Annotated in this window: 101 protein-coding genes, 1 tRNA gene and 2 pseudogenes (2 of these 104 running past the window's edge); 37 read left to right on the forward strand and 67 right to left on the reverse strand. The window is 70.0% G+C overall.

The features are described 5' to 3' along the window. A protein-coding gene (locus H7694_RS13165) for a TetR/AcrR family transcriptional regulator (RefSeq protein ID WP_193596923.1) crosses the window boundary here: on the forward strand, positions 1-447 show its 3' portion. Its footprint begins 144 nt before the window's first position; 447 of the gene's 591 nt are visible here — the last part of the coding sequence; its start codon lies off the left edge, out of view; its stop codon occupies positions 445-447. A gap of 25 nt (positions 448-472) precedes the next feature. After that, complete coding sequence (locus H7694_RS13170; protein ID WP_193596924.1) at positions 473-2,158, forward strand: MDR family MFS transporter; 1,686 nt, start codon at positions 473-475, stop codon at positions 2,156-2,158. 157 nt (positions 2,159-2,315) lie between these two features. Here H7694_RS13170 and H7694_RS13175 read toward each other — a convergent pair whose 3' ends face one another. The 3 genes from H7694_RS13175 to H7694_RS13185 all read right to left on the reverse strand — a co-directional run bounded on the left by H7694_RS13175 (position 2,316) and on the right by H7694_RS13185 (position 4,542). Further along, positions 2,316-2,612 carry a hypothetical protein gene (locus H7694_RS13175; protein WP_193596925.1) on the reverse strand — a complete coding sequence of 99 codons (297 nt, stop codon included), beginning with the start codon at positions 2,610-2,612 and terminating at the stop codon, positions 2,316-2,318. A 561-nt stretch (positions 2,613-3,173) separates the two neighbouring features. Continuing rightward, positions 3,174-3,980 carry an SDR family NAD(P)-dependent oxidoreductase gene (locus H7694_RS13180; RefSeq protein WP_193596926.1) on the reverse strand — a complete coding sequence of 269 codons (807 nt, stop codon included), beginning with the start codon at positions 3,978-3,980 and terminating at the stop codon, positions 3,174-3,176. A 28-nt stretch (positions 3,981-4,008) separates the two neighbouring features. Beyond that, a complete protein-coding gene (locus H7694_RS13185; RefSeq protein WP_193596927.1) occupies positions 4,009-4,542 on the reverse strand; it encodes a hypothetical protein in 534 nt (177 codons plus the stop codon). A gap of 161 nt (positions 4,543-4,703) precedes the next feature. On the opposite strand from H7694_RS13185, the gene H7694_RS13190 reads away from it, so the two are divergent. Next, positions 4,704-5,738 (forward strand): LacI family DNA-binding transcriptional regulator, encoded by a 1,035-nt coding sequence (locus H7694_RS13190; protein ID WP_193596928.1) that lies wholly within the window; start codon positions 4,704-4,706, stop codon positions 5,736-5,738. A gap of 40 nt (positions 5,739-5,778) precedes the next feature. Here the strand turns inward: H7694_RS13190 and H7694_RS13195 are convergent, their stop codons facing one another. The 4 genes from H7694_RS13195 to H7694_RS13210 all read right to left on the reverse strand — a co-directional run bounded on the left by H7694_RS13195 (position 5,779) and on the right by H7694_RS13210 (position 11,224). Then, entirely contained in the window at positions 5,779-6,672 is an 894-nt protein-coding gene (locus H7694_RS13195; protein WP_193596929.1) for a carbohydrate ABC transporter permease, read from the reverse strand. Further along, the gene (locus H7694_RS13200; RefSeq protein ID WP_193596930.1) at positions 6,669-7,604 is read right to left on the reverse strand and encodes a carbohydrate ABC transporter permease; all 936 of its coding nucleotides are present in this window, start codon (positions 7,602-7,604) and stop codon (positions 6,669-6,671) included. The genes H7694_RS13195 and H7694_RS13200 overlap by 4 nt, the downstream gene beginning before the upstream one ends. Further along, positions 7,601-8,917, reverse strand: coding sequence for an extracellular solute-binding protein (locus H7694_RS13205; RefSeq protein WP_193596931.1), 1,317 nt, complete (start codon positions 8,915-8,917; stop codon positions 7,601-7,603). The genes H7694_RS13200 and H7694_RS13205 overlap by 4 nt, the downstream gene beginning before the upstream one ends. 141 nt (positions 8,918-9,058) lie before the next feature. Continuing rightward, the gene (locus H7694_RS13210) at positions 9,059-11,224 is read right to left on the reverse strand and encodes a hypothetical protein (RefSeq protein WP_193596932.1); all 2,166 of its coding nucleotides are present in this window, start codon (positions 11,222-11,224) and stop codon (positions 9,059-9,061) included. A gap of 102 nt (positions 11,225-11,326) precedes the next feature. Between H7694_RS13210 and H7694_RS13215 the strand changes: the two genes are divergently transcribed. Continuing rightward, positions 11,327-11,914 carry a TetR/AcrR family transcriptional regulator gene (locus H7694_RS13215; RefSeq protein WP_193596933.1) on the forward strand — a complete coding sequence of 196 codons (588 nt, stop codon included), beginning with the start codon at positions 11,327-11,329 and terminating at the stop codon, positions 11,912-11,914. A gap of 31 nt (positions 11,915-11,945) precedes the next feature. Here the strand turns inward: H7694_RS13215 and H7694_RS13220 are convergent, their stop codons facing one another. The 4 genes and pseudogenes from H7694_RS13220 to H7694_RS17700 all read right to left on the reverse strand — a co-directional run. Further along, positions 11,946-13,169 (reverse strand): family 1 glycosylhydrolase, encoded by a 1,224-nt coding sequence (locus tag H7694_RS13220; RefSeq protein WP_193596934.1) that lies wholly within the window; start codon positions 13,167-13,169, stop codon positions 11,946-11,948. Between the two features lie 122 nt (positions 13,170-13,291). Beyond that, positions 13,292-15,973: a family 78 glycoside hydrolase catalytic domain gene (locus H7694_RS13225; RefSeq protein ID WP_227468122.1), complete on the reverse strand. Its 2,682-nt coding sequence runs from the start codon at positions 15,971-15,973 to the stop codon at positions 13,292-13,294. Between the two features lies 1 nt (position 15,974). Then, a complete protein-coding gene (locus H7694_RS17695; protein ID WP_227468123.1) occupies positions 15,975-16,451 on the reverse strand; it encodes an MFS transporter in 477 nt (158 codons plus the stop codon). 70 nt (positions 16,452-16,521) lie between these two features. Next, positions 16,522-16,878: pseudogene (locus H7694_RS17700) on the reverse strand (MFS transporter); the annotation flags it as partial. A gap of 304 nt (positions 16,879-17,182) precedes the next feature. Between H7694_RS17700 and H7694_RS13235 the strand changes: the two are divergent. Further along, a complete protein-coding gene (locus H7694_RS13235) occupies positions 17,183-17,812 on the forward strand; it encodes a TetR/AcrR family transcriptional regulator (RefSeq protein WP_193596935.1) in 630 nt (209 codons plus the stop codon). A 127-nt stretch (positions 17,813-17,939) separates the two neighbouring features. Here the strand turns inward: H7694_RS13235 and H7694_RS13240 are convergent, their stop codons facing one another. Both H7694_RS13240 and H7694_RS13245 read right to left on the reverse strand, forming a co-directional pair. Further along, positions 17,940-20,372 carry a glycoside hydrolase family 2 protein gene (locus H7694_RS13240; protein WP_193596936.1) on the reverse strand — a complete coding sequence of 811 codons (2,433 nt, stop codon included), beginning with the start codon at positions 20,370-20,372 and terminating at the stop codon, positions 17,940-17,942. Positions 20,373-20,424: 52 nt separating this feature from the next. Continuing rightward, positions 20,425-21,744, reverse strand: coding sequence for an MFS transporter (locus tag H7694_RS13245; RefSeq protein WP_193596937.1), 1,320 nt, complete (start codon positions 21,742-21,744; stop codon positions 20,425-20,427). Between the two features lie 112 nt (positions 21,745-21,856). Between H7694_RS13245 and H7694_RS13250 the strand changes: the two genes are divergently transcribed. Both H7694_RS13250 and H7694_RS13255 read left to right on the forward strand, forming a co-directional pair. Continuing rightward, positions 21,857-22,813, forward strand: coding sequence for a LacI family DNA-binding transcriptional regulator (locus H7694_RS13250; RefSeq protein WP_193596938.1), 957 nt, complete (start codon positions 21,857-21,859; stop codon positions 22,811-22,813). A 154-nt stretch (positions 22,814-22,967) separates the two neighbouring features. Continuing rightward, positions 22,968-23,177: a hypothetical protein gene (locus tag H7694_RS13255; protein ID WP_193596939.1), complete on the forward strand. Its 210-nt coding sequence runs from the start codon at positions 22,968-22,970 to the stop codon at positions 23,175-23,177. A 144-nt stretch (positions 23,178-23,321) separates the two neighbouring features. Here the strand turns inward: H7694_RS13255 and H7694_RS17870 are convergent, their stop codons facing one another. The 9 genes from H7694_RS17870 to H7694_RS13295 all read right to left on the reverse strand — a co-directional run bounded on the left by H7694_RS17870 (position 23,322) and on the right by H7694_RS13295 (position 33,632). Further along, positions 23,322-23,846 (reverse strand): putative immunity protein, encoded by a 525-nt coding sequence (locus tag H7694_RS17870; protein WP_413782920.1) that lies wholly within the window; start codon positions 23,844-23,846, stop codon positions 23,322-23,324. A gap of 91 nt (positions 23,847-23,937) precedes the next feature. Next, positions 23,938-24,534, reverse strand: a complete 597-nt coding sequence (locus tag H7694_RS13260; RefSeq protein ID WP_227468124.1) for a class I SAM-dependent methyltransferase — start codon at positions 24,532-24,534, stop codon at positions 23,938-23,940. Positions 24,535-25,643: 1,109 nt separating this feature from the next. Next, positions 25,644-25,734 (reverse strand) — tRNA-Ser (locus tag H7694_RS13265). Between the two features lie 83 nt (positions 25,735-25,817). Then, positions 25,818-26,876 carry a hypothetical protein gene (locus H7694_RS13270; RefSeq protein WP_193596940.1) on the reverse strand — a complete coding sequence of 353 codons (1,059 nt, stop codon included), beginning with the start codon at positions 26,874-26,876 and terminating at the stop codon, positions 25,818-25,820. A gap of 9 nt (positions 26,877-26,885) precedes the next feature. Beyond that, positions 26,886-28,643, reverse strand: a complete 1,758-nt coding sequence (locus H7694_RS13275) for an amino acid ABC transporter ATP-binding/permease protein (protein WP_193599225.1) — start codon at positions 28,641-28,643, stop codon at positions 26,886-26,888. A gap of 38 nt (positions 28,644-28,681) precedes the next feature. Further along, positions 28,682-30,307, reverse strand: coding sequence for a thiol reductant ABC exporter subunit CydD (cydD, locus tag H7694_RS13280; protein ID WP_193596941.1), 1,626 nt, complete (start codon positions 30,305-30,307; stop codon positions 28,682-28,684). A gap of 103 nt (positions 30,308-30,410) precedes the next feature. Next, the gene (gene cydB / locus H7694_RS13285; RefSeq protein ID WP_193596942.1) at positions 30,411-31,439 is read right to left on the reverse strand and encodes a cytochrome d ubiquinol oxidase subunit II; all 1,029 of its coding nucleotides are present in this window, start codon (positions 31,437-31,439) and stop codon (positions 30,411-30,413) included. Positions 31,440-31,454: 15 nt separating this feature from the next. Then, a complete protein-coding gene (locus H7694_RS13290) occupies positions 31,455-32,870 on the reverse strand; it encodes a cytochrome ubiquinol oxidase subunit I (RefSeq protein WP_193596943.1) in 1,416 nt (471 codons plus the stop codon). Between the two features lie 105 nt (positions 32,871-32,975). After that, positions 32,976-33,632, reverse strand: coding sequence for an ArsR family transcriptional regulator (locus tag H7694_RS13295; protein ID WP_193596944.1), 657 nt, complete (start codon positions 33,630-33,632; stop codon positions 32,976-32,978). Positions 33,633-33,762: 130 nt separating this feature from the next. On the opposite strand from H7694_RS13295, the gene H7694_RS13300 reads away from it, so the two are divergent. Together H7694_RS13300 and H7694_RS13305 are read left to right on the forward strand one after the other, a co-directional pair. Then, the gene (locus H7694_RS13300; RefSeq protein WP_193596945.1) at positions 33,763-34,239 is read left to right on the forward strand and encodes a molybdenum cofactor biosynthesis protein B; all 477 of its coding nucleotides are present in this window, start codon (positions 33,763-33,765) and stop codon (positions 34,237-34,239) included. Continuing rightward, positions 34,236-34,661, forward strand: coding sequence for a molybdenum cofactor biosynthesis protein MoaE (locus H7694_RS13305; RefSeq protein WP_193596946.1), 426 nt, complete (start codon positions 34,236-34,238; stop codon positions 34,659-34,661). Before H7694_RS13300 ends, H7694_RS13305 begins: the two co-directional genes overlap by 4 nt. Before the next feature lie 74 nt (positions 34,662-34,735). Here the strand turns inward: H7694_RS13305 and H7694_RS13310 are convergent, their stop codons facing one another. The 6 genes from H7694_RS13310 to H7694_RS13335 form a co-directional block, all read right to left on the reverse strand. Beyond that, entirely contained in the window at positions 34,736-34,969 is a 234-nt protein-coding gene (locus H7694_RS13310; protein ID WP_193596947.1) for a MoaD/ThiS family protein, read from the reverse strand. A gap of 1 nt (position 34,970) precedes the next feature. After that, positions 34,971-35,249 (reverse strand): DUF6457 domain-containing protein, encoded by a 279-nt coding sequence (locus H7694_RS13315; RefSeq protein WP_193596948.1) that lies wholly within the window; start codon positions 35,247-35,249, stop codon positions 34,971-34,973. Beyond that, positions 35,246-35,899 (reverse strand): molybdenum cofactor guanylyltransferase, encoded by a 654-nt coding sequence (locus H7694_RS13320; RefSeq protein ID WP_193596949.1) that lies wholly within the window; start codon positions 35,897-35,899, stop codon positions 35,246-35,248. The genes H7694_RS13315 and H7694_RS13320 overlap by 4 nt, the downstream gene beginning before the upstream one ends. Then, positions 35,896-36,369, reverse strand: a complete 474-nt coding sequence (moaC, locus tag H7694_RS13325; protein ID WP_193596950.1) for a cyclic pyranopterin monophosphate synthase MoaC — start codon at positions 36,367-36,369, stop codon at positions 35,896-35,898. The genes H7694_RS13320 and moaC overlap by 4 nt, the downstream gene beginning before the upstream one ends. Next, the gene (glp, locus tag H7694_RS13330) at positions 36,369-37,601 is read right to left on the reverse strand and encodes a gephyrin-like molybdotransferase Glp (protein WP_193596951.1); all 1,233 of its coding nucleotides are present in this window, start codon (positions 37,599-37,601) and stop codon (positions 36,369-36,371) included. The genes moaC and glp overlap by 1 nt, the downstream gene beginning before the upstream one ends. Positions 37,602-37,854: 253 nt before the next feature. Further along, positions 37,855-38,955, reverse strand: coding sequence for a ThiF family adenylyltransferase (locus H7694_RS13335; RefSeq protein ID WP_193596952.1), 1,101 nt, complete (start codon positions 38,953-38,955; stop codon positions 37,855-37,857). A gap of 317 nt (positions 38,956-39,272) precedes the next feature. On the opposite strand from H7694_RS13335, the gene H7694_RS13340 reads away from it, so the two are divergent. The 4 genes from H7694_RS13340 to H7694_RS13355 are packed head-to-tail and all read left to right on the forward strand — an operon-like array spanning position 39,273 to position 41,969. Beyond that, positions 39,273-39,671, forward strand: coding sequence for a TOBE domain-containing protein (locus tag H7694_RS13340; protein ID WP_193596953.1), 399 nt, complete (start codon positions 39,273-39,275; stop codon positions 39,669-39,671). Next, on the forward strand, positions 39,668-40,453 hold the full coding sequence (modA, locus tag H7694_RS13345) for a molybdate ABC transporter substrate-binding protein (RefSeq protein ID WP_227468125.1): 786 nt from the start codon (positions 39,668-39,670) through the stop codon (positions 40,451-40,453). Before H7694_RS13340 ends, modA begins: the two co-directional genes overlap by 4 nt. Beyond that, positions 40,450-41,265 carry an ABC transporter permease gene (locus H7694_RS13350; protein ID WP_227468126.1) on the forward strand — a complete coding sequence of 272 codons (816 nt, stop codon included), beginning with the start codon at positions 40,450-40,452 and terminating at the stop codon, positions 41,263-41,265. Before modA ends, H7694_RS13350 begins: the two co-directional genes overlap by 4 nt. Before the next feature lie 5 nt (positions 41,266-41,270). After that, positions 41,271-41,969 (forward strand): sulfate/molybdate ABC transporter ATP-binding protein, encoded by a 699-nt coding sequence (locus H7694_RS13355; RefSeq protein ID WP_227468127.1) that lies wholly within the window; start codon positions 41,271-41,273, stop codon positions 41,967-41,969. Between the two features lie 33 nt (positions 41,970-42,002). Here the strand turns inward: H7694_RS13355 and narI are convergent, their stop codons facing one another. The 4 genes from narI to H7694_RS13375 are packed head-to-tail and all read right to left on the reverse strand — an operon-like array spanning position 42,003 to position 48,854. Then, a complete protein-coding gene (narI, locus tag H7694_RS13360) occupies positions 42,003-42,761 on the reverse strand; it encodes a respiratory nitrate reductase subunit gamma (RefSeq protein ID WP_193596955.1) in 759 nt (252 codons plus the stop codon). A gap of 2 nt (positions 42,762-42,763) precedes the next feature. Then, positions 42,764-43,459, reverse strand: a complete 696-nt coding sequence (narJ, locus tag H7694_RS13365; protein ID WP_193596956.1) for a nitrate reductase molybdenum cofactor assembly chaperone — start codon at positions 43,457-43,459, stop codon at positions 42,764-42,766. Then, entirely contained in the window at positions 43,456-45,135 is a 1,680-nt protein-coding gene (gene narH / locus H7694_RS13370; RefSeq protein ID WP_193596957.1) for a nitrate reductase subunit beta, read from the reverse strand. The genes narJ and narH overlap by 4 nt, the downstream gene beginning before the upstream one ends. Beyond that, on the reverse strand, positions 45,132-48,854 hold the full coding sequence (locus tag H7694_RS13375) for a nitrate reductase subunit alpha (protein WP_193596958.1): 3,723 nt from the start codon (positions 48,852-48,854) through the stop codon (positions 45,132-45,134). Before H7694_RS13375 ends, narH begins: the two co-directional genes overlap by 4 nt. Before the next feature lie 186 nt (positions 48,855-49,040). Here H7694_RS13375 and H7694_RS13380 point away from each other — a divergent pair, with 186 nt between their 5' ends. Then, positions 49,041-50,264: an MFS transporter gene (locus H7694_RS13380; protein WP_193596959.1), complete on the forward strand. Its 1,224-nt coding sequence runs from the start codon at positions 49,041-49,043 to the stop codon at positions 50,262-50,264. 60 nt (positions 50,265-50,324) lie between these two features. Beyond that, the gene (gene moaA, locus H7694_RS13385; RefSeq protein WP_193599228.1) at positions 50,325-51,326 is read left to right on the forward strand and encodes a GTP 3',8-cyclase MoaA; all 1,002 of its coding nucleotides are present in this window, start codon (positions 50,325-50,327) and stop codon (positions 51,324-51,326) included. A gap of 24 nt (positions 51,327-51,350) precedes the next feature. Here the strand turns inward: moaA and H7694_RS13390 are convergent, their stop codons facing one another. Next, entirely contained in the window at positions 51,351-52,448 is a 1,098-nt protein-coding gene (locus H7694_RS13390) for a cytochrome P450 (protein WP_227468128.1), read from the reverse strand. A 124-nt stretch (positions 52,449-52,572) separates the two neighbouring features. On the opposite strand from H7694_RS13390, the gene radA reads away from it, so the two are divergent. After that, the gene (gene radA, locus H7694_RS13395; RefSeq protein WP_193596960.1) at positions 52,573-53,943 is read left to right on the forward strand and encodes a DNA repair protein RadA; all 1,371 of its coding nucleotides are present in this window, start codon (positions 52,573-52,575) and stop codon (positions 53,941-53,943) included. Positions 53,944-54,269: 326 nt separating this feature from the next. Here radA and H7694_RS13400 read toward each other — a convergent pair whose 3' ends face one another. The 4 genes from H7694_RS13400 to H7694_RS13415 form a co-directional block, all read right to left on the reverse strand. Then, positions 54,270-54,512: a hypothetical protein gene (locus H7694_RS13400; protein WP_193596961.1), complete on the reverse strand. Its 243-nt coding sequence runs from the start codon at positions 54,510-54,512 to the stop codon at positions 54,270-54,272. Next, a complete protein-coding gene (locus H7694_RS13405; RefSeq protein WP_193596962.1) occupies positions 54,509-54,919 on the reverse strand; it encodes a dehydrogenase in 411 nt (136 codons plus the stop codon). Before H7694_RS13405 ends, H7694_RS13400 begins: the two co-directional genes overlap by 4 nt. 241 nt (positions 54,920-55,160) lie before the next feature. Further along, entirely contained in the window at positions 55,161-55,799 is a 639-nt protein-coding gene (locus H7694_RS13410) for a hypothetical protein (RefSeq protein ID WP_193596963.1), read from the reverse strand. 9 nt (positions 55,800-55,808) lie between these two features. Further along, positions 55,809-56,312: an amino-acid N-acetyltransferase gene (locus H7694_RS13415; protein WP_193596964.1), complete on the reverse strand. Its 504-nt coding sequence runs from the start codon at positions 56,310-56,312 to the stop codon at positions 55,809-55,811. An 83-nt stretch (positions 56,313-56,395) separates the two neighbouring features. Here H7694_RS13415 and H7694_RS13420 point away from each other — a divergent pair, with 83 nt between their 5' ends. Together H7694_RS13420 and H7694_RS13425 are read left to right on the forward strand one after the other, a co-directional pair. Further along, positions 56,396-56,902: a MarR family winged helix-turn-helix transcriptional regulator gene (locus tag H7694_RS13420; RefSeq protein WP_193596965.1), complete on the forward strand. Its 507-nt coding sequence runs from the start codon at positions 56,396-56,398 to the stop codon at positions 56,900-56,902. Positions 56,903-56,916: 14 nt separating this feature from the next. Then, on the forward strand, positions 56,917-57,711 hold the full coding sequence (locus tag H7694_RS13425) for an SDR family oxidoreductase (protein WP_193596966.1): 795 nt from the start codon (positions 56,917-56,919) through the stop codon (positions 57,709-57,711). Between the two features lie 84 nt (positions 57,712-57,795). Here the strand turns inward: H7694_RS13425 and H7694_RS13430 are convergent, their stop codons facing one another. Further along, complete coding sequence (locus H7694_RS13430; protein WP_193596967.1) at positions 57,796-60,315, reverse strand: ATP-dependent Clp protease ATP-binding subunit; 2,520 nt, start codon at positions 60,313-60,315, stop codon at positions 57,796-57,798. 321 nt (positions 60,316-60,636) lie between these two features. Here H7694_RS13430 and H7694_RS13435 point away from each other — a divergent pair, with 321 nt between their 5' ends. Together H7694_RS13435 and H7694_RS13440 are read left to right on the forward strand one after the other, a co-directional pair. Continuing rightward, positions 60,637-61,263, forward strand: coding sequence for a hypothetical protein (locus H7694_RS13435; RefSeq protein ID WP_193596968.1), 627 nt, complete (start codon positions 60,637-60,639; stop codon positions 61,261-61,263). Continuing rightward, positions 61,260-61,490 (forward strand): helix-turn-helix domain-containing protein, encoded by a 231-nt coding sequence (locus H7694_RS13440; RefSeq protein ID WP_193596969.1) that lies wholly within the window; start codon positions 61,260-61,262, stop codon positions 61,488-61,490. Before H7694_RS13435 ends, H7694_RS13440 begins: the two co-directional genes overlap by 4 nt. 339 nt (positions 61,491-61,829) lie before the next feature. Here the strand turns inward: H7694_RS13440 and H7694_RS13445 are convergent, their stop codons facing one another. The 6 genes and pseudogenes from H7694_RS13445 to H7694_RS17875 form a co-directional block, all read right to left on the reverse strand. Next, the gene (locus tag H7694_RS13445; RefSeq protein WP_193596970.1) at positions 61,830-63,305 is read right to left on the reverse strand and encodes an HNH endonuclease signature motif containing protein; all 1,476 of its coding nucleotides are present in this window, start codon (positions 63,303-63,305) and stop codon (positions 61,830-61,832) included. 71 nt (positions 63,306-63,376) lie between these two features. Then, positions 63,377-64,522 carry a Wadjet anti-phage system protein JetD domain-containing protein gene (locus H7694_RS13450; RefSeq protein WP_193596971.1) on the reverse strand — a complete coding sequence of 382 codons (1,146 nt, stop codon included), beginning with the start codon at positions 64,520-64,522 and terminating at the stop codon, positions 63,377-63,379. Continuing rightward, positions 64,522-65,166, reverse strand: a complete 645-nt coding sequence (locus tag H7694_RS13455; protein WP_193596972.1) for an SbcC/MukB-like Walker B domain-containing protein — start codon at positions 65,164-65,166, stop codon at positions 64,522-64,524. Before H7694_RS13455 ends, H7694_RS13450 begins: the two co-directional genes overlap by 1 nt. Positions 65,167-65,228: 62 nt before the next feature. Beyond that, positions 65,229-66,383, reverse strand: coding sequence for a hypothetical protein (locus H7694_RS13460; protein WP_193596973.1), 1,155 nt, complete (start codon positions 66,381-66,383; stop codon positions 65,229-65,231). Positions 66,384-66,388: 5 nt separating this feature from the next. After that, complete coding sequence (locus H7694_RS17705; RefSeq protein ID WP_227468407.1) at positions 66,389-67,438, reverse strand: hypothetical protein; 1,050 nt, start codon at positions 67,436-67,438, stop codon at positions 66,389-66,391. Between the two features lie 220 nt (positions 67,439-67,658). Then, a pseudogene (locus H7694_RS17875) lies at positions 67,659-68,312 on the reverse strand (DEAD/DEAH box helicase family protein); the annotation flags it as partial. A gap of 97 nt (positions 68,313-68,409) precedes the next feature. Between H7694_RS17875 and H7694_RS13475 the strand changes: the two are divergent. The 3 genes from H7694_RS13475 to H7694_RS13485 all read left to right on the forward strand — a co-directional run bounded on the left by H7694_RS13475 (position 68,410) and on the right by H7694_RS13485 (position 70,880). Further along, a complete protein-coding gene (locus tag H7694_RS13475) occupies positions 68,410-68,685 on the forward strand; it encodes a helix-turn-helix domain-containing protein (protein WP_193596976.1) in 276 nt (91 codons plus the stop codon). Positions 68,686-68,745: 60 nt separating this feature from the next. Next, positions 68,746-69,087, forward strand: a complete 342-nt coding sequence (locus H7694_RS13480; RefSeq protein ID WP_193596977.1) for a DUF2695 domain-containing protein — start codon at positions 68,746-68,748, stop codon at positions 69,085-69,087. A 359-nt stretch (positions 69,088-69,446) separates the two neighbouring features. Then, complete coding sequence (locus H7694_RS13485; protein ID WP_193596978.1) at positions 69,447-70,880, forward strand: dicarboxylate/amino acid:cation symporter; 1,434 nt, start codon at positions 69,447-69,449, stop codon at positions 70,878-70,880. 67 nt (positions 70,881-70,947) lie between these two features. On the opposite strand, the gene H7694_RS13490 is transcribed toward H7694_RS13485, so the two are convergent. After that, complete coding sequence (locus H7694_RS13490) at positions 70,948-71,238, reverse strand: MerR family transcriptional regulator (protein WP_193596979.1); 291 nt, start codon at positions 71,236-71,238, stop codon at positions 70,948-70,950. A gap of 125 nt (positions 71,239-71,363) precedes the next feature. Here H7694_RS13490 and H7694_RS13495 point away from each other — a divergent pair, with 125 nt between their 5' ends. Together H7694_RS13495 and H7694_RS13500 are read left to right on the forward strand one after the other, a co-directional pair. Continuing rightward, entirely contained in the window at positions 71,364-71,786 is a 423-nt protein-coding gene (locus H7694_RS13495) for an Hsp20/alpha crystallin family protein (RefSeq protein WP_193596980.1), read from the forward strand. Positions 71,787-71,847: 61 nt separating this feature from the next. Further along, positions 71,848-72,057: a DUF2795 domain-containing protein gene (locus H7694_RS13500; RefSeq protein ID WP_193596981.1), complete on the forward strand. Its 210-nt coding sequence runs from the start codon at positions 71,848-71,850 to the stop codon at positions 72,055-72,057. Positions 72,058-72,175: 118 nt separating this feature from the next. Here the strand turns inward: H7694_RS13500 and H7694_RS13505 are convergent, their stop codons facing one another. The 5 genes from H7694_RS13505 to H7694_RS13525 all read right to left on the reverse strand — a co-directional run bounded on the left by H7694_RS13505 (position 72,176) and on the right by H7694_RS13525 (position 77,437). Next, positions 72,176-72,829 (reverse strand): phosphoribosyltransferase, encoded by a 654-nt coding sequence (locus H7694_RS13505; RefSeq protein ID WP_193596982.1) that lies wholly within the window; start codon positions 72,827-72,829, stop codon positions 72,176-72,178. Between the two features lie 127 nt (positions 72,830-72,956). Next, positions 72,957-74,219: a sugar ABC transporter permease gene (locus H7694_RS13510; protein WP_193596983.1), complete on the reverse strand. Its 1,263-nt coding sequence runs from the start codon at positions 74,217-74,219 to the stop codon at positions 72,957-72,959. After that, positions 74,216-74,974, reverse strand: coding sequence for an ATP-binding cassette domain-containing protein (locus H7694_RS13515; RefSeq protein ID WP_193599230.1), 759 nt, complete (start codon positions 74,972-74,974; stop codon positions 74,216-74,218). The genes H7694_RS13510 and H7694_RS13515 overlap by 4 nt, the downstream gene beginning before the upstream one ends. A gap of 121 nt (positions 74,975-75,095) precedes the next feature. Continuing rightward, on the reverse strand, positions 75,096-76,208 hold the full coding sequence (locus tag H7694_RS13520) for a sugar ABC transporter substrate-binding protein (RefSeq protein WP_193596984.1): 1,113 nt from the start codon (positions 76,206-76,208) through the stop codon (positions 75,096-75,098). Positions 76,209-76,300: 92 nt separating this feature from the next. Continuing rightward, positions 76,301-77,437 carry an ROK family transcriptional regulator gene (locus tag H7694_RS13525; RefSeq protein ID WP_227468129.1) on the reverse strand — a complete coding sequence of 379 codons (1,137 nt, stop codon included), beginning with the start codon at positions 77,435-77,437 and terminating at the stop codon, positions 76,301-76,303. A 159-nt stretch (positions 77,438-77,596) separates the two neighbouring features. Here H7694_RS13525 and H7694_RS13530 point away from each other — a divergent pair, with 159 nt between their 5' ends. After that, a complete protein-coding gene (locus tag H7694_RS13530) occupies positions 77,597-78,652 on the forward strand; it encodes an LLM class flavin-dependent oxidoreductase (RefSeq protein WP_193596986.1) in 1,056 nt (351 codons plus the stop codon). A gap of 16 nt (positions 78,653-78,668) precedes the next feature. On the opposite strand, the gene pheA is transcribed toward H7694_RS13530, so the two are convergent. Then, positions 78,669-79,613, reverse strand: coding sequence for a prephenate dehydratase (pheA, locus tag H7694_RS13535; protein WP_193596987.1), 945 nt, complete (start codon positions 79,611-79,613; stop codon positions 78,669-78,671). Positions 79,614-79,828: 215 nt separating this feature from the next. Between pheA and pgm the strand changes: the two genes are divergently transcribed. Continuing rightward, on the forward strand, positions 79,829-81,472 hold the full coding sequence (gene pgm, locus H7694_RS13540) for a phosphoglucomutase (alpha-D-glucose-1,6-bisphosphate-dependent) (RefSeq protein WP_193596988.1): 1,644 nt from the start codon (positions 79,829-79,831) through the stop codon (positions 81,470-81,472). A 127-nt stretch (positions 81,473-81,599) separates the two neighbouring features. Here pgm and H7694_RS13545 read toward each other — a convergent pair whose 3' ends face one another. Further along, on the reverse strand, positions 81,600-82,142 hold the full coding sequence (locus H7694_RS13545) for a DUF4242 domain-containing protein (protein ID WP_193596989.1): 543 nt from the start codon (positions 82,140-82,142) through the stop codon (positions 81,600-81,602). Positions 82,143-82,242: 100 nt separating this feature from the next. Here H7694_RS13545 and H7694_RS13550 point away from each other — a divergent pair, with 100 nt between their 5' ends. The 4 genes from H7694_RS13550 to H7694_RS13565 all read left to right on the forward strand — a co-directional run bounded on the left by H7694_RS13550 (position 82,243) and on the right by H7694_RS13565 (position 86,954). Then, complete coding sequence (locus tag H7694_RS13550; RefSeq protein WP_193596990.1) at positions 82,243-82,806, forward strand: TetR/AcrR family transcriptional regulator; 564 nt, start codon at positions 82,243-82,245, stop codon at positions 82,804-82,806. Between the two features lie 169 nt (positions 82,807-82,975). Further along, positions 82,976-85,033, forward strand: coding sequence for an ABC transporter substrate-binding protein (locus H7694_RS13555; RefSeq protein WP_193596991.1), 2,058 nt, complete (start codon positions 82,976-82,978; stop codon positions 85,031-85,033). Then, positions 85,030-85,872, forward strand: coding sequence for an ABC transporter permease (locus H7694_RS13560; protein ID WP_193596992.1), 843 nt, complete (start codon positions 85,030-85,032; stop codon positions 85,870-85,872). Before H7694_RS13555 ends, H7694_RS13560 begins: the two co-directional genes overlap by 4 nt. After that, positions 85,869-86,954, forward strand: coding sequence for an acyl-CoA dehydrogenase family protein (locus H7694_RS13565; protein WP_193596993.1), 1,086 nt, complete (start codon positions 85,869-85,871; stop codon positions 86,952-86,954). The genes H7694_RS13560 and H7694_RS13565 overlap by 4 nt, the downstream gene beginning before the upstream one ends. 199 nt (positions 86,955-87,153) lie before the next feature. On the opposite strand, the gene H7694_RS13570 is transcribed toward H7694_RS13565, so the two are convergent. The 8 genes from H7694_RS13570 to H7694_RS13605 form a co-directional block, all read right to left on the reverse strand. Beyond that, complete coding sequence (locus H7694_RS13570) at positions 87,154-88,281, reverse strand: glycerate kinase (protein ID WP_193596994.1); 1,128 nt, start codon at positions 88,279-88,281, stop codon at positions 87,154-87,156. Continuing rightward, positions 88,281-89,297 carry a LacI family DNA-binding transcriptional regulator gene (locus H7694_RS13575; RefSeq protein ID WP_193596995.1) on the reverse strand — a complete coding sequence of 339 codons (1,017 nt, stop codon included), beginning with the start codon at positions 89,295-89,297 and terminating at the stop codon, positions 88,281-88,283. The genes H7694_RS13570 and H7694_RS13575 overlap by 1 nt, the downstream gene beginning before the upstream one ends. Positions 89,298-89,306: 9 nt before the next feature. After that, on the reverse strand, positions 89,307-90,071 hold the full coding sequence (locus tag H7694_RS13580) for a sugar phosphate isomerase/epimerase family protein (RefSeq protein WP_193596996.1): 765 nt from the start codon (positions 90,069-90,071) through the stop codon (positions 89,307-89,309). 150 nt (positions 90,072-90,221) lie between these two features. Beyond that, positions 90,222-91,121 carry a sugar phosphate isomerase/epimerase family protein gene (locus H7694_RS13585; RefSeq protein ID WP_193596997.1) on the reverse strand — a complete coding sequence of 300 codons (900 nt, stop codon included), beginning with the start codon at positions 91,119-91,121 and terminating at the stop codon, positions 90,222-90,224. Then, positions 91,118-92,305: a dihydrodipicolinate synthase family protein gene (locus tag H7694_RS13590; protein ID WP_193596998.1), complete on the reverse strand. Its 1,188-nt coding sequence runs from the start codon at positions 92,303-92,305 to the stop codon at positions 91,118-91,120. Before H7694_RS13590 ends, H7694_RS13585 begins: the two co-directional genes overlap by 4 nt. Positions 92,306-92,308: 3 nt before the next feature. Then, positions 92,309-93,466, reverse strand: coding sequence for a Gfo/Idh/MocA family protein (locus tag H7694_RS13595; protein ID WP_193596999.1), 1,158 nt, complete (start codon positions 93,464-93,466; stop codon positions 92,309-92,311). A gap of 183 nt (positions 93,467-93,649) precedes the next feature. Then, entirely contained in the window at positions 93,650-94,750 is a 1,101-nt protein-coding gene (locus tag H7694_RS13600) for a substrate-binding domain-containing protein (RefSeq protein WP_193597000.1), read from the reverse strand. 13 nt (positions 94,751-94,763) lie between these two features. Then, entirely contained in the window at positions 94,764-96,671 is a 1,908-nt protein-coding gene (locus H7694_RS13605) for a heparinase II/III family protein (protein ID WP_193597001.1), read from the reverse strand. Positions 96,672-96,795: 124 nt separating this feature from the next. Between H7694_RS13605 and H7694_RS13610 the strand changes: the two genes are divergently transcribed. Continuing rightward, positions 96,796-97,812 (forward strand): hydroxyacid dehydrogenase, encoded by a 1,017-nt coding sequence (locus H7694_RS13610; protein WP_193597002.1) that lies wholly within the window; start codon positions 96,796-96,798, stop codon positions 97,810-97,812. 39 nt (positions 97,813-97,851) lie between these two features. Here H7694_RS13610 and H7694_RS13615 read toward each other — a convergent pair whose 3' ends face one another. The 6 genes from H7694_RS13615 to H7694_RS13640 form a co-directional block, all read right to left on the reverse strand. Next, positions 97,852-98,523: a DUF624 domain-containing protein gene (locus H7694_RS13615; RefSeq protein ID WP_193597003.1), complete on the reverse strand. Its 672-nt coding sequence runs from the start codon at positions 98,521-98,523 to the stop codon at positions 97,852-97,854. 3 nt (positions 98,524-98,526) lie between these two features. Then, a complete protein-coding gene (locus H7694_RS13620) occupies positions 98,527-99,447 on the reverse strand; it encodes a carbohydrate ABC transporter permease (protein WP_227468130.1) in 921 nt (306 codons plus the stop codon). Further along, positions 99,447-100,376, reverse strand: coding sequence for a carbohydrate ABC transporter permease (locus tag H7694_RS13625; RefSeq protein ID WP_193597004.1), 930 nt, complete (start codon positions 100,374-100,376; stop codon positions 99,447-99,449). Before H7694_RS13625 ends, H7694_RS13620 begins: the two co-directional genes overlap by 1 nt. A 62-nt stretch (positions 100,377-100,438) precedes the next feature. Continuing rightward, positions 100,439-101,719 (reverse strand): ABC transporter substrate-binding protein, encoded by a 1,281-nt coding sequence (locus H7694_RS13630; RefSeq protein WP_193597005.1) that lies wholly within the window; start codon positions 101,717-101,719, stop codon positions 100,439-100,441. Between the two features lie 27 nt (positions 101,720-101,746). Next, positions 101,747-103,762 (reverse strand): DUF2264 domain-containing protein, encoded by a 2,016-nt coding sequence (locus H7694_RS13635; protein ID WP_227468131.1) that lies wholly within the window; start codon positions 103,760-103,762, stop codon positions 101,747-101,749. 170 nt (positions 103,763-103,932) lie between these two features. Next, complete coding sequence (locus H7694_RS13640) at positions 103,933-104,910, reverse strand: LacI family DNA-binding transcriptional regulator (protein ID WP_227468132.1); 978 nt, start codon at positions 104,908-104,910, stop codon at positions 103,933-103,935. 71 nt (positions 104,911-104,981) lie between these two features. Here H7694_RS13640 and galT point away from each other — a divergent pair, with 71 nt between their 5' ends. From galT to H7694_RS13665, 5 genes are all read left to right on the forward strand, one after another. Further along, positions 104,982-106,160 (forward strand): galactose-1-phosphate uridylyltransferase, encoded by a 1,179-nt coding sequence (gene galT / locus H7694_RS13645; protein ID WP_227468133.1) that lies wholly within the window; start codon positions 104,982-104,984, stop codon positions 106,158-106,160. Positions 106,161-106,302: 142 nt separating this feature from the next. Then, the gene (gene galK, locus H7694_RS13650; RefSeq protein ID WP_193597007.1) at positions 106,303-107,559 is read left to right on the forward strand and encodes a galactokinase; all 1,257 of its coding nucleotides are present in this window, start codon (positions 106,303-106,305) and stop codon (positions 107,557-107,559) included. 40 nt (positions 107,560-107,599) lie between these two features. Then, positions 107,600-108,577 carry a UDP-glucose 4-epimerase GalE gene (galE, locus tag H7694_RS13655; RefSeq protein WP_193597008.1) on the forward strand — a complete coding sequence of 326 codons (978 nt, stop codon included), beginning with the start codon at positions 107,600-107,602 and terminating at the stop codon, positions 108,575-108,577. 25 nt (positions 108,578-108,602) lie between these two features. After that, a complete protein-coding gene (locus H7694_RS13660; protein ID WP_193597009.1) occupies positions 108,603-109,145 on the forward strand; it encodes a GNAT family N-acetyltransferase in 543 nt (180 codons plus the stop codon). Then, positions 109,142-110,605: a carboxylesterase/lipase family protein gene (locus H7694_RS13665; protein WP_227468134.1), complete on the forward strand. Its 1,464-nt coding sequence runs from the start codon at positions 109,142-109,144 to the stop codon at positions 110,603-110,605. The genes H7694_RS13660 and H7694_RS13665 overlap by 4 nt, the downstream gene beginning before the upstream one ends. A 147-nt stretch (positions 110,606-110,752) precedes the next feature. Here the strand turns inward: H7694_RS13665 and H7694_RS13670 are convergent, their stop codons facing one another. Next, a protein-coding gene (locus tag H7694_RS13670) for a bifunctional proline dehydrogenase/L-glutamate gamma-semialdehyde dehydrogenase (RefSeq protein ID WP_193597010.1) crosses the window boundary here: on the reverse strand, positions 110,753-113,548 show its 3' portion. 690 nt of this gene lie beyond the right edge of the window; only the last 2,796 of its 3,486 coding nucleotides appear in the window; its start codon lies beyond the right edge, outside the window; the stop codon is at positions 110,753-110,755.

The following is a 113,548-nucleotide window of genomic DNA, read 5'->3' on the forward strand; positions in this document are numbered from 1 at the left end:
CGACGCACGTTCTTCAACTACTTCGCGTCGAAGGAGAACGCGGTCCTCGGCATCCCCGTACGCACCGACTCCACGGCACTCGGCGAGGTGTTCGCCGCCGGCGACGGCGATCTGCTGACCGACCTCGTCGAGCTGCACGTCGCACGGTGGGCCGCGTTCGCGCTCACCCGATCCGACGCCGAGGAGCTCGGTCGCGTCGTCGAGCGCGAGCCCCGACTCGTCGCGCACATGCTGTCACTCGCCGAGCAGGGTGAGCGCGAAGACATCGCGCTCGTCGCCCGTCGATTGGGCGCGACGCCCGACGACGTCCGCGCCCAGACCGCCGTTCAACTGGTCGGATCGCTGCTGCGGCCGACGGTCGTCGAGTACTTCGCAACGGATGCCGGCGACTTCCGCAGCCTCCTTCTGCGCCGACTCGACGCGGCTCGCGAACTCCTCTCCCGCTGACACCACCCCGGAACGGACACCCGTCATGACTATCGCCGCGCCCGCACACGCGCCCCTGCTGCTGACCAAGCGGCGGATCTGGATCATCTTCAGCGCCCTCATCGCCGGCATGCTGCTGTCGAGCCTCGACCAGACCATCGTGTCCACCGCCATGCCGACGATCGTCGGCCAGCTCGGCGGCGTCGATCACCAGGTCTGGATCACCACCGCCTACCTGCTCGCGACCACGATCGTCATGCCGGTCTACGGCAAACTCGGCGATGTCCTCGGCCGGCGCGGCCTCTTCCTCATCGCGATCGCGTTGTTCACCCTGGCATCGGTCGGGTGCGCCTTCGCCGGCGACTTCTGGATGTTCGTGATCTTCCGTGCGATGCAGGGACTCGGCGCCGGCGGACTCATGATCCTGTCCCAGGCGATCATCGCCGACATCGTGCCTGCCTCGGAGCGCGGCAAGTATCTCGGCCCCCTGGGCGCGATCTTCGGCCTCTCCGCCGTCGCCGGTCCCCTCCTGGGAGGGTTCTTCGTCGACCACATGACCTGGCAGTGGGCGTTCTACATCAACATCCCGATCGGTATCGCTGCATTCCTCGTCGCACTGTTCGCCCTGACGCTCCCGAGCAAGAAGGCGACCAAGCCCCTCGACATCCTCGGCATCGTCTTCCTGTCGGCGGCCACGACATGCCTGATCTTCTTCACCGACTTCGGCGGCGACAAGGACTTCGGCTGGGACTCTCTGCTCACCTGGGCTTTCGGACTCGGGATGCTCGTGGCCATCGCCGCATTCATCTTCACCGAGTCCAAGGCGAAGGACCCGATCATTCCGCTGAGCCTCTTCCGGAATCCGGTCTTCGTCAACGCGACCGCGATCGGCCTCACACTCGGGCTCGGCATGTTCGCGGCCATCGGATTCGTCCCGACATTCCTGCAGATGTCCTCCGGGACGTCCGCCGCAGCGTCCGGCCTGCTCATGATCCCCATGATGGTGGGCCTCATCGGCACATCCATCGCCTCCGGCCTCCTGATCACCAAGACCGGCAAGTACCGCCTGTTCCCGATCCTCGGCACCGTCATCACCGGCGTCGCAATGGTCTGCATGACGACGCTCACCGCGTCCACGCCGATCTGGCTCATCTGCGTCTTCCTGTTCGTGTTCGGCGCGGGACTCGGCCTCATCATGCAGGTCGTCGTGCTCGTCGTGCAGAACGCCGTCCCCGCCGCCGAGATCGGCACCGCGACCAGCACCAACAACTACTTCCGCGAAGTGGGCGCCGCGCTGGGCACCGCCGTGTTCGGCACGATCTTCACGACCCGTCTCACCGAGAACCTGCGGGATGTCTTCACGAGCGCCGGGGCTTCGGCGTCCGATGCCGCCAACGCCACCTCGACGCTCGATCCACAGGCCCTGAACCAGCTGCCGGACGCACTGCGCGACGGCGTCGTGAACGCCTACGCCGACGCCCTCGCACCCGTCTTCTGGTACCTGCTGCCGTTCATCGGACTCGCGTTCATCCTCTCGCTCTTCCTCAAGCAGATTCCGCTCTCCGATGTGGCCGGTCTCGTCGCCCGCGGCGAGGCGATCAGCGGCGAAGAAGCAGAGGCGCTCGAGGCCCAGCAGCGCGCTGACCGCACGGCCAAGATGCGCTTCGACTCAGCCGAAGAACTTGTGTCGACGGGCTCGACTCCGACCCAGAGCGGCGAACGCACGCCGTGAGGTCCGTCACGGTCGGGAAGTGATCAGCGGCTCCGGGTAACCTCTCGCCGCCCGGAGCGCTCGATCAGGAGTAGAAGGCGCCGCCGCCATCCACCGAGATGGCGGCCAGGCGGAACGCGTGGGTCCGCACGATCTCGGTCGAGGCACCGACCCTTGGTTACGCGACGGTACGCACCCGCGCCACGATGACGATCCCGCCGGCGACCACGAGCGTTCCCGCGGTGACGTACAGGACTGCGTAATTCGGGCCCGCTGCGCCGATGCCCAGGATTAGGGGCGCGAGGAACGGCGCCAGCGCGTTGGGGATCTTCTGCGAGAACGTCGTTATCCCCATGAACCGGCCCGCCTGGGTCTCCCTGAGCGGCAGCACGTCGAGCACCATCGCCTGGTTGACCGCGAGGAAGACAGCGATTCCCAGGGTGGACGCGACGCCGCCCAGGATCAGGATCGGCATGGAGTAGGCCAGAGCTCAAGGGCGACCCTCAATGTCACTGACGTCATCGGCGCCGCAGCTGATCACGCTTTCGCGGACACTTCGTCTCGCGACGCGGCACGACGGCTGTGGCGCGAGATGAGCGCTGATGCTCACATCCTCGGTTGGTCGCTCTTTCAGCGGACAACCTTCGGCCCGGCGGACCGACGCACGGGCGTCGGCGAGGGTAAAGCTCCAGGAAGCCTGGAGCTCGTCGCGGAGCCGTTCCTCGCCTCTTACCGACTATTGAAATGCGGGTGGTCGCTGTTCGACTACCGCTGCGAGGCACCCTAGCCCGCACCCACGCCCGGCATCACGAGACGGCGTTGCCTTGGGGGCGGTCGACTCACGGGGTGCGAGTTCCCGGCATGCACGCCTCCGCACTCGTTCATATCGCCGCGCTCTCAGGTTCGACATCAAGTCAACGTGTCGCGTCGAATGCCCGCGCCACCGCAGTCCGCGCGCTCTCACCTGCTCACCCCCTTCTTACTTCCCTGTCTGGCCGTTTACCGACGATAAGACCACTTATCTCAGCTATCCGGCCTAGTGAGCGTCGAGCAGCGCACCCATCTGCTTCGCGATCATCGTCGTCGCGAACTTCGGGTTCAGGCGCGACAGACGATCCATCGCCGCCGCGTCCGAGCCGATCGTCGCGCGGAAGCGGTTCTTGACGATGGCATCGACGATCACGCGACCAGCCTCCTGCGGTGTGGTCGTCTTGTACGAGCTGTTCTCTGCCGAGGCGTCGCCGCCCAGATCCACGCCGGAGTTCGCGGCGATTCCGGTGCTGATCGCTCCGGGGAAGATCACGGTCACGTGCACGTTCGTGTCGAGCAGCTCTGCGTACAGCGCTTCGGTGAGCAGCTTCACCGCCGCCTTCGACGCTCCGTAGACCGCCTGCCCCGGCACGGGCGCGTACGAGCCCATGCTCGCGACGTTCAGCAGAGACGCCTCCGGTCGGGCGATCAGGTGCGGGAGGAACGCCTTGCACACGTTCATGACTCCCCAGAAGTTCACGTTCATGACCTTCTCGATCTCGGAGAACGGCAGATCGTTGACCTTGACGAACTTCTGGATCACACCCGCGATGTTCGCGACTCCGTCGACCTGACCGTGCGCGGCGACCACTGCCTCGGGCAGCGCGTCGATCGCACCCCGATCGGTGATGTTCACGACGTGCGCGGTGAAGCGGCTACCGGCCCCGGCGATGCGGGCCGTCTCGTCCAGACCGGCCGCGTTGAGGTCGACGCCGGCGACAGAAGCGCCCCCGGCGAGCAGTCTGAGCGTGACCTCGCGTCCGATGCCGTTCCCTGCGCCGGTGACGACGAAGACCTTGCCTGAGATGTCCATGGGTTCCTTCTGGGTGGGTGGGTCGCGATCAGAGCGACGGGGAAGAGATCTCGGCGAGGATGCGGTCGAGCGTTCGGGTGACCGAGATCGTCGTCGCCGCGTCGTGCCAGGGATGCTCACGCAGGCCGGAGTCGATCGCTGCAGTCACGGCCTCGAGCATCGGGCCGTAGCCGTTGCCGACTCGCGGATGCTCCACCCGCTCTGGCGCGCAGAAGATACGCTCGGCGGTGCCCGCGTGCACACGAGCGGTGCTGCCCGCCCAGAACATCGGGTCGATCGTGATCCATCCGCGCTCGCCGCTCACGGCCGCGGAGAGGTCGAGGAACTCCGTGCCCGACCACGCCAGCTGAGCGAAGGCGTTCCCGCTGTGGTCGAGAGTCGCATGCCCGGCGAGGTCGAAACCGTCCGACACGACGCCGTGCGCATGGAGATGGTCGGGCTCGCCGAGGAACCAGTGCGCGAGCGTCACCGGATAGATGCCTCTGTCGCGCAGGATGCTGCCGCCGTCTTCCGGCCGCTCTTTCGGGTCGGGGACCACTGGGGTCGCAGCATTGTCGCTCATCCTCTCCGGGGCAGTTCGCCCCGACATGTGGAATCAGACAACCATGGACGGAGCATTTTGGCAAGCGGTTGCCATCGCTCGACGAAGGAGACGGCGACGCCCTGCCGTACGATCGGGGAACCGGATGCCCGCGACCGCAACGATGAGGGGATGACACTTCGATGTCGAGAGACGAACCGATGGCGTCCGACGAGCCGATGGCGAACCCGGCCCGCACTGGCCGACCTCCGACGATCTACGACATCGCCCAGAAGGTCGGCCTCAATCCGTCCACGGTCTCGCGCGCGCTCAACCGACCCGGTCGAACCAACGCTTCCACCGAGGAGAGGATCCGTGCTGCCGCTGCAGAGCTCGGCTATCGCGTGAACCCCATGGCCCGGGCGCTTCCCACGGGACTCACGGGGACTTTCGCGATCGTGCTGCCCGACATCACCAACCCCGTGCACTTCGAACTGATCCGCGGCGCGGAGCAGGTGGCACGCGCGAACGGGTACACGCTGATCATCTCGGAGACGGAGGGTTTGGCGGAGATCGAACGGGAGACCATACAGACCCTCCAATCGTCCGTGGACGGCCTCCTCGTCGTCGCCTCCCGCTTGGACGACGACTCGCTCGCGACGCTGTCCTGGGTGAAGCCGATCGTCGCGGCGAATCATGCCGCTCCGTCGCTGCCCAGCGTGATCCCCGATCTTGCGATGGGGCTCACCGCCGCCATGGATCATCTCCACGACCTCGGGCACCGGTCGGTGGCGTACCTCGGCCTCAGCGGGGTGCAGATCAATCGCCCGCGCTGGGATCTCGCACTCGACCTCGCGGCGGCACGAGACATCTCGGCGGTGGAGATCGCACTCGACGCCCCCACCGTCGAGGCGGGCGCGGCGGCGCTGCGTCGAGTACGGGCCTCCGGCGTCACCGCCGTGCTCGCTTACAACGACCTCGTCGCCCATGGGCTTCTACGAGCCGCTCGCGCCGAAGGTCTCCACCTCCCCGACGATCTCAGCGTGATCGGATTCGACGACATCTTCAGCGCCGAGCTCGCGGTCCCCGCGCTCACGACGCTGCGCTCTCCGCTGCGCGAGATCGGGACCCGTGCCATGCAGACGGTCATCGACGCGGATCGGAACCGTGCCGCGTCGAAGGTCGTGCTCCCTCTGGAGCTCGTGGTGCGGGAGTCGACCGCCAGAGTTTCGAGGTGACGGGCGGGGGCGAGGAATCGGTCCTCGCCCCGCACCGAACTCACTTGATCGCTCCCGCTCCGATCCCCTTCACGATGTGCCGCTGGGCCATCAGATAGAAGATCACCACGGGCACGATCGAGATGGTCGTCGCCGCGAGCAGGATCTGCTGCTGCGGGGTCTCCGCCGACGTGAACGCGGTGAGTCCTCGCTGGATCGGCATCAGCGCGTTGTCGTCGAAGAGCACGAGCGCCATCAGGTACTCGTTCCACGCGCCGAGCCCCTGGATGACGGCCACGGCTGCGAGCCCGGGCTTCGCGAGGGGCAGGATCACGCTCCAGAAGATGCGGAGCGGTCCGGCGCCGTCCAGCGCTGCGGCCTCCTCCAGATCACGCGGCTGGCTGACGAAGAAGCTGCGCATGATCAGGGTCGACATAGGGATGCCCGAGGTGATCAGGATCAGGACGTAGCCCACCGGGTTGTTGGTCAGCCCCAGCGAGATCAGCAGCTTGTACTGCGCCAGGAACATGGCGGGCGCAGGGATGATCATCACGGCCAGGATGATCACCGTGAACACGCCCTTGCCCGCGAAGTCGAGGCGGGCGAGCGCATAGCCCGCCAGGCTCGACACGATCAGGATGCCGGCGACGGCGCACCCCGTGTAGATGACGCTGTTGCGCAGGTACGTGCCGAGGTCACCCTGCACCCAGGCTGTGACGTAGTTCTGCCATTGCGGGTCGGCCGGCAGGAAGGAGTCGTTCGACAGCAGCTCGGTGAGGCTCTGCAGCGATCCCGAGAGCATCCAGAGGAGCGGGAGCATCGCCGTGAGCGCGGCGATGACGAGAAGCCCGTACAACCCCACCCTGTCGGCACGGATGCGGCGACGGTTGCCGGGGCGGGTGGACTCGGTCGCGACGGGTGTCTCGTCGACCGGCGGCTGGGTGATCAGGGTCATGCGCGGGACCTCCGCCCGGTGATGGCGAGCTGGAGCACGGAGAGCAGCACGAGAGCGCCGCCGAAGACGACGGACATCGCCGCCGCACTGCCGTAGCGCCAGTTCACGAAGGCCTCGTTGAAGATCGCCAGGGTCGGGACCATGGTGTGGTAGCCGGGGCCTCCGTTCGTGAGAACCTGAACGGTTCCGAAGATCTGCAGGGCCGCCAGGAGTGTGAGCAGACTCACGATCGAGGTGACGGGCGCCAGATGCGGCCAGGTGATGTAGCGGAACTGAGCCCACGGGCTCGCACCATCGAGATCGGCCGCCTCATAGAGCTCTTTGGGCACGTCCTGCAGACCGGCCAGGAAGAGGAGGAATCCGAAGCCCCAGTGGAACCAGACGAAGACCGCAGCGACGGCGGGAAGCGCGACCGACGGATCGCCGAGCCAATTCTGCTGGAGCCCTCCGAGACCGATCGTCTCGAGGACCCGGTTGAGCACGCCTGAACCCGGCGCGAGGATGAACGAGAACAGCAGGCCGACGACGACCACCGAGAGCACGCCGGGCAGGTAGAACACGGTGCGGAAGAAGGTCTTGCCCCGGGTGATGCGGTTCACGGCCAGAGCCATCGCCAGGGCCACGCCGTTGCCCACGAAGAAGCCGACCACTCCGAAGAACAGCACGTTCCTCATCGAGGCCCAGAAGACGGGATCGCTCGCGATGAACTCGTAGTTCGCCAGCCCCACCCATGGAGTGTCCGGGCTCACCCCGTCCCACGACTGGAAGCTGAGGAGGATCGCCTGCCCGAACGGCACGATCGTGAAGATCCCGATGAGCGCGATGGCAGGCGCGAGGAAGAGCCAGCCCAGCAGGTTGGCCCGCAGCGAGTGCTTCCTGCGCGGCGCCCGGATGGGGCGCCGCGCAGCAAGCGACAGAGAAGACGTCGTCATGACACGCGGTCTTGGGCGGCCTGGATGTTGGCCAGAGCCTCGTCGATCGTCGCCTCGCCCAGCACGACGCGCTGCGCTTCGGCGACGATGGCGGTGCGGACGTCGGTCGCGTACGTCGCGGACATGACCTGGACGGTCTCGACTCCCGAGGCGAAGCCCGCGAGCTGTGTCGGCACGTCGCCGCTCGAGAGCAGTTCGGGGTTCGTCGGCAGGATACGTCCGACCTCGGCGAACACCGCCTGCTGCTCGGGCTCGGTGAGCCACTTCACGAATGCAAGAGCCTCCTCGGGGTGCTCGCCCTTCGGGTTGATGACCGCGCCCTTTCCGGGGACACCAGGCGAACGGGGGTCCTCGGTGCCGCCATCGACGGCGAGGATGCCCACCGAGAAGTAGTCCTCGAACTCGGGGTTCGTGCGAAGGCCCACCGAGACGCCCGGGGATGCGTCGAAGATCGAGCCCATCGCTTGGGTGAAGAACGACGACTCCACGTTCGGGTTGTCATCCTGGCCGCCGACCAGCGCGTCATGGGCGATCACGCCGGCGTCCTTCATGTCGACCAGAACCTGGAAGGCCTCTCGCCAGGCATCCTGCTCCCAGCTCTCCTCACCGTTGAAGGTCGCCGCGATCTCTTCGTCGGTCAGCCAGTTGGAGACGATCGCCTGCAGGAACTGGGGTGTGAGCGAGGCTGCGACCGAGAAGCCGCCGTCATCGGAGGCGGCGAGCGCATCGATGAAGTCCTCTGTCGTCGTCGGGGCCTCTTCGAGGGTCATCCCGGTGAGGGCCGGGTTCACGAGGAAGCCGTAGGTCTGCGTCTCCCAGTGCACCGTGTAGATCCCCGCGGGGACATCGAGGTTGTTGCCCTCCTCGAAGGTGGACATCTCGATGATCGCCGGACTGAAGTCATCGCTCCACTCCCCCTCGAGCTCGTCGGTGAGGTCCATCGCCCAGCCCGCCTTGTAGAACGGAGCCATGTCCGTGGCCTGGAACGAGGAGTAGATGTCGGGCATCGAGTTCGACTGCGCCCGCGCCTGAAGCTTCGGGAGGTAGTCGGCGGGTCCGGGCGAGTCGATCGTGACCTTGATCCCGGTCTCGTCCGTGTACTGCTCCGCGAGCTGCGTGAGCGCGGCCTCCTGACCGCGAGACTGGTTCATGAACGTCAGTTCGACGTCTCCCGCATCGGCGGGCGGCTTCGCCGGCTCGGCAGACGAGCAGCCCGAGAGGGCGACCGCCATCGCTGCGGCGACGCCGCCGGCGGCGAGCACGAGACGTCGAGCACCTCGGGGAGCGTGGGGGTAACGCGTGGTCCTCATCATTGAAAATCCTTCGAACAGTGAACCGTCGAGCGGTTCGATATCGGTTGCTGCTGCGGTGGTGCGCGCTTCGGTGACGTTCCTATCAAGACTGTCAACCGGTTGCCTTACAGATCTCAATCCTCTCTTGTCGTAGATGCGGGGTCACCCGACGGCCGAAGCCGCCCGATCGGTCAGGGTCGTGAATGGCGTTCCGCCCTCGTAGCTCACTCGCCACTCCTCCGGTACGGACGCTCCGGCCTCGATGGCCGCGACGATGTACGCGACCGCGGCGAGGAGGCCGCCGTTGGCGGGGAGGTAGAGCGACAGGAAGCCCGGGATCTGCGGGTTATGGCCGTTCGCGAGAAACTCGTTCTTCGGGGAGGGGAGGAGCATCGCGTCGAAGGCCCGCCTCAGGTCGCCCAACCGCGCTGCGGTCATGGCCATGACGGGGTAGTCCCACCCCCAGCTCGACTGCAGATCCCACCGCGACCACACGGCGTCGAGCGTGGCGCGCATGACATCGGGCGCGATGATCTCGGTCGGCGGGAGCCACCCGAGGGCCATGAGCATCGACGGGTGGTCCTTGCGGATCAGATGCGGCGGCGTCGACAGTGCGGCATACGTGCCGTCGTCGAGAACGGTCGGCCGCGACATGGCACGCGCCACACGCTCCCAGTCGTCGCGGATGTCGAGTCCGAGCAGCGCGCGCCACTCGTTCGCGACGTCGAGAGCCCACGACCAGTAGGCCAGCTCGAAGGTCGGGTCGGTGTTCGTCCTCCGGTCGGCGAGGTAGCTCTCCTGCGCAGGGATCAGAGGCGGCGGCAGCACGAAGACTCCATCGCGCTCCTCCACGAAATCGGCCATGAAGTCGGCGGTCGCCTCGACCAGGTCGTAGTGCGCACTCAGGAAGTCATCGCTCCTCCCCTGCTGGCGGAGGAGCTCGAGCAGGTGGATGATGTGGGGCTGCTGCCAGACGAGGAACACTCCGATGTTGCTCGGCGACTCCTGAGCGGTGGGGTCGGTCTGCTTCGGCCAGCGAGCGCCGCGATACCCCTGCCAGGCGGCGGTGTCGCGCGCCGCCTGGAGGGCATCGTGGTACCACCCGAGGCTGCGTTCGAGCAGATCGCCGCGCCCCCAGAGCGCGAAGTGGGCGCCGTGCCACCAGTGCATCTCCAGATGGAACTTGCCCGTCCAGGTGTTGTAGGTCAGGCCGGTCTCCGCCGGCGGTGTCGCCCCCGCCCCGTTCACAGCGGTGAGGTACTGCGACAGCACCACACGGCGCTCCAACTCGTCGGCACGCTCGTCGTCGCTGCCCTCGAAGGTCACCGCGACACCGCTCTGCCAGTACCTCTCCCACCAGACCGCTGCCGCGTCGACGACGTCGGCGAACGTCCTGTCGATCGGCCCAGCATCCGGCTCAGCGGGATGCAGGACGACGACGAGCTCGAGCGCCCCGCGCTCGGTCGTGGCGAGTGCGGCATCGCCGCGCGCGTCGAGCTCGCCGGTCGTCGACACCTCGACGTGATACGTCGTGTCCTCGACGCGGCGACACGCGATCGCAGCGCCGGAAGCCCGGCGGCTCCAGCACGTCGACTCACGCAGAGGCAACTCGAAGGCAGCGAGATCGTCCGGTTGGGCATCGAAGATCCACGACACCCCCCAGCCCCGGTCGAGGAGCTGCGACTCGACCCGCACCGCGAACGACGCATCCGAGGGGTGCCCGACCGTCGTCACAGCCACGGTCTCGCCGTGGAGCAGATACGTGGCGTGCACACGCCCGGTCCACAGATCGAGCTCCGTGCGGGGGTTGAGCACGGAGTCGGGATCGAGCGCAGGCGATCCGTCGTCCGGCGGGGTCAACGCCAGCCGACCGAGGTGCGCGCGGCGCGGATTGAAATGGAACCAGGCGCCGGCCGCGAACTCGTCGGCGATCTCGTCGCCTGCTCGCTGCAGACCCATCCGGTCGAAATAGGGAACGGGCCCTCTGGCCGTGTCGTATCGGGTGACGGTCTCGTCACGGTCGAACTCCCGCGTGGTCCGCGTGCGGTACCACGCCCACGATGACTGGGTGCGCAGGGGGATCTGGAAGTCATCGGCGTCGAAGCCCCGAGGCCGCTGCTCCGGAAGCCCGTCGATTCCGGAGCCCGCGACGCGATGGGGATCGGGAACCAGTTCGTGGAAGGCAGGAAAGGTCTGCAGACCCGTGATGTCGACCGTCAGCGCCGCGTCGCCGTTGCCGACAGTGAGCACACCGGTCGGGTGCGCTGCCGTCAGCACCGGGTTGTGCCGCCGCACGAGGCGGCGGCGGTCGACGGTCGTCGCAGGCATCTTCACCTTTTCCCCGACTCAATTCTGAGTCGACTAGTACTTTCGCTGGATGAGCATAACATTGCCTGAGCGGCACACTCAAGAGCAATCGGAAGGACGCTGATGGCCCAGAAGAGAGGTCCGTACGCGAAGTCGGATCAGCGACGCCAGGCGCTCAGCAGGGCCGCACTCGATCTCGTGCGTCGGCACGGCCACCGCAATGTCTCGGTGTCGGACATCGCCGAGCTCGCCGAGACGAGCGAGGCGACGGTGTTCTACCACTTCCCCACAAAGGAAGCCCTGTTCATCGCCGCACTGGCTCAACACGACGAGGAGAACATCCGCGCGCGGGGTGAGGAAGCGGGCGCGATCGCAGACATGGGCGCGCGCGCGGAGGCCGGCGTCCAGCGCACGAACTACGCACGGCTCTACAACGAGCTCGCCGGCGCCGCCGCCGACCCCACCCATCCGGCGAACGAGTTCTTCCAGGCGCGCTGGGCGCGGTCGACAGCCGTGGTGGCCACGGACATCCGTCGACTGCAGCAGAGCGGACGGGTCGATGGTTCGGTCGACCCCGAAGCCGCAGCCCATCTCCTGCTCGCCGCGTGGGAGGGCCTGCAGCTGCAGTGGATGCAGGGGCCGCCGTTCGATATCCGCGCACGGGTCGAGACACACATCCGCGCATTGCTCGGAGCGGGCGCGCTGGACTGACGCGCCCGCCCCGACCCGCTGCGAGCCAGGCTCACACAGTGCCGCCGGCGCGTTCCGCACGACTTTGCCTCGCGACGGCGCCGAGCCACGCCAGGCTGGGCTTCGGCCGCCTCTCGAAGGTCTCCCGATCGACAGCCACGAGGCCGAACGTCGGCGACCAGTGGCCCCATTCGTAGTTGTCGAGCAGGCTCCAGTGGATGTAGCCGCGCACGTCGACGCCGTCCGCCATGGCTTCGGCGAGTGCGGTGAGCGCCGATTCCGTGTATGCGATCCGCCGCGTGTCATCTCCGGTCGCGATCCCGTTCTCCGTCACGACGACCGGCACGTGCGGAAGCACGTCCGCCGTATGACGCACCGCGATGCCGAGCGCATCCGGCCGGTAGGCCGTGCGCACCAGCGTGTTGTCGGGGTGCACGGGGTGAGGCTCGATGCCGTCGAGGCCCACCCACTGGGCCGAGTACGCCTGCACGCCGATGTAGTCGTCGTCCGCCGCAGCTTCGAGATACAGGTCCTCCCAGACGTACTCCAGACGACGACGAACCTCCTCCGCCCCTGGGCGCGTCTCGAACGCGCGACTGGCGACCGACCAGCCGACGCGCGCCCCGGTGCGTTCACGCACGATGTCCCTGGCCGCGTGGTGCGCCTCGATGAGGCGTCGGCCGATCTCCTCCGACGGTGCGGGCTTCACGGGACGCGGGGTGTCAGCCTCCAACGTGGGACTGAGCCACTCGGTCGCGGAGTTCGGGTCCAGAGCGGTCTCCGCCTCTTCCACCATGATCGCGAGCATGTTCGGCTCGTTGATCGTGCACACCCACTCGACGCCGTCGAGGATCGTCGTCGTGACCTCCACGTAGGCGCGGAATCTGTCGATCGCCTGCGGCGAGCGCCATCCGCCCTCTTCGGCGAACCACCGCGGCGAGGTGAAGTGATGCAGCGTGACGAATGGCCGCACTCCGGCATCCAGTGCCGTGTCGATCATGCGCCGATAGTGCGCGAGCTGTACGCGCGAGAACTGTCCGGGAGCCGGCTCGATACGTGCCCACTCGATTCCGAACCGGTAGGTGTCGAGGCCGGAATCCGCGATGAGAGCGATGTCCTCGGGATAGCGGTTGTAGCTGTCGAGGGCGTCGCCGCTGCGATCGGCTCCGATCATGTGCGGCTCCTGCATCCAGAAGTCGCTGTTGACGTTGTTACCCTCCACCTGGTGCGGTGCGCTGGCGGCACCCCAGAGGAAGTCGGCGGGGAAGCTGGGCATCGATGCTCCAATTCTGAGTCAACTTGCAATTTCAACTCAGCGTATCGGAACGACGATCCCGCCACCAGGATCGGTCACGGATCAGGGAGGATGCGCCGACTCGCGTCGCATCCTCCCCCGCCTCACTGGGCGATGAGGTGCCCGCGACCGCAGAAGGGGCCCGGCAGCACCGCGTGCCTCGAACCATCGGGGAACACGACCGTCGCCGCCGATCCGGCCGGGACCTCCGCTTCGATCTGGAGCTCGTCCCCGTCGATCCGCCACTCGACACGTATCCGCCCTCGCGGAGTGTCGAGATGCCCGGTCGCCCAGGTCAGTCCGCCGCCCAGGACGGGGGCGATCGTGAACGTGTGCCACGCGACCGATCCCGGGTCCTGACGAAGGCCGAGAGCATGCGTGTGCAGGAAGCGGATGACCGCGCCCTTGCTGTAGTGATTCAGAGACTCGTGAGCAGCGCCTTCGTCGTCGACGCCTTCCCAGTCCTCCCAGACGGTGGTCGCGCCCCTGTCGATCATGTGCAGCCACGACGGTGCGCTGCGCTGGAACAGCAGCTCGTAGGCGACACTGGCATGCCCGGTGTCGGCGAGCGCGGGCAGCAGATCGCCGGTGGCGAGGAACCCGGTCCCGAGATGGGTGCCGGCGGCCCGGATGAGCTCGACGAGCCGCTCCGCCGCCGCAGCGCGCTGCGACTCGGGGATGAGCCCGAAGGTGAGCGCGCGCACGTACGCGGCCTGCGTGTCCTGCACCGTTCGACCGTCACCCGCGAGGAACTCGGTGCGCCAGGCGTCGAGAATGCGGTCGGCCAGCACGGCGTATCGCTCGGCATCCTCGGCCCGACCGAGCACCGTCGCCGCGTCCGCGAGGATCCGCGTCGAACGGTAGAGGTAGGCCGTGCCGACCTCTCCCTTGTCGGCCATGAACCAGGCCATGGGGTTGGTCTTGATCGGGTCCAGGCGCGAGCCGTCCTCAGCCTTGGGAACAGGCTCGGTCCACTCTCCCCAGTGGAAGGTGCCGTCCCACAGATATTCCTCGTGCGGCTGCGGCTCCGCCGACCGCTCCACGCGGGAATGATGCCGTGTCGTGCGCGCAGCCCCGAGGGCCCACTCGACCCAGCGGACCATCGCGTCCCAGTTCTCCTCGAGAATCTGGGAGTCGCCGTACGCGGTGTACATCTCCCATGGCACGAAGGTGATCGCATCGCCCCATCCAGAGGATCCCGTCATCATCGCGAACTGATCGTCGAGGTTCAGCTTGATGCGGCGACCGTCAGGCGAGAAGTTCGCGATGCGCCCGTCGTCGAGCTGATCGTCGCGCACCGACCGCAGCCACTTGCGGGTGAAGCCGAGCACGTCGTACAGTCGTGCGGCCGTCGGCGCGAAGACCTGATAGTCGCCCGTCCACGCCAGACGCTCGCGTGTCGGGCAGTCGGTCGGCACATCCACGGCGTTGCCGCGGAAGCTCCAATCGGCGATCTCGTGGAGCCGGTTGAGTGCGGGCGCGCTGGACTCGAACGATGCCGTGCGACGAAGATCCGTCTGAACGATGCGCATCTGCGCTGTCGCCGCGTCGAAGGAGGCGCGTTCGCGCGATATCCGCGCGTACTGGAACCCGTGCACCGTGTGACGCGGCTCGAAGACCTCATCGCCTCCGGAGGAGACCACCTCGTCGTGCTGGACGAACACCACGGACGGTTCGCCCGGCTTGGTCGAGTCGAGGTGCGAGGTGTCGAGATCACCGTCCTGGTCGACGTGCTCGCCGTAGTCGATCACCGTTCGAGTGCCTGCGGGGCCGAGGTCAGTCAGCCGGATCCATCCCGAGGCGTTCTGCCCGAAGTCGAGCACCCAGGTGTCTTCTGCGATTCGGTTCGCATTCACCGCGTCGCGCGTCTCGACCACGCGCACCGGCGGGGCGGGCGACCAGGAGATGGGCGGCCCCTCGACCGCGCCGACGATCACGGGCACCGCGGATCCGCTCTCCGCGCGGAAGTCGGTCGTCTGCCCCTCCATCAGGTCGGCCCGGACGATCGTCGACTGAGCGCTGGTCCATTCGCCGTCGGTGCGGATCACACGCCGCGATCCGTCGGCGAGTTCGAGGTGCAGTTCCGCCCGAGCCGCGAGCGTCGTACCCCATCCCGCCGGCAGGCGGAACGCACCGACCTGACCTCGATACCAGCCGTCGGAGAGCTCGATCTCGAGTGCGTTGCGACCGCCCTGGAGCAGGGAGGTCACATCGGCCGCCTGCGCGTAGACCGTGCGGTCGTACGACGTGGAACCCGGAGCGAGCTCGGCGGTGCCGACCCGCTGTCCGTTGACCCTGGCCTCGTAGACCCCAAGCGCCGTCGAGTAGAGACGAGCCGCGACGACGTCGTCCGCCTCGAACGCGCGGGACAGTGTGTGGGCGCCGCGAGCTCCGTAGCCAGGGTCATCGTGCTCGACCGGGCTGATCCACTCCGCCGACCAGTCGGCGTCGAGCAGACCGCACTCGAAGGTCGACCAGTCGGACCACTCCGACGGGGCGTCCCCGGCTTGCACCCGCGCCCGCCACCGCACGCGCTGCCCACTCGTCAGCGGAACCCAGGGCCACTCGACGAAGAGATGAGAGCCGGCATCGAGCGGCACGCGCGCCCGGCTCTCGCCGTCGACGATCGCCTCGAGCTCGAAACCGTTCGATGTCTCCGCCTCGACGGGCACGGTGAACGACAGTCGCGGTGTGGCTTCCGACACGGTGAAGTCGTCTCCGCCACTGTCGATCCGCAGGTCGTACGGCGCAGCGGGCACGGATGCCGGGTTCGATGCGAGCGTCATCTCAACGCACTCCCTTGACCTTGAACATGATGATCAGACCGCCGATGAGGGCGAACACCGCGCCGATGAGGTACAGCAGCGTGTAGTTCTTCTCGGCACCCACGGCGCCGATCGTGATGATGAGGGGAGCGATCAGCGGGGCGATCGCACTGGGGATCTTCTGCGCGAAGGCGACCACGGCCATGTATCGTCCGGATTCGGCGCGATCGGGGATGATCGCGTAGACGATGGCCTGGTCCACTGTGGCGAACACGGCGATGGCGAGCTGCATGAGCACGGCGCCGATGATCAGCTGCGGCAGCGACCAGGCGAACGCCTCGGCGAGCGCGCCTCCGATGAAGATGAACGCGGCCGCGAGCACGAACAGGCGGCGGCGCTTGAGCTTGTCCGAGAGGAAGCCGCCGAGCAGCGCGCCGCCGGCAGCGGCGACGACCCCGAGCATCCCGACGGTGGCGACGACACCGGCCACCTCGCGCACCGGCAGGCACCGGCGCGACCTGCGTCATGAGACCGGTGAGCGCCGACACCTTGCCGCGCTGCTCTTCGGGCAGCTTGTCGGCTTGAAGCGTCTGGATCGCGGCTCCGGCCGTCGACCATCCGGTCATCGCGACCACCCAGCCCGCACCGACGAGGAGGAGGTTCGGGGCGAAGCCGATGATGACCGCCCCGACGATGCCGAGGGCAGCTCCGAGGAACAGGAAGGGCGTGCGTCGACCGAAGCGCGACCGGGTGCGGTCGCTCCAGATGCCGATCATGGGGCTCAGCACCAGGAAGATCAGCTGCGCGGTTCCGGTGACGTAGCCGAGCACCTCCTCATGCCCGGGGGCGAGTTCGGTGATGCGCAGCGCGAGGCCGTATGCGAGAGGCACCATCATCGCGATGGATGCACCGAAGTTCGCCAGCATCAGCCAGAAGATGTAGCCGCCGCTGACCTTGGCGGTCGGCTCGGCGGCGACCGCAGTCCCCTCCAGCGGAGAGCCGTCCGGCGTGTTCCCACCTATCGGCTGGGCTGCGGCGATCGAGTCGATCGTGTCGCTGCGGTCGAATTCACTCTTGGTCACCTGGACTCCTTCATCGTTCAGTGATCCGCGGCGCCCTCCTCTGGGCGCCGTCGCGAGATGCGGTCGAAATCCGTATGGCAACCGATTGCGATCCTGAGCGATAGTAACCACTTTGGTAACAGAAGGCAAAAGTGAGAGAGTGGGAGATATGACGTCACCGCCGACCGACACGCCATCACCGCGCCGCCGAGGCAAGAGCACATCCACACCGGCGAGACGGGCCGAGATCGTCGAAGCGGCACTCGCCAGCTTCGCGGAGCACGGTTATGAGCGGGCGTCTCTCCGTGACATCGCCAGCAGGGCCGGACTCACCCATGCCGCCCTGTTGCGGCACTTCTCCGGAAAGGAGGAACTCCTCCCCGCCGCGCTCGCGCAGCGCGAGGAGCACGAGGAAGACCTCGCCTCGCGCATCATGACCGCGAACATTCCAGGTGAGCAGATCCTGAGTGCGGTACTCGCCGACGAGTTCTCGAACTCGGAGTTCCAGCGCAACTGGCTCGCCCTCGCCGTCGCCGCGACGAACCCGGAGCACCCTGCACACGACTTCTTCCTCGGCCGGCGCGAACGCATGCGGTCGCGCTTCACAGATGGCCCCCTGCCAACCAGCGACAGCGAGCTCCTCACGGCCGACGAGAAGGTGACGCTCGTGCTCGCCATGGTCGACGGTCTGCGCATCCAGGCTCTGCTCGATCCTTCCCGCGACGCCCTTGGCCTGCTCACCACGTTCATGCGACTGGTGGCCGCTCAGCCTCCAGCCGCCGCTTCCTCACTATCGTGAGCTTCTGCCGAAGCGCCGGGCGCCTCGAGGGAGAGCTGCGGCGGTGTGAGCATCACCGCTTCGAGAGGGTGAACTCGCCCACACCGTCGTGGGTGGCGGCCGACTCATCCGCCGACCGCCACCCCTGTCAGCGCGCCACGAGATCCACCTGCTGCGCGTCGAGACCCGCCGCGGTGGCGCGAATGGTGATCGATCCCGGACCGATTGGACGGATGATCGCCAACGCCCGTCCGTCGTAGGTGGTGCGGGTCGCGGCCTTGAAATCCTCGGTCGAGTCCGGCTGCGCGTTCGCGAATCCCGCGAGGACCCCCGGCCCCTCGATCTCCACCGAGACGACGGCAGCGGCGTCGGTCGCCAGGGTTCCTCTGCGGTCGGCGAGCTCGATGGCTATGTACGCGAGATCGGAACCGTCGGCGCGCAGGTCTGCACGATCGGCGGCGAGGGCGAGACGGACGTCGTCTTCGCGAGTGCGCAGGCTGCTGACGCCGACCTCCCGCCCATCTCGGATGGCGACCGCCGTGAGCTCCCCCGGGTGATACTCGGTCTCGAGCCGTGCGATGAAGGCTTTGTGCGCGCCCACCTGAGCACGACCGACCGTGACTCCGTCGCGCCGGAGTACGATCTCCTCCGCGTCGCTGTACACATCGACCACGACCGGGGATCCGGCGGGCACATCCCAGCTCCAGCTGCTGACGACATCATCCCAGGACCAACCACCGATGAACACCTCGCGGCCGTGGTTCTCAGGACGATGAACCGCGATGTACGGCTCGCTCCGCAGCCCCCAGACCGTCTCTCGCCAGAACGAGATGGGGCGCCTGTTTCCGAGGATGTCGATCGTTCCGGACTGGGCGAGAAGCCAAGGGAAGGGCGAGCTCGGCCCCTGCGGCGCATCGGGGTCATCCGCGTAGATCGCTCGGCCGAGACCCGCCTCGCCGATATAGTCCCAGGCCGTCCATGCGAAGTCCCCGATCACGGTCGGGTGCTGCTCGACGAGCGGCCAGATCCTGTCGAGAGCGCGGGGGTAGGTCTCAGACCCGACCACGATCCGGTTGGGGTGCCGCTCCGCATCGATGGCATAGCGAGCTTCGGCGTAGTTGACACCGCTGACATCGAGCTGGGATTGCGCCTCCTCGATCCGCTCGGAGACCAGGTCCGATGCACCGAGAGTGTTCCCCATGTCCTCCATCGAGGCCATGAATGCGTTGACGTTCGTCGAGGAGGTGTCACCGTCACCCGATGCGGCATGTGCGGCAAGGACGTCGATGGCCGAGACCATGCCGTTGATGGCGTTCGTGACGAGCCGGGTGCTGTCGAGCGAGCGGACCTTCTCTGCCAGAGCGCGGCCCCATGTCGACCCGATCGGACTGCCGGTCTCGAAGATCTCGTTGCCGATCGAGTACATGATGACGCTCGGGTGGTTGAAGTCCTTCGCGACCATCGACTCGACATCGCGTTCCCACCACTCGGGGAAGGCGAGAGAGTAGTCGAACGCCGTCTTGGTCTTCGTCCACACGTCGGAGGTCTCGTCCCAGACGAGAAGGCCGTGGCGATCGCAGGCGTCGAGGAACGCGCGGCTGATGCTGTTGTGAGAGCTGCGGATCGCGTTGTAGCCAGCGGCTTTCAGCAGCTCGACGCGGCGTTCTTCTGCGCGCGGGTGTGCGGCGCTGCCGAGCGGCCCGTTGTCGTGATGGATGCACCCCCCGCGGAGCTTCACAGAGCGCCCGTTGATCCGCAGTCCGTGAACGGGGTCGACGGTCACGGAACGGATGCCGAACACCGACTCGTCCTCATCGAGAACCGCGTCCCCCTCGTGAATCCGGGTGCGCGCGACATGCAGGCGAGGATCGTCGACGTCCCACAACACCGGCTCCGCGAGGTAGTGACGCAGGTGCACCGGCGCCGTCGTGCCGGGGAGCAGGGTAAGGGGTGCCGTCTGCACGCTGAGCACATCACCCGAATCGCTGCGGATCTCCGTCTCCACCCGCACGGTGCGGGTATGGCGGGCCTTGTTGACGACCTCGACCGTCGTGACCACGGAAGCGAGGTCGGGGTCGATCACCGGAGTGGTGATCCGCACACCGTCGAGCGGGATGTGCACAGGGGCGGTGGCGACCAGCCAGACGTCGCGATACAAGCCGGCCCCGGTGTACCAGCGGCTGTCTTCGTGGGCGCGGACCTCCACGCTGATCGTGTTCGGCTCGCCGAATCGGAGAAAGGGATCGAGCGCGATGGCGAACCCTGCGTACCCGTTCGGGCGCTGGGCGGCGAAGTCGCCGTTGACGTAGACGACGGCGTCGCGATATGCCCCTTCGATATCGAGGACCACGCTTTTGTCACGCCACTCTGCGGGCACATCGAAGGTCTTGCTGTACTCCAGATGTGCACTGGGGTGATACCCGGTATGGCTTCCGTTGGGGCTGTTCGCCGAACGCGGCAGATCGCGGAGAGCGTCGTGCGGAAGGGTCACCGCCGCCTTGGCAGCCCCGCCGGTGAAGGCGTCGAAGATCGAGCCTTTGGGCCCGACGGTCCAGTCATTGTTGAAGGGTGTGCGGATCATGCCGGTGCTTTCTGATCGTGTGCCAGGGATTGAGAGGGGCGCGTGTCGGTGGTCACCGGACACCCTTGATGAAGCGGACGCTGATCGCCCCGAGGATCACGGCGACGATGGTCACGATGAACAGGGGCTGATAGAGCCCTGTCGCGGCGACGAGCGCCCCGGCGAGGGCAGGGGCGATGACCTGCGGTCCCGCGTTGGCGACGTTCATCACGCCCAGGTCGCGTGCGGAGTTGTTCATGTTCGGCAGAACGCGGGTGATCAGGGCCTGGTCGACTGCGAGGTACACACCGAACGCGACACCGAGGATCCCGCTCGCTACGAACGCGCCGGTCAGCGTGGGAGCCAGGAGATAGACGAGTGCGCCCGGCGCGAAGAGCAGACTCGACAGCGCGACGAACACCCGGACTCGTCCGAATCGGTCCGACAGCCACCCGCCGACGATCGAGAACACCAGCAAGGCGAGGGTGCTCACGCCCTGGACGGCGACGAGAACCGCGGCCGCCTCGGTGACCGTGCCGACGCCGATGTAGTCGGCAAGGATGTAGAGCTGCATGCCGGACATGAAGTTGTAGCCGAAGACGATGAGGAACCGCCCGACGAACGTCCACCAGAAATCCGGTGCGCTGCGGAAGCTGGGGAAACGGGAGGCGGCGCGACGCTCCGCCTTGGATGCACCGGAGACCGCGAGGGGCGGCACGTAATCCTTGGTCGTGAACGCGAAGATGGTTCCGAAGACGAGCATGACGGCGGCGATGCCTATGTATCCGACGAACAGACTCGTCGTGAGGCCGGCGATCGCGATGCCGCCGAAGGCACCGAGGATCGAAGAGGCGCCGACCAGCCCCGACATGGTTCCGCGATTGCGGACGGGCACGCGCTCAGGCAGCACGGCAGTCAGCGCGGCCTGCAACCCGCTGAGGGGCCACATCGCGATCGCCCAGGTGATGGCGAGCACAACCGGGCTGGGGCTGCTGGCCGTCACCAGGAGGGCGATGGTCGCAGCGATGGCGGATCCGAGGATCCAGATGTTGCGACGCCCCAGGAAGCGGCTGCTCGTCTTGTCGGAGAGCAGTCCGAGGAGCGGCTGCGCGACCAGACTCGAGATGGCCCCTGCGCTGATCACGAGACCCAGCACGCCCGCCGCCGCCGTCGTCTCCCCGAGCAGCTCCGCGACCTGCCTGCCCAGCATGACCTGGAGCACTCCGCCCCAGACGACGTTGACGCTGATCAGTGCCAGGGGGTAGATCACCCACAGCCACCGGCTCATCCGCTGCGGGCCTTCGGACGGCTCGAGGAGGGCATCGGGGCTGACGGCAGCACCGGGAACGGTTGCTTCGAAGGGGCCGGTTTCCGGATGGGTGTTGCTGGTCATTGGATCTCCACGTCCTTGTGAGGGGCTGCGCTAACGCGCGTTATCACCGAGTGAACACCATTTGCTTACGCGCGTCAACTACACTGGTGCAGACAACACCGGAGAGGCCTCGATGACAGTGACCGGCGACGACGTCGCGCGCGCAGCGGGGGTCTCGCGCCCCGCTGTCAGTCAGATCCTCAACGGTCGCGGTCGCTTCTCGCCGGATACCATCCGACGGGTCGAGGAGACCGCCGCGGCCATGAACTATCGCCCATCGGCGGCCGCTCGTACTCTCGCGACAGGCACGAGCGATGTCGTCATCGCCCTGGTCCCGAACACCACCTTCGGCACCAACCTGCAGGACTTCGTCGACTTTCTCACCGAAGAGCTCGCCCGCGCGGGACTGATCCTCGTGCTGCGCTTCGCGAGCTCGCCGGTGGAGCTGCTCGAGCACTTCATCACCACCGTGCGACCGCGCGCCGTCATCGCTCCGTTCGTCGCCCCCACGGCCGCGGAGCGTGAATCCATCGAGGCCGCCGGAATCGCCCTCATCGACCTGCACGCGGAGGGCGGTCGTGATGAGAACCACCGCATCGGCCAGCTTCAGGGCGAGTACCTGGCGTCGAAAGGACACCGGCACCTCGTCTACGCGCACCTCCGAGATACCCGCCTCGATGTCTTCGGCGACGCTCGGGAACAGGGGCTCGCCGACTACTGCCTCGCGCACGGAATCGACGCGCCGACGTCGATCCGGCTTCCGCTCGAGCTCGACGAGGCGGTATCCTTGCTTCGGACTCTGCCTCTCGGAACAGCCATCGCCTGCTACAACGACGACGTGGCCATCGCCCTTCTCGGCGCAGCGCGCGAACTCGGCCGTCGGGTTCCCGAAGATGTCGCGCTGATGGGCATGGACGCGACGCGGATCGGGACGCTCGTGGCGCCACGCCTCACCACGATCAAGGTCGAGGCAGCGCCCGCCATGGACAGAATGATCCGGGACGTCGTGAGCCGAGTCTCCGGATCCGCTCGTCCTGCCCGCCCGACCGACCCAGTCGTCCTCACCGTCGTACCGGGGGACTCCGCCTGACGCCGAGGGTCGTCATCCACGATGCTCCGGCGGCGACCGACTTCTGAGCGCGGTTGGGCATGCGGCTCGCCGAGTGCACGCGTCGCCATCACCGACGAGTTCTGGGAGTCGTGGATGGAAGTCGAGGGAAGCACACACGACCTGCTGTTCCCCAATGGACGAGGATCCCGTTTCCGCCTTCGCGTATACGGTTCCCGACGGGACGGCTCTTCTGCACGCGGCCGACGTCGCCGAAGATCTCGGCTTCGGAGACGAGATCGATCGTGACCTCGGCCGGCACGGCATCAGCAATGCGCTGTTCCGGTACCTCCGCGATCCGTATCAGCATCGGATCAAGCTGTTCACCACTCGATCAGCCGTCTGAGCGTGCGCAGCAAGACGGCTATCGCTGGGTTACCGCTGCCAGCACTCCGCACATTTTCTGGTCCGCGCGCAGGCAGTCGTTGAGACGGCCACCGTAAACGGGGTCCGTATCGAAACCACCTTTCGGGAAGTCTGGTTTCGGTCGTTAGTTTCGGGTCCGAATCGCTGAGTCGAGTTCGCTCATGAGCTGTGCCACTCGTGAGCTACCTGACGGCGCGGCGGGGTATCGACGCAGTATCTCGGGCAGGGGCGAGGCCGCCCGCTCGGCCAACCTGCGAACCCCATCGCTGTCTGTACCGCCTGTTCTCAGTTCGGCAACCCGCGCGGCGCAGGCCGCAGCACGGAGAATATGTCCGACTTGCGATGCTCTCGCGATCGGGTGGAGATAAGCGGCCGCTGCGGCGTCGCCGCAGGCCAGTGCTGCGAGCCGGGCCGTCTCCTCAGAGACACCCTTGGCAGCGCGGTGCGATGCGAAGGCGGCCGTTCGTTGCAGCTGTGAGCGTGGAGCGCCGCCAGCAAACAGTCGGGCAGCGTCGATCGCATCGCGAGGTCGCGTGTCACTCGGGGCGACGGCTTCGAAGTCGGGGAGTAATCCCTGGGCGCAGTCGGCGGCGAACCGGACTACCGCTCGCAGCTCTTCCATCGTCAGATCAAAGTTCTCGGTCCCCATCTCCCTATTGTCCCCTGTGCTTGTAAGAACGCTCAGTCGACCGAAAACGATCGTTTTCGGCGGGGAGACCTCGCGGCCGGATGCCGAACATTCAGCTCGCGCTGAGAATCAGATATCGCTCGTCATCGGTTCGGCCACCCCAGTACACGTCGTCGTCCAGTATCTGCAGTTGAACGTCGGCCCGAAGACTCCCGACGAGTCGAGCACACTCGGAAGACTTCAGACCCACACCATTACTCCACAGCCCTTCAATCAAGACGAGCGTGCCGCCCGGAGCCAGCAACTCTATCCATCTCTGCAGCGCCGCGGATGGGTCGGGCATGGCCCACAAGACGTGGCGGCAGAGAACAACGTCGAATGAGGCGGGAGATAACGGTGGCTCCGAAGCGTCCGCCACTGAGAAGAACGGACTCGGTACGACCGTGGCTGACTTCTCGCGTGCCCGTCGGATCATCTCCGTCGAAAAGTCCACTCCGTGCACGAGGTGCTGCCCCTCTGCCGCCAGCAGAGTGGACAGAGTTCCCGTGCCGCACCCCAAGTCTGCAACGCGGCGGCCGGGTTTGCCGATCAACGGGAGTAGCAGATCGGCCCAGGCACGGCGGACGACCGGATCTCGGAGACCATGATCGGCGGCCTGATCGAACGTTTCTGCCTCTCGGTCCCACATCTCTCTCGCGTCTTCGATCACGCGTTCGATACTCGCAGGAAGCACTCCGGCATTCCACCCTCGCCGAGCCATGGAGATTCGGCGAAACTGGCAGCCCGCGTGGCGCTCCATGCCATTCCCAGTTTCCGCATCAAGTCCGCGTGTCGCGCTGTTCTCGCCCACCGGCACTGGAAACACGCCCTCACCTACTCAGCCCCTTCTTACTTCCCTGTCTGGCCGTTTACCGACGATAAGAACATTTATCCGGACTATCGGCGCGAACCCGCATCGGTCGCGGACTGCGTGCGAAGTCCAGTCGTGTACACCCGAGCTGCTCACAATTCGTTCATTTATGCGACGCGAGTCCTCAGGCTGAGAACGCCGCAACGTGCCTGGACTCGGTGAAGTCACGCTCAAGCATTGGCCACGGGCCGTCCATGGCCGCTTATCGCATTGATACCGACAGATCTGCGTGAGTCCGACCTGCGCATGTCGAGTGTCCAGACGCGCGCTCTCGTGTGCCGCCGCATAGTTACTGGCGAACCTGGCTGAGAGCTCGTGTCGTTCGTCGCACTCGTCGGCTAGGCCATGAAAACGTCAACGAAGCCCGACTCACCACGAACACTCGACTCGTCCAGGCCCGCCGGGCCTTGGCCGACGCGCCTGCGGCGGGGGCGCGTACATCAGTGCGATAAAGGAGGACATCAGAATCACGCCCGGCCTGCTTGACATCTGATCGAGACTCCACCTCGCGGGTAGCGATCGACAGACTCTCACTGCGCGTACATAAGACAATCGTCCGCACTGAGCCGCCGGTAGTCGCTCTCAAGACTCGTGGATGGTGTCCACAGGGGGCGGACTCACCTGCTGCTCCTCGCACCTTCCGCACGTACACGGCGGCGACTCGTAGTCGACCCAACCGGTGTAATCAGCCGCCCAATCCGCAGCCACGTACCATTCGTTGCGGCGCTTCCGCCGCGCGACCGCCTCCGGGTCTTTCAGCAAGACCCAGATGTAGCTCCCAATCATGACCGCCATGCAGACGATCTGCACGGAGAACACGAGCCATTGCGCACGAGGGAATCTGCACCACGGATGCACCAAGCCCCGCCCCGGATACGGAAAAACCCCCGATTTCTCGGGGGTTTCCATGGCGGTGACGGTGGGATTTGAACCCACGGTAGGGGGTTACCCTACACAACTTTTCGAGAGTTGCACCTTCGGCCGCTCGGACACGTCACCGTCGTCCAGCTTACGACACGTGGTGCCCTGCACGCGAATCGAGAGCCCCGGCGAATCCGGGAGCCCGCGAAGGACGCGCGACCTCACCAGCCCGACGACACAGCGGCGTGCGTCTCGAGGATCCCCTCGGTGGTGCCGGCTGGCGCGCGGCCGATGCCGCACTCGGTTGCGACACCGAACGCCGGCGCGAACCGGGATGCCGCGGCGATGCGGTGCTGCGCGCCTTCTGCGCCGTCCTCGCTGTGCACGAGGCCGAGGTACAGCTCGGCGACCGGCGCCAGCCCGGCAAGGGGTGCGAAATACGCCTCGTCGTCGCGGTCGATCGGCACGGGAAGGTGCAGCCAGGTCAGCGGACGAGCGGATGCCGCGATCACGGCGTTCGCGTACCGCACCAGCGTTCCGGCATCTGCGGGCTCGATGAAGTGCCGCTCCCCAGCGTCGCCGTAGCAGAGGTGCACGCCGACCTCGACGCCGATGGGTACAGCATCCACCAGCGCCGCGAGCCGGGTGACGAGACCGTCGAACGGGTCACCCTCCCACCACGCCTCCATCGGTCGCCCGTAGCCGGAGGCGCGCTCGATGATGCCGAGCTCACTGGCGACATCCCACTGGATCGCGAGGTCCTCGTGCGGCACGGCGGCGAGGATCTCGTCGAGCTCACCCAGCAGCGCATCCGCGTACACCGGCTCGATCGCCGCGCGGTCGTCACCGGTGAAGAACGACGACACCACCGCGACGGGCGTCGGCAGCGACACCTGGAAGCGCACTCCCGGCTCGATCTCGCCGGACTCGCGCAGGCGCCGGAAGATCTCGTACGACTCGATCGCGGCGGCCGCGTATCCCAGTGGCGGCAGTTCGATCGCTGCGGCATCCGTCCCGTCGGCGATGCGCAGCGGGCGCGCGTCCAGCCCCGCGCCGAATGGGATGCGCTCGTCGCCCACCCGCTCGATGCCGTCGGTCTCGCCGAGCACGTCGGGCTGGAACATGATCCAGTGGAACCGCTTGCCGACCTCGCCGTCGGGGATGCGGCGCAGCCGCCCACCGAGGGTCCCGGCGGCGGTGCGCATGGTCTTCTCGGCGTCGTCGTAGTTGACGCTGCCCACGAGCAGCGCGCCCTGAGGCTGGAGTGAGGTCGAGGTCATCCCTCCAGGCTATCCGCGCGTGCGACCGTCGACGATGCGCACGACGCGGTCCACCGACCCCTCCGGCGGGGCGACGTGCGAGATGAGGATCACGGTCTGCTCGCCGGTCGCGCCGAGCAGGTCGCGCAGCAGGGCGTCGGATGCATCCGCGTCGACGCCCGCGGTCGGCTCGTCGAGCACGAGCACCGGGAATCCGCGCAGCAGCGCCCGCGCCAGTGCGATGCGCTGCGCCTGCCCGCCCGACACGAGGGCGCCGCGGTCGCCGACCCGCGCGTCGAGTCCGCCGCGATCGCGCGCCCAGCCGGCGAGGCCGACACGATCGAGCACGGCGATCAGCTCGTCGTCGGTCGCGGTGTCCCGCGCGAAGAGCAGGTTCTGCCGCAGATCCTCATCGAACAGCTGCGGCGTCTGCTCGCACAGGCCGACGATCGCGCGCAGCTCGGGCCCCGGGATGCTGTCGGCATCCGCACCGTCCAGCAGGTACTCGCCGTCGTGCCCCAGGAACCCGGCCAGCACGGCGGCGAGGGTCGACTTGCCCGCGCCGCTCGGCCCGGTCACGAGGATGCGCTCGCCCGGTGCGGCATCGAGATCGACGCCGGTGAGCGCCGGACTGGGGGCACCGGGCCAGGAGGCGCGGATGTCGCGCAGGGCGAGCTGCGGAGTGGGTGGTGTGGGGGTGGATGCTGTGGGGCTGGGGCCCTTCGACAGGCTCAGGGACCCAGTGGTGGGGGCAGGGGCGGGGCCCTTCGACAGGCTCAGGGACCCAGTGGTGGGGGCAGGGGCGGGGCCCTTCGAGAGCCTCAGGGACCCAGCCGGGGCGGCCGCGTCGGGGCGAACCTCGCGTGGGAGCGTCTCAGGGGCGACGGCGGCGACGCGCTCGGCGGCGGCGCGCACCGTGCGCCATGACGCGGCCGCCTGCGGCACGACGGAGAACACGTCGAACACGGCCATCGGCAGCAGCACGGCCACGGCGAACCAGGCGGCATCCGTCGCACCGCCGCCGGCTCCGGGCACGGCGACCCCCAGCGCCCAGATCGATGCGACACCGGCGGCCACCGACACGACCGCCGCCGACAGTGCCTGCGCGAGCGCCGCCCGTGACACGGTGCGGCGCAGCTCGGCATCCGCTGTCCGGATGCGCTCCCGCGCCTGCGCCTCGGCGCCGTAGGCGAGCAGCACGTCCAACCCCGTGAGGTAGTCGACCAGCGCGCCCGACAGGTCCGCGCGCCGGCGCGACACGGCGCGCTCGGCGCGATCGCCGAGCAGCCAGCCCACCAGCACAGCGATGGCCACAGCGAGCACGAGGCACACGGCCAGCGCCACCGCCGCGGCAGGCGACACCAGCACCATCACGCCGATCGAGGCGACCGCGACGACGCCTCCGGTCACCAGCGGCTGCACCACCCGCAACGGCAGATCCTGCAGACTCTCGATGTCGTCGATCAGCACCGACAGCACCGCGCCGCGATCGGTGCCCCCGAGCCCGGCCGGAGACAGCGGCGTCAGCCGGCGCACGATCCCCGAGCGCAGCCCCGCGAGCTGCCGCAGCGCGGCGTCGTGACCGGCGAGCCGCTCCAGGTACCGGAACACCGCCCGCGACACCGCGAAGAACCGCACCCCGACCACCGCGACCGACAGCGGCACGAGCGAGTCGACGATCGACGCGCTGACGATCAGCCAGCCGCTCACCAGCAGCAGTCCGATCGCCGCCGCCGCCGACAGCACTCCCGCCAGCAGGGCGGGCACGAAACGACGTGCGGGTGGCATGGCCTGCCGCAGGATGCTGCGCACCTCCGCCGCCCCGCTCACGCCGGCACCCCCAGTTCGACGACGGCATCCGCGATCTCGCGGGCCGAGCGACGATGCGAGACGAGCAGCACCGTCGCACCGGCATCCGCCGTGGCCCGCAGCGACGCCCACAGCTCTGCCTCGGTGCCGGCATCCAGGGCGCTCGAGGGCTCGTCCAGCGCGAGCACGCTCGGTCCGCCGCCCAGCCGGTACAGCGCCCGCGCCACCGCGACCCGCTGCGCCTGCCCACCCGACAGGCCCGCCCCCTGCACGCCCAGTTCGAGCTGCGGGTCCAGCCCGGCGGCTCCCGCCCAGTCCAGGGCGTCGCGCACGCGCGCGGCATCCGGTTCGGCATCCCCGAGCGCCACGTTCGACGCGACCGTCCCGCGCATCAGTCCCGGATGCTGGCCCGCCCAGGCCAGCCACTGCGGCGCGTCGAGCAGCCGCACGTCCACGCCGTCCAGCCGCGCGTCGCCCTCGAACGCGACGGCCCCGCGCAGGGCTGCCAGCACGCTCGACTTGCCCGCCCCGCTCGGTCCCTCGATGAGGGTGATCTCGCCCGGGTTCGCCCGGAACGACACCGGCGGCAGATCGCGCACGCGCAGGTCCCGCACGATCAGCGTGCCCGCGGCGCGATCGGGGCGGCGGAACAGCGCGGGCGCCTCCGGTCCGCCGAGACGAGGCCGGTCATCGGCATCCGCGGCATCCAGCACCTCGAAGACCTGCTCGGTCGCCGCCACGCCCTCGGCGGCGGCGTGGAACTGCACCCCCACCTGCCGCAGCGGCAGGAACGCCTCGGGCGCCAGCAGCAGCACGAACAGCCCCACTCCCAGCGCCATCTCACCGTCGAGCAGCCGGAACCCGACCGTCACCGCGACCAGCGCGACGGCCAGCGACGACAGCAGCTCGAGCGCGAACCCCGACAGGAACGAGAAGCGCAGCACGCGCATCGTCTCGACGCGGTACTGCTCGGCGGTGGCGCGCATCCGGTCGGCGGCGCGGCGCTCCCGGCCGAAGATCCGCAGCGTCGAGAGCCCGTGCAGGATGTCGGCGAAGCGGGCAGCCAGGTGCTGCAGCACCCCGAGCTGCCGGCGCTGCACGACGCGCGTCGCCACCCCGATCAGCACCAGGAAGACGGGGATCAGTGGCAGCGTCACCACCGCGATCACCCCGCTCGGCCAGTCGGCGCTCCACATCACCGCGACGATCGCCGGGGTCGCGATCACCGTGAGCACGAGCTGCGGCAGGTACCGCGAGAAGTACGGGTCGAGCGCATCGAGGCCGTGGCCTGCTGTCACCGCCAGCGCCGCACGGTTGCGCTGCGCCAGCCACTCCGGGCCGCGCCGCCCGATCGCCGCGATCAGCGCCTCCCGCAGCTCCGCCCCGGTACCGGCTGCGGCCCGCAGGCCCCAGGCCTCCGACGCCCAGAGCAGGATGCCGCGGGCGAGCACCACCGCGATGAGCGCGGCCGGCTGCACGGCATCCGCTCCCCCTCCCTCGACGACGGCGGTGATCGCCCCGGCGAGCAGCCAGGAGAACGTGATGGTGACCGCCGTCTGGGCGAGCGCGATCAGCGCGGAGCCTGCCAGGTACCAGCGCGCGGCGGACGCGTGGCGCAGCAGCCGCAGATCGATCGGCTTCACGGCCGGCGCCCGATCTGCGGAGGTCGCCCCGATCCGCTGACGAATCCGCCGGATCTCTCCGCAGATCGGGGCGACGTCAGCGAATCGGGGCGGGTCGACAGGGTCATGCGTGCGCGGGCGCCGCCTCGATCGAGCGGCGGGTGACGCGCTTGCGGAACACCCAGTAGGTCCACGCCTGGTAGGCGAGCACGAGCGGCAGGGCGACCAGGGCGGTCCAGCTCATGATCTGCAGCGTGTACGGGGTGCTCGAGGCGTTCTCGATCGTCAGGCTGTTCGCATCGGCGATGGTCGAGGGCAGCACGTACGGAAACAGCGCGGCGAACAGGGCGAGCACGGCCAGCAGCACGGTCAGCACCCCGGCGAAGAACGCCGCGCCGTCACGGTGCCGCAGCGAGAGCAGCACGGATGCGATGAGGAAGACGGCCGCCCCCGCTCCCGCGCCGACCACCAGCCACAGCACCGGCGCTTCGCGCCCTGCGGCGAGCGCGATCGTCCACACCACGGTGCCCGCGGCGGCGAGGATCGTCGGCAGGGCGGCGCGGCGGGCCAGCCGGCGCGCGTCGGCCTGCACCTGACCGTCGGTCTTCAGCGCCACGAAGTAGATCCCGTGCAGGAAGAACAGCAGCAGCGTCGTCACACCGACCAGCAGCGCGTACGGGTTCAGGAGAGTGAAGAGATTCCCGACGTAGACGTGACGCTCGTCCAGCGGCACGCCCTGCACGATGTTGCCGAAGGCGACACCCCACAGCAGCGCCGGCACGGCCGAGCCGACCACGATCATGCGGTCGAAGCGCGCCTTCCACGCGGCATCCGGGCGCTGGTGACGGTACTCGAACGACACCCCGCGCAGGATCAGCGCGAGCAGGATGATCAGCAGCGGCAGGTAGAACCCGCTGAACAGCGAGGCGTACCACTCGGGGAACGAAGCGAACAGGCAGGCGCCGGCGACGATCAGCCAGGTCTCGTTGAGGTCCCAGATCGGGCCGATCGTGTTGATCACCTGCCGGCGCGACACATCGTCCTTGCCGAGGAACGGCAGGGTCATGCCGACGCCGAAGTCGAAGCCGTCCAGCACGAAGTAGCCGATGAAGAAGAAGGCGATGAGCCAGAACCAGAGGAATGCGAGATCCATATCCGTTCCTTCCGATCAGTACACGACCGACGGCACGGGGTCCGTCTCGTGGTGGGTCTCGGACGTGTCGGGGCCCTTCTGCGCGGCCTTGACGATCAGCCCGATCTCCACGACCGCGAGGGCGGCGTAGATGACCGTGAACGAGATCAGCGAGATGAGCACGTCCAGGCCGCTCACCCCGGGCGAGACGCCGTCCTGCGTGGTCATCAGGCTGAACACGATCCAGGGCTGGCGGCCCATCTCGGTGAACACCCAGCCGACGATGTTGGCGCCCAGCGCCAGCGGGTACGACCAGATCGCGATCTTCCACATCCAGGGCGCCGGCGGCTTCTTCGCGCTCTTGCGCGTGACCCACAGGCCCACGACGGCGATGAACGCGTGCAGCATGCCCAGGCCGATCATCCAGCGGAACGCCCAGTAGGTGATCCACAGCACCGGGGTGAAGTCGGTCAGGCCGGTCGACTCGCCGTACAGCGCGAGGTACTCGGCGTTGAGGTCGTTGATGCCGTGCACGCAGCCGTCGAGCGTGTGGTTCGACAGCAGCGAGAGCAGGTACGGCACGCGGATGCTGAACAGGTCGGTCTTGCCGTCGGGCGTGCCGAGCGTGAACAGGCTGAACGCCGCATCCTTGCCGCAGACCGTGTCGTAGGTCGCCTCGGCGGCGGCCATCTTCATGGGCTGCGTGTCGTACATCGCCAGGCCCAGCTGGTCGCCGGTGAACACGACACCGGCGGTGGCGACCAGGATCGCCCACAGGCCGAACTTCAGCGAGATGCGCATGGTCTCGACATGCTGACCGCGGGCGAGGTGCCAGGCCGAGACCGAGATGACCACACCGGCGGCGAACATGAACGCACCGAACAGCGTGTGCGGGAACGCGGCGAGCGCCACCGGGTTGGTCAGCAGCGCCCAGAAGTCGACGAGCTCGGCCCGGTTGGTCACCGGGTTGTACTCGTAGCCCACCGGGTTCTGCATGAACGCGTTGGCGGCGATGATGAAGTACGCCGACAGGATGCTGCCGATCGACACGCACCAGATGGTGGCCAGGTGCAGCTTCTGCGGCAGCTTGTCCCACCCGAAGATCCACAGCCCGATGAACGTCGCCTCGAAGAAGAAGGCCAGCAGCCCCTCGAAGGCGAGCGGTGCGCCGAACACGTCGCCGACGAAGCGCGAGTAGTCCGACCAGTTCATGCCGAACTGGAACTCCTGCACGATGCCGGTGACGACGCCCATCGCGAAGTTGATCAGGAAGATCTTGCCGAAGAAGCGGGTCAGGTGCAGGTAGTGGATCCTGCCGGTGCGCACCCACGCGGTCTGGAAGATCGCCGCCACCAGGGCCATGCCGATCGTCAGGGGCACGAACAGATAGTGGTAGACGGTCGTCAGACCGAACTGCCAGCGCGACAGTACCAGCGGATCAAGCCATTCCATTCGCCGCTCCTCGTCTCGGGGTCACCTGTTACATCGGGGTCACCAGTACGCGGCGCAGCGTCGCGCCCACGGTCCACCCGGACCGTGCTGAAGTTCCTTCGCCTGTCAGGCCGCGACGGCGGCTGCGATCTTGGCGACCGTGGCCGCCTTCGCGTTCAGGCGCAGCTGCACCGTGCACTCCTCGGGGCGCGACGGCTCGCGCACGCACTCCGCGTCGAGCGGGCCGCCGGCCTCGGTCAGCACGGCCTGCATGAGCCCGAGGTGCACCTGGCACAGCAGCGGACGGTGCTCGGGGCTGGCCGCGGCGTGCGGGCACGGGGTCAGCTCGACCGTCAGCTGGTCCTCGTCGACGACCGGCTCGAAGCCGCTCTCCTCGAGGTGCTCGATGAGAGCATCCAGCTGGTAGGTCGCCTCCTGCCCCAGCCCGGACCCGGGCTCGTCGAGGATGCGGCGCATCATGTCGCCTCGGCGGGCCGCCTCGGCGACCTTGTCGCGTGCGACGGGGCTCGAGGCGCCGGGGTCGCCGGTGGCTGCGCTGTACAGAGTGCGCGGGCGTCCGCGGGTGGTGCGGCGCTCGGTGGTCTGGATGACGTAGCCACCCTCGATGAGGCGCTGCAGGTGCTCGCGCACGGTGTTGGCATGCAGGCCGGTGTCTTCGCACAGCTCAGCGATCGTCCGCTCGGGCCGCGTCTGCACCATGTACAGGATTCGCACCCGGGAGTAGCTGGATATCGGCCCGTAGACGAGCCCGCCGTTGACCATGCCTCAATTATGGAGCCGGGTTTTTCACGGCGGTAGACCCCCGGCCGTGAATAATCGCGCTCTCGATAGGGATGTCTGATCCGGTCGATAGCCGCGCGGCATCGACTGCTCACCCGGTTAGTGTGGGGACATGCTCCCCGCCGCCGTTCTCACCGTCTCGGATCGGTCCGCCGCGGGCACGCGCCCCGACGGCGCGGGGCCGGTCGCGGTCGTCGCGCTGCGTGAGGCCGGGTTCGACTGCGCGGATGCTGTGGTGATCCCCGATGGCGCGGATGCCGTGGAGCAGGCGCTGCGCCGCCTGTGCGACGAGGGCGCCCGCCTGATCATCACCAGCGGCGGCACCGGCATCGGCCCGCGCGATGAGACCCCCGAGGGCACGGCCCGCGTGATCGGCCGCCTGCTGCCGGGCATCGCCGAGGAGCTGCGCCGCTCGGGCCTCGCCGCAACGCCCGCCGCCATGCTCACCCGCGGTCTCGCCGGCATCGCCGGCAACACCCTGATCGTCAACCTGCCCGGATCGCCGAAGGCGGTCGCCGAGGGCATGCCCGTCGTGCTGTCGGTCGCCCGGCATGTGCTCGACCAGCTCGCCGGAGAGGACCACCGATGACCGTCCGCATCGCCCGCATTTCCGAGCAGCCCCTGTCGCTCGACGAGCACATTGCCGCCGTCGACGACACGACAGCAGGGGCGGTGACGACGTTCGTCGGCCGCGTGCGCGATCACGACCCGGATGCCGCGGATGCCGTCGTGGCCCTGGAGTACACCGCGCATCCGGATGCCGAGCAGGCGCTGCACCGGATCGCCGAGGCCGCGGCCTCGGGGACGGATGCCGTCGTCGCCGTCAGCCACCGCATCGGACGGCTCTCGGTGGGTGAGGCGGCGGTGACGATCGCGGTGTCGTCCGCGCACCGCGACGAGGCCTTCGTCGTGTGCCGCGAGGTCATCGAGGCGATCAAGCGCGAGCTGCCGGTGTGGAAGCGTCAGGTCGAGGCCGACGGCACGACCGCGTGGAAGGGCATCGGCGGGTAGCACGAGTCGACTCGCGGATCAGTCGTCGGCCGCTGGATCAGCCGCCGGCGAAGGATCAGTCGTCGCCCGCTGGATCAGCCGCCGGCGAAGGGGGGCAGCACGTCGATCGTGCGCGCACCGGCGAGCGTGAAGTCGTCGTCCACGCGCGTCCCGTCGACGAGCACCGCGCAGCGCTGCAGGATGCCGGTGAGCGCCGGGTGATCGGCCAGCAGCGCCGTCCTGAGGTCACCGAGGGTGACGGCATCCGTCGTCAGGGAGTCGTGCCCGACCGCCTCCTGCGCCGCGGCGAAGAACCGCACCGTCGTCATCTCAGCGCTCCCGTTCCGGCCAGGCGAGGGCGAGCTCGACGACTCCGCCGACCGCCTCGCGCACCTGCTCGGGGGTGCCGCCGGCGCGCCCGGCGACGAGACCTGCGACGAAGGCGCTGAACGGGGCTGCGGGGCGGGCCACGCCGTTGGCGACATCGCGGGCGAGGTCGAGGATGAGCGCGATCGGCACGTCCGCGGCATCCAGCCCGAATCGCTCGCGCAGCGCCGCGGCCCACTCGTCGAGAGCCTCGGGCGGCAGGGTGCGGGGTGACTCGCTCACGATTGCTCCTCCAGTTCGGCGCGCAGGCGCTGCAGGTCCGCCGGGGTGTCGATGTCGGCGGTGATCTCATCCTCGTCGGTCAGCCACGCGATCTCCAGCCCGCCGAGCAGCGCCCGGCAGGAGGCGTCGCCGACGTCGTCGCCCAGTCGCGCGACAGCAGCGCGCAGCGCCGACGTACGGTAGGCGCCGGCGAGCCACTGCGGGTGCCCGTCGGCGGTGAACACGACGGCCTGCACGGCATCCGGCACCACGGTATCCACGGCATCCGGACTCGCGGCATCCGTTTCCGCAGCATCCGGGTCGACCGCCTCGATCAGGCGTCGCACCACGCGGTCGGCCCGGGGCATGTCGCCGGCCAGCAGGATCGTCCATTCCGGTCCGGGCGTCGCGGCTCGGTCCATCGCGGCCGCGATGGCAGCGACCGGCCCTGCGAACGGCGGATCCTCGCGCACCCACTCCACCGGGGCCGCCTCGTCCAGCACCGGCCCCGCGGCGACGACCGGCGCGCAGCCGGCATCCGTCACCGCCCGCACGGCGCGGGCGAACAGGGTCTCACCGCCCACCTCGAGCAGCGGTTTCGTCCCGCCGCCCATGCGGCGAGAACGCCCCCCGACCAGCAGGATCGCCCCGGTGCTCACGGTCTCGGTCACTCTCCCTGGCGCCGCCAGGAACCGCTGCGGCCGCCTTCCTTCGCGGTGATGCGCAGGTTCTCGATCGACGCCGACTTGTCGACGCCCTTGATCATGTCGATCACCGACAGGGCGGCCACCGACACGGCGGTGAGCGCCTCCATCTCGACGCCGGTGCGGTCGGCGGTGCGCACGGTCGCCTCGATGGCGACGCCCTCGTCTTCGATCGCGAGGTCGACCACGGCGCCGTGCACCCCGATGACGTGCGCGAGCGGCAGCAGTTCGGGGGTCTTCTTGGCGGCCTGGATGCCGGCGATGCGCGCCACGGCGAGAACATCGCCCTTCGGCACCGAGCCGTCGCGCAGCAGGGCGACGGTCTCGGCGGCACAGCGCACGAACCCGCGCGCGGTGGCGGCGCGGACGGTCGGCGTCTTCTCGGTCACATCGACCATGCGGGCGTGGCCGGCGGAATCCATGTGGGTGAAGGTCATCACAGCTCCATGACTTCGATGGGGTCGCCGGCGGAGACCTGCTCCGTCTCGGCGGGGACGATCGCGTACGCCTCGGCTGTGCCGAGACCCGCGCTGAGGTGCGAACCCGAACCGCCCGAGGTGGCCGGGCGGACGACGGGGCGGGCGGGATCCGTGCGGTCGATCACCGCAGGCAGGTACTGGCGGCGCGCCAGCGGGGTGCGCCAGCCGGTCCCGGCGGGCAGGTGCGTGCGGGGGCGATGGATGCCGTTCCTGCCCTGCAGGTGCAGCAGCGCGGGACGCACGAACGCCTCGAACGACACGGCGGCGCTGACCGGGTTGCCCGGCAGGCCGAACAGCAGCATCCCCCCGCCGGTGACGCCGAACCCCTGCGGCTTGCCCGGCTGCATGGCGACCTTGGCGAACTCCATGCTCTCGCCCAGGCTCTGCCGCACGACCTCGTAGGCCCCGGCGCTCACACCGCCCGAGAAGACGATGGCGTCCGCGCCGAGGCGCTGTGCCTCGGCGACAGCATCCGCCGGCCCGTCGCCCTCGTCGTCGACGACCCGGCGCAGCACCACCTCGGCGCCCGCCTCGGTGACGAGGCCGGCGAGCAGGATGCTGTTGGACTCGGGGATCTGCCCGCGGCGCAGCGGCGCGCCCGGCTCGACCAGCTCGGAGCCCGTGGAGACGACGGCGACGCGGGGTCGCGGCGAGACCTCGACGCGGGCGATACCGGCCGAGGCGAGCGCGGCCAGCTGCAGCGGGCCGAGCCGGGTGCCGGCGGTGAGCACGACGGTTCCGGCGGCGATGTCCTCGGCGGCGCGGCGGATGTGCGCGCCGCGGGCCTTCGGGGCGCGTTGCACGACCGCGGTCTCGAGCGAGTCGGCCAGGCCGCCCGCGGTGTCCTCGAACGGGATGATCGCATCGGCATCCGTCGGCGCCGGGGAGCCGGTCATGATCCGCACGGCCTCACCGGCGGCGATCGCCGGGTCGAGGTCGCTGCCCGCGGGAATGTCGGCGATCACCCGCAGGGTCACCGGATGCTCGGGGGTCGCCGCGGAGATATCCGCGTAGCGCACGGCGAAGCCGTCCATCGCGGAGTTGTCGAACACCGGCACGGGGCTTGCGGCACGGGCGTCGGTGCGCAGGGTCAGTCCGAGCGCCTGGTCGATCGGGACCTCGATCGCCGGATGCTGCCGCACCGCGGCGAGCACGATCTCGAGCTGCTGCTCGACGGTGCGCAGGCTCATCTGCCACCCCTCTCCCCCGCGGGGCGCGCGGTGTGCGTTTGCCTGGGTTTCGCGGTGCCCGTCGGCTTCGCGGGGCCCGCCGGATTCGCGGGGCCCGGATGGCTGCCTCGCGCTGCCCGAGGCGGCCGTTCGGGACCCGCGAGCGGGGTGCTTCGGACCGTTCGCGGGGTGGAGCGGCGTGCGGGTGGTGTGGTGCGTGACGCGAGCGAGGTGACCGGTCGCGCGAGCGGGCGGCCGGCGGACGTGCGGGCGGTCACGACGGATGCTCCGCGTGCCACGCGTCCATGCCACCGGCGAGCACCACGGCATCCGCCCCCGCCTCGCGCAGGACGACGGCCGCACGGCGGGCGCGCACGCCGGCCTGGCAGATGACGACGATCCGCTCGGATCCGAGGGCCGCGGGCTCGGCGAGCACCTCGGCGAGGGGGAGGTGCCGGGCGCCGGGAACCATGCCTGCGGCGACCTCCGCGTGCTCGCGCACGTCGAGCAGCAGCGCGCCGGCGGCGGCCTCGGCGGCGAGGTCGGCGACGGTGATGTGCGCCGGGTCAGGCGCGGATGCGGCGGCGACGGATGCGGCAGCCTGCGCACGCGCGGGACGCAGTGGCACCTCGCTGGTGCGGGCGCGCAGTGCGTCGATCACGAGCACGCGGCCCAGCAGCGGTTCGCCGATGCCGGTGATGAGTTTGATCGCCTCCATCGCGAGGATCGATCCGGCCTGCAGGCACAGCGCCCCGAACACGCCGACGGCGGCGCAAGTGGGCAGCTCACCGACGCTGTCCGCGGGGTACAGATCGCTCAGCAGCACGGCATCCGAACCGGCGGGCGGGGACGACCAGAAGACGGTGATCTGCGCCGCGAACTCCTGGATGACTCCCCAGACGAGCGGGATGCCGAGCCGCTCGGCGGCCGCGGCGACGTCGACACGGGTGCCGAAGGTGTCGGTGCCGTCGATGACGAGGTCGGCGCCGGCGAGGAGTTCGGTGGCGTTGTCGGCGGTGAGGCGCTCGCGCAGTGGACGCACCCGGCTCTCGGGCGACAGTTCGGCGGCCACCCGCACGGCGCTGTCGACCTTGGGCAGGCCCTCGTCCGACAGGCGGTGCATTACCTGGCGCTGCAGATTCGACAGCTCGACGACGTCGTCGTCGATGATCGTGATCGTGCCGATGCCCGCCGCGGCGAGTGCGAGCACGACGGGTGCTCCCAGTCCGCCGGCGCCGACGACTGCGACGTGGGCGGCCCGCAGCCGGCGCTGCCCGAGTTCACCGAGTCCCGCGAGCACCTGGTGCCGTGCCGTGCGGGCGCGCTCGGCCTCGCTCAGGGAGTCGACGGGGTCGACGAGCGGAGGCAGAGCCATGACTCCGAGCGTACGGTCCCCGCGCCCGCCGGGCCAGCGGCGCACGCCGGAGAAACCGTCCCGTCGCCCTCAGGTGTCGCAACACGCGGCATCCACCCCGCCCGACGCCACCATTTGCGACACCTCGAGGAAGATATCGGGAGTACCGCGCCGCTCGCTCCTCTCCCCGTTCCCTTCAGGTGTCACGACACGCGGCATCCATCCCACCCGAGACCACCAATTGCGCCACCTCGCCGGGGCGGCGCGATCCGCAGGTGCGGAAAAGATACGGCGGAATGCTCTGGATCTGCGGAACGATGCTCTTTAGGCTCGATGCCATGACCTCGTATCGGATCGCGGAGGCCGCCCGCCTGCTCGGCGTGAGCGACGACACCGTGCGGCGCTGGATCGATCAGGGCGCGTTGCCGGTCACCGGCGACTCGCCCACTCGCATCCCCGGCGACGCCCTGGCCGAGCACGCCCGGCGCGCCGCGGAGGCTCCCGCCGACGGGTCCGACCGGCTCACCAGCGCCCGCAATCGCTTCACGGGCCTCGTCACGCGGGTGCAGGTCGACGGTGTGATGGCTCAGGTCGACATCCAGGCGGGGCCGCACCGGGTCGTATCTCTCATGTCGTCCGAGGCCGTGCGCGAGCTCGGTCTCGAACCCGGATCTCTCGCGATCGCCGTCGTCAAGGCGACCACGGTCATCGTCGAGACGCCGAAGGAGCATCCGTGACCCGGCGCATCGTCACGGCCGCAGCGCTGCTCGGCATCCTGATTCTCTCCGGCTGCACGACCGCATCCCCCGACGCCGTCGGTCCGTACGGCGGCCCCCCCGGTACGGCGCAGCCCGGCCTGTCCGGCGAGGTGACCATCTTCGCCGCGGCGTCGCTGCGCGAGGCCTTCGACGAGATCGCCGTGGCGTTCGAGCAGCAGCATCCGAGCGCGTTCGTGAACCCGATCGTCTACGACGGGTCGACCACCCTGGTCACCCAGCTGCGCGAGGGGGCACAGGCCGACGTGCTGGCCACGGCCGACGAGCGCAGCATGGCGGAGCTCGTCGACGCGGGCCTGGCATCCGATCCCGCGATCTTCGCGACCAACACCCTCGTGGTCGCGGTGCCCGCCGGCAACCCGGGCAGAGTTGAGACGCTCGCCGATCTGACGGATGCGATCACGGTGCTCTGCGCCCCCGAGGTGCCGTGCGGTGCGGCATCCACTGCACTGCTCGAATCGGCCGGCGTCGAGGTGACCCCCGCGAGCCTGGAGCAGAACGTCGCCGCGGTGCTGCAGAAGGTCGCCGCGGGCGAGGCGGATGCCGGACTCGTCTACGCGACCGACGTCATCGGCGACGATGCCGTCGCGAGCTTCGTCCCGGACGGTGCGGCCGAGATCGTCAACCGCTACCCGATCGTCGCCCTCGGCGACGCCGGGGAGGCCGGCGTCGCGTTCGTGGAGTTCGTGCAGGGCTCCGACGGGCAGCGGATCCTCGGCGAGCACGGATTCGGGATGCCGTGAAGGCCGGCATCCGCGACACCGGGACCGGCACCCCGTTCACGCTCATCGCCCCCGCCGTGCTCGGCGTCGCCCTGCTGATCCTGCCGCTCGCGGCGCTGGTGACCCGGGCGTCGTGGGCGACGCTCTGGCAGGACATCACCTCGCAGGCGGCGCTCGATGCCCTGCGCCTGTCGCTGGTGAGCGGACTCGCGGCGACCGCACTGTGCCTGGTGCTCGGCCTGCCGCTGGCTCTGCTCATGGCGCGCTCGGGCCCGCGGGTCTCGGCACTGCTGCGGGCGCTGGTCGCCGTGCCGCTCGTGCTGCCACCGATGGTCGGCGGCGTGGCGCTGCTGTTCCTGTTCGGGCGCACGAGCCCGCTCGGCGGCCTGCTCTCCGACGCCTTCGGGGTCACGCTGGCGTTCACGCCCGCCGCCGTCGTGCTCGCACAGGCCTTCGTGGCGCTGCCCTTCCTCGTGCTGGCCGTGGAGGGCACGATCCGCAGCGTGGGCGGACGCTACGAGCGCACCGCCGCCACCCTCGGAGCCCGACCATGGCGCGTGCTGTGGCGGGTGACGCTGCCGCTGGCGGCACCGGGGATCATCGTCGGCGTCATCCTGTGCTTCGCCCGCGCGATCGGCGAGTTCGGCGCGACCGCCCTGTTCGCCGGCAACGCACCCGGCGTCACGCAGACCATGCCGCTGGCGATCTACACCGCGTTCAACGGCGCCGGCACCGGACGCGAGACGGCCGTAGCGCTGTCGATCCTGCTGCTGGCGACCGCAGTCGTCGTGCTGCTGCTCGTGCGGGCCTGGCGGCCGGGGGCGCTGCGGTGAGCGGGATGCTGGACGCGCACGTCGTCGTCAGGCAGGCATCCGTCGACGCGCGGCTCGTGCTGAGTCCCGGCGAAGTGCTCGCCGTGATGGGCCCCAGCGGTGCCGGCAAGACCACGCTGCTGGACGCCATCGCCGGGCTCACCCGCCTCGACGCCGGTCACGTCGCGCTCGACGGCGAACGGATGGCGGATGCCGGCCGGCACACGCCCCCATCGCGGCGGGCGATCGGCCTGCTGGGCCAGGACGCCCTGCTCTTCCCGCACATGACCGCGGCCGGCAACATCGCCTTCGCCGCGCGGTCGGCGGGGTCGTCGCGCTCGGAGTCGGCGGCCATAGCCGGGGAATGGATGCTGCGCATCGGCCTCCCCGGTCTCGGCGACCGCCGCCCCGACCAGCTCTCCGGTGGACAGCGGCAGCGCGTCGCGCTCGCCCGCGCCCTGGCCGCGCGCCCGCGGTTGCTGCTGCTGGACGAGCCGTTCTCTTCACTGGACGTCGAGGCGGCGGCGCAGCTGCGCACGGTGGTGCGCGACCAGCTGCAGGGCACGACGACCATCGTCGTCTCGCACGGGATCGCGGATGCCGAGGTACTGGCCGACCGCCTGGTCATCCTCGAGCACGGCAGGATCACCCAGGAGGGGATGCTGCGAGAGGTGCTCGCTGCGCCGGCGACACCGTTCGCCGAGGCAGTCGCGGCCGCGCGTTAGGGCCCTTCGACGGGCTCAGGGACCCAGACGGGACTACGGGCGGCGGAGGCGGGCGGGGTCGGGTGTGGAGACCGGATCCCAGCCGCGCTTGGGTGCCCGGGCGCCGCGCAGCTCGTCACGCGAGCGGTACACGATGTACGGGCGGAACAAGTAGCCGACCGGCGCCGAGAACACGTGCACGAGACGCGTGAACGGCCACAGCGCGAACAGCAGCAGCGCGGTGATGACGTGCAGCTGGAACATCAGCGGCACCTCAAGCATGAGCTCCGGGCGGGGACGGAAGATCATCAGCTCGCGGATCCACGGCGAGATCGTCTCGCGGTAATGGAAGCCCGAGCCGAACACCTGGTAGATGACCGTCGCCAGCGTGCCGAACAGCAGCGTCAGCCCCAGGAACACGTACATGACCTTGTCCATCACGGTGGTCGCCAGGAACACCGCGGGCACCGTGCGGCGGCGGAAGACGAGGATCGCGAGCCCCGCCAGCGTCAGCACCGCGGCGAACGTGCCGAGCACGGTGGCGCCGATGTGGTAGATCTCCTCGCTGATGCCGATCGCGTACAGCCACTCACGCGGGATGAGCAGTCCGACCACGTGCCCGGCGATCACCATGAGGATGCCGAGATGGAACATCGGCGAGCCCCAGCGCAGCAGCCGGTTCTCGTAGCTCTGCGACGAGCGGGTCGTCCAGCCGAACTTGTCGTACCGGTAGCGCCAGATGTGCCCGACGATGAAGACCGCCGCGCAGACGTACGGCAGCGCCACCCACAGCAGTACCTGCAACGTGTTCATGTTCATTCCCCTTGTCGCACGGAGCGGAAGACGGGCATAGGCAGGCTCATGCCGACGGTCTCGGTCGGCGGGCCCTCATTGACGAGTGCGAGCACGCGCTCGCGGATGCGCTGGTCGACCTTCGGCAGCGACAGCGTGACGGCGCGGACGACATCCGCCCATGGGCTGTCCATGCCCTCGAGCGCCGCCCGCAGCACCTCGATCCCCTCGCGGTGCGCGGCGAGCACGGCATCCGCCACATCCGACTGCGAACGGGCCGAGAACTCCAGCACCGCCGGCAGGTAGTCGGGCAGCTCCTGCGCGTCGAACTCCCACCCGGCCGCGCGGTACGCGTCCAGGAAGGTGACCAGCGCGGTGCCGCGGCGGCGCGTGTCGCCGGTCGCGTAATAGCTGAGGTACAGCGAGCACTTGCGCTTCATGTCGAAGGTCGTCACGTACAGCTTCTGCAGATCGGATGCCCCGGTCTCGCGCGCCCGCCGAAGGAACTTCTGCAGCGCCTCGGCGACCGCGTCGGGCAGCGTCACCGCGTTGGCCTCGAACACGTCGAGCCGCTCGAACCACTGCGCGTCGGGGTAGTCGAGCAGCAGCGATGCCAGCATGTGCACGGTCTGCCGCTGCGCGGCGGTGAGGGATGCCGGTGTCAGCGCATCCGGCATCCGGCGCCGCGGAGTGACCCGCGGCGGTAGCACGGTGCTCATGACGTGCCCCCGTCATCGTCGTCGTACGTGCGCTCCTCGGCGACCTCGGACGGCGGGAACAGCCCGGTGGGCCGGCCGTTGCCGTCCCAGTTGAGCAGGTTGACCCGGCCCGGCGTCGACGGGCTGTCGGCGGTCTGCCGGTCGGCGAGCGCGTGGAAGTTCTCGACTGCGACCGGCACTGCCGAGCCGCTGGCCGCGCCGAACGGTCCGCCGGCGCCGCCCATGCCGGGCCCGCCCTCGAAGTCCAGCGAGCACGCCATCTCCTCGAGGTCGTGCGCCTGCTCGTAGTGCGCGGCCGGGATGACGTAGCGCTCCTCGTACTTCGCGATCGCGAGCAGCCGGTACATCTCCTCGATCTGCGCGCCGGTCATGCCGACCGCGGTCGCGATGCCCTCCTCGCGCTCACCGTCGATGCTGATGCCCCGCATGTACGAGCGCATCGCTGCGAGCTTGCGCAGCGCGGCATCCACCGGCTTCACGTCGCCAGCGGTGAACAGCTCGGCCAGGTAGCCGATCGGGATGCGCAGCTTGTCGATCGCCGCGAACAGCGTGCGGGCATCCTCACCGTCGTTGCCGGATCCCGTGACGACGTCGACCACGGGCGAGAGCGGCGGGATGTACCAGACCATCGGCATGGTGCGGTACTCGGGGTGCAGCGGCAGCGCCACCTGGTAGTCGTTGATGAGACGCCAGATCGGGCTGCGCTGGGCGGCCTCGATCCAGTCCTCAGCGATGCCGTCGCGACGGGCGGCCTCGATGACGGCCGGGTCGTGCGGGTCCAGCAGCACCGAGCGCTGTGCGGCGAGCAGCTCGTGCTCGTCCTCGACGGCGGCGGCCTCGGCCACGCGGTCTGCGTCGTAGAGCACCAGGCCGAGGTACCGCAGGCGACCCACGCAAGTCTCGGAGCATACGGTGGGCAGGCCCACCTCGATGCGCGGGTAGCACATCGTGCACTTCTCGGCCTTGCCGGTCTTGTGGTTGAAGTAGACCTTCTTGTACGGGCAGCCCGAGATGCACATGCGCCATCCGCGGCAGGCATCCTGGTCCACGAGGACGATGCCGTCCTCCTGTCGCTTGTACATCGCACCGGACGGGCAGGAGGCCACGCACGACGGGTTCAGGCAGTGTTCGCAGATCCGCGGCAGGTAGAACATGAAGGCCTTCTCGAACTCGGCCTGCACCTCGCCGCTCATCTTCTGAAGGATCGGGTCCTCGTGCATGGTCTCGAGCGACCCGCCCAGGTCGTCATCCCAGTTCGCCGACCACGACACCTTCATGTCCTTGCCGGTGATGAGGCTCTTCGGCCGCGCCACCGGGGTGTGGTCGCCGCTGGGCGCGTTCACGAGCATGTCGTAGTCGTAGGTCCACGGCTCGTAGTAGTCGTCGATGCCCGGCAGCTTCGGGTTCGAGAAGATCCGCGCCAGCTTGGCGAGCCGGCCGCCGCTGCGCAGCCGCAGCCGGCCGCGCTTGTCGCGCACCCAGCCGCCGCCCCACTTCTCCTGGTCCTCGTAGCCGCGGGGGTAGCCGACACCGGGACGGGTCTCGACGTTGTTGAACCACACGTACTCCACGCCGGTGCGGTTCGTCCACGCCTGCTTGCAGGTCACCGAGCAGGTGTGACATCCGATGCACTTGTCGAGGTTCATCACCATCGACATCTGCGCCATGACCTTCATCGGTACTGCACCTCCTGGCTGCGGCGGCGGATCGTGGTGACCTCGTCGCGCTGGTTTCCGGTCGGGCCGAGATAGTTGAACGCCCAGGCCAGCTGCGCGTAGCCGCCGATGAGGTGGCTCGGCTTGAGCAGGATCCGGGTCAGTGAGTTGTGGATGCCGCCGCGCAGTCCGCTGGTCTCCGACAGCGGCACATCGACCGTGCGATCCTTCGCGTGGTACATGTACACCGTGCCCTCGGGCATGCGGTGCGACACGTTGGCCCGCGCGACGACGACGCCGTTGCGGTTGTACGACTCGATCCAGTCGTTGTCGCGCACACCGATCTTCTCGGCGTCCTGCGGGCTCATCCAGATCGTGGGGCCACCACGCGAGAGCGAGAGCATGAACAGGTTGTCCTGGTACTCGGAGTGGATCGACCACTTGGAGTGCGGGGTCAGGTAGCGCACGTTGACCTCGGCACCGGATGCCGTGCCGGGCACGACGTCGCCGAACAGGCGGGCCATGTCCAGCGGTGGCCGGTACACCGGCAGAGCCTCACCCAGCTCGTCCATCCAGTCGTGGTCGAGGTAGAAGTGCTGGCGACCGGTGAGCGTGTGCCAGGGCTTGAGGTGCTCGACGTTGATCGCGAAGGCCGTGTAGCGGCGGCCGCCGTGCTCGGACCCCGACCACTCGGGCGAGGTGATCACGCTGCGCGGCTGCACCGACACGTCCTGGAACGACAGGTGCGTGCCCTCGTGCTCGTCGGCGAGGAACGCCATCTTCTGGCCGGTGTGCTTCTCGAGCACCTCGAAGCCCTGCACCGCGAGGCGGCCGTTGCTCGTGCCCGACATCGCCAGGATCATCTCGCACGCCCGGCGGTCGGTGTCCAGCCGCACGGTTCCGGCGTACGGCCCGGTCTCGACGGTGCCGTTGACGTGCTTCAGCCGCTCGATCTCGGGCTCGGCGTGGTACGTGATGCCCTTGGTCGTCAGGCCCAGCTTGGCCGTCAGCGGGCCCAGCGACTTCCAGCGCTCGGCGAGGTTCGGGTAGTCGCGCTCGACGACGGCGAGCTTCGGCATCGTCACACCGGGCACGCGCGGCAGGTCTTCGACCCGGCCGTGCGGGGTGGCCATGACGTCGGCGGTGTCGTGCTGCAGCGGCGTCGCCACGACATCACGCCGCACGCCGAGGTGCGTGCGCGCCATGTCGCTGAACTTCTCGGCGAGGATGCGGAACGTGTCGAAGTCGGTCTTCGTCTGCCACGGCGGCGCGATGGCCGGGTTGAACGCGTGGATGAACGGGTGCATGTCGGTCGACGACAGGTCGTGCTTCTCGTACCAGGTCGCGGCGGGCAGCACGATGTCGCTGAACAGCGTGGTGCTGGTCATACGGAAGTCGGCCGTCATCAGCAGGTCGAGCTTGCCCTCGGGGGCCTTCTCGTGCCACGTCATGGTCGCCGGACGCGAACCCTCGGGAGCCTCGGAGGCCCGCACGGCGGCATCCGTGCCCAGCAGGTGCTTGAGGAAGTACTCGTTGCCCTTGCCCGACGAGCCCAGCACGTTCGCGCGCCAGATCGTCATGATCCGCGGGAAGTTCACCGGGTCATCCGGGTCTTCCACGGCGAAGCGCAGCGAGCCGTCGTCGAGGCTGTCGACGATGTGCTGCGCGGGCTCCTTGCCCGCGGCCTCCGCCTCGTCGACGAGGTCGAGCGGGTTGCGGTCGAAGGTCGGGTAGCTCGGCATCCAGCCGCGCTGCACCGACTCGACCAGGCAGTCGGCGGTGGTGCGGCCCTGGAAGGTGCCTCGTCCCAGCGGGGAGGCCAGCTGGTCGGCCGGCAGGCCGTCGTAGCGCCACTGGTCGGTGGCCAGGTAGAAGAACGCCGTGCCGATCGTGTACCGCGGCGGGCGGCCCCAGTCCGAGGCGCCGGCGTACTGCTGGTAACCCGTGATCGGGCGCACCTTCTCCTGCCCGACGTAGTGCGCCCAGCCGCCGCCGTTCACGCCCTGGCAGCCGGTCATGGTCGTCAGCGCGAGGAAGGTGCGGTAGATCGTGTCGGAGTGGAACCAGTGGTTGGTGCCGGCGCCCATCAGGATCATCGAGCGGCCGCCGGAGCGGTCGGCGTTGTCGGCGAACTCGCGGGCGATGCGGATCGCCTGCTCGGCCGGCACCGAGGTGTGCTCCTGCTGCCACGCGGGGGTGCCCGGGGTGCTCGCGTCGTCGTAGCCCTCCGGCCATTCGCCGGGGATGCCGTCGCGGCCGACGCCGTACCGGGCGAGCATCAGGTCGAAGACGGTGGTGACCGTGCGGCCGGCGACGGTGCGCACCGGCACGCCGCGGACGACGACGCCGGATCCGCCGGCGTGCTCCTGACCGGGCTGGGGGTCGAGGTCGAAGCGCGGCAGGCGCACCTCGGCGGCGTCGCCCGCCCAGCTGCTGAGGTCGGCGACCGACAGCGGCGGGACGACATCGCCCAGGTCGAGGTTCCAGCGGCCCTGGTCCTCCGGGGTGAAGCGGTGACCGAGCGAGCCGTTCGGCACGACGGGGGTGCCGTCGGCATCCATCAGCACCGGCTTGAAGTCGGCGCGCGGCTGCGCGGCATCCGCACCGCCCAGCTCGGATGCCGTGATGAACTTTCCGGGGACCAGCCCGCCGTCGCGCTCCTCGAGCTCGACGAGGAACGGCGCGTCGGTGTACCGGCGCATGTAGTCCTCGAAGCGCTCGGTGCGCTTCTCGACGAAGTGCTCACGCAGGATGACGTGGCCCATCGCGAGGGCGAGGGCGGCATCCGTTCCCGGGTGGGGTGCGACCCACTCGTCGGCGAACTTCGTGTTGTCGGTGTAGTCCGGCGAGACCGTGATGACCTTCTGGCCGCGGTAGCGGGCCTCGGTCATGAAGTGCGCATCCGGGGTGCGGGTCACGGGGACGTTCGAGCCCCACATGATCAGGTAGCCGGCGTTCCACCAGTCGGCCGACTCGGGAACGTCGGTCTGGTCGCCGAACACCTGCGGGCTGGCGACGGGCAGGTCGGCGTACCAGTCGTAGAACGACAGCATGGTGCCACCGATGAGGTTCATGAACCGCGAGCCGGCGCCGTGCGAGACCATCGACATGGCCGGGATGGGCGAGAAGCCCGCGACGCGGTCGGGGCCGTAGGTCTTCACCGTGTGCACGTGGGCCGCGGCGGCGATCTCCATGACCTCGTCCCAGCTGGTGCGCACCAGGCCGCCCTTGCCGCGGACGCGCTTGTACGCGCGCGCCTTCTCGGGGTCTTCGACGATCGACGCCCAGGCGTCGACGGGGTCGGGATGCTGCGCCTTCGCCGCGCGGTAGAGCTGGGCGAGCGTGTCGCGGATGTACGGGTAGCGCACCCGCGTCGGCGAGTACGTGTACCAGCTGAAGGCTGCGCCTCGGGGGCAGCCGCGGGGCTCGTACTCCGGGGAGTCGGGGCCGACCGAGGGATAGTCGGTCTGCTGCGCCTCCCAGGTGATGATGCCGTCCTTGACGTACACCTTCCACGAGCACGACCCGGTGCAGTTCACGCCGTGCGTGGAGCGCACCACCTTGTCGTGCGACCAGCGGTCGCGGTAGAACGAGTCGCCTGAGCGGCCGCCCTGCAGGAACACCGAGCGCAGGTCGTCCGAGGTCTCCCCGGGTCGCACGAAGCGCCCCATGTTCAGGAGTGCATCGGCCAGAGGTCCATCTGTCGCGGAGGCGCCATGGGTGCGGGTTCCGGTGGTCATCGCCGCTCCTTCCCGGGAGTACACGTGGTACTTCAGCATCCTGCCTGGAGGCCCTCGGACGGCACAAGGGCGCGCCGTTTTTAATCGATCGGACCGGTGCAGGACCGCCGGAGTTTATTTCCGGCGCGCACTGTAGCCATCGCGCGCGAAGCGCGCTACCGTCGCCGATATCGAAAGGGAAGCCTGATGACTGCTCCGACCACTGCCGCCGCGCCATCGACGACCGAACTCACCGGCGGATTCGCCCAGGTGCTGCTGGCAACGCTCGCTTCCACCATAGGTTTCTGGGCCTGGATGTCGATATCCCCGCTGCAGCAGACCTACGCTACCGAGATGGGCCTGGATGAGGGTCAGATCTCGCTGATGCTCGCCACGCCCGTGCTGGTCGGCGCCCTGGGCCGTATCGTGATCGGCGCGATGACCGACCGCTTCGGCGGCCGGAAGATGTTCACCGCGGTGCTGCTGCTCTCGGCCCCCGCCGTGCTGCTGGTCGCCCTCGCCGGCAGCATCGGCAGCTTCCCGCTGCTGATGGTCGCGGGCTTCTACCTGGGCGTCGCCGGCACGATCTTCGCGGTCGGCGTGCCGTTCTCGAGCGCCTGGTTCCCGCCGTCGCGGCGCGGTTTCGCGAACGGCGTGTTCGGCATGGGCATGATCGGCACGGCGGTCTCGGCCCTGGCGACTCCGCGGCTGGCCCAGTCGATCGGCTATCTGCCCACGCACCTGGTCATCGCCGGTGCCCTGGTGGCCATGGCCGCCCTGGTGTGGTTCTTCATGCGCGAATCGCCGGCGTGGGAGCCGAACCGCGAGAAGCTGGTGCCGAAGGTCGTCGGAGCGCTCAAGCTGCCCGTGACCTGGGAGATGGCGTTCCTGTACGGCATCGTCTTCGGCGGCTTCGTCGCGTTCTCGAACTTCCTGCCCAAGTACCTCACCACCGTCTACCCCGAAGACGTCGATCCGCTCGGTGCCGGTGCCCGCACCGCACTGTTCGCGGCAGCGGCCGTGGTCGCCCGCCCGATCGGCGGTGTGCTCGCCGACCGCTTCGGCCCGAAGGTGGTCTCGCTGGTCTCGCTGGGCGGCATCGTCACGCTCGCCTACGTCGTCGGGCAGCAGCCGCCGGAGGGTATCGTGACGGGTGTGACGTTCATCCTGATGGCCTCGGCGATGGGTCTGGGCATGGGTGCCGTCTTCGCGTGGATCGGCCCGTCGACGCCGAAGGAGAAGGTCGGCGCGGTCAGCGGCGTCGTGGCGGCGGCCGGTGGTCTGGGCGGTTACTTCCCGCCCCTCGTCATGGGTGCCACCTACCACCCCGAGTCGAACTCGTACTCGCTGGGCCTGTGGCTGCTCGTGCTCGTCGGCGCGTTCGCGCTGGTCGTCGCCGGCATGCTGCGCGATGTGGGGCGGAAGGCCTGACCCGTGGTCGCCGTGCCCGTCACCATCGCATCCTCCCCGCCCCGGGAGGACACGCGACGGATGCCGGACGCCGGACCCCTGCTCGACACGCACGGCCGCGTGCACCGCGACCTGCGCATATCGCTGACCGACCGCTGCTCGCTACGCTGCACCTACTGCATGCCCGAGCAGGGCAACGAATGGCTCGCGCGGGAGTCGATCCTCTCCACGGATGAGATCGTGCGCGTCGCGACGATCGCGGCGGATGCCGGGATCACGACGTTCCGGCTCACCGGCGGCGAGCCTCTGCTGCGCCGCGACATCACCGAGGTCGTGCGGCGCCTGGCCGCCGTGGAGTCGCCGTCGGGACCCGTGCAGGTCGCGATGACGACCAACGGGATCGTGCTGGCCGAGAAGCTCGACGAGCTGATCGATGCGGGCCTGAACCGGCTGAACATCTCGATCGACACGCTGCGCCGCGACCGCTTCGCCGCCCTCACCCGGCGCGACCGGATCGACGATGTCATGCGCGGGATCGCCGCGGCCGCAGCATCCGGACTGCGTCCCCTCAAGCTCAACACCGTCGCGATGCGCGGCGTGAACGACGATGAGCTGCAGGACCTCGTGGCGTTCGCGCTCGATCACGGAGCCGAGCTGCGCTTCATCGAGCAGATGCCGCTGGATGCCGGGCACACCTGGAACCGCAGCACGATGGTCACCCGCGAGGAGATCCTCGAGTCGCTGTCGCAGCGGTGGGAGCTGACCCCCGTTCCCGGACGCGGTGGAGCGCCGGCAGAGCGGTGGCGACTCGACGGCGGCGCCACGGTCGGCGTGATCGCCTCGGTGACGGCACCGTTCTGCGGGGCCTGCGACCGGTTGCGGCTGACCGCCGACGGCCAGCTGCGCAACTGCCTGTTCTCGACGCACGAGTTCGACCTGCTGCCTGCCCTGCGCAGCGGGGCGGCGGATGCCGAGCTCGAGGAGGTGCTGCGCCGGTGCGTGTGGGCGAAGCTTCCGGGGCACGCGATCGACGACCCGTCGTTCCTGCAGCCCGCGCGCGGGATGAACGCGATCGGCGGCTGACGCGATCGGCTGGTCGTGCTGAGTTCAGCTGAGGACGACGGGCATCCGCTCCCAGCCGCCCAGCGGCGCGTCGTGGCGCACCGGCGCCTCGCCCGGTGCCGGCTCGATGAACTGCGTGGCGCCCAGCAGTGCGATGATCACGGCTCGCAGCTCGGCGTAGGAGAGGTCGCGTCCTGGGCAGACGTGCGGACCGATGCCGAAGACGAGGTTGTGCTCGGCGTGCGCATGCGGGTCGAAGCCGTCTGAGAAGACCTCCGGGTCGCGGTTGGCCGCGGCCCAGTCCAGCAGCACCGGCGTGCCGGCGTCGATCGGCACCCCCGAGGGGGTGATCGCCGGGCAGGTGGTCACGCGCTTGTTCGCCACGAACGGGTCATCGATCCGCAGGCACTCCCCGAGGATCGCATCCAGCTCGGCCCGCGCCGCGGCGGCATCCGGGGTCTTTCCGGTCCGGATGCCGTTCGCGAGCATCCGCACCCGCTGCTGCCACCGGGCTCGCTCCGCGAGCCGGTGGACGACGACGCCGATGCAGCGGGCCAGCGACCCCAGGTCGCCGGCGGTCCAGTTGCGCAGGATCGAGACGATCTCCTCATCGGTGAGCGGGCGGCCCTCGACCCGCTCGTCGAGCAGCCGGTGCGTGGCATCGTCGGTCACCGCGTCGCCGCTCTCGCGGGCCGCGCGGTGCGCGTCGACCTGGCGGATGACGATCTCGTCGAACCGCTCGGCGAGGGCGGCGTTGTGCTCGGGATCGGGACGCCGTGCACCCGCGTAGTTGTCGGCCATCCAGGTGCGCAGCTCGTCCTCGAGCTCGGCGGGCCAGCCCAGCCAGCGGCACTGCGCGCGCACGGCGAACACCTCGCCGATGTCGCCGACCGCGTCGATCGTGACGCCGTGCGGCAGCCCGCCGATGACGTCGGCGGCGACCTCGTCGAGCAGCGGCTGCAGGCCGTCGACGATCGCCGGGGTCATCTGCCTGTCGACCACGGCGCGGAACGCCCGGTGCTCTTCGCCGTCCATGCCGTTGGGCACATGAAGGTGCCGCGACGTGCGGCTCGAGAACGTCTCGGCGTCCTGCGCGGCTGCCATGACATCGGCATGCCTGACGAGCCGGACCGGTTCGGTCATCGCACCTCCCGCGGATCTGCGTCTCCTGCCACGCTACCGGGATTCTGAGGACACTCGCACCGTGAATATCCACAGCCCCGGGCGGTTGCCGCCCGACGTCGGATGCCGCGGATAGCCTTGCTGCATGGCCACCACCCGTCGACCCGCCCCTCCCGCGTTCGCCTGCACCGAGTGCGGCTGGACGACGGCGAAGTGGGTCGGCCGCTGCGGCGAGTGCCAGCAGTGGGGCACCGTGCAGGAGCAGGCCGCGAAGACCGGGATCGTCCGGCAGACGGATGCCGTTGCCCCGGCCGCCGAGCGCGCCGCCCGCCCGATCACGCAGATCACCACGACCGACGCACCTCGCCGCACGAGCGGCGTCGGCGAGTTCGACCGGGTGCTCGGCGGCGGGATCGTGCCGGGAGCCGCGATCCTGCTCTCGGGGGAGCCCGGGGTCGGCAAGTCGACGCTGCTGCTCGAGGTCGCGGCGGCGACCGCGCGGGCCGGCCGGCGCGTGCTGTACGCCAGCGCGGAGGAGTCACCCGCACAGGTGCGACTGCGGGCCGAGCGCACCGGGGCGTTGCACGACGAGCTGTACCTGGCGAGCGAGACCGACCTGGCGACGATCCTCGGTCACATCGACGAGGTGCGGCCCGAGCTGGTCATCGTCGATTCGGTGCAGACCGTGGCATCCGGGCTGATCGACGGGGCGGCCGGTCAGCCGAGCCAGGTGCGCGAGGTGGCGGCGACGCTGATCCGGGTGGCGAAGGACCGCGGGCTGCCTGTCATCATCGTCGGGCATGTCACCAAGGACGGCCAAGTCGCAGGGCCGCGTGTGCTCGAGCATCTCGTCGACGTGGTCTGCCACTTCGAGGGCGATCGTCAGACGGCGCTGCGCTTCATCCGCGCGCTGAAGAACCGGTTCGGCCCCACCGACGAGGTCGGCTGCTTCGAGATGACCGGTGCCGGCATCGCCGAGGTGCCCGACCCGAGCGGGCTGTTCCTCTCGCAGGGTGCGGCCGAGCCCGGAACCTGCGTGGCGATCGCGATGGAGGGCAGGCGCGCCCTGCCCGTCGAGGTGCAGGCGCTGACGATCGAGACCGCGGCTCCCAACCCGCGCCGGGTGGTGCACGGGCTGGACTCGTCGCGGGTGGCGATGGTGCTGGCGATCCTGGAGCGCCGGGCGAACATCCCCACGTCGAAGCTCGACGTGTACGTGTCGACGGTGGGCGGGGTGCGCTTCACCGAGCCCGCCGCGGATCTTGCGATCGCAGTGGCCGTCGCCGGGTCGATCCGGCAGGTGCCGGTGCCGCGCACGGTCGCTGCGGTCGGTGAGCTGTCGCTGGCCGGCGAGATCCGCCCGGTGACGCAGGCCGCGCAGCGGCGCAGCGAGGCGGCGCGGCTCGGTTACCGGCAGGTGGTCGACGACCGGGCGAAGACGTTGCGCTCCGCTCTCGGCGAGTTGCGCACCCACGACGCCAAGCCGCGCCGCGGCGAAGGCATCCCGCCCTTCTGATCCCTCGCTCTGAGCCTCTCGAAGGGCAGCAGCACCAGAAGGTGTCCGAAATGAGCAGGGGCCACGCGCCCCGGAGGCTCCGCGCAGCGCGGAGCGATGCGTGGAGTGGGGCGTGGGGATAGGTCCCTGAGGCTCTCGAAGGGCCCCAACCCAGCAGGGCGTCGCACTTGAGCAGGGGCCACGCGCCCCGGAGGCTCCGCGCAGCGCGGAGCGATGCGTGGAGTGGGGCGTGGGGATGGGTCCCTGAGGCTCTCGAAGGGCCCCAGCACCAGCGGCGTGGGGATGGGTGCTTCGACAGGCTCAGCAACCCATCGGCGCAGCCGGCGTCAGGCCCGGGGGTCGCTCGGGCCGCCGCGCGTGCCCTTGTGCGCCTCCTCGATGATGCGCACGTTGCTCACTGCGACGGAGTCGGCCATGAGCAGGTCGAGCGACGTGATGAACAACCGTCCGATCTCCTCATCCGTGGCATCGGGTCCCGGCAGATCCACGCGGAAGCCCTGCGCCTGCAGTCCGCCCTCGTTCGAGAAGGTGACCTCGGCGTCGAAGATCGCCCGGTACTGGGCCGTCACGCCTGCAGCGCCTTCAGCAGCTCGGCGGGCGGGGCCTGCATGGGGTGGGGCCCGGCGATGTCGAGGAAGACGGTGGTGATCGTGTCGCGGTGGGTGGTGAGGAACGCGGTGAGCCAGGCCGGCGAATAGATCCCGACCCCCGGAGGCAGGTTCGCGGGCTTGTTGCGGGCGTCGCTGAACAGCAGCAGCGCCACGTCGCCGGTGCTCTGGTCGCGGTAGGTCCAGACCTCGCCGCCGTCGAGCGGATTATCGCGCGGGCCGGGCTTGATCAGCGGCACGACGGTGTTCCCGTTGCGCAGCGCCAGCGCGACAGCCGCCATGTCCTGCTTCTCGAGTGCCTGTGCGAGCGCCTCGGACCGGAAGTCCTGGGGTGCGGGGCGCTTCGCGCCTGCCCTCTTCTTCGCCATGCCTCCAGCTTATGAGCCCGAGCCGGCTTAAGAGTGTGGGGCCCTCTCGAGTCCTCCATTGGGGACTGGGGTACTCGAGAGGGCCCTCTGATTCTCACCGCGGCGATTGTCGGAGCGCTGGGGACGCTTAGAACGACACCACTGGGGATGGCTTCGCCGCACTAGTCCGGAGAACCATGCCCCATGGTATCCCAAAATACTGGGAGATGTCAGTACATCCCGGATCGCGATCCGGCTTCTGTCACTGCAGGAAGATCTGACGCGATCCGGCGCTTGCGAATCCGCCGATCGAGACGGTCACGTGGTACGACGCCCCGCCGCCCGGCGCGCGCGGCCGGTTCTTCTCCGCGCAGGTCTGCTCGGACGAGCGGGTGCGATCCCAGACGACCGGCGTGGCGCTGCGCACGGTCGAGCCGGCCTCGAGCGTCACGATCATGTCGCTCGGGTCGGTCTGGCAGTGCGCCGACTTCCACCACACGTCCGCACCGCTCGTGACGGTGAACAGCTGGGTGCGCGATCCGACGTTGAGCGTGCAGTCGCGTGCGCCGATGTTGGTCAGCTCGATCGACAGCTTCGGCAGCACGCCGGCCGCGTAGCTCTCAGCATCCGTGATGGCCTTCACCTCGACGTCGGTCGCCTCGCAGGCGACCAGCCCCGGGGTCTCCGACGGCGCCGGACTCGGCGCGTCGGTGGGAGCGGATGCCGTGCCGTCGGGCGCGGCATCCTCAGCATCCGTGGGCTGCGGCGCGCTGGCCGGTGCGTTCCACGGCTGGGCGACCGCCAGCCAGACACCGCCGACGCCGGCAGCGGCCACGATCAGTACCAGCAGGAGCAGCGCCAGGCGCCGCCTGCGGTACACGGCGGCGGATTGACGAGGCATGTCTCCAGGCTAATCGAGGTGCTTGATCATCCTGGTGTTGCCGAGTGTGTTCGGCTTGACGTGCGCGAGGTCGAGGAACTCCTCGACACCGGCGTCGCCGCTGCGCAGCAGCTGCGAGTACACGTCGGCCTCGACGACCTGTTCACCGATCGGCTCGAAGCCGCGGCGGCCGAAGAATCCGGTCTCGAACGTGAGGCAGAACAGCCGCGAGAGACCGAGGTCGCGTGCGCGGCGCTCGAGCTCCTCCACGATCGCACGCCCGACGCCGAGGTGCAGGTGGTCATCGCGCACGAGCAGGGTGCGCACCTCACCCAGGTCCTCCCACATGACGTGCAGGGCACCGCATCCGATCAGCTCGCCGCCGGACTCGGCGACGACGAACTCCTGTACCGCCCCGTAGAGCACGGCGAGATCCTTGCCGAGCAGGATGCGGCGGTCGACGAGCGGCTCCAGCAGGGCGTGGATGCCGGCGATGTCGGCGCTGCGCGCGGGCCGCACGATGTAGTCGCTCACGGATCCAGCCTAGAACCCGCGCGCTGAGAGCATCCCGTCCGACACTAGTTGCTTGAGGCAACTATCGGATCTAGACTGTGGGCATGACCACCGCGCCGGAGTCCGCACCCGAACTCGTGCTCCTGCGCTCCCTGACGCACCTGATGGCGCGGTGGTCATCGTCCGCGACGCAGGCATCGGTCGCGCAGGCCGCGGATGTCGCACTCGACACGGCAGACATCCCACCGGTCTACATGCTCGGCCTCGGGGGGCCGATGCGCGCCGCCGAGCTCGCCACCTCGCTGCACGTGAGCCGTCCGACGATGAGCAAGCAGCTCACCCGCCTCGAGGCTGCCGGGCTGATCGTGCGCGAGCCGGATCCGGCCGACGGCCGGGCCGCGATCGTGCGGCTCTCCCCCGACGGCGCCGATGCGCACGACCGGCTGGTCGCCGAAGGGCACCGCATGATCCGGCGCGCGCTGCGCGGCTGGCCGCAGGCAACGGCATCCGACTTCGCCGCGCAGCTGCAGGTGTTCACCGACGCGCTGGGGGCGAATGAATCCGCGAACGAACCCGCCGCGGATGCCGTGCGCTCTGGACCAGAGCGCTGAGGGAAGGAGAACCCATGAACCGCACCTACGTCGTCACCGGGTCCGCATCGGGGATCGGCGCGACCACCGCCCGCCTGCTCACCGAGCGCGGCGCCCGGGTGATCGGCATCGATCTGAGGGATGCCGATGTCGAGGCCGACCTGAGCACCCCAGAGGGCCGCTCCGCCGCCGCGGAGGCGGCGATCGAGCAGGCCGGCGGCAGGATCGACGCCGTGATCGCCTGCGCCGGGATCTCGGCTCCGATCGCGAAGACGATCTCGGTGAACTACTTCGGCGTGACCGAGCTGCTCGAGGCGCTGCGCCCCGCGCTGGCGAAGTCCGACGCGCCCCGCGCCGCTGTCGTCTCATCGATGGCGTCGCTGCAGCCGAACTCGGCGGAGATGGTCGACGCGGCCCTCGCCGGCGACGAGGCGTCCGCCGTCGAGATCGCCGAGGGGCTCGCCGCTCAGGGCCCGGAGATCGGCTACCTCGTGTACCCGTCGTCCAAGCGCGCGCTCTCCCGCTGGGTGCGCCGCCGTTCCATCTCGCCGGAGTGGGCGGGCGCCGGCATCCCGCTGAATGCTGTCGCCCCCGGTACTGTGCTGACGCCCATGACCGAGCAGCTGCTCGCCACCCACGAGGGCAGGGCGATGGTCGACGCCGCCGTGCCGATGCCGCTGAACTACCACCAGCCGCCGGAGTCGGTGGCGAACCTGCTGATCTGGCTCACCAGCGTCGAGAACTCCCACCTGGCCGGCCAGGTGATCTACGACGACGGCGGCGCCGAGGTGACGCTGCGCGGCGAGGACGTGTGGTCCTGGGCCGACTGACCGCCCGCGCGCCCGCACGCACGACGAAGGGGACCCGGGTGCTTCGGCATCCGGGTCCCCTTTCCGTCGCGGGCTCGCGCGGGCTCAGCCGGCGGCGAGGTCCGGCGTGGCGGAGATGCCGTGGCCGGGGTTCACGCCGACCGACACCTTCTCGCCGCGCGGGGCGCTGTCGAAGACGAACTTGCCGTCCACGACGCTGACCTTCACGTGGTCGCCGGTGTTGAGCTGGCCGTGCAGGATGCGCTCGGAGAGCTGGTCCTCGATCTCGCGCTGCATGGCGCGGCGCAGCGGCCGGGCGCCCAGGGCGGGATCGAAGCCGATGTCGATGAGCTTGTCCTTCGCGTCATCCGACAGCTCGACGGTCATGTCGCGGTCGAGCAGGCGGTCGCCCAGCTGCTTGACGAACAGGCCGACGATCTGACGCAGCTCGTCCTTGTTCAGCTGCGGGAACACGATGATGTCGTCGAGACGGTTCAGGAACTCGGGCTTGAAGTGGCGCTTGAGCTCTTCGTCGACCTTGCCCTTCATCCGCTCGTAGGTGGTCTGCGAGTTGCCCTCGACCTGGAAGCCGACCGGACCACCGGCGATCGCCGACGAACCGAGGTTGGTCGTCATGATGATGACGGTGTTCTTGAAGTCGACGATGCGCCCCTGACCGTCCGTCAGACGACCCTCTTCGAGGATCTGCAGCAGCGAGTTGAAGATGTCGGGGTGCGCCTTCTCGATCTCGTCGAACAGCACGACCGAGAACGGCTTGCGGCGCACCTTCTCGGTGAGCTGGCCGCCCTCTTCGAAACCGACGAACCCGGGAGGGGCACCGAACAGCCGCGAGACGGTGTGCTTCTCACCGAACTCCGACATGTCGAGCGATATGAGGGCTGCCTCGTCGTCGAAGAGGAACTCGGCGAGCGCCTTGGCGAGCTCGGTCTTTCCGACGCCGGTGGGGCCGGCGAAGATGAACGAGCCGGAGGGGCGCTTCGGGTCCTTCAGGCCGGCGCGCTGGCGGCGGATCGTGCGGGAGAGTGCCGCGATGGCCTCCTCCTGACCGATGACGCGCTGGTGCAGAGCCTTCTCCATGAAGACCAGGCGGCTGGACTCCTCTTCGGTGAGCTTGAACACCGGGATGCCCGTGGCCTGGGCGAGCACCTCGGCGATCAGGCCCTCGTCGACGACGGCGTGCGTCTGCACGTCGCCCGAGCGCCACTGCTTCTCCAGGCGCAGCCGCTCGCCGAGCAGTTCCTTCTCCTGGTCGCGCAGCGCTGCGGCGCGCTCGAAGTCCTGCTCCTCGCTGGCCGCCTCCTTCTCCTGACGCACCTTGGCGATGCGCTCGTCGAACTCGCGCAGCTCGGGCGGGGAGGACAGGATGCTCAGGCGCAGACGCGCACCCGCCTCGTCGATCAGGTCGATCGCCTTGTCGGGCAGGAACCGGTCGGAGACGTAGCGGTCGGCGAGGTTCGCCGCCGCGACGATGGCGCCGTCGGTGATCTGCACCTTGTGGTGCGCCTCGTAGCGGTCGCGCAGGCCCTTGAGGATGTTGATCGCGTGCGGCAGCGTCGGCTCGTTCACCTGCACCGGCTGGAAGCGGCGCTCGAGAGCGGCATCCTTCTCGAAGTACTTGCGGTACTCGTCGAGGGTGGTGGCGCCGATGGTCTGCAGCTCGCCCCGGGCGAGCAGGGGCTTGAGGATGCTGGCCGCGTCGATCGCGCCCTCGGCGGCGCCCGCACCCACGAGGGTGTGGATCTCGTCGATGAAGACGATGATGTCGCCGCGGGTGCGGATCTCCTTGGTGACCTTCTTCAGGCGCTCCTCGAAGTCACCGCGGTAGCGGGACCCGGCGATGAGCGAGCCGAGGTCGAGCGAGTAGAGCTGCTTGTCCTTGAGCGTCTCGGGCACGTCGCCCTTGACGATCGCCTGGGCGAGGCCCTCGACGACGGCGGTCTTGCCGACGCCGGGCTCACCGATCAGGACGGGGTTGTTCTTGGAGCGGCGCGAGAGGATCTGCATGACCCGCTCGGCCTCCTTCTCGCGCCCGATGACCGGGTCGAGCTTGCCCTCGCGGGCGGCCTGGGTGAGGTTGCGGCCGAACTGGTCGAGCACCTGCGAGCCGCCCTGCGCGGCGGCCGGGCCGTCGTTCGCCTGGGCGCCGACGGATGCCGTCTCGCGTCCGGGGGCGCCGGAGAGCAGCTGGATGACCTGCTGGCGCACCTTGTTCAGGTCGGCGCCGAGCTTGACGAGCACCTGGGCGGCCACGCCCTCGCCCTCGCGGATGAGGCCGAGGAGGATGTGCTCGGTGCCGATGTAGTTGTGGCCGAGCTGCAGCGCCTCGCGCAGGCTCAGCTCGAGCACCTTCTTGGCGCGCGGAGTGAAGGGGATGTGGCCGGTCGGCTGCTGCTGACCCTGGCCGATGATGTCCTGCACCTGCTCGCGCACGGCGTCGAGGGAGATGCCGAGGCTCTCGAGCGCCTTGGCGGCGACACCCTCACCCTCGTGGATGAGGCCGAGCAGGATGTGCTCGGTGCCGATGTAGTTGTGGTTGAGCATCTTCGCCTCTTCCTGGGCGAGGACGACCACTCGACGGGCTCGGTCCGTGAATCTCTCGAACATGCTGTGACTTCCTTTCGCACGCGGCGAAGCGGCGGTAGCGCCTTGTACATCGAGAGTAACGACCGCGCGAGGCTGGTTCGGCCGTGTTCGCCGTCGGCATACCCGGGTTGCTTTTCGTGACGAACGCGAGATCCGGCCTGGGTCCCTGAGCCTGTCGAAGGGCCCAGTGCTCCGGCCTGGGTCCCTGAGCCTGTCGAAGGGCCCCAGCCCGCCGCCCACAAGGACACCTCTTGACACCCATATCGACTGTCATTATGTTAACGAAAAGCGATAATAACGATTCTCGATATGAGTCGATTCTCGATGTGAAGGAGGTTCGCCATGAACACACCCGCCGGACGCCCCGTCTCCCGTGCCGACGGCTTCGGCCTGGGCCTGATCGCCACCGGCGCCGTGAGCGTCGCCGCGGCCGCCGTCGTCGCCATCATCGCGGGCGCCTTCCAGGTCTTCGGCTCGGATGCCGTCGTCCGGATGCCGCTGGTCGGCGGCGAAGCCGCCGCGGTCGAGGGCCTGGACGGCATCCGCTCCGCCACCACCGCGCACGCCGACGTGACCTTCGAGTCGCTCTCGGCGGGCGCGCGCTGGCTGCTGCTGCTCGAGGGCGCGCTGCCGGCGCTCGCGACCATCGGCGTGTGCGCCGTTGCCTGGTGGCTGGGCGTCTCGCTCATCCACGGCCGCGCGTTCCGCAGGACCATGTCGACGACGATCGGCATCGCCGCCTGCCTCGTGGCGGCGGGCGGGCTCTTCGGTCAGCTGCTCGGCGCGATCGGGCGAGCGATGATCGTCGACGGCCTGGCGTCCGCCGATCCCGGCGTGTACGACGTCTTCCCCGCGTTCCAGATCGATCTCGATCTCGCTCCGCTGGGCTGGGGCTTCGCCCTCGCGCTCATCGCGATGGCCTTCGCCGCCGGCACCCGCCTGCAGCGCGACACGGAGGGACTGGTATGAGCCCGGCGGAGAGCGATGACGAGGCCACCGGCATCCACTGCAGGCTGGACGAGCTGCTCGCCGAGCGGAACATGACCCTGACCGAGCTGAGCTCCCGCGTGGGCGTCAGCATCGTCAACCTGTCGGTGCTGAAGAACGACCGCGCCCGCGCCATCCGCTACTCGACCCTCCGCGCGATCTGCGAGGCGCTGGAGTGCGAGGTCGGCGACCTGCTCGTCCTCGCTTGAACCCCCTCCCCCGCCCTTCGACAGGCTCAGGGACCCAACGGGAATGGGTTGCTGAGCCTGTCGAAGCACCCACGCTGGGATGTCCCCTTCGACAGGCTCAGGGACCCAACGGGACGGGAAGTGACAGGGATGGGTTGCCGAGCCTGTCGAAGCACCCACGCTGGGATGTCCCCTTCGACAGGCTCAGGGACCCAGACGGGGCCAGGCCCTTCGACAGGCTCAGGGACCCAGAGGCCGAGGCCGGCTCCCGTGGGCTGTCGTTCAGGTGCGCAGCTGGCCATTCCGTCACACAGCCACCGACCCGAGCGCCGACTCGACGACCACCTGGCGGACTGTCGTTCAGGCGACCATCGGCCGGAATCTGCGGGGCGGCGGATCGATTCCCGCCCAGGCGTACGTCAGCGCGGCGCGTTCTCTCAGCACGAAGCTGTCACCGCTCGGGTGGTTGAGCACGAAGTCGCCCTTGCCTTCGCGCGTGATGCGCCAGCCACCGTGGTGCAGCTGCATGTGGTGGTAGCGGCACAGCAGGATGCCCCGATCGATGTCCGTCCGGCCGCGGTCCGCCTTCCATTCGTCGATGTGGTGCGCCTCGCAATAGGACGAAGGACGATCGCAGCCCCTCCACCGACACCCGCCGTCCCTGATCGCGAGCGCGATCCTCTGCCGCGGGGTGAACAGCCGCTGTTCGCGTCCGACGTCGAGCGGATTGCCGCACCCGTCGACCGTGACGGCCACCGTTCCGGTGTCGCAGATGCGCTGCCGCACCGTCTGCGCGGGGAGCGAGACCAGCCCGTCTTCGGTGTGGCCCACGGGTGCGATGCCATCGGTCGCATCGATCACCTGCACCAGTCGCACCCCGACCTGCCGGACGCCGTGCACCGTCTCGGCGTCCGCGAGCACTCCCGCGCGGATGATGTCCATGAGCAGGTCGTAGCTGAGCTGCTCGTTCGTGCGGGTGTCGTCGGTCAGCTCCTGGGCACGGGCGGCCTCGTCGGCGTCCACGAACCGCGGGCCGCCACGACGGGGCCGGAGAGCCGCGGCGAAGACCGACTCGAAGAAGGCCGCGCCCTCATCGTCGAACGCGATGCTGGCGTGCTTGACGCCGTCCTGGTCGGTCCAGGTACGCAGGGTGCGACGCTCGAACCGGGCGAGGAAGCGCGCTTCGGCGCCCTCCGGATCGAGCATGTCGCGGATCGTCCGCGCGGCGGCCCCGAGCTCTTCGACCGTGCGCTCTGCCGCCTCATCAGCAAGGCGCTCTGCCGCCAGCATCCATGCGTCGTGGATCGCCGCAGCCTCCTCGGCAATGCCGCCCCCGACGTCCGGGGGTTCGGCGAGCCCGCGCAGGATCGCGTCGAACTGCGACGACGAGATGCGCCCCGCGCGCAGCGCATCCTTCAGGGGCTGTCGCCAGTCGGGCGGCGCAACGGGCGACGAAGAGGCTTCGACACGCTCAGGTGCGGAATCCGCGATCGCGCCGCCGAGCATCGCCTCACCGACGCGCACCTGACGCGCGGCTTCCACCCTGGTCGATCCGGTGATCTCCTGCACGAGTGACACCGGATTGCGGTGCCCGCGCGACTGGGACAACCCCGAGTGGCCCGCATCCCTGGTGGATCGCGTGGCGATGACGCCCGCCGCGATGATCCGCAGCTGCTCGGCGTGCCGCACGACGGCCGCCGATTCCTCGAGAACCGCGACGACCTCGGCATCCGTCATCCCGACCATCGCCGCCTGCGCCTGCTCGGCGCGCGCGCCTTCACCCAGCCGCGCCCCCACGGTGGGGATCAGCGCCGCAACCTCGGTGAAAGTGGCCATACTTCATACTGTCACGCGGCTCCGACATTCGGAGATATGTTCGTAGATCTGTGGATAACTCCCCGCGCGGTTCACCCCTGATCCACCGCCGTGCGCAATGCCTCCATCACCATCGGCCACGGCAGGCGCTCCTGCTCGAGGCGCACCCCGCCCTCGACAGAGATCCGGTCGAGCGCCGCCCGCTCCACCGAGGTGAGCGAGGGCAGCACGCGCGCCGAGACACCGTTCGGATCCGGCACCCAGAGTTCTCGATAAGCGAGCAGAGTGCTCTCGTCCATCAGCACGCTGACCGCCTCGACGCCATTCGCGCGCAGGCGATGCAGGATCGCGAAGCCGTCGGCATCCAGGTCACCCCAATACACGACCCGCGCCGAACGCACCCACGGCAGGCGATGGATCGGGACGGCGTACCCGCCGCCGTGGACGGCGGCGGTTCCCGGCCAGTCGGGCAGTGCAAGCACCGACTCGAGGTTCTCGCAGACGATGACCGCGCGCGGCGCGAGCGACAGCACGGAGAGTTCATCGATCGGCGCGGTGATGTCGCTCAGACCACCGGGCCGGGCCGCGGGGTCGAGGATGCGGATCCGCAGCGTCTCGGGCGAAGGGACGAAACCGAGATCGACCTCGCCGGTCATGGCCGCGTACAGCGACTCGACCAGGGCGCGATGCGCCCCGAGCCACTTGGTGTGCATGCCGGGGATCGGCACCTGCCGAAGCCGGTAGCCGGATGACGGATGCCGCCGCAACCAGGTGAGCACCTCGAGCAGCAGCGCGAAGTCAGCATCCGACAGCCTGTCGATCGCTCCCCCTCGGCGCTGGATCGCGGGGCGGATCGCCTCGTCGTCGCCGAAACGCTGGCGAAGCGCCGCCGCGCGGTCGCGGATCCGCATCCAGTCGCGGTACACCTCACGTCCGGCGAATCGCGCGATGGCGTCTGCGGTGTAGAGGGAGAGTCGCTCGGGGAGCTCCTGCCGGCCGACGCTCGGCCAGTTCTTCTGCACCCAACTCAGCCGCACGTCATCGCCGCCCACCCCGCGCCACGATTCGGCCCACTCACTCGCCGCCCGCGGGTCGGCGAGCACGGCACGCTCCGTAGGCGGTCGCAGCGGGATGCGGAGCACCGCCTCCGGGTCGTCACCGCAGGCGGCCCACTCGCGACGCCCCTTCTCGACCGCTTTCGCAGCCCGGGCGCGGGCCTCGGCGACGGTGACCGGCATCAGTCCACCTGCTCGAAGGGCACGTTCGACAGCAACGACTGCTTGCGGGTGGGGTTCGACACCGAGGTGACGGCCCCGACGTAGCTCTCGATCGTCTGTAGCAGCTTCTGCGGCGTGGCGAGGATCATGTGGAATCCGAACTCGCGGAAGACATCCATCGCCATCCGCGTGTACTGGCTGTCGGCCTTGTCGAAGGCCTCGTCGAGCACGATCGTGCCGTACGCCGGGACGTCCTGGTCGTCGTCGGTCAGCTGATAGCGCAACGCCGCCGCGAGGCAGAAGATCACGAGCTTCTGCCGCTGCCCTCCGGACAGCCCCGCGCTGGAGTCGTGCACGCTGAGCACCCGCCCTGCGCGGTCGACCTCCTGCGCCTGGAAGGTCACATGCTCACGGGTGTCGAGGCAGCGCTGACGCCAGGCGTAGTCGGCGCGGTCGCCGTTCTCGGCCGACTCGAGACGGTCCATGATGCGCTTCAGCGCGGCGAATCGCTGCTCGGCGCGCAGGTCGTTCTGATCCCACGAACCGTCGACGATGCTCTTCAGTTCGGTCATGAACTCGCTCGCGTCGGGCGAACGCCGCACCTTCACCCGGATCCGCAGAAAACGGTCGGCGTCGAACAGCGACCGCCCCAGTGAGATGTTCACCGGGTCGATGCGCTCCTCGATCTGCTTGGGAGCATCGCGGATCTCGCTGAGCAGGTGCCCGATCAGGTCGCGCGACTTCTCGCGCAGCAGTCTGCGGAAGTTCTCCTCGTGAGCGGGAGACCGCGGGTGCGGATGCCGTCGAGCAGCGCCCGATAGCCGCTGCGATCGTCGACGTCGGAGGTGAGGTTCGGGGCGGCTGCCGGCCACGCGCCCCGGAACTCCGAAGCCAGCCGGGCGAAGGTCATCATGGATCGCGACCGTGCGTCATCCGCTTCCTTCGCCGCCGCGTGCAGCGCATTGGCGACCTTCAGCCCGATGTCCCCGATGTTCGCCGTGTCGATCCGCCGCTGAACGGCGCGATAGCGTGCCTCGAGCAGAGCGATGTCGGCATCCGCCACCTCGACGCCGTGCAGCCGCGCAGTGAGCTGCGCGATCAGCGAGTCCGACGCCTGCAGGGCGCTCATCGCGAGTGCGCGCGCGGCATTAGCGTCATCCGCCTCCTGATTGCTGCTCTGCTTGCGCCGCTCGGCATCCTCGACGGCCCGCGATGCTTCATCGAGGTCGCGGCTCCGGGCGGTCAGGCGAGCCAGCTCCGCCTCGCGGTCCGCGATGGTCGCCTCCGCCGCGGCGGCGTCGAACTCGGCCCACGTGCGCTTCAGCACGCGTTCGAGCAGCAGCCGCCTGGCCATGGCGGCCTGGCCGGCGGCCAGATGCTCGTCGAGCTCGGCCCGCATCCGGTCGAGTTCGGTCTGTGCCGCCGCCCGGCGCTCGAGCAGGTGATCGATCTTCGCCTGGTTGTCGGACCCGAGGATCCAGTGGCGTCTGTCATCGATCGCCACGCGATCGTTCTTCTCGTAACGTCGAGCAGACGTCTTGATCTGCCCGCCGAGGGTGACGCCGCGCTCGACCTCGTCGAGTTCGTCCGGACCCGCGACGCACGAGACGTCGAACGAGTCCGAGAGCCGCCACTGCATCCACTTCTGGAACGGGCCCTCCGCCACGCGGACGCGATGCAGCAGCGAGTCCCGCGCTCGCGCGGGCCGCGGCGCCGCAGCATCCGCCGGCACCGCCTCGATGACCAGCCGCGTTCCCAGCGAACGCTTCTCGATGAGGCGTCGCACGCGCACGAGATCGGCGTCGCGCACGAGCAGGGCCGAGGCGAGCGGATGCAGCACGCGCTCGATCGCGCCCGTCCACTCGGCGTATTCCGGCATCACGTCGATCAGCTCACCACCGAACGGGATGGTCTTCTCGCTGACCCCCCGAGTTCACCCGCCAGCCACTCGCGCACGCCGAGCAGACGCGGCTCGAGATTGCTGCGCCGGTTCTTCATCGACTGCAGCTGCTCGTCGAGCTTCTCGACCCGGCGGCGCGCAGCGGCATGCCGTTCGTGCACGGCATGACTGTCGTCATCACTGGGCGGGACGGCGAGGTCGGCGCGCGCGGACTCCTGCAGAGCGGCGAACTCTGCGGCATCCGCCGGCGCGTGCTCGATCCCCGCGGAACGCAGCTCGGACGCGAAACGCTCAGCCTCGTTGCGGATGCGGTCGGCGGCGCTCCGCGCGTCGTCGATGCTGCGCCTCACGAGGCCGGCATCCACTCCCCCGAGCTGCGCTTCCCGCATGCGCGCCTCGCCGAGCACGCGGTCGGCCTCCTGACGCGCAAGGTCAGCCGCGACTGCCCGCTCCTGCGCCCGGGCGAGATCGGCCACCTGGTCCTCGCGCTGCGTCTGGGCGAGCTTCAGGTGCAGCCGGTCCTGGAACGGCGTCTGCACCTCGATGAGGTGCTGCAGCTCAGCCACCGCCTCGGACTGACGCTCGTACTCCGCGGTCACCGCCTCGATCCGCTCGAGGTGCTCGGCCTGACGGCGCAGCTCGACCACGTGCTCGTGCGCGGCATTGAGCTCGCGGAACTGCTCGGTGGCGTTGCGCGCCTGGTCGAACGTGCCGGGGCGGTCGAGCATGAAGGCGCGGAAGAGCGTGTCGAGGTTGCCGAGGTTCTTCGCCGACTGCGTCTTGTGCAGCAGGTGCAGCGCGTTGTCGCCGCTGATCCCGAACACTCGGCGCATCCGGGTGAAGAAGCCGCCATGGCTTCCCGTCGAGACGACGCCGTCGGGGAAGGCTGCCTTGAGCCGCCGCGCTTCGATGCCCTTGGCGACGAACGGAGCGAGCTCGGTGAGCGCGACCTCGGTGCGCACCAGAAGGAAGGCATCCTTGAGGTCGGCGCGGGCGGTGAGCGTGCCAGGCATGTGGAAGAGCCGCACGAGACTCACCGGCGCATCGTGCCGGTTCTCGAAGCGCAGCAGGATGCCGCTCCAGGTCGCTCGCGGGCGAAGATACGTGCTGACGGCGCGGTCTTCGAGCTCGTCTGCCTCCTTGCTCCAGGCGCCGCGGACATAGCTGACAAGACCGCGATCGTTCGCACGCGACGACGCGTCCTGCGCGGCCGCATTGCACCGTCGATGCGCCGCCCGAGATCTCGTTCGTCCAGCGCTCGGCGAGCTTCAGCGCCGTGAACGTCTTGCCCGTGCCGCAGGCCATGACGAGCTTGCCGCGGTCGTGACCGCTGCCGGGCCTGAGACCCTCCATCACGGCCTGCACGGCCTCGTGCTGGTGAGCCCACAGCGTCTTGAGGGCGTGCCGCTCGGGAGCGATCTCGGGCTTGAGCAGCTCGTAGGTCGACCAGTCGATCGAGCTGTGGCGAAGCTCGGCGAGCGACACGCGCCGCACCGGCTTCGTGCGGTTCTTCAGCGCCTCTTCGGCGTTCACCGACCACGGGGCACTCGTCGTGTCGATGACGAGGCCCTCTGTGAAGGGCTCCTTACCCATCGCCTCGAAGAAGGAATCGAGGTCGCCCTTCTGCATCCGGTGGGTCTCGGCGAAGAACTTCACCTGCACGGCGAGCAGCCCGCCGCCCTGGATCTCTGCCACCAGGTCAATACCGGTGTCGGGACGGCCGCCGCGCCCGGGCCAGTCCTTCCACAGCCAGACCGCTCCGAGCTGATCCGCCCACAACGGCTCGACCGTCAGGTAGTGGCGCGCGAGCTGCTCGAGATAGTTCCCAGCCATCCGCTTGCTGTCCGCCAGACCGCGGAACTCCGCCAGCAGTCCATCGAGCGTGGTCTCATGCAAAGGCTCGCCTGCCATCGCGCCCCTCCCAGCGATCCCCTCATCCCGGGGTTTGTACTAGTACCCGGGTTTGTTAACCCGGGCACAGGTAACGGACATTACCCACGCTTGAGAGGTGCCCCGTGTCCCGTCCGCCGCTGCCGCTCACATCGGGGCTCGCATCCGGACCGCGCGGGAGTCGGCGACGATCACGCAGGATCGCCTTGCAGTCGACAGCGACATCGACTCGTCGAACATCCGCGCTTACGAATCGGGGCGCGCGCTGCCGAGCATCCACACGCTCGTGCGCATCGCCGAGGCGCTGCGCACGCCGGTCGCGTACTTCCTCGAGGAAGTCACGTCCGAGATGTTCCCCGTCGCCGCGACGGACGGGCGCCGCCGGCGCGGATGAGATCGGATGCCGTAGGCACTACCCGACCTAATGTCGGAGGTATGTTCGAAACTCTCGGGCATGGACACATCACTCATCAACGAAGCTGAAGACCTCGTCCGCGGCCTCGCCGCGACACTGACCGCGCCGCTGCAAGCCGAATGCCTGCCGTGCTACCTCGACAGGATGCTGCGCACCGCGCCATGCGACGGCACGCTGCGCCTCGCAAAGCGGTATCGAGATGCCGTGGCCCCGCGCGCGACAGCACTCGAGCGACGGATGCAGTCCCGAGGCGGATTCTGCGACTGCGAGATCCTCTGGAACGTGTACAACGCGAAGTCCGACGAGGTCATCCCGTGCCTTGGTGTGCGACGGGGCAACACCTCGCCGTGCGACCTGTGGACGGGGCGACGGCGCTGGTGAGGGAGGGCGGGGTACTGGGGCCTGGGGCCCTTCGACAAGCTCAGGGACCCAGTAGTTGACGGCCCTTCGACAGGCTCAGGGACCCAGTAGCCGACAGGCCCTTCGAGAGCCTCAGGGACCCAGCGGTCGACGGCCCTTCGACAGGCTCAGAGACCCAGCAGTCGACGGCCCTTCGACAGGCTCAGGGACCCAGGATCGGACAGCCCTTCGAGAGCCTCAGGGACCCAGCGGTTGACAGCCGCGGCGACCCAGCCTGACGCACCCGTCATCGTTCGTCACAACGCGGCGGGAATCCTGGGAGACGTCTTAACGTTTGAGTCCGTGGCGCGCACCGTGCGCGCGAAAGACATGGAGCACCCGTGACCAGCACCGCACGCGCCCAGAAGGCGCCCGACACCCGAGGACCGGTCCGCAAGCTGCTGACCTCGTTCGGGTTCCAGATCCTCGCGTCCCTCGTCCTCGGCATCGCCGTCGGGCTCATCGCCGTCTCGATCGGATCGAGCGCCACGAACCCGACCGTCCTGTCGGACACGCTCGACCGCATCGGCAGCTCGTACGTCATGCTGCTGCGCGCCGCAGTCGTGCCGCTGATCTTCACGGCGATCGTCGCGAGCATCTCGAACCTGCGCCGCGTGCAGAACGCCGCCCGCCTGGCCGGTCAGACCCTGCTGTGGTTCGCGATCACGGCCTTCATCGCGGTGTCCATCGGCATCCTGCTCGGCCTCGTCATCCAGCCCGGTTCGAAGGCCGGCACAGACCTCGAGACCGGCGCGCCGTACACGGTCGGCACCTGGTGGAACTTCCTGCTGGGCCTGATCCCGCAGAACTTCCTCGGCCTCACGGTCAACAGCTCCTTCGACGCCGACGCGCAGATCGTCACGTCCGGTGTCGGGTTCAACATCCTGCAGGTGATCGTCGTCGCCGCAGTCGTCGGCATCGCCGCGCTCAAGGCGGGCAAGAAGGCCGAGCCGTTCCTGGCCTTCACCGAGTCGCTGCTCAAGGTCATCCAGCGCGTGCTGTGGTGGATCATCCGCATCGCCCCGATCGGCACCTTCGGCCTGATCGGTGCCGCCGTCGTCAAGTACGGCTGGGACAAGCTGACCTCGCTCGCCTGGTTCGCCGGCGCGATCTACATCGGCCTCGCACTCGTGCTGTTCGTGGTCTACCCGATCCTCGTGCGCTCGCACGGCCTGTCGGTCAAGCAGTACTTCTCCGGCGCCTGGCCGGCGATCCAGCTCGCCTTCGTCAGCCGCTCGTCGATCGGCACCCTGCCGCTCACCGAGCGTGTCACCGAGCGCAACCTCGGCGTGCCCGGCAGCTACGCCTCGTTCGCCGTGCCGCTCGGCGCGACCACCAAGATGGACGGCTGCGCCGCCATCTACCCGGCCATCGCCGCGATCTTCGTCGCCCAGTTCTTCGACATCCAGCTGAGCTTCGTGCAGTACCTGCTCATCGTCATCGTCTCGGTCGTCGGCTCGGCCGCCACCGCCGGCACCACCGGCGCGATCGTCATGCTGACCCTGACCCTGTCGACCCTGGGCCTGCCGCTGGAGGGCGTCGGGCTGCTGCTCGCCATCGACCCGATCCTCGACATGGGCCGCACCGCGGTCAACGTCGCCGGTCAGGCGCTGGTGCCCACGATCGTCGCCAAGCGCGAGGGCATCCTCGACGAGGACCTCTACAACGCGCCCCGCAACGGACTCCCCTTCGCCGAGGACCTCGACGAGTCGGATGCCGCAGACCCGGATGCCGCAGCGCCGGATGCCGCGAAGGAGCCGGCCGGCTCACGCTGACCGCATCCTCTCCGCAACGAGCGCCTCGCCCCTCCCCGGGGCGGGGCGCTCGTCGCATGACGGACGGTCACTCCTCGCCGTGCTGCTCCGCGAGCTCGCGCCGCAGGTCGCCGTTCTCGTCCTCCAGGTCGAGCACGCGCCCGATGCCCGCGAGGTTCACCCCAGCATCCCGGAGTTCACCGACGCGGCGCAGGCGATCGATGTCATCCTCGCTGTACCGTCGCGTGCCGCCGTCGCTTCGGAACGGGGTGAGAAGTCCACGGCGCTCGTACAGGCGCAGCGTCGCCTCCGGAAGGTCGACGAGCGCCGCCGCGACGGCGATGCCGTACAGCGGGGTCGCGGGATCGCGCTCGGCCATTCGCTTCCTTCCGGGGGTTGAGATCTCCACGTGATGGAGTTATAAATATACATCCCAGGATGCAGATAATCTGCAGGGGCAATCGAAGAGCCGCCCTTGGCGGCGCAGAGTGAAAGGAGAACACCATGGCAATGACCCTCGACCCGATCAGTCAGCTCGATCGATTCGCTGCGAGCGTGCTGGACTCCGTACGCGCTCCGCGCGTGATGCCGGTCGACCTGTACCGCGACGGCGACCGCTACGTGCTGCACGCCGACATCCCGGGCGCTGACCCCGGTTCGATCGACGTCGACCTCGACGGCTCACAGCTGTCCATCAGGGCCAAGCGCACGGCAGGCAGCGGCGAGGGGCTGCAGTGGATCGCGCGCGAGCGCGGCACGGGTCACTACTTCCGTCAGTTCACGCTCGGCGACGGGATCGATCTCGACGGCATCAGCGCGTCCTATGACAGCGGGGTGCTGTCGGTGATCATCCCGGTCAGCGAGCGCGCCAAGCCGCGTCGCATCACGGTGGAGTCCACGGGCGGCCGCGAGGCCATCGACGCCTGATCCCGCGGGGAGCGTCCCTCCCGGGGCGCTCCCCTCATCCGATCCCCGCGAAGGAGCAGACATGTCACTGTCATTCCCCCTGGAGCACTTCCTCGCCGAGATGGAGTACCCGGCGACGAAGGACGACCTGCTGCGCGAAGCGGCGCGCGATGGCCTCGACGCCGACGATCGGCGCCTGCTCGAGACACTCGACGACCACGGCTACAGCGCCCGCTGGGAGGTGCTCAGCGAACTGCGCACCGCCACCGCCCGCGAGCTCACCACCATCTGAGCGCCCGCCACCCGCCCCCTCGCCGAGCAGATAGGACCGGCGAGACTTGCGTTCCAGCACGAGACTGCACGCAGGAAGCCAAGTCTGGTGCTGGAACGCAAGTCTCGAGGGAACGGGGTCAAGCCGATGCGGCGGCGAGCAGCCGCACGACCTCGGCATCCTCGGTCTGGTGGAAGTCGACGTAGTGCATGCCGACGGCCATGAACCCGGCCGGGGCGAGCAGGCAGATCACCTCGTCCGCCTCGGCCAGGTCGTCCAGCACGTCGGGTGCCGCCACCGGGACGGCCACCACGACCCGCGCGGCTCCGCGCGCCGCGGCGATCGCGCACGCAGCACGCACGGTCGCACCGGTCGCGATGCCGTCGTCCACGATGATCGCGGTGCGTCCCTCCAGCGGCACGGCCGAGCGGCCGCGGCGGAACAGCTCCGCCCGTTTCGCCACCTCCGCGCGCTTGCGGTCTTCGGCGGCAGCGAGCGCCTGCGCCGAGATGCCGACGATCCGGATGACATGGTCGTTGCGGACCACGGCATCCGACTCCCCCACCGCGCCCATCGCGACCTCCTCCTGACCGGGCGCCCCGACCTTGCGGACGATCAGCACGTCCAGCGGCGCCGCCAGCTCGCGCGCGACCTCGGCTGCCACGGGCACACCTCCGCGCGGCAGCCCGAGCACGACCGGGTCGGCGAAGGCATCCGGCGCCTCGGCGACGCGTTCGGCGAGCCGGCGGGCGAGCCGCCGGCCGGCATCCACTCGATCTGCGAACCTGCTCATCCTCCCGGCCTACGCCGCCGGATGCCGCCGGTCAAGCCCCTCACACGCAGTACAGAGCCCGCCGGCAGAAGCCCCAGAACAGGCGAACGCCCGCGGTGCCCTCCAGCACCGCGGGCGAACGCCATCGTCAGGATTGGCCGTGCTGGGCTCTCGACCTCCGCGACAGCGAATCGATGATCACCGCGAGCAGCAGCACGCCTCCGGTGACCATGAACCGCACCGACGAGTCCAGGCTCAGCAGCGTGAGGCCGTTGTCGATCGACTGGATCACGAAGATGCCGAGCATCGCCGACCACGCCGAGCCGCGTCCGCCGAACAGGCTCGTGCCGCCGATGACGGCCGCGGCGATCGCGACGAGGTTCGTGGTGCCGCCACCGCTCGAGATGCTCGCGGCCGTCAGGCGCGCCGCGGCCATCAGGCCGCCGAGCGAGGCGAGCACGGTGCCGACCATGAGCGCGGAGATGTAGATCGCCCGCACGTTGATGCCGGCGCGGCGCGCGGCCTCTTCGTTGCCGCCGACCGCGTAGATCCAGCGTCCCCAGCGGGTGCGGGTGAGCACGGATGCCATCACGGCGACGAGCACCACGAACACGAGGAACATCACGCCGACACCGCGGTTGGTGGCGAGGTACGTGATCGCGGCGGCCGCAGCGAGCGCGATGACCACGGCCTTGACGATGATCAGCGAGACCGGGCCGGTCGACAGGCCGGACTGCGCGCGGCGGCGGGCCCGGCTCAGGTCGCTGAGCACGATGCCGATCACGGCGAGCCCTGCGATCAGGTAGGCCAGCCACGGCGGCAGGAACCACGAGGTCGCGAACTGCACCAGCCACGACGAGTAGGGCAGGTTGATCGTGCCGGTGGGGCCGAGGATCCACAGCTGCAGGCCGAGGAAGCCGAGCAGTCCCGCGAGGGTGACAACGAACGTCGGCACCCCGAACCGCGTGAACAGGAACCCGTACAGGAAGCCGATCGCCGCACCCACGACCAGGGCGAGCAGGATCGCCGTCCAGATCGGCCAGCCCTGGTTCACGAACGTGACGCCGAGGATCGCAGATGCGAGCCCACTGAGCGAACCGATCGACAGGTCGATCTGCGCGACCAGCAGCACCACGACCACGCCGAGGGCGATGGTGCCAAGCGCCGCGCACTGCATAGTGAGGTTGACGAGGTTGTCGGCCGAGAGGAAGTTCGGGTTCAGCAGCTGGAAGACGATCCAGATGAGGATGAGCCCCAGGAAGATCGGCAGCGATCCGAGGTCGCCGGTGCGGATGCGGGTGCCGAACGCCGAGACGGCGCCGCGGATGCCCTCGCCGCGGACGAGTCGCTCATCCTGCAGGTCGACCGCACGGGTCGTGGGCATGGAGTTGTCCTTCACGGGCTGGCTCATCGGGAGTCCTCCTCCTCGGCGCGCGACGCGGCGCGGGTGCTGACCGGGTTGTCAGTGGCGCCGGTGATCGCGGCGACGATGTCCTCGTAGCTGACATCCGACGTGCGGAACACGCCGTTGTTGCGTCCGAGGCGCAGCACCGCCACGCGGTCGGCCACGGCCTGCACGTCGGCCATGTTGTGGCTGATGAGGATGACGCCCAGCCCCCGCTCGCGCAGCCGCTCGATGAGGTTGAGCACCTCGGCGGTCTGCGCCACGCCCAGTGCCGCGGTGGGCTCGTCGAGGATGACGATGCGCGGTTCACCGATCAGCGAGCGGGCGATGGCGACGGTCTGGCGCTGGCCGCCCGAGAGCGAGGCGACGGCGATCCGCACCGAGGGGATCTTCGCCGAGAGCTGGCGCAGCAGCTCCCACGCCTGCTGCTCCATGAGCTCTTCGTCCATGATGGTGCGGCCGGGCTCGCGCCCCAGGAACAGGTTCGCGACGACATCGAGGTTGTCGCACAGCGCCAGGTCCTGGAACACGGTCGCGATCCCCAGCTCGCGCGACTCGGTCGGCGAGGGGATCGACACCGGAGCGCCGGCGAAGCTGATGGTGCCGCTGTCTGCCGGGTGGACGCCGGCGAGGATCTTCACCAGGGTCGACTTGCCCGCGCCGTTGTCGCCGACAAGCGCGACGACCTCGCCGGCGTAGACGTCGAGGTCGATGTCGGTCAGCGCCCGCACGGCGCCGAAGCCCTTCGAGATTCCTCTCATCGAGAGCACGGGTTCGCGCACGGTGTCGTGCTGCTCGTCGAGATCGGATGCTAAAGCCACTGCGGCTCCTTCGCTGTGTGGCCGTGGTGCCGGCGGCGGACCGCCGGCACCACGGATGGGGTCACTTCAGGCCGTGTTCAGCGCACGCGTCAGCGTACGCCGCGGTGCAGATCTGGTCGATCGTGTACAGGCCGTCGGCGACGACCGTGTCCTTGATGTTGTCGACGGTGACGGCGACCGGGGTCAGCAGGAACGACGGGATGCTGGCTCCGCTGGCGGTGTCGGCCGTGGCATCCGCCTCGGGCTGCTCGCCCTCGCTCAGCGCGACGGCCAGCTCGGCGGCCTTGTACGCCTCGGGCTTGAACGCCTTGTAGACGGTCATGTACTGGTCACCCGAGAGGATGCGCTGGATGCCGGACAGCGCAGCATCCTGACCGGTGACGGGCGGCAGCGGGTCGATGCCGCCGGCCTTGAGCGCGGCGATCGCGCCGCCTGCGGTGTCGTCGTTGGCGTCGTAGACGCCGGTGATGTCGTCACCGAACTTCGTCACCTGACCGGCGACCCAGTCCTGCGCCTTCGGCGGCTCCCAGCCGGGGGTGTCGAACTCGGCGAGCACCGTCAGCCCGGACGCGTCGATGATGTTGTGCGCGCCCTTCTTGAACTGGGCGGCGTTCGGGTCGGTGGGCGAGCCGTTGACCATGATGATGCCGGAGTCCTCGGGCAGGCCGAGCTCCTTCATGCGGTCGACCAGCGCCTGCGCCTGCAGCTCTCCGACCTTCTCGTTGTCGAACGAGACGTAGTACGAGACGTCGGCGCTGTCGATCAGGCGGTCGTAGGAGATGACCGGGATGCTCTTCGCCTTGGCCTGGTTGACGATCGCCGCGGCGGCCTTGCCGTCGAACGGGTCGAGCACCAGCACGTCGACGCCCTGCGTGAGCATCGACTCGGCCTGCTGCTGCTGCTTGGCCGCGTCGCCGTCGGCGTTGGCGTAGAGCACCTCGCAGTCGTCGCACAGCTCGGCGACGCGCTCTTCGAAGTAGGGCTTGTCGGCGGCGGCGTAGCGCTCGGTGACGTTGTCGGGAAGCAGCAGTCCGATGGTCGCGGCGCCGTCGTCGTCCGAGCCGGAGGGCGCGTCACCACCCGTCTGCGTGGCGTTGGAGCATGCCGTGAGCATGCTCACAGAGAGAGCGAGCGCGGTGCTGAGCACCAGAGCCCGACGAGTCGTCTTCTTCATCGAATCCTCCATTGCTGTGCCGACCACCTTGGCGACCACCTGAGCATTGCAGGATTCACGCCTTGACGTCAAGACTTGAATTCAACGATCGGTCATAGGGCGGCATCCCGGACGTTCATCTCGTCGATCACCCGCACGGCGGCGCCGCGCGCCGCGGCATCCGGACCCAGCTGCCCCTGCACGACGTCGGGCACGGCGTCACCCGAGACGAGCACCGTGTTCTCCATCGCGAGGCGGATCGGCCCGAGCAGCAGCTCCCCCGCCCTGGCCAGGTCGCCGCCGACGACGATCCGCTCGGGGTCGAAGAGGTTGCAGAGGTTGCCCGCGGCCACGCCGATGTGCCGCCCGGCGTCGGCGAGTGCGCGGATGCAGTCGGGGTCGTTGGCCATCGCCCGCACGACCACGTCGCCGATCTTCGTGATCCCGCCGGCGTCGCCGAGCCTCTCGAGGATCGCGGGGCCGCCGGCGATCGCCTCGAGGCATCCGCGGTTGCCGCACCGGCACAGCGGGCCGTCCTCGAGGATGACCGTGTGGCCCAGTTCTCCGGCGGTGCCGTTGTGGCCGCGCAGCACCCGGCCCTCGAGCACGAGCCCGGCGCCGATGCCCTCGCCGACGTCGAGGAAGATCACGTTCTGCTTGCCGCGCCCCGCGCCGAGGCGGGTCTCGGCGAGGGCCGCGAGGTTCGACGCGTTGTCGAGGAAGACGGGCTGGCGCAATCGCCGGTGCACGACGTCGACGATGTCGACGCCGGTCCACCCGCGCAGGATGCCGCGGCCGGCGACCCGGCCGGTGGCGCGGTCGATGGGCGCCGAGACGGCGACGCCGACACCGCGCAGCTCGTCGATGCCCGACTCCATGTTGGTGAGGATGTCCGAGAGCAGGAGCGACGCCCGGTCGAGCTCGTTGTCGGCGCGGTGATCACGGGCCAGCGGCATGTGGTTCTCGCCGAGCACGGTGCCGTTCACGTCGGCGACGACGACGCGCAGATGGCGGGCGGCGACGTGGATGCCGGCGACCAGGCCGACCGCGCGGGCGAACGAGACGAGGGTGGCGCGGCGGCCGCTGCGGATGCTGGGTGTGGTGCGGAGCACCCCCGCCGTGGACAGCTCTTTGACGATGTTCGAGACGGATGCCGCAGACAGGCCGGTCACGGCCGCGAGCTCGACCTGGGTGAGGCTGCCCTGCTTCTTGATCGCAGCGACGACTCGACGCCGATTGGCTTCACGCAATGAAGCCTGAGAGCCAGGAGGACGCCGTTGTGATGCCACGACGACACCTTACCGGCGCGCGGGCGGCGAAGGCGATCACGCCGGCGGACCGGGCTGCGTGGCGGCATCCGGAATGCCCGTGCCGGAATGCCCGTGCGCGAGGCGGCGTTGCACCCGGCGATGACACTCTCCGAGACCGCCCCCGCCCTCTCCGTCCTCGATCTCGTGCCGGTGCGCACGGGTCAGACCAGCGCTCAGGCGATGACGGCATCGATGGCGCTCGCGCAGCGCGCCGACGAGCTGGGCCTGCGACGCTACTGGTTCGCCGAGCACCACAACATGCCCTCGGTGGCATCCACCTCTCCCCCGGTGCTCATCGCGGCCGCGGCCGCGCGCACCCGCGGCATCCGCGTCGGCTCGGGCGGCGTGATGCTGCCCAACCACGCTCCCCTCATCGTCGCCGAGCAGTTCGCGGCGCTCGAGGCGATCGCACCCGGACGCATCGACCTCGGCATCGGACGGGCACCCGGCAGCGACCCCGTGATCACGCAGCTGCTGCGCGCCTCCGGTGCCGCGGGCGAGGTCGAGCGGTTCCCCTCCCACGTGCAGGACATCGCGCTCATGGTGCGCCCCTCCGGCGCGACCGTGCAGTTCACCAGCGGCGGCGAGTACACCGTGCGGGCGACGCCCGGGGCGTCCTCGGCCCCCGAGATCTGGCTGCTCGGGTCGAGCGACTACTCCGCGCAGCTCGCGGCATCCCTCGGTCTGCCGTACGTGTTCGCCAACCACTTCGCCGGTCACGGCCTGCAGCGCGCACTCGATCTGTACCGGTCGGGGTTCCGGGCCGGCGAGACGCTGGCCGAGCCGCGCACGTTCCTCACCGCGAACGTCGTCGCGGCCGAGACCGCCGACGAGGCGCACGCCCGTGCTCTGCCGCAGCTGCGGATGATGGCGCGGCTGCGCCGCAACCAGCCGATGATCGCCCTCGAGACGGTCGAGCAGGCAGCCCAGGGTCTGGCGGATGCGGCGGATGCCGAGGAGCAGACCCTGATCGACGGCATCCGCTCGTCGTGGTTCGTCGGCTCGGGACCCGACGTGCGGTCGGAGCTGGCCGCTTTCGCGGCGCAGCACGGTGTCGACGAGATCATGATCTCGCCGGTGGCCGGTTCCTACGACGCCGAGCCGCTGGACGCGACCCCCGGGCGCATCCGCACCCTGGAACTGCTCGCCCGCTGAGGTGCGGGCCGGGAAGTCACACCTCGTCGGGCTCGCCGGCGATCAGGCCGCGCAGCCAGTCACGGGCCTCGACGAAGATCTCGTCGGCGTAGTGATCGGGGTACTGCACGATGCGGCGGTCGGCGCGCGGGTACGAGCCGAGGAAGACGACGCGGGGGCTGAAACGACGGATGCCGAGCAGCGCGTCGGCCATGCGCTCGTCGTGGATGTGCCCGTCGGCGTCGATCACGAAGCGGTACCGGCCCAGCTCGTCGCCGATCGGGCGGGACTGCAGCAGTGACAGGTTGATGCCGCGGGTGGAGAACTGCTCGAGCATCTCGAGCAGGGCACCGGGGCGGTCATCGGGCAGCTCGACGATGAGCGAGGTCTTGTCGGCCCCGGTGGGCTCGCCAGGTGCGACCGTGCGCGAGACCAGCACGAAGCGCGTCACGGCGTTGTCGCTGTCGCCGATCTGCTCGGCCAGCACCTCGACGTCATGGTGGTGCACGATGCCGGGGGCGGCGATCGCCGCCTGCGCGGGCAGGGTGCCGTCGAGCACGCCGATCGCGGAGGCCACATTGCTCGCCGCCGGCACGTGCGCGTGCGTGGGCAGGTGCTCGCCGAGCCAGCTGTGGCACTGCGCATAGGCGACCGGATGCGCCGCGATCACGCGCACGTCATCGAGCGTGGTGCCGCGCGGGGCGACGAGCACGAAGTTCACCTTGACCAGGTATTCGCCGACGATCCGCAGACCCGGTCGCGTGGCGAGCCCGTCGAGGGTGTTGGTCACGCCGCCCTCGATGGAGTTCTCGATCGCGATCATGGCCGCATCGCTGCGGCCCTCGAGCACATCGGCGAGCGCCTCGCCGACGTTGTGCACCGGCCGCCAGTCGTGACCGCGTGCCTCGGGAACCTGATCGAGTGCCGCTTCGGTGAAGGTTCCGGCAGGGCCCAGATAGCTGTAGGTGCGGCGTTCGGTCACCCGGCCACTCTAGTCCCGGGCATCCGTGCCCCCGCGCCGTGAATACTCGCCGTGCACTTCGCGCGGAGAAATGCGCTTCGCGCGGACGGAATACGGCATCCGATCCGCGCGAAGCGCAGTTTCCCGCGTGAGCTGCATGGAACAGACGGATGCTGCACAGCATCCTCCATGACGCCGAGGATGCGCATCCCCGACCCGCGCGGCAGACTGAGAGCATGACGAGCCGTGCAGGCCTCCCCGCGGAGGAAAAGGACCTCATCGATGTCGACGAGCTGATCGCCGCGTACTACGACCGGCATCCCGATCCGTCGGTCGCCGCGCAGCGGGTGACGTTCGGCACCAGTGGCCATCGCGGGTCCGCGCTGTCGTCGAGCTTCAACGAGGACCACATCCTGGCCACCACGCAGGCCATCGTCGACTATCGCCGCGAGCAGGGCATCCAGGGTCCGCTGTTCCTGGGACGCGACACGCACGCGCTGTCGCTGCCGGCCGAGCGCAACGCGATCGAGGTGCTGATCGCGAACGGCGTCGACGTCCGCGTCGACTCCCGCGACGCCTGGGTGCCCACCCCGGCGCTCAGCCACGCGATCCTCACCTACAACAGGGGCCGGGATGCCGCCGACCCCGGCCGCGCCGACGGCATCGTCGTCACCCCGAGCCACAACCCGCCTCGCGACGGCGGCTTCAAGTACAACCCGCCCCACGGCGGCCCGGCAGACACGGATGCCACCGGCTGGATCGCCCGTCGCGCCAACGAGCTCATCGAGGCGGGACTCGAGGGCGTGCAGCGCGAGAGCTTCGCCGACATCGACTGGGATGCGCTGAACGGCTACGACTTCCGCGACGCATACGTGCGCGATCTGCCGTCGATCATCGACATCGATGCGATCAAGCGCGCCGGGGTGCGCATCGGCGCCGACCCGATGGGCGGGGCGTCGGTGGAGTACTGGGCGCTGATCGCCGAGATGCACGGCATCGACCTCACCGTCGTGAACCGCGAGGTCGACCCGACCTGGCGATTCATGACCCTTGACTGGGACGAGAAGATCCGGATGGATCCGTCGTCACCGAGCGCCATGGCATCGCTGGTCGCCAAGCGCGGCGACTACGACGTGCTCACCGGCAACGACGCCGACGCCGACCGGCACGGCATCGTCACCCCGGATGCCGGCCTGATGAACCCGAACCACTACCTCGCGGTCGCGATCGACTACCTGTTCTCGCACCGTGCCGAGTGGCCGCGGGATGCCGCGATCGGCAAGACGCTCGTCTCATCGATGATCATCGACCGGGTCGCCGAGTCGCTGGGCCGGCGCCTGCTGGAGGTTCCGGTCGGGTTCAAGTGGTTCGTCCCCGGCCTGCTCGACGGCTCGGTGGCCTTCGGCGGAGAGGAGTCGGCCGGAGCCTCGTTCCTGCGCATGGACGGCAGCGTCTGGTCGACCGACAAGGACGGCATCCTGCTGTGCCTGCTGGCCGCCGAGATCATCGCCGTCACCGGCAAGACCCCGTCGGAGCGCTACCGCGAACTCGAGGAGGCCTTCGGCGCCTCGACCTATCAGCGGGTCGACGCCCCGGCGACGCCGGAGCAGAAGGCGGCGCTGGGCGCGCTGGCCCCGGATGCCGTCGCCGCGACCGAGCTGGCCGGCGAGCCGATCATCGGGAAGCTCTCGCACGCGCCGGGCAACGGGGCCGCGATCGGCGGCCTGAAGGTGCAGACCGAGCACGCCTGGTTCGCCGCCCGCCCCTCGGGCACCGAGGATGTCTACAAGCTGTACGCCGAGAGCCTGCTCGGCTCCGAGCACCTCGCGACCGTGCAGGAGGAGGCCCGCGCTGTCGTCACCGAGGCACTGAACGGCTGAGCCCCGGCCGGTTTCGAGTCGCGTCTTCCCGGTTCGCGGGTCGCAAATGGTGGCCTGACGCGCGCTGAAGCAGCAATTCGCGACATCTGAAGCGAGCCGCGAACCATGAACGTCGCGTGGGAAGAAGTCAGACCGTGGCGGCCTGGGCGTCGAGGGTGTGCAGCCGGCTGATCGGAGTGCTCACGACCTCCCGGGCGCGGCGCACGGCGGCCTCGTCGTCGGCGTCGTAGAAGCACAGGCACTTCTGGGTGTCCTCGCGCACGTAGGTGCGCAGGAACGCGACGTCGTCGAGGGTGTCGTAGAGCGGCGTCTTGGCGCTCTTGGCGGCCAGGTACTTCTCCATGGTGATCTCGGCGGGGATGTCCCACTCCACCAGGTATCCGGCGGCGGCGCCGCGGGCGCGCACCTCGTCGACGGTCGCGCCGATGAGACGCACGGGCACGATGTCGGTGACGGATGCCGCACCGGGCAGTGTCTCGGCGTCGAGCACGACGCCCGCGCACTCGTCGCCCTCGACGATCAGGTAGACGCGCTCGTGGCCGCTCGGAACCTGCGCCTCGACGAGCTCGCCGCCGGTCGTCGCGAACGCTCCGGCGACGGTGTCGATCACGGATGCGGCGGCTTCGCGGGTGGGTTCGGTGAGCTCGACCTCGACGAGAAAGAGTGCCATGGGTGTTCCTCTCAACAGCGGAAGGGCGGATGCTGGCAGACAGACCTGTCTGTTCGTCCACGGTAGCCGATCCCGCGCGCGGCATCCGTAACATGGAGTCATGCCCGCCCTGACTCCCGCTGCCGACCGGCTGCTGCAGACCGCCAGCCGACTGTTCTGTCGTGAGGGCATCCGTCCGGTCGGCATCGACCGCATCCTCGCCGAGGCCGAGGTCGCCAAGGCGACGCTGTACCAGGCGTTCGGCTCGAAGGAGGCGCTGGTCATCGCGCACCTCGAGCAGCGTGATGCCGCCGACCGGCAGGCGTACCGCGCCGCGATCAGCTCGGTGCCCGCCGGCCCCGATCGACTGCTGGCCTCTTTCGAGCTCGCGGCGCGGCGCAGCAGCGCCGACGGATTCATCGGCTGCGTTTTCCTCAACGCGCTCGTCGAGTTCCCCGACCCGGGCGAGCCGATCGCTCGCGCCGTGCGCGAGCACCGCGACTGGGTGCGCGGACAGTGGCTGGATGCCCTCGCCGGCCGCGACGACGCCGAGCGCATCGCCGATGAGGCGCAGCTCGCCTACGACGGCGGACTGCTGGGATCGAAGGTCGCACACAGCGCCGAGCCGATCCTGCTCGCCGCCGACATGATGCGCGCCCGGCTCGGGGTGACCGCCGCCGTCTGAGCCGTCGTCCGAGCCGCCGTCCGAGCTACGGCCTGCCCCACGCGTCCGCCGCGGTCGGACACCCACGCACCTGTCTCTGTGTCGTAATGTGTCGCGGCCCCCTGCCAGACCTGTCTGTCTGCTTGCTACGCTCGCCGACACCCCGACCATGCAGCCGCCCGGAGGCAGAATGCCGCATTCCTCTCAGTCCGACCGCCCGACCGGCGCCGTCGTCGAGGTGCGCGGCGCGAGCGTCGCACGCGGCGCCTCGCTGGTGCTCGAGGACGTGAATCTGTCGCTCGCACCGGGCGAGCTGCTCACGGTCGTCGGCCCGTCTGGCGCCGGCAAGTCCACGCTGCTGGCCCTGCTGTCCGGCCTCCTGCCCGCGGCATCCGGCACCGTCATCCGCCCGGAGCAGTCCGGCGGCTCGACTCGCACCGTCTTCCAGGAGCCGCACCTGCTGCCGTGGCGCACGGCCGCCGAGAACGTGCGGCTCGGCCTGGAGTACCGGGCCAACGGCGGCAGCGGACTCGGTCACGCGCACGACGCGGATGCCGCAGTCGCGGCGCTGCTCGACCAGCTGGGCATCGGCGGCCTCGCCGAGCGCTTCCCCGACGAGCTCTCCGGCGGGCAGGCGCAGCGCGTCGCCATCGCCCGCGCGGTCGCCGCGCAGCCGACGCTGCTGCTGCTCGACGAGCCGTTCTCGGCCCTCGACCCGCTCACCCGCGCGGATGCCCAGGCGTGGCTGCGCCGCGTGCACGAGCAGCGCGGGCTCACCACGGTGCTCGTCACGCACGACCTCTCCGAGGCGGCATTGCTCGGCGACCGGGTGGCGGTGATCCGCAGTGGCCGGCCGGGGCTGGAGATCCTCTCCGCCCAGGGCAGCGACCAGGGCAGCGACCACACGGCGCTCGAGAGCACCCTGCTCGCCCGCTTCGCCGAGGACGTCCCGACGCACGCCCACGACGGCCACGACCACGACGCGCACGACCTCGACCACGACCACGACCTCAGCGCGCCCGGCTCCTCAGCATCCGCCGACCCGGCATCCGTCCGCCGCTCCCGCACCCGACGCGAGGTCCTGACCCTCGCCGGGGCCGGGGCCCTTCTGGCCCTGCCTGTGGTCGCCGGCGCATTCCGCCGGCCCGCCGACGCGACCGCGGCCCCGGCCGCCGGCGTCACGAAGAAGCCGACCGACACCCTGCGCATCGGCTACCTGCCCATCACGGATGCCGCTCCGCTGCTGCTCGCCCATGACACCGGCGAGTTCGCCAAGCGCGGCATCCGCACCCCTCGCCCGACGCTGTTCCGCGGCTGGGCTCCGCTGGTCGAGGCCCTGCAGTCCGGCAGCGTCGACATCGTGCATCTACTGATGCCGGCGGCCATGCAGCTGCGGTACGAGGCCGATGTGCCGGTGAAGGTGCTGGCCTGGAACCACGTCAACGGCTCGGCCATCACGGTCGCCCCGCACATCACCGAGGTCGCCCAGCTCGCCGGCACCACGGTCGCGGTGCCCGGCTGGTACTCGATCCACAACGTCGTGCTGCAGCAGCTGCTGCGGGACGCCGGCCTCACGGCCGTGATCAACCAGACCCCGGATGCCGCCGCCGGCACCGTGCAGCTCGTGGTGCTCGCCCCCGCCGACATGCCCACGGCGCTGGGCGCCGGATCGGTGTCGGGGTACATCGTCGCCGAGCCGTTCTGCGCGGTCGCCGAGGTGCAGGGCATCGGCCGCATCCTGCGGTTCACCGGTGACGTGTGGCGCGAGCACGCGTGCTGCGTCACGGTCGTGCGCGAGGATCTGCTCGTCGACGATCCTTCGCTTGCGCAGCGGGCGGCGGATGCCGTGGTCGCCGCGCAGCGCGGCATCCTGGCCGACCGTGCCGCCGCCGCCGAGCGGCTCAGCGCCGGCGGCTATCTGCCCCAGGCTCCCGCGGCGATCGCGAAGGTGCTCATCGACCACGACGACCACGCGTATGTCGAGGAGGATGCCGTGCGGCATCCGGACTGGGAGCAGTCCCGCATCGGGTTCCAGCCCTACGCCTACCCGAGCTACACCGAGGAGCTCGTGCGGCAGATGCGGCTCACCGCGATCGACGCCGACACCGACTGGCTGCACCGCATCGAGCCGGCCGACGTGCACGCCGATCTCGTGGCCACCGATGTGAATCTCAAGGCGATCGAGGGTGCCGGCGGGCTGTCCGCCTTCGGCGCCTCGGCGACGCGACAGGAGCTGATCCAGCCATGACGACCCTCGCAGAGCCGGCGACCACAGCATCCGCCTCTCCCGCACCGCCCTCGACCCCGGCGCCTTCGCGCGCCCGTGGTGCCGGACGCCGGGCGCTCGCGCGCCTGGGCGTGCTTGCTGCGACCGGGGTGATCTGGTGGCTGCTGGCCGACGTGCTGCTCGCCGCGAACCCCGTGGTGTCGAAGATGGGTCCGCTGACGACGTTCGACGCCCTCGCGCGGCTGGCCGTGGACCCCGCGTTCCTCGACGCCATCGCCGTCTCGCTCGGGCGCCTGCTCGCCGGGCTCGGCATCGCGATCGTCATCGGGGTGCCGCTGGGTGTGCTGTTCGGCTCGCGCGCACCGGTGGAGGATGCCGTCAACCCGGTCGTGCAGTTCCTGCGGATGACCTCGCCGCTGGCGTGGGCTCCGCTGGCGATCGTGCTGCTCGGCGCAGGCACCGGTGCGGTGATCGCGCTGGTCGCCCTCGCCGCGGTGTGGCCGATCGTGCTCGGCGTCGCCGCCGGTGTGCGCACCCTCGACCCGGGCCTGCGCAAGGTGGCCCGCTCGCTGGGCGCGACCCGGTGGGAGGCGTTCCGCTCCACCGCCCTGCCGGCGCTCGCCTCGCCCACCATCGGCGCGAGCCGGGTGGCGCTGGGGATCTCGTGGGTGGTGCTCGTGCCGGCCGAGATGCTCGGCGTGCCCAACGGCCTCGGCTACGCCATCCTCAACGCGCGCGACAACATCGACTACTCGGGGCTGGCTGCGACGATGTTCGCGATCGGAGTGCTCGGCTTCCTGCTCGACCGCATCCTGCGGGGCGTGCACCGCCTCGCCGACGCACGGCAGGTGCGCGCATGACCGCCGCGCTGGTCGACGTGATCGCCGCCTCGGCCCGGCACGCCGCCGAGTCGGCGGCCGCCGTCGACGCGAAGGATGCCGATCTCGCCACGACGCTGTCCGCCTTCGGCGAGCTGGGCGCGCTCGGGGTCGGAGTGGATCGGCAGGATGCCGACCTCACCGGCACCGTCGCCCTGCTCTCGGCCGTCGCCGGCGAATGCATGAGCACCGCCTTCTCGCTGTGGGCGCACCGCATGGTCACCGAGTACGTGCGGGCTTCGGCCCTGCCCGACCGCGATGAGCTGCTGAGCGACCTGGTCGCGGGCCGGACGGCCGGATCGATCGCGATGGCCACCGCTCTGCAGGAGTCGGCGGGACTGGGCACCGTGCCCACCGTCGCCGTGCCGGATGGCGCAGGCGGATACCGCGTGAGCGGGCGCATCGCCTGGGCGTCGAACATCGCGCCTGGCACGCTCGTGGTCTTCCCTGCCCGCGTTGACGACGGCTCGGATGACGAGTCGGCGCGCGTGATCCTGACGGCCCGGGTGGGCTCGGAGGGCTTCACGACCCGTGCGGTCGAGGGGCTGCTGGCACTGGACGCGACCCGCTCGGCGATGCTCGCCTTCGACGATCTGCACGTGCCGGCGGAGGCCGTGCTGGCCGATTCGCTGCAGGCGGCGGGCGCGCAGCGCGCCACGCACTACCTGCTGCAGGCGGCGCTGTGCCTGGGGCTCGCCCGGAGGGCTCTTGCCGAGTCGGCGGCGCGGCTGGAGGGGCCGAACGGCGTGCTCGCCGGGTTCCAGCGTCGGCTGGATGCGCAGTACGCGCAGCTGGCCGCCGATCTCGACGCGCACACGGCGGACGTCCGGCTGGCCGACGCGCACCGGGTGACCCGGCTGCGTTTCGAGGCGGCCCGGCTCGCGCACGCGGCCGCCCAGCATGAGGCGGCGCTGACCGGTGGACGCGGCTACGTCACGGTCACCGCGACCAACCGACGGCTGCGCGAAGCGGCGTTTCTGCCGGTGCAGTCGCCCAGCGAGGTGCAGCTGCTCTGCGAGCTCGCCGCCTTCGGCGACCACCCCGCCGACGACTACGCGATCTGACCTGCCTGGCGTTCGCGGGTCGCAATTGGTGGCCTCAGCACCCCTCTAGGCCACCATTCGCGACACCTCAACGGGAAGGGGACGCGACCGCGCGCACCCGCGGGTCCCGAATGGCGGGCATATCCAGGGTCGAGGCAGCCAAGTGAGACCCGCGAACGAGAAGGCGACGGGGCAGCTGTCCGTCCACCCACCCTGCGGGTCAGGAGAGGGTGCGGGCGAGGACCGCGCCGGCCTCGCGCAGCCAGTGGGCGGGCTCGGCGAGAGCGGATGCCGCAGAGCCGGCGAGCTCGGTGAGAGACACGGATGCCGCGAACGGGCCGGCATCCGCATCCTCGGCGATGCGTCCTGCGACCAGGGCCGCGCGGGCGCCGGCATCCGCGGCCGCCATGGCGACGTGCGAGGGCACCTTGCCGTCGCCGGACTGGCCGTCGTACGACCCCTCGCCCGTGATGACGATGTCGGCACCGGCGACGGCATCTGCCAGGCCGATCAGTCGCGCCACCTCCCCCGCTCCCGGTAGCAGCCGCGCTCCCCAAGCGGCGAGCGCTCCGCCCACGCCTCCGGCAGCACCCGCACCGGGAACGGCGACATCGAGTTCGAGCAGGGCTGCGAGCCGTCCGAGGCCGGCATCCACGGTGGCGCGATCGGCGGCATCCGTCAGCCCCTTCTGCGGGCCGAACACCTCGGCGGCTCCGCGCGGGCCGGTCAGCGGGTTGGTGACGTCGGTGAGCACGAGCACCTCGGGCGCCGGCCGCAGGCCGCTGAGGTCCACGCGCGACAGCTCTGCCAGCCCTCGCGCCCCCGCGGGGGTCTCGCCTCCGGCGGCGTCGAGGAAGCGGGCGCCCAGGGCGCGCAGCATCCCGGTGCCGCCGTCGGTCGACGCGCTCGATCCGATGCCCAGCACGAGCCGCGAGATACCGTGGTCGAGGGCCGCGGCGATCGCCTGTCCGAAGCCCGAGGAGTCGGCATCCCACGGCCGCAGACCACCACCCGACCCAGCATCCGCGCCGCCCAGCAGCTCGATCCCCGAGGTCGACGCCAGATCGATCACGGCCGTGCCGCGAGGAGCGTCGGCGGATGCCGGCAGCAGCAGCCAGCTCGTCCGCACCGGCGCGCCCGACGGGCCGTCGACGACGATCGGCATCCGCTCGGCACCGGCCACGGCGGCCTCGAAGGCCGCGACGGTGCCCTCGCCGCCGTCGGCCATCGGCCGCAGCGCGATCTCGGCATCCGCGTCGACCGACCGCCATCCCTCGGCGAGCGCCTGCGCGGCATCCGCGGCGGTGATGGTGCCCTTGAAGCTGTCCGGGGCGAGGACGACCCGCATCAGGCGACGCCAGGGGTGCTCGCGCGCACCCGCACCTCGAGGGCGATGGGCGCCTGCTCCCACTCGGTGTCGACCGTGGCGCGGAAGGCCTCGTAGCCGAGCTCGCTGAGCGGCACGTGCACGGTGGTCAGCTGCGGCGAGACGTCGCGGGCGACCGGCACATCGTCGAAGCCGCACACGGCGATGTCGGCGCCGACCGAGCGTCCGGCATCGCGGATCGCGGTCATCGCACCGATCGCGACGACGTCGCTGAGCGCGAAGACGAGGGTGCCCTCGTCGATGCCGTCGGCTAGCGCCTCGGCCATCGCGGCCGCGCCCGAGTCGCGTTCGAAGGTGCCGCGGTAGACGCGGGCGACCTCGCCGCCGCCCTCGGCGAACCCGGCGGTGAAGCCGGCGAGACGGTCGTCTGAGGTGCGCACGCCGTCGGCGGCGCCGATCGCGACCGCCTGGCGGTAACCGAGACCGGCCATCGTGCGGCCGAGCTGCTCGGAGCCGCCGCGGTTGTCGATGCGGATGCTGCGGTCGCCGCCCGGCCCGAAGGTGACGGTGCGGCTGCCGAGCGCGCGGAAGGCCGCGAGCTCCTCGCCGGTGGCCGCCTCGCTGCCGCCGGCGCGGGAGGCCGCGAGGATCACGCCGCGCGGACGCTGACCGCGCAGGGCCCGCAGGATGCGCGCCTCGCGCTGCGGATCGCGTTCGGTGATGGCGACGGTGACGATGAGGTCCTCCTCATCGGCGCCGCGTGCCACGCCCGAGGCGACCAGGCCGAAGTACGGGTCGGCGATGTCGGCGACCAGCAGCGCGATCACCCGCGAGGTGCCGCGTGCGATCGCCTGCGCCGAGACGTTGGGGATGTACCCGAGCTCGGCAGCCGCCTGCTCGACACGGACACGGAACGACTCGGCCACCTTGCGCTCCGAGCCGTTCAGCACCCGGGATGCCGTGGCGAGCGAGACGCCGGCCGCCTGCGCGACGTCGTGCAGGGTGGGTGTCGAGGCGCGTCGTACCGCATCAGTCATGAGCAGAGCCTACCGATCCGAGGCCGCGAGCCAGCGGAGCAGAGTCGCCGCTTCCGGCCCGAGCAGGGCCGGATCGTCGTCCGGCACGAACTCGATCAGCGCGTCGCGCGGTGGGGCCGACAGAGCGGATGCCGCGGCAGCCAGCCGCGTCCACAGATCCTCCCGCTCGTGCAGGCGCAGCCGCTCGGCCTGTGGCCACCACGAGAACACATGCACGGCGCTGGTGTGCGCGGCGATCGCATCGAACTCGGCGAGCGCGACGGCATCCGGGGCGCCGACCGACGGCTGCCAGTACGTCGTCAGGGCGCGGCTGCCGACCTCGGCGAGCAGTCGCAGCACGGCATCCGGGGTGTCGGCGACCGTGCCGCGGTGGTACTCAAGGGCCAGGCCGATGCCGCGGTCGGCGGCCTCGGCGGCGGCATCCCGCATCCTGGCCACGATCCGGTCGTACTCCTGCGGGGTCGCGTCGGCGGAGTCGACGCGACCCGCCCACACCCGCACGCGGTCGGTGCCCAGCGCCTCGGCGCTGTCGAGGATCGGGGTGAGCGACTCATCGGCATCCGCCCGGAAGTACGAGCCGTACGAGCAGACCGAAAGCCCTGCCTCGGTGGTCACCCGGGCGACCTCGGCCGCCCGGACGGGGTCGCCGGGGGGCACGTGCACGTCGCCGCCCCATTCGATCACCTCGAGGCCGGCATCCGCGGCGCGCGCCACGATCTCGTCCGGCGCGAGCTGCCGGAAGGTCACCGAGCACAGTCCTGGTCGCACCCTCATCCCCTCATCCTCTCCGTCTCCATCTCCATCTCCGTCGATCCTCCCCGTCTATTTGTCACGAAGTGCCGCTATCCGGCCCCGATTCCGAGACTTTGTGACAAATAGACGGGCGCGGGGGCGCGCGGGGGCACCGGGGCACGGGGGCGGGGGTCAGGGGAGGTGGGGGGTCACCGCGGCGGCGAAGGCCTGGGCGGTGCGCGCGACGACGCGGGCGGGGTCGTCGGCCCAGATGTCGGCGTTGAACAGCTCGACCTCGATGTCGCGGTCGTATCCGGTCTCGATCACCGCGCGGGTGAGCGAGCCGAAGTCGATCATGCCCTCGTCCATGTAGTGCCGCGAGAGCAGCACGTCCTCGGCGAGCGGGGTCTTCCAGTCGCACACCTGGTAGGTGGCGATGCGGCCCTCGCGTCCGGCGCGGGCGATCTGCTCGAGCACCTGCGGGTCCCACCAGATGTGGAAGGTGTCGACGGCGGCGCCCACCACCGCCGGGTCGAAGTCCGCGGCGATGTCGAGGGCCTGCCCGAGCGTGGAGACCACGGCCCGGTCGGAGGCGTACATCGGATGCAGCGGCTCGATCGCCAGCGTCACCCCGGCGGCCTTCGCATCATCGGCGAGCGCGCCGATCGCATCGCGCACCCGCTCGCGGGCGCCGATCAGGTCGCGCGACCCCTCGGGCAGTCCGCCCGCCACGAGCACGAGCACCGCCGTGGAGCCGGCGGCGCCGGCCGCGGCCAGCGTCGCGGTCTCTTCGATGGCGCGGCGGTTGTCGTCCAGCGCGGCGACACGCTCGGGCCCCTCGGGCAGGGTGAAGAATCCGCCGCGGCAGTGCGTCGAGAAGCGCAGACCGGAATCGGTCAGCATCCGGGATGCCGTGGCGAGACCGACCTCGTTCACCGGCTCGCGCCACAGGCCGATCGACTGCACGCCGGCATCCGCCGTCACGCGCAGGGCGGTGGCGAGGTCGGCGCGCTTGATCGTGGCGTGGTTGATCGACAGGCGGGGGTCGGGCCTTTCGACAGGCTCAGGAACCCATCCAGTAGCGGTCGTCATGAGTCCAGTCCGTTCAGGCTCAGCATCCCGTGCCAGCGCTCCTGCGCGAGTCCGGGATTCTCGAGGGCGAGCGACGCGTTCGCCAGTTCGACGATTCGCGATAGGTGGGGCAGGCTGCGTGCGGAGTGCAGGCCGCCGACCATCTGGAAAGCGGGCTGGTGGCCGTTCAGCCAGGACAGGAACGCGACGCCGGTCTTGTAGTAGAAGGTCGGCGCGGCGAACACCTGACGGCTGAGCTCTTCGGTCGGGCCGAGCAGCTCGAGGTAGCGGGCCGGGTCACCGGCATCCAGCGCCTGGATCGCCGCCGAGGCGACCGGCGTGATGGCGGCGAAGGCGCCGAGCAGAGCATCGGAATGCCCTTCGCCCTGCCCGGCCTCGTCGCCGCCGATCAGCGAGACGTAGTTGAAGTCGTCGCCGGTGAACATGCGCACGCCCTGTGTCGATTCCACAGAGTGCAGGCGCTCGCGCACCGAGATCTCGCTCTCGGCGTTGAGCAGGCTCATCTTCACGCCCGCAACCTTGCCCGGGTTCTCGGCGATGATGTCGAGCAGCACGCCGGATGCCGTCTGCCAGTCGTCCGCGCCGAAATAGCCGGCCAGTTCCGGGTCGAACGCGGTGCCCAGCCAGTGCAGCACGACCGGGGTCGTCGCGCGCTCGAGCACCGCGCGGTAGACCCGGCGGTAGTCGTCTGCGCCGGTCGCGACCCGGGCGAGGTGACGGGATGCCATCAGCACCGGGCCGGCGCCCTGCTCCTCGGTGAACTCGAGCTGCGACACGTAGGCGTCGATGACCTGCTCGAGCGAGATGTGCGTCTCGTCGACGTGGTCGGTGTTGACGCCGACGACGACCGAGCCGCCCTCCTCGCGGGCGACCTCGGCGCTGCGCGCGATGAGCTCACGGACCGCGGCGGCATCCAGCCCCATGTTCCGCTGCGCGGTGTCCATGGCGTCGGCGACGCCGAGCCCCCAGGAGTACACGTTGCGGCGGAATGCCAGCGTCGCATCCCAGTCGATGTCGGCGGGCTGCCCCGGCGTGTTGTCGGCGTGCACCCGCGGCACGACGTGCGCGGCCGCATAGGCGACGCGGCTGCGCAGCGGAGCGGTCGGGCGGGTCAGGGCGGCGCCGTCGTTCAGGTCGACGCGGGTCACCGCGCCGTCGGCGGAGAGAAGGCGGAGAGCGCTCATCGATCAGTCCAGCGTCAGGGCGTCGAGCACGATCTTGCGACCCTCGGCGCTGGAGGCCAGGCCCGCCTCGGCGAACTGCACACCGCGTGCGCCGGCGAGCAGGTCGAAGGCGTAGTCGGTGCCCAGCACGTACGACTCGAGGTACTCCTCCCACTGCTGGCGGAAGCCGTTGAGGAACACCTCGTTGGTCGGCACCTGCTGCCAGTCGGCGTCGTAGTCGTGGCTGTCTTCGAGGTCGGGGTTCCACACCGGCTTCGGGGTGGCGTTGCGGTGCTGGATCTTCGCGCCGAACAGGCCGACCACGGCCGAGCCGTGCGTGCCGTCGACCTGGAACTCGACGAGCTCGTCGCGGTTGACGCGCACGGTCCACGAGGAGTTGATCTCGGCGATCACGCCGCCTTCGAGCTCGAAGATGCCGTAGGCGGCGTCTTCGGCGGTGGCGTCGTAGTGCTCGCCGTTCTCGTCCCAGCGGTCGGCGATGTGCACGGCGGCCTGCGCGTAGACGCTCTTGACCTCGCCGAAGAGGTTCTCGAGCACGTAGTTCCAGTGCGGGAACATGTCGCTGATGATGCCGCCGCCGTCTTCGGTGCGGTAGTTCCAGCTGGGGCGCTGCGCCGGCTGCCAGTCGCCCTCGAACACCCAGTAGCCGAACTCGCCGCGCACCGAGAGGATGCGGCCGAAGAAGCCCGAGTCGATCAGGCGCTTGAGCTTCTGCAGGCCGGGCAGGTAGAGCTTGTCATGCACGACGCCGGTCTTCACGCCGGCATCCTTCGCGAGGCGGGCGAGCTCAAGGGCCTCGTCGAGCGACTCGGCGGTGGGCTTCTCGGTGTAGATGGCCTTGCCCGCGGCGATGGCCTTGCGGATCGCGGTGGCACGCGCCTTGGTGACCAGGAAGTCGGCGTAGATCTCCCACTTCGGGTCGGCCAGGGCCGCGTCGAGGTCGGTGGTCCAGTCGTCGATGCCGTGCTTGGCGGCCAACTCGGCGAGCTTGGCCTCGCTGCGGCCGACGAGCAGCGGCCGGACGGTCACCTTCGACCCGTCGGAGAGCTCGATGCCGCCCTGCTCGCGGATCGCGAGGATCGAGCGCACCAGGTGCTGCCGGTAGCCCATGCGTCCGGAGACGCCGTTCATGATGATGCCGATCTCGCGGACGTTCGCCATGGTGTTCCGTTCTGTCGTTCTGTCGTTCTGAAGCTGTCGCGCCAGATTGGTAAGCGCTTTCCCACACTGTACTCAGAACGTCGCCGAATCCGCAAGCCCGGATCGCAGGGCCGGATCGCAGCGCGGGATCGCAGGGCCGGATCGCAGGCCCCGATCAGAGGCCCCGATCAGCAGGCCCCGCGATCAGACCGCGGCGGTCGACTCCCGCACCTGCAGCGTCGGCACGACCTGCACGCGCTCCACGGGCCGATCCGCCCCCTCCTCGAGCCGTGCCAGCATGATCTCGACCGCGCGACGGCCGACGTGCTGCTTGGGCGGTCGCAGCGCGGTCACGGGCGGCGACCCGTTCTCGGCGACCTCGTCGTCGTAGGCGATGATCGACAGGTCCCCGGGCACCGACCAGCCGTTGTCGAGGGCGTGCTGCTGCACCAGCAGCGCCTGCGGATCGGAGTGGATCAGCATGCCGGTGGTGCCGGTCTTGCGCACCCGGTCGAGCAGCGATGCGGCGAAGGTCTCGCGGTCAGGCCCTTCCATGTAGTCCAGCGAGGCGTTCAGGTCGACGGTGGCCTCGAGGCCCAGCTCGCCGATGGCCCGCTCCCAGCCCTGCCGCAGCTGCCCCGAGGTCGGCGACTGCGACGAGGTGAGGATGCCGACGCGGCGGTGCCCCAGTGAGGCCAGGTGGCTTGCGGCGAGCGCGCCGCCGAAGACGTGGTCGGTCGTGACCCACTCGACGGTGGACAGTGCCAGCGCCGAGGGGGCGCGGCGCTCGGCGAGCACCACGGGGATCTGCAGCCCCTCGAGCCAGTTCAGCAGCGCATGGCCGTCGGGTCCCTGGTTCTCGGGCGCCGCGATCAGGCCGTGGAAGCTGCCGGATTCGACGAGCGAGTTCATCTGGCGGCGCTGGTCGTCGGCTTCGTAGCTCGCCCCGCGCAGCACCAGCTGCACGCCCAGCTCCGTGGCGGCGGCGCGGGCACCGATCACGACCTGCGGCCAGTAGTAGCTCAGCGAGGGCACGACCATGCCGACGCGATAGCGCGGCGCCCCGCCGGTGGCGCGAGGGGTGACCGTCGTGTCGAGCCGGCTGCGCAGCGTCGCCCCGCCGTGCACGCGGGTCACGAGTCCGCGCTCGGCGAGCTCGCCGATGTCGCGGCGGATGGTCAGCTCCGACACCTCGAACTCGCGTGCCAGATCGGCCACGCGCACCGCCCCGGACTGCCGCAGCTCGTCCATGATCCGCTCGCGCCTGGCGATCCCGAACACGGGTTTCGCATCACCGTCGGTCATCGCGCCCTCATCCTCATCTCCCAGTGCTCGCTGTCATCTCCCAGGGGCCGGCTTCAGCCGGCGTGAACAGCATCCGCGTCACCTGCGCACCCCACGACCGGCGCAGGTGCGGGTCGTCGACCCGCCTGGTCTCGAACGAGACGCCGGCGGGATCGAAGGTCAGGTGCAGTCCGCGGGACCCGTGACGGCCTGGCACCAGGATGCCGTCGCCGGCACGCTCGGGCACGCCGGCGCACACCACGACGATGCGCGTCTGCGGGTCGCCCACGGCATCCCCGTCGTCGATCACGCGCACGACACCGCCGGAGGCGGTGACGGTGCGGGTCCAGGCGCCGGCATCCGGGTAGGCGCCGGTGAGGTCGATGCTCCAGCCGTGATCGATCTCGGTCACCGGCGCCCGCCACTGCGGGCCGGGCAGCTGCGCGAGCCCGCGCGGCATCGGCGCCGAATGCCACTCGCTGCCCACGTTCCACAGCTCGTACCGCCGCTCCGAGAACGTCTGCGCGGTGTACTCGGCCCGGCCGAGGTCGGGCAGCAGCGGGATGCCGTCGACGGCGACGGCGATCGAGCCGAGGTCGTTGTGGTTGTGGTTCTCGCCGTTGTGGCCGCCCTTGGCGACGACGCTCAGGCCTGCGCTGGAGCGGATGCCGAGGCCGATGGAGGCCAGGAGCACCGCGGTGTCGCGCACCACGACGTCCCGTGCGGAGTCACCCCACGGGTCGGGGCTCTGCGGCGGCACGGCATCCACGACCCCCGCGCGGATGTCGGTGAGCTCGGCGAGCATCCGGCCCAGGCCAGCCGCCACACCGCTGTCGAGCCCGCACACCGGCTGCGTGCGCTCCCCCAGTGCGAAGGTCGCCGTGTCGTCCAGTCCGCACAGCCGCGCTGCGCGGAAGAGCGTGTGCCAGGGGGTGTGGTCGTCGGCGCGCGCCTCGGCATCCGAGAAGCTGGCGAACCATCCGCGCCCCAGGCGCAGCCGCTCGGGGAACCGGGCGAGCTCGGTCAGGCCCGCCAGTTCGCCCCCGGCCACCGCCTCCGCGACGGCGCCGCCGCTGAGCCCGTCCAGCAGCGCGAGCGCGTCGAAGGCGCGGGCGGCGCCCTGCCACCAGTAGGCGAAGCCCTCGTCGATGGCTCCGTCGGCCGGAAGCTGGGCGAGGTAGCGGTCGATCCCGTCCACGCACAGCGCGATCACCTCGTCGCGCTGCTCACCCTCGGTGAAGGCCGCGGCGGCGATGATGAGGTTGTCGTGGATCCAGGGCGCCCAGTTGTGCACGTCTTCCTCGGTGCCCTCCCAATGCCAGTCGCGCCGTGTCGTGAACGGCTCGAGCACGCGCCGGCGCGTCTCGGCCGCCAGCCGGTCGACGAGGCCGGGCGAGAGGCGCTCGAGCTGGTCGCGCAGCACGAGCACGGACCAGGCCACCAGCGCCGCGTCCTCCCCCGCGCCGAGGTCGACGAAGGGCCGATCGGGATCGGGCACGCGCTGGCCGCGGGCGAAGGCGTCGTCGTGCGCCGGCCAGCACCAGGTGGCCTGCTCGGTCTTCTGCCACAGCCCGTCGGCGGCCGCGAGGATGCGGTCATCGGACGGATCGAGCGCGGCGGCCAGCACGTGCAGGCGGATGCGGCGGTTGCGCTCGAAGTTGCGGGTCTCATAGGCGATCCGGTCGCCGGTGCGCGCGTAGGCCGCCCACTGCGAGAGCATCGGATACGGCCACGCCTGGCCGGCCAGCCGGCCGGACTCGGTGAGGATCAGGTCGCGGATGCCGCGGTCCATCCCGTCCCAGAGATCGCGATCGGATGCCGTCGGCACGGCCGGCTGCGCGTCCGCGACCGCGGAGGAATGCCAGAGCTCGCGCACGGCGCCGCGCCTGATCAGCATCCGGTATCCCCCGTTGTCTTCGTCCTCAGTCGTCTTCGTCGACACGATCGAGAATGTTCGAATGTGAGCGTTGCAGTTCGAACAGGTTGAAAATGTTCGGGAATCAGTCTTCACTGAGATGACCGCGCACGCAAGCGGCGTCCGCACACATCTCGACGGAGAGTTCCATATGGCATCACCTCGGCCCCGCGCACTCGCTGTCATGTCGGCCGAGGCCTTCGATCTGCTGTTCGACGACGAGCGGCGGGCGCGCTTCGCCGCGCTCGCGGATGTGCCCGCCCCCATGCTCGTCACCGACCTGTCGGACCGCGCACTCGACGGGCTGCTCGCCGGCGTCGAGGTGCTGATCACCTCGTGGGGCGCCCCGCGCTTCGACCACGATCTGCTCGACCGCCTGCCGCGGCTGCGCGCCGTGTTCCACGCCGCGGGAAGCGTGCGCCATCACGTCTCGGAGGAGTTCTGGGAGCGCGGCATCCGCATCACCACCGCCGCCGAGGCCAACGCCGTGCCCGTCGCGGAGTTCACGCTCGCGGCGATCCTGTTCGCCGGCAAGCGTGTGCTGCCCAGTGTGCGCACCGCGCCGGCGGACGCCGCGAGCTGGGGCGGGCAGCTGCTGCAGCGCTCGCTCGGCAATCTCGACCGCACCGTCGGCGTGGTCGGCTACTCCCGCATCGGGCGCCGCGTCGTCGACCTGCTGCGCCCGTTCGACGGACTGCGCGTACTGGTGGCCGACCCCTTCGCCGACGCCGAGGCGGTCGCCGCCGCGGGCGCCGCCCTCGTACCCCTGGACGAACTGCTGCCGCAGGTGGACGTGCTGTCGCTGCATGCGCCCGACCTGCCGTCGACGTTCCACATGATCGCCGCCCCGCAGCTGGCCGCACTGCCCGACGGCGCGACCGTGATCAACACCGCGCGCGGCGCGATCCTCGATCATGACGCGCTGCTCGCCGAGACCCGCACCGGGCGCCTGGACGCGCTGTTGGACGTCACCGATCCGGAACCGCTGCCCGAGGACTCCGAACTGCACCGCCTGCCGAACGTGGCGATCACGCCGCACCTTGCGGGTTCCCTGGGCACCGAGACCCGCCGCCTGACAGACTCCGCGCTGCGCGAGCTCGAGGCGTACATCGCAGGCGACGAGCCGCTGTTCCCCGTGCACGCGGACGACCTGAGCCTGAGCGCCTGACCCGCCGCCCCATCCCGCGCCGCCCCGCTCCCCGGCGGCTCAGCGCGCGGGCGCGTCCTCGAGCCCGAGCACCGGGCGCAGGGCGTGCCGGCTGTTCGCCCACGCCACGTACAGCGCGGGGGCGGCCGTGAGGCCGATGCCGACCGCCGGCATGGTCGCGAACACCGCGACCTGCACCGCCAGCACGACCAGCGAGAGCACCTGCAGCGGCCAGCGCCGCACGGCGAGCACGAACGCCGCGCGCACGGCATCCCGCAGCCGCGCCCGGGGCGCCTCGGCCACCGCCGCCAGCGCGAGCAGCGCGGTGGCGGCGGTCAGCACGGCGAGCACCAGCAGCAGCGGTACGACGAGAACGGATGCCGCCGTGGCGGCCAGCATCCGCACATCAACCAGCAGCACCACGATCGCGGCGACCGCCGCGGTGCCCAGCAGCAGCGACGGGCGGGCGGTGCGGCGCCATGCGCGCACGAAGGCGCGCACCACCTGCGTCTCGCCCTCGTCGTGGGCGCGGAACGTGCCGAACGCGGCGGCGAGCGCGGGGGCGGCGAGAGGGGCCGCGAGCGCCAGCAGCGGCCATGAGTGCACCGGGTCGGTGGTGATCAGCAGCACCACCAGCGGCAGGGATGCCGTCAGCACCAGCAGGTTCACCATCAGCCCCAGGTACAGCACTCCCAGGATCGACGCCCAGGTGTCGTGCGTGACGCGCCTCATCCCTCAGCCCTTCATGCCGCTCGTGGCGATGCCCTCGACGAAGTACTTCTGCCCGAGCAGGAACACGATCGCGATCGGCACGACCGAGATGGTCAGACCGGCGAACAGCAGCGCGTAGTTCGTGTCGAACAGGTTCGACACGAAGCTCTTCAGCCCCAGCTGGATCGTCCACAGCTCGGGGTTGCGCAGGTAGATCAGCGGTCCGAGGTAGTCGTTCCAGGTGTTGACGAAGGTGAGCATCGCGAGACTGGCGATCGCGGGCACCGACAGCGGCACCATGATCCGCCGCCAGATGCCGTACTCGCTCAGCCCGTCGATGCGCGCGGCCTCGCTGAGCTCTTCGGGGATCGTCTCGTAGTACTGCTTCATGAGGAAGACCCCGAACGCGCCGAACGCCTGGATGAGGATGATCGCCCACAGCGTGTTCGACACCTTCAGATTCGACAGCAGAATGAACTGCGGGATCATGTACGACTGCCACGGCACCGCGATGGTGCCGATATACGCGAGGAAGAGCACGTCGCGGCCGCGGAACCGCATCCGCGAGAATCCGTACGCCGCGAACGATCCGGTGAGCACCTGCAGGAAGGTGACCACGACCGCCAGCAGCAGGGTGTTGCGGATCCAGGTGATCATGTCGGCCTTCGACCAGATGTCGAGGTAGTTCTGCCAGACGAAGGTCTCGGGCCACCACACCACCGGCACGCTGAACACCTCGGTGGAATTCTTCAGTGAGCTGAGCACCATCCAGGCGAACGGGGCGAGCAGGCCGACGGCGAAGGCGGCGAGCGCCAGATAGCCGAGCGTGCGGCCGATGCGGCGCCCGGCGCGTGCCCCGGTTCGTGCCCCGGTGCCGACCGGTGCGGGTTCGTCAAGACGTCGCAGGCGCTCTTCGCCGACGACCATGAGCTGGGTCTGGGTCATCACACGCTCCGCTTCTTGTTCCACAGGAACTGGCCGATGGTCACCAGGATGCAGATGAAGAACAGCGCCACCGATGCCGCCGAGGCGTAGCCGAACTGCGACTCCTCGAAGCCCTTGCGGTAGATGAAGTGCGAGAGCACCAGGGTGGCCTGCCCCGGCCCGCCGTCGGTCATCACGAGGATGAGGTCGAAGATCTTCAGCGAGTTGATCGTGAGCATCACCACGACGAAGAACATCGTGGGCCGCAGGCACGGCAGGGTGACATTGACGAACCGCTGCCACACGTTCGCACCGTCCATGCGGGCCGCCTCGTGCAGCTCGCGCGGCACGGTCTGGAGGCCCGCCAGGAAGAGGATCATGTAGTAACCCATGTCACGCCACGTGCTGACGATGACGACGGCGGGCATCGCCCAGTCCTTCGAGGTCAGCCAGCCGGGCGGGGAGTCGATGCCGATCGCGCGCAGCATGGCGTTGATCGGACCGTAGTCGGGGCTGAAGAGCAGGTTCCACACCACGGCGATCGCGACGATCGAGGTGATGTAGGGGAAGAACGCGGCGGTGCGGAAGAACGCGACACCGCGCAGCTTGTTGTTCAGCAGCAGCGCCAGGCCGAGCGAGACGACGATCGTGAGCGGGATGTGCAGCGCCGCGTAGTAGATGGTGTTCCAGAACGCGATGCGGAAGCTGCCGTCGCCGAGCAGTCGCTGGAAGTTCGCCAGTCCGACGAAGTCGGCCTTGCCGAAGATGTTCCAGTTCGTGAACGCCATGTAGAACAGCACGATCACGGGCACGAGCGTGAAGGCGGCGAAACCCAGGAAGTTCGGGAGGATGAACGTCCAGCCGATCAGCGTGTTCCGGCGGCGCAGCGCCGAGCGGCGACGCCGCGGCGGGATGCGCTCCGCGGCATCCGGCGTGACGGTCGCGGTCATGGTGACCTCTCTTCGTACGGGAGGGGGCCGGCTCCGCGGAGCCGGCCCCCTGGTTCAGACGGTCAGCCGACCTCGTTGGCGACGCGTTCCTGCGCCTCGGTGATGGCGTCGTCGACGCCGGTCGAGCCCGACAGGATCGCGGTGTGCATGTCGCCGAGGATCCCCTGGATCGCGGCGGTGCGGCTCGAGGTCGGGTTCTCGGCCAGCACCTCGTGCGTCGACCAGGCGAACTTCGAGAGGTCGTCGCCCGGGGCGCCCTCGACGCCGAAGTACACCTCGGCGATCGCGTCGTTCGTCAGCGCCGGCGTGATGCCGATGGCGGCGAGCACCTCGGCGGCCTCAGCGCTGGCGGCGAAGGCGAGGAACTGCTTGGCCGCGGCGGCCTTGTCGCCGTCGAGCGCGGCGTTCACGCCGAATCCGGTCGGGTCGCCGAAGGTCACCGGGGTGCCGTCGGTGCCGGTGGTCGACTCGTCCAGCTGCGGCGCGGGGGCGATGCCCCACTCGAAGTCGTCGGCCTCGCCCGAGGCCTGCTGGGCGATCAGGGTCGCGGTGTACCAGGTGCCCATGGGCAGCATGGCGGCCTTCTGCTTGCCGAACTCGCCCTGGTAGGTGAGCTGGTTGGCGCTGGAGGTGTTGAAGTCCACCTGCGCGCCCTCCTCCTGCAGGGCCAGCACGCGCTCGTAGTACGGCGCCAGGTGCTCGAAGTCTCCGTCGAGCACGCTCACGTCGTTCTGCGCGTTCGCGAAGCCCTGCACGACCGACTGCCAGCGGTGCATGTACGAGCCCTTGACCTCGCCGTCGCTGAGCTGCGCGGCCGCCTCGTCGAAGTCGTCCCAGGTCCATGAGCCGTCGGGGTACGCGACGCCCGCGGCGTCGAAGAGGGCCTTGTTGTAGTAGAGCACCCAGGAGTCCTGGCGGTACGGCACGGCGTAGGCGGTGCCGTCGACCTTGTAAGAGTCTGCGCCGCCGATGCCTTCGGGCAGCTCCACGTCGGAGACGTCGAGCAGCTGGCCGCCCTCCTGGAAGGTGGTGAGGTACTTGACCTCCTTCTGGGTGATGATGTCGGGGCCCGAGCCCGCGGCGAGGTCGGCGGTGACGAGCGTGTTGTACTCGGCGGCGTCGTACTCCTTGAGCTTGATCGTGACGTCGGGGTTCTTCTCGTGGAACGCGTCGGCCAGGGCCTGGAACTCGGGCGTGGTGTCGATGCTCCAGCCCGAGAGGGTGAGGGTGATGGGTCCGGCGGGCTCGTCGGACGTGCCGGCCGGGCCGCTGCTGCTGCAGCCCGCGAGGGTGAGTGCCGCGACGGCGGCGATGCCGCCTGCGGCGAGGATCTTGCGGTTCATGCGGTGATGCTCCTTTGCGATGGCGGATTACCCGCGGTGAGGGTCTGGATGCGTCCGATCGGCACGGGCGGCCGGATCGGACGGACGGATGCCGGTCGGCGCGGCACCTGCCTGCGCGAGGCGGGTGACGGTTCGCCGCCCATCCGGCCAGGTGATCGCCACCTCATCGCCGTCGAGCGCGACGGCGGGGGCGGAATCCGGGCTGTGCGCACCGAGGTGGATGGCGACGGCGATCGGCTCGCCGACGCGCACCGGATGCCGCACGACGGGCACGATCGCGACGTCGCCGAGCGGACTGGCGTGCTCGCGGCGCACGGTGCCGGCCTCGCCTCCCGCGGTGAGGGAGAACAGCGCGGAGGAGACCGATTCCGAGCGGGCGGTGGCGACGCCGTCGGCGGCCTCGCCGTGCACGGCATCCGCTGCCACCGGCCAGCCGCCGATGCGCAGTTCGGTCGCCGCCTCCGCGGCCTCGGGCTCGAGCTCGTCGACCGTCGCGACGCGCACCTCCCAGGCACCGCGGACGACCGACCAGGTCGTGATGCGGCCGGCGAAGGTCACCGTGCCGGTGATGCCGGATCCGTGGCGCACCTGCACGGCGTCCGGGTCTATCCAGTGCGCGCGGGTGGTCGACCCCGCCACCGCGACGCAGTCGTCGAGGCGGGTGTCGAGCAGGGTCATGGCGGCGCGGTGCGTCGCCCTGCCGCGCTGGTCGACGAGGGAGACGGACTGCTCGAGCGGTTCGGCCCAGGCTCTGCCGTCGTGCAGCGGCGCGGTGGCGGTGGCGTATCCCAGCCGTGCGTACAGCGGCGAGTCCCCGACCGCGGTGTCGGCTGTCGCGTGGTCGGTGCCGTGGTTGATCACGCGCACGATGCCGTCCTCCGCCGTGCCCGAGACGATCCAGCCGGGGGCGGCGATGATGCGCAGGTCGTCGGCGACCGACGCCGGGATGGGCTCGGCAGGCGCCTCCCACACCGGGTGGTCGGCGGGCAGTGCAATGCCGAGCAGCCCCTTCGCGGCCCAGTACGGCGACGACGGGCCGGAGTAGTTCTGCGCGAGCCGTCGCCAGGGGCCGTGCCAGCCCATGGTGAGCAGATCGTCGGCGTCCGGGGCACCGTGCTCGTCGAAGTGGGCGACGACCGCGGTCGCGGCGGTGCGCAGCATCCCGAGCGGCACCGACGGCACCTCGGCGAGTGCTGCGGCCCACAGCGGCGCGGCGGCGGCGAAGCGGTAGATGAGGCTGCGGCCCTGGATCAGCGGGGCGCCGTCGCCGCCGACGAGGTGCACGGCATCCTGCGCGTAGCGGTCGAGGGCTGCGAGGTCGCGCGCCGCCCGGTCGTGGGCGCCGAGCTCGTCGGCGCCCTGCATCCGCGCCCACAGCACGGGGTACAGGTGCAGGGCCCACCCCGCGTAGTGGTCGTACGAGCGCTGCACGCCGTCCGAGATCCAGCCGTCAGCCCGGGCGAACGAGTCGTGCAGCGCGAGATCGGCCGCGATGTCGGATGCGCTCCACGGGCCGCCCACCGAACGCAGGAAGGTCTGCACGACCACGCGGAACCACAGCCAGTTGCTGCGCGGATAGGTGTCGTCGCCGACGGCGGGGGCCAGGTAGTCGATCACGCGCTGCTGCGTGAGCTCGTCGAGCCGGTCCCAGATCCAGGGACGGGTCATGTCGAGCACGACGGCGATCGACGCTGCCTCGACCTTGGCCTGATCGTGCTCGTCCAGGCGCACCCAGCGGTCCTCGGCATCCGGGTCGACGCCGGCGACGACGCCGCGGGTGTAGTCGCGGATCAGGTCGTCGACGCCCTCGCCGCGAGCTCCGGCGATGCGGAAACCGGCGATGAGGAAGGTGCGCGCGAAGCCCTCGAGTCCGTCGACCGCGGTGCCGTAGCCGCCGGGTGCTCCGGGCGGGGTGATGCGGGAGAAGTGCGGCGAGGCCCAGGCCGCGGCACCGCGCAGCAGCCGGTCGGCACTGGCGATCAGCGCCTCGCGGGTGCCCGCACGCAGGGTGCTCGGCGAGGCGGGTGCGGTCGGGCTGATCACGGGTTCTCCTTTGAGCGGTGAAGGCACCGATCACGGTGGCTGATTCAGGAGATTAGCAACGCAATATGTTCAGTTCAAGAATGATTGCGTTCTAACCTGAACGGTTCTGTTCGCTTTCGCGAATGCGTCGTCAGAGCCCTTTCTTCCCGACCCGCTGCGGCTGCAGCAGCTCAGGCACTGGCGCGCACGACGAGCTGCGGGGCGAGCAGCAGATCGGCGGAGTCGCCGCCCTCGATCGCGGTGACGAGCGCCCGCACGGCGTGCTCTCCGAGCGCGTCGAAGTCCTGCCGCACCGTCGTCAGCGGGGGCTGGAAGTCCGCGGCATCCGCGATGTCGTCGAAGCCGATCACCGCGATGTCGTCCGGCACGCGCCGCCCGGACTCGGCGACCGCGCGCAGCGCCCCGAGGGCCATCTGGTCGTTGGCGGCGAACAGCGCGGTCACCTCGCCTGCGGCCAGCATCCGCGACACCTGCTCGTGACCGGAGGCCGCACTCCAGTCACCGCGCACGATCTCGGGCGCATCCGCGCCGGCCGCAGCATGGGCCTCGCGCCAGCCGCGCTCGCGCTCGGATGCGGCGAACGAGCCCCGGGGGCCTGCCAGGTGATGCACGAGACCATGCCCGGCCGCGAGCAGATGCTCAACCGCGGCACGGGCCCCCGCCGCGTGGTCGGTGCCGACCACGGTGAAGCGGTCGTCGGACGGCGAGTCGACCACGATCAGCCGCAGTCCCGCCGCATCCGCGTCGCGGGCGAGAGCCGTGGCCTCGTTGAGCACGATCGCGCCGTCGACGCCCTGATCGCGCAGCCGGTCGAAGGCATCGTCGATCACGCCGTCGGCGCCGAGTGTCACGACGGTCAGCGCGTAGCCGCGCGTCTCGGCCGATTCGGCGACGGCCTGCAGCATCCGCGAGTTGCCGACGGTGGAGAGCGTCTGCGCGACCAGGCCGAGGGTGTGCGTGCGGCCGGTGCGCAGCGCCCGCGCGGCGCGGTTGGGGCGATAGCCGAGTTCGGCCATGGCCCGCTCGACCCGGGCACGGGTCTCGGGATCGACGCGGGGGCTGTCGTTCGCGACGCGCGAGACGGTCTGCCCCGAGACGCCCGCCCGGGCGGCAACCATGGCCATCGACACCCGCTTCGCCTGCGGCATCCGCTCTTCCCGTCTCTCGCCATGACTCCGGAATGTTGACGTTACCACGGGCTGCGCGGTACCGTGTTGACGTGAACACGGCAGATTCTCCGGAGACGCAGACCACCGAGCTGAGCGGCGGCGTGACCAAGCGGCGCACCGTGCTGGCCGACGGACGCGAACTGTTCTACTTCGACGACCCGGGCACCGCGCTCGGTGCCGAGCGCGCGGTCGACGCCCGTACCCTCGACCCGCGCCCCGAGACCGCGACCATGCGGCAGGACGTGCTCACCGGCGACTGGATCACCTTCGCCACCAAGCGGCAGAACCGGGTGATGATGCCGGGCGCCGACGCCGACCCGCTCGCCCCGCAGACGGCATCCAACCCGTCGGAGGTGCCCTCGCTGTACGACGTGGCGGTGTTCGAGAACCGCTCCCCCGCGTTCGGCCCCGCGCTGAACAGCGCGACCGGCGGCGTGCCGGCCGCCGTCAACCCCACCCGCGGGCTCGACGACCTCGCCGAGCTCGGCATCGGCCGCACCCGCACGAGCGTCGGCCGCTGCGAGGTGGTGTGCTTCAGCCCCGAGCACTCCGGCTCGTTCGGCACGCAGTCCGTCACCCGGGCGCGCACGGTGATCGAAGCGTGGGCCGACCGGACAGCCGCCCTGTCGGCGCTGCCCGGCATCGAGCAGGTCTTCCCGTTCGAGAACCGCGGTGAGGCGATCGGCGTCACCCTGCCGCATCCGCACGGGCAGATCTACGCCTACCCGTACATCACCCCGCGCACGCAGCGGCTGCTCGACAGCATCCACCGCACCGTCCCCGACCTGATGACCCGGGTGCTCGACTCCGAACGCGACTCGGAGCGCGTCGTGCTGCAGGGCGAGCACTGGACGGCATTCGTGCCGTTCGCCGCACGCTGGCCCCTCGAGGTGCAGCTCATGCCGCACCGCCACGTGCCCGACTTCGCGGCGCTCAGCGACGCCGAGCGCGACGAGCTCGCGCCTCTCTACCTGCGGCTGCTGCGCGGCGTGGATGCGCTGTATGAGACGCCGACGCCGTACATCGCCGCCTGGCATCAGGCACCCGTGCACGCCGGTCGCGAGACCGTGCGCATGCGCCTGGAGCTGACCAGCCCCCGCCGCGCCGCCGACAAGCTGAAGTTCCTCGCCGGGTCCGAGGCCGCGATGAGCGCGTGGACCGCCGAGATCCTGCCCGAGGATGCCGCCGAGCGCCTGCGCTCTGCCATCGCATCCATCCCCCAGCCCTGACCCTGCTTCTTTCCCGCCCCGCGTTCTCGCCGCCCCCCTCTTGCCGCAGAACCTCGCAGATCCGCAGGATCTCGCAACGAAACCGCGTTCTGACTGCGAGATTCTGCAGAACTGCGAACCCCGCCCCGCCGATGGAGAACCCATGACCGCCGCCACCGCCGCACGCACGCTGTTCACCGCGCTGACCGGGCGCGAACCCGAGGGCATCTGGTCGGCCCCGGGCCGGGTGAACCTCATCGGCGAGCACACCGACTACAACGAGGGCTTCGTACTGCCGTTCGCGATCCCGCACCGCACGTACGCGGCCGTCGCCTTCAACGGCACGGATGCCATCCGCGTCGCGTCGACGTTCGCCGAGGAGCCGGTCGAGGTCGAGCTGAGCGCGCTGAACACGCTGTTCCCGGCCAAGGCTCAGGGCTCCGACGGACAGGAGCCCGCCGAGGGCCCTGCCGTCCCCGAGTGGTCGGCATACGTCCTCGGCGTCGCCTGGGCGCTGCGCGCGCTGCAGCCCGGCGACGCGAACCCCGGCCCTTCGGCGGGCTCAGGGACCCAGGTCAGTTCAGGGACTCAGTCGCGAGGGGTCGACATCGCGATCGCGTCCGATGTGCCGGTGGGCGCCGGGCTGTCGTCATCCGCGGCGATCGAAGGAGCCACGGCGACGGCGCTGAACGAGCTGTGGGGTCTCGGACTCGACGCGGTGACGCTCGCCCGGGCCGGCCGTCGCGCCGAGAACGAGGCCGTCGGCGCCCCCACCGGGATCATGGACCAGATGGCGTCGATGCTCGGCCGGGCGGACGCTGCGACCTTCCTCGACTGCCGCACCCTCGAGACGCGCTCCATCCCGACCGGGTTCACGGCCGCCGGCCTCGAGGTGCTGGTCATCGACACGCAGGTCAAGCACGCCCACTCCACGGGTGGCTACCGCGAGCGCCGCGACGCCTGCGAGCGGGGGGCTGCGCTGCTCGGCATCCGCTCGCTGCGCGATGCCGGCGTCGCCGACCTGCCTCGCGCCGCCGAGCTCATGGACGAGGTCACCCTGCGACGGGTGCGTCACGTGATCACCGAGAACCAGCGCGTGCTCGACACGGTGGCCGTGCTCGGCGAGCAGGGTCCGCGCGCGATCGGCGACCTGCTGGTCGCCTCGCACGCCTCGATGCGCGACGACTTCGAGATCTCGGTGCCGGAGCTCGACGCCGCCGTCGACGCCGCGCTCGCGCACGGCGCGATCGGCGCCCGGATGACCGGCGGCGGCTTCGGCGGTGCGGCGATCGCGCTCGTCGAGCACGATGCGGTCGGGTGGGTGTCGGACGCCGTCCGCGCGGCGTTCGCGGATGCCGGATTCGGCGCCCCGCACATCTTCACGGTGGCCCCCTCCGAGGGTCCGCGCCGCGACGCCTGACAGAATGAACACCGCGCACCCGCGCGACGGAAGGAGTCCCATGTCCTGGCTTGTGACCGGTGGTGCCGGCTACATCGGAGCGCACGTGGTGCGTGCCCTGGCATCGGCGGGGCTGACCCCGGTCGTGCTCGATGACCTCTCCAGCGGGCGTCCGTCGTTCGTGTCCGAAGGCGTGACCCTGGTCGAGGGCAGCATCCTCGACCGCGAACTGGTCGAGCGCACCCTGCGCGAGCACGACGTCGAGGGCGTCATCCACGTCGCCGGGTTCAAGTACGCCGGGGTGTCGGTGCAGCGCCCGCTGCACACCTACTCCCAGAACGTCGAGGGCACGCGCGTCATCCTCGAGGCCATGGAGGCCGCGGGCGTGACGAACATCGTCTTCTCGTCCAGCGCCGCCGTGTACGGCACCCCCGACGTCGAGCTGGTCACCGAGGACACCGCCAAGCGCCCGGCGAGCCCGTACGGCGAGTCCAAGCTCATCGGTGAATGGATGCTGCGCGACCAGGGCGTCGCGACCGCGGCATCCGATCGTCCGCTGCGGCACACCTCGCTGCGCTACTTCAACGTGGTCGGCTCCGCCGACCCGACCGTCTACGACGTCAGCCCGCACAACCTCTTCCCGATCGTGTTCGAGGCGCTGCTCGAGGGCCGCACCCCGCAGATCAACGGCGACGACTACGCCACCCCCGACGGCACCAACGTGCGCGACTACGTGCACGTCGGCGACATCGCGGCGGCGCACGTCGAGGCCGCCAAGCGGCTCGCCGGCGGCGAGCCCATCGAGCAGGCCTACAACCTCGGCTCGGGTGACGGGCTGAGCGTGAAGCAGATCATGGATGCCATGGTGCGCGTCACCGGCGTCGACTTCGTGCCGGTCATCGGGCCGCGCCGGGCCGGCGACCCCGACCGCATCGTCGCCGCCGGCGACCTCGCCGCCCGCGACCTCGGCTGGACCATGCGGTACACGGTCGACGAGATGGTGCGCACGGGCTGGGAGGCCCGGCGCGCCGCCGGCTGACCCCTCAGTCCGACAGGAAGAGCGGATGCTGCTGCGCCCCGCGACCGTCGACGATGCCCGCGGCATCGCGGCGGTGCACGTGCGCAGCTGGCAGGAGGCGTATCGCGGGCTCATGCCGCAGGAGGTGCTCGACGGTCTGTCGATCGCGGAGCGTGCGGCGAACTGGGCGCGGATCATCGCCGAGACCTCGCGCGGATCGCGCACGCTGGTGGCCGAGCGCGACGGCACGATCGCGGGCTGGGCGAGCTTCGGCGCGGCCCGCGATGAGGATGCTCCAGGCACGGGCGAGCTGTGGGGCATCTACGCGCATCCGGACGCGTGGTCGACCGGGGTCGGGCACCGGCTGATCGCGGCCGTCGAGGACGGGCTGCGCGCCGACGGCCACGAGGTGGCATACCTGTGGGTGCTCGAGGGCAACGACCGGGCCGCAGGCTTCTACGAGCGGCACGGCTGGACGGCCGACGGAGGCGTGAAGGTCGACCGCCGCCCGGGTCTCGTGCTGCACGAGCTGCGCCATGTCAAGCGTCTGGATCCGGAGAGCACCCGCGCGCATAATCTGGAATCGTGAGCTCTCCCGTCATTCCGCGCACCGACGGCCCGATCGTGCGCACCGCGGACGGCCCGGTGCTCGGCATCGCACGTTCCGACGGCACGCACGCGTTCTTCGGCATCCCGTACGCCGCGGCGCCCACCGGCCGGCGGCGCTTCCTTCCCCCGCAGCCGGTGAAGCCCTGGACGGAGCCGCTGGACGCCACCGCCGACGGCCCCACCCCGCAGCGCCGTGAGGAGAAGGATGCGATGATCCCCGAGGGGAGCATCGCCGGGCGGGACACCCTCAACGTCAACGTCTTCACACCCGCGCTGGAGGGTTCGCTGCCGGTGCTGGTGTGGATCCACGGGGGCGGGTTCTCGGCCGGTTCGATCGCGAGCCCCTGGTACGACGGGCGGGCGTTCAACCGCGACGGCATCGTGACCGTGTCGGTGTCGTACCGGCTCGGGTTCGACGGCTTCGGCGTGATCGAGGGCGCGCCCGACAACCGCGGTGTGCGCGACTGGCTGGCGGGCCTGGAGTGGGTGCAGCGCAACATCGCCGCATTCGGCGGCGACCCCGAGCGGGTCACCATCGCCGGGCATTCGGCCGGCGGCGGGGCGGTGCTGACACTGCTCGGGATGCCGGCGGCGCAGCACCTGTTCCGCGCCGCCATCTCGTTCAGCGGGGCGCTGGGCGACCTGCCGCGCGAACTCGCCCAGCGGCGCAGCATCCGCCTGGCCGAGATGGTGGAGACCGAGCCGACGCTCGAGGGCTTCCGCGCGGTGCGCGAGCGGCTGCTGACGCGGCACCAGTTCGAGGCGTCGCTGCTGGGCAAGACGCGGCTGGCGGCGACGACCGCGGCGCTCGTCGACGGGCTGCCGTGGGCTCCGGTGATCGACGGCGAGCTGATCACGCGGCCGACCGTCGATTCGCTGGCAGCCGGGGTGGGTGTCGGCAAGCGGCTGATGCTGGGTGCCACGGACGACGAGTTCACGATGGGCTTCGAGGCGCTGCCTGCAGTGCTGCGGCGCGTGCCCGCTCGCTTTCTGCTGCGGCTGCTGGAGAAGACCGGCGCGCTGCGCCGCCGGTGGCTGCGTGCCAACGGCGGGCGGCGGGGCATGGTCGCCGTGCTCGGCCGCTACGTCAACGACCGGATCTTCCGCTCGCTCGTCCTGCGCGTCGTGCAGGCCCGCCGCCACTCGGCCACCTGGGTGTACCGCTTCGCGTGGGTGTCGCCGGTGAACGGCTGGTCGCACCACTGCCTGGATGTGCCGTTCTGGTTCGACTGCCTGGATGCCGAGCGGGTGTCAGCGATCGCCGGCGACGACCCGCCGCAGCAGCTCGCCGACGAGATGCACGCCGCCGCGGTGGCGTTCGTGCGCGACGGCGACCCCGGCTGGCCCGCCTGGCGCACCGCCCCTGGCATCACGCGCGTGTTCGGTGAGCATCCGCCGCTGTCGCACTCCGCCTACGACGACGCGCTGCCGCTGGTCTGAGCGGGGCGGGCGCTCGCGCCCGCCGAACCGCCCCTCGAGCGGGGGATGTCAGTAGGGGGTGGCGAAGATAAGAAACGCACCTCCGAACGTCGTCGGAGGTGCGTTTCTGATCTCTCAGCCGGAGCGGACTCAGCGCCCGCGCCTGACTCAGCGCACCGGGTCGAGCAGCGGGATCTCGTGGCGGTTCGGGGTGCCGAAGCGGTGCGCGGTGATCGAGACCGCCTGCTCGCGCAGGAAGGTCAGCAGCTCCACGCGTCCTGCGGCGACGACCGGGCCCGCGTAGATCGCCAGGCTCGGCGAACCGTTCACGGCGGCGGCGGTTGCCGCGGCGGTCGCACCGATCACACGGACGCGTCCCCCGGCACCGGCGAGGCGGCGGGCGTGCGCGGCCCAGGCCTCGGCATCCTCGGTCACGACGGTGACGTCGTGCGCCCCCAGCCAGGTGACGATCGCGGCGGGAAGAGCGGATGCCGTGCTCACCGTCACCCGCGAACGGGCGCGCAGGCCCGCCGCGGCGATGCGGATCAGCTCTGCCACGCGCGATCCCTCGTAGCGGATCGTGACCGGCAGCGCCTGGTAGCGCAGCGCGTTCTGCTCGGTGACCAGGCCGGTGGCGTCGCGGACGACGCCGAACTCGGTGCCCCAGGCGTCGATGTCGGTGGCGAGCGCGCCGCGCAGCCACGCGGCATCCTCTCCGCTGTCCGCCGACTCGACCAGGCGTGCTGCCGACAGGCCCAGCTCGTCCAGCGGGCGGGTGCTCGAGACCGGGGCGTCGGCCCAGTCGGCGAGGCCGACGAGGTAGTTCGGGCCGCCGGCCTTGGCGCCGGCGCCGACGGCGGCCTTCTTCCAGCCGCCGAACGGCTGGCGCTGCACGATGGCGCCGGTGGTGCCGCGGTTGACGTAGACGTTGCCGGCCTGGATGTGCGCCAGCCACTGCTGGATCTCGTCCTCGTCGAGCGAGTGGATGCCGCTGGTGAGGCCGTAGTCGATGTCGTTGACGATGTCGATCGCCTCGGTCAGCGTCGACGCGGTCATCACGCCGAGCACGGGCCCGAAGTACTCCACACGGTGGAACTCGCTGCCGCGCTGCACGCCGTCGCGGATGCCGGGGCGCCACAGCCGGCCGTCGTCGTCGAGCTTCTCGGGGGCGAGCAGCCACGACTGGCCGGGGTGCAGCTCGGTGAGGGCGCTGAGCAGCTTGCCTTCGGCGGGTCCGATCAGCGGGCCGATACGGTTGACGCCGTCGCTCGGGTCGCCGACCTCGTAGGCGCGCACCGCGTCGACGAGCTGGCGGCGGAACCGCTCGGACTTCGCGACCGACCCGACGAGCACGACGAGCGAGGCTGCCGAGCACTTCTGGCCGGCGTGCCCGAAGGCCGAGTAGGCGACGTCCTTGGCGGCGAGGTCGAGGTCGGCGGACGGGGTGACGATGATGGCGTTCTTGCCGCTCGTCTCGGCCAGCAGCGGCAGGTCGGCGCGGAAGCCGCGGAACAGCTCGGCGGTCTCGAAGCCGCCGGTGAGGATGACGCGTCCGACGGCCGGGTCGCTGACGAGCTTGGTGCCCAGTTCGCGTCCGTCGAGCTGCACGTACTGCAGCACCTCGCGGGGCACGCCCGCCTCCCAAAGGGCCTCGACCATGACGGCGCCGGAACGGCGTGCCTGGCGGGCCGGCTTGATGATCACCGGCGAGCCGGAGGCCAGGGCCGAGAGCACGGAGCCGGCAGGGATGGCGACGGGGAAGTTCCACGGCGGGGTGACGACGGTCAGCCCGACCGGCTGCATCACGGCGCCGTCGACGTCGGCGAGACGCTTGGCGCTCTCGGCGTAGAAGTGCGCGAAGTCGATCGCCTCCGAGACCTCGGGGTCACCCTGCTCGATGACCTTGCCCGCCTCGGAGCCCATCACCTCGAGCAGCTCGGCGCGGCGCGCCTCGAGCACGTCGCCCGCGCGGTGCAGGATCTCGGCGCGGCCGGCGGCGCCCAGCGCGCGCCATGCCTCGCCTGCGGCGACGCCGGCGGCGATGCGCTCGTCGACCTGCTCGACGGTGTCGAGCGTGTTGGCCGCGACGGTCGCGTCGCCGAGGGTCGAGTCGCTCATGCGGGCGCGGATGCCGTCGGCCCAGACGCGGTTCGCCGCCAGCGACGGGTCGGTGTCGGGGGTGTTGGCGAAGCCGTCGCGCGGGGCCGGCTCGGCGGGCAGCTGACGGTTCTGCGTGCGGTTCGGCCCTGGCACCTGCGCGGGGATGGCGGCGACGGATGCCAGGAAGCGGTCCTTCTCGCGCTCGAACAGCTCGGGGTCGTCATCGAGGTCGAAGACCGCCGACATGAAGTTCTCGTGCGAGGCGCCCTCTTCGAGACGGCGGATGAGGTATGCGATGGCGACGTCGAACTCGTCGGGGTGCACGACCGGCGTGTACAGCAGCAGCGAGCCGACGGTGCGCTTGACGACCTGCGCCTGCGCCGTGGCCATGCCCAGCAGCATCTCGAACTCGATGCCCTCGGTGACGCCGCGCTTCTCGGCGACCAGCCACGCCAGGGCGATGTCGAACAGGTTGTGCCCGGCGACGCCGATGCGCACGTTGCCGATGTGCTCGGGGCGCAGGGCGTAGTCGAGGACGGCCTTGTACGACGCGTCGGACTGCTGCTTGGTCGACCAGGTCGCCAGCTCCCAGCCGTGGGTCTCGGCATCCACCGTCTCCATGGGCAGGTTGGCGCCCTTGACGACGCGCACCTTGATGGGGGCGCCGCCTTCGGCGACGCGGGCGGCCGCCCACTCCTGCAGGCGGATCATCGCGGCGAGCGCGTCGGGCAGGTACGCCTGCAGCACGATGCCGGCCTCGAGGTCGTGGAACTCGGGACGGTCGAGGATGCCGGTGAAGACCGCGATCGTGAGATCGAGGTCCTTGTACTCCTCCATGTCCAGGTTGATGAACTTGCGGGATCC

This window comes from Microbacterium sp. YJN-G, from assembly GCF_015040615.1.
In the GTDB taxonomy this organism is placed as follows: Bacteria; Actinomycetota; Actinomycetes; order Actinomycetales; family Microbacteriaceae; genus Microbacterium.

Excerpts from the sequence above, each read along its gene's own strand:
- H7694_RS13255 (WP_193596939.1), top strand. The coding sequence starts at position 22,968 with ATGGACGAGGATCCCGTTTCCGCCTTCGCGTATACGGTTCCCGACGGG.
- H7694_RS13375 (WP_193596958.1), bottom strand. The coding sequence starts at position 48,854 with ATGACCACCGGAACCCGCACCCATGGCGCCTCCGCGACAGATGGACCT.
- H7694_RS13335 (WP_193596952.1), bottom strand. The coding sequence starts at position 38,955 with ATGGCTCTGCCTCCGCTCGTCGACCCCGTCGACTCCCTGAGCGAGGCC.
- H7694_RS13590 (WP_193596998.1), bottom strand. The coding sequence starts at position 92,305 with ATGAGCGCTCTCCGCCTTCTCTCCGCCGACGGCGCGGTGACCCGCGTC.
- galE (WP_193597008.1), top strand. The coding sequence starts at position 107,600 with ATGTCCTGGCTTGTGACCGGTGGTGCCGGCTACATCGGAGCGCACGTG.
- H7694_RS13275 (WP_193599225.1), bottom strand. The coding sequence starts at position 28,643 with ATGCCACCCGCACGTCGTTTCGTGCCCGCCCTGCTGGCGGGAGTGCTG.
- H7694_RS13355 (WP_227468127.1), top strand. The coding sequence starts at position 41,271 with ATGCTGGACGCGCACGTCGTCGTCAGGCAGGCATCCGTCGACGCGCGG.
- H7694_RS13550 (WP_193596990.1), top strand. The coding sequence starts at position 82,243 with ATGCCCGCCCTGACTCCCGCTGCCGACCGGCTGCTGCAGACCGCCAGC.
- H7694_RS13600 (WP_193597000.1), bottom strand. The coding sequence starts at position 94,750 with ATGACCGACGGTGATGCGAAACCCGTGTTCGGGATCGCCAGGCGCGAG.
- H7694_RS13235 (WP_193596935.1), top strand. The coding sequence starts at position 17,183 with ATGACGTCACCGCCGACCGACACGCCATCACCGCGCCGCCGAGGCAAG.
- H7694_RS13430 (WP_193596967.1), bottom strand. The coding sequence starts at position 60,315 with ATGTTCGAGAGATTCACGGACCGAGCCCGTCGAGTGGTCGTCCTCGCC.
- H7694_RS13175 (WP_193596925.1), bottom strand. The coding sequence starts at position 2,612 with ATGCCGATCCTGATCCTGGGCGGCGTCGCGTCCACCCTGGGAATCGCT.
- H7694_RS13580 (WP_193596996.1), bottom strand. The coding sequence starts at position 90,071 with ATGAGGGTGCGACCAGGACTGTGCTCGGTGACCTTCCGGCAGCTCGCG.
- H7694_RS13405 (WP_193596962.1), bottom strand. The coding sequence starts at position 54,919 with ATGGCGAAGAAGAGGGCAGGCGCGAAGCGCCCCGCACCCCAGGACTTC.
- H7694_RS13555 (WP_193596991.1), top strand. The coding sequence starts at position 82,976 with ATGCCGCATTCCTCTCAGTCCGACCGCCCGACCGGCGCCGTCGTCGAG.
- H7694_RS13585 (WP_193596997.1), bottom strand. The coding sequence starts at position 91,121 with ATGACGACCGCTACTGGATGGGTTCCTGAGCCTGTCGAAAGGCCCGAC.
- glp (WP_193596951.1), bottom strand. The coding sequence starts at position 37,601 with ATGAGCCTGCGCACCGTCGAGCAGCAGCTCGAGATCGTGCTCGCCGCG.
- H7694_RS13425 (WP_193596966.1), top strand. The coding sequence starts at position 56,917 with ATGAACCGCACCTACGTCGTCACCGGGTCCGCATCGGGGATCGGCGCG.
- H7694_RS13570 (WP_193596994.1), bottom strand. The coding sequence starts at position 88,281 with ATGCGGGTCGTCCTCGCCCCGGACAGCTTCAAGGGCACCATCACCGCC.
- H7694_RS13450 (WP_193596971.1), bottom strand. The coding sequence starts at position 64,522 with ATGCCGGTCACCGTCGCCGAGGCCCGCGCCCGGGCTGCGAAAGCGGTC.
- H7694_RS13500 (WP_193596981.1), top strand. The coding sequence starts at position 71,848 with ATGTCACTGTCATTCCCCCTGGAGCACTTCCTCGCCGAGATGGAGTAC.
- cydB (WP_193596942.1), bottom strand. The coding sequence starts at position 31,439 with ATGGATCTCGCATTCCTCTGGTTCTGGCTCATCGCCTTCTTCTTCATC.
- H7694_RS13560 (WP_193596992.1), top strand. The coding sequence starts at position 85,030 with ATGACGACCCTCGCAGAGCCGGCGACCACAGCATCCGCCTCTCCCGCA.
- H7694_RS13245 (WP_193596937.1), bottom strand. The coding sequence starts at position 21,744 with ATGACCAGCAACACCCATCCGGAAACCGGCCCCTTCGAAGCAACCGTT.
- H7694_RS13200 (WP_193596930.1), bottom strand. The coding sequence starts at position 7,604 with ATGACGACGTCTTCTCTGTCGCTTGCTGCGCGGCGCCCCATCCGGGCG.
- H7694_RS13495 (WP_193596980.1), top strand. The coding sequence starts at position 71,364 with ATGGCAATGACCCTCGACCCGATCAGTCAGCTCGATCGATTCGCTGCG.
- H7694_RS13185 (WP_193596927.1), bottom strand. The coding sequence starts at position 4,542 with ATGAGCGACAATGCTGCGACCCCAGTGGTCCCCGACCCGAAAGAGCGG.
- H7694_RS13220 (WP_193596934.1), bottom strand. The coding sequence starts at position 13,169 with ATGCCCAGCTTCCCCGCCGACTTCCTCTGGGGTGCCGCCAGCGCACCG.
- H7694_RS13435 (WP_193596968.1), top strand. The coding sequence starts at position 60,637 with ATGAACACACCCGCCGGACGCCCCGTCTCCCGTGCCGACGGCTTCGGC.
- H7694_RS13640 (WP_227468132.1), bottom strand. The coding sequence starts at position 104,910 with ATGCCGCAGGCGAAGCGGGTGTCGATGGCCATGGTTGCCGCCCGGGCG.
- galK (WP_193597007.1), top strand. The coding sequence starts at position 106,303 with ATGACCGCCGCCACCGCCGCACGCACGCTGTTCACCGCGCTGACCGGG.
- H7694_RS13520 (WP_193596984.1), bottom strand. The coding sequence starts at position 76,208 with ATGAAGAAGACGACTCGTCGGGCTCTGGTGCTCAGCACCGCGCTCGCT.
- H7694_RS13295 (WP_193596944.1), bottom strand. The coding sequence starts at position 33,632 with ATGGTCAACGGCGGGCTCGTCTACGGGCCGATATCCAGCTACTCCCGG.
- H7694_RS13310 (WP_193596947.1), bottom strand. The coding sequence starts at position 34,969 with ATGACGACGGTGCGGTTCTTCGCCGCGGCGCAGGAGGCGGTCGGGCAC.
- H7694_RS13565 (WP_193596993.1), top strand. The coding sequence starts at position 85,869 with ATGACCGCCGCGCTGGTCGACGTGATCGCCGCCTCGGCCCGGCACGCC.
- H7694_RS13390 (WP_227468128.1), bottom strand. The coding sequence starts at position 52,448 with ATGACCGAACCGGTCCGGCTCGTCAGGCATGCCGATGTCATGGCAGCC.
- H7694_RS13630 (WP_193597005.1), bottom strand. The coding sequence starts at position 101,719 with ATGAACCGCAAGATCCTCGCCGCAGGCGGCATCGCCGCCGTCGCGGCA.
- H7694_RS13410 (WP_193596963.1), bottom strand. The coding sequence starts at position 55,799 with ATGCCTCGTCAATCCGCCGCCGTGTACCGCAGGCGGCGCCTGGCGCTG.
- H7694_RS13270 (WP_193596940.1), bottom strand. The coding sequence starts at position 26,876 with ATGACCTCGACCTCACTCCAGCCTCAGGGCGCGCTGCTCGTGGGCAGC.
- H7694_RS13205 (WP_193596931.1), bottom strand. The coding sequence starts at position 8,917 with ATGATGAGGACCACGCGTTACCCCCACGCTCCCCGAGGTGCTCGACGT.
- H7694_RS13620 (WP_227468130.1), bottom strand. The coding sequence starts at position 99,447 with ATGACCCAGACCCAGCTCATGGTCGTCGGCGAAGAGCGCCTGCGACGT.
- H7694_RS13300 (WP_193596945.1), top strand. The coding sequence starts at position 33,763 with ATGCTCCCCGCCGCCGTTCTCACCGTCTCGGATCGGTCCGCCGCGGGC.
- H7694_RS13210 (WP_193596932.1), bottom strand. The coding sequence starts at position 11,224 with ATGCCTGCGACGACCGTCGACCGCCGCCGCCTCGTGCGGCGGCACAAC.
- moaA (WP_193599228.1), top strand. The coding sequence starts at position 50,325 with ATGCCGGACGCCGGACCCCTGCTCGACACGCACGGCCGCGTGCACCGC.
- H7694_RS13195 (WP_193596929.1), bottom strand. The coding sequence starts at position 6,672 with ATGACCCTGATCACCCAGCCGCCGGTCGACGAGACACCCGTCGCGACC.
- H7694_RS13510 (WP_193596983.1), bottom strand. The coding sequence starts at position 74,219 with ATGAGCCAGCCCGTGAAGGACAACTCCATGCCCACGACCCGTGCGGTC.
- H7694_RS13420 (WP_193596965.1), top strand. The coding sequence starts at position 56,396 with ATGACCACCGCGCCGGAGTCCGCACCCGAACTCGTGCTCCTGCGCTCC.
- H7694_RS13250 (WP_193596938.1), top strand. The coding sequence starts at position 21,857 with ATGACAGTGACCGGCGACGACGTCGCGCGCGCAGCGGGGGTCTCGCGC.
- H7694_RS13305 (WP_193596946.1), top strand. The coding sequence starts at position 34,236 with ATGACCGTCCGCATCGCCCGCATTTCCGAGCAGCCCCTGTCGCTCGAC.
- H7694_RS17870 (WP_413782920.1), bottom strand. The coding sequence starts at position 23,846 with ATGGGGACCGAGAACTTTGATCTGACGATGGAAGAGCTGCGAGCGGTA.
- radA (WP_193596960.1), top strand. The coding sequence starts at position 52,573 with ATGGCCACCACCCGTCGACCCGCCCCTCCCGCGTTCGCCTGCACCGAG.
- narI (WP_193596955.1), bottom strand. The coding sequence starts at position 42,761 with ATGAACACGTTGCAGGTACTGCTGTGGGTGGCGCTGCCGTACGTCTGC.
- H7694_RS13440 (WP_193596969.1), top strand. The coding sequence starts at position 61,260 with ATGAGCCCGGCGGAGAGCGATGACGAGGCCACCGGCATCCACTGCAGG.
- narH (WP_193596957.1), bottom strand. The coding sequence starts at position 45,135 with ATGAAGGTCATGGCGCAGATGTCGATGGTGATGAACCTCGACAAGTGC.
- H7694_RS13530 (WP_193596986.1), top strand. The coding sequence starts at position 77,597 with ATGACACTCTCCGAGACCGCCCCCGCCCTCTCCGTCCTCGATCTCGTG.
- H7694_RS13340 (WP_193596953.1), top strand. The coding sequence starts at position 39,273 with ATGACCTCGTATCGGATCGCGGAGGCCGCCCGCCTGCTCGGCGTGAGC.
- H7694_RS13515 (WP_193599230.1), bottom strand. The coding sequence starts at position 74,974 with ATGAGAGGAATCTCGAAGGGCTTCGGCGCCGTGCGGGCGCTGACCGAC.
- H7694_RS13660 (WP_193597009.1), top strand. The coding sequence starts at position 108,603 with ATGCTGCTGCGCCCCGCGACCGTCGACGATGCCCGCGGCATCGCGGCG.
- H7694_RS13615 (WP_193597003.1), bottom strand. The coding sequence starts at position 98,523 with ATGAGGCGCGTCACGCACGACACCTGGGCGTCGATCCTGGGAGTGCTG.
- H7694_RS13190 (WP_193596928.1), top strand. The coding sequence starts at position 4,704 with ATGTCGAGAGACGAACCGATGGCGTCCGACGAGCCGATGGCGAACCCG.
- H7694_RS13240 (WP_193596936.1), bottom strand. The coding sequence starts at position 20,372 with ATGATCCGCACACCCTTCAACAATGACTGGACCGTCGGGCCCAAAGGC.
- H7694_RS13610 (WP_193597002.1), top strand. The coding sequence starts at position 96,796 with ATGGCATCACCTCGGCCCCGCGCACTCGCTGTCATGTCGGCCGAGGCC.
- H7694_RS13445 (WP_193596970.1), bottom strand. The coding sequence starts at position 63,305 with ATGGCCACTTTCACCGAGGTTGCGGCGCTGATCCCCACCGTGGGGGCG.
- H7694_RS13290 (WP_193596943.1), bottom strand. The coding sequence starts at position 32,870 with ATGGAATGGCTTGATCCGCTGGTACTGTCGCGCTGGCAGTTCGGTCTG.
- H7694_RS13625 (WP_193597004.1), bottom strand. The coding sequence starts at position 100,376 with ATGACCGCGACCGTCACGCCGGATGCCGCGGAGCGCATCCCGCCGCGG.
- H7694_RS13180 (WP_193596926.1), bottom strand. The coding sequence starts at position 3,980 with ATGGACATCTCAGGCAAGGTCTTCGTCGTCACCGGCGCAGGGAACGGC.
- H7694_RS13380 (WP_193596959.1), top strand. The coding sequence starts at position 49,041 with ATGACTGCTCCGACCACTGCCGCCGCGCCATCGACGACCGAACTCACC.
- H7694_RS13505 (WP_193596982.1), bottom strand. The coding sequence starts at position 72,829 with ATGAGCAGGTTCGCAGATCGAGTGGATGCCGGCCGGCGGCTCGCCCGC.
- moaC (WP_193596950.1), bottom strand. The coding sequence starts at position 36,369 with ATGACCTTCACCCACATGGATTCCGCCGGCCACGCCCGCATGGTCGAT.
- H7694_RS13225 (WP_227468122.1), bottom strand. The coding sequence starts at position 15,973 with ATGACGCTCGCATCGAACCCGGCATCCGTGCCCGCTGCGCCGTACGAC.
- H7694_RS13170 (WP_193596924.1), top strand. The coding sequence starts at position 473 with ATGACTATCGCCGCGCCCGCACACGCGCCCCTGCTGCTGACCAAGCGG.
- H7694_RS13480 (WP_193596977.1), top strand. The coding sequence starts at position 68,746 with ATGGACACATCACTCATCAACGAAGCTGAAGACCTCGTCCGCGGCCTC.
- H7694_RS13545 (WP_193596989.1), bottom strand. The coding sequence starts at position 82,142 with ATGGCACTCTTTCTCGTCGAGGTCGAGCTCACCGAACCCACCCGCGAA.
- H7694_RS13215 (WP_193596933.1), top strand. The coding sequence starts at position 11,327 with ATGGCCCAGAAGAGAGGTCCGTACGCGAAGTCGGATCAGCGACGCCAG.
- H7694_RS13595 (WP_193596999.1), bottom strand. The coding sequence starts at position 93,466 with ATGGCGAACGTCCGCGAGATCGGCATCATCATGAACGGCGTCTCCGGA.
- H7694_RS13490 (WP_193596979.1), bottom strand. The coding sequence starts at position 71,238 with ATGGCCGAGCGCGATCCCGCGACCCCGCTGTACGGCATCGCCGTCGCG.
- narJ (WP_193596956.1), bottom strand. The coding sequence starts at position 43,459 with ATGAGCACCGTGCTACCGCCGCGGGTCACTCCGCGGCGCCGGATGCCG.
- H7694_RS13575 (WP_193596995.1), bottom strand. The coding sequence starts at position 89,297 with ATGACTGATGCGGTACGACGCGCCTCGACACCCACCCTGCACGACGTC.
- pgm (WP_193596988.1), top strand. The coding sequence starts at position 79,829 with ATGACGAGCCGTGCAGGCCTCCCCGCGGAGGAAAAGGACCTCATCGAT.